Raw genomic sequence first — 109,205 nt, 5'->3', positions numbered from 1 at the left:
GTTTCGGGTTTGACGAGATAACCGAAGTGAGACCTCCCATGGTAAGTTCCTTTACCAATCGCGATAGTTGCGTTTTTTATGGCTGTTCGCCGCGGCCAAAACCGTTTCGGCGCCTCCGGAATTCCTTACCGAATACAAGGCATTGGCTGGTAAAGCCCTTTGTATTATGCGCAGCCTTGGCTGTTCTGGTCGGCGGAGCCAAAGCCGCCGACATGCCAGTTGCTGGTGGAACTGATTTTGTTCCAATGGCTCCAGCCGGGTCCATTTGGGCAGGACCGTATCTCGGATTTGAGGCCGGCGGGTCTCAAACAGTCACGGATGTGAAAGCGGGCGGTCAGAAGAACGACTATTCCCGTTTCGATGCCGCGTTTGGTGTTTTTGGCGGCTACAACTGGGAAGTTTCCAGGGTGATCTTGGGCGTGGAAGGGGCTGCGACCTATATTGGTGACACGAAAAAAGGTCAGCATCCGGTGCTTGGCACGATCGAGACCGGGTCCAAGTGGTCGGTGACTGCAAAGACCCGGGTCGGTCTGCCAATCAACAACTTCATGCCGTATATCAGTCTCGGCGTTGCTGCGACTGATCACAGCCTGAAGGCCAATGGCCGGACCGAGAGTTCGGTCGGGCTTGGTGCGGTTCTTGGCGCCGGTGTTGAAGTCGCCATGCACGATAACTGGCGGCTTCGCGCCGATTACACATTGACCGGGATCGCCGACACCAAGGACACCTTTGCCGGAACGCAGGCCAAGCGTACCGCCGGGAACCATCGTTTGATGCTCGGTATTTCGCGTGCCTTCTAACGACTTCAATCCTTGAAATACAACTACGGCTGCGCATCGATAAACGCGCAGCCGTAGGTCTTTTTGTTTTAGTTGTTCCTAGCCATAGACCAGATTTGGCAGCCAGGTGATGATCCCCGGGAACATCATACAGAGGACCAGTCCGATGATTTGAAGCGCCAGGAAGGGCAGGGCGGACTTGAAGATGTCCGTCATCGGGATGTCCGGGGGCGCAACACCGCGCAGATAGAACAGCGCATAGCCAAACGGTGGCGACAAGAAGCTCATCTGCATGTTGACGAGATAAAGCACCCCGAACCAAAGGACGAGGTCGTCCGGGTTGTCGAGCCCGAAGGCCGCTGCGCCGAGCGCTTTGACGATCGGCACGAAGATCGGCACACACAGCAGCAGGATCCCGACCCAATCGAGGAACATGCCAAGGATCACTAGCACTACTTGCATCAGGATCAGGATGCCCCAGGGGCCGAGGCCGGTGGCTTCTAGAGCGCCTTGCACAAACTGCTGACCGCCTTCCAGGACATAGAGCCCGACAAAGATGGTTGCGCCGAACATGATCCAGATGACCATGGCGGAGGCCTTGAGGGTTGTCAGAGAGGCCTCGCGCAGTGTCTGCCAGTCAAGGTTCCGGTGAATGGCCGCCACGATGATGGCCCCGAAAGTCCCAATCCCGGCCGCTTCCACCGGCGTTGCAACACCGGTAAAGATGACCCCAAGTACGATTGCGATCAGTGCAATCGGCGCAGACATACCGGACATGAGCCGCATTTTTTCCTTGAATGGAATGCGCTCTTCTTCCGGGATCGGCGGGCCTTTTTGAGGGCTGATCGTGCAGGAAATGATCACGTAGAGAATGTACATGCCCGAGAGCAACAGCCCCGGCACAACCGCCCCGATGAACAGCTCTCCTACGGATTGTTCGGCCACGACGGCATAGATGATCGCAAGGATCGACGGCGGGATCAGAATGCCGAGCGTACCCCCGGCCATGATCGATCCCATGGCGATCTTTGGGTCATAATGACGTTTCAGCATGGCAGGCAGGGCGATGATGCCCATGGTAACGACCGCCGCACCGATGACACCCACCATCGCTGCCAGAACCGTGGACGCAATGATGGTTGCGGCCGCCAGGCCGCCCTTAACACCCCCGAGCACCTTGTAGATGACATCGAACATGTCGTTGATGATGCCCGCTCGCTCCAGCATCGACGCCATGAAGATGAACAAGGGGATCGCCGAGAGCTGGTAGTTTGTCATCAGCGGGAAGATGCGCGACGGAACAATGTTAAGAGCGCGTTCGTCGCCTAAAATAAACAGGAACACGCAGGCCAAGCCGCCGGTCACGAAGGCGAGCGGAAGGCCCGCCATCAACAGTACCAGCAGTGATCCGAACATGATGAGTGTCAGCCACTCAATGCCAATTTCAAGACCCATTCTTTAGGTCCTCCCCACAAGCGCGCGGAGGTCCTGCGCGAATTTTGATATGCCTTGAAGCACCAAGAGCAGCCCGCCGATGATCATGACCATTTTCATCGGCCACAAGGGGACTTCCCACTCGTTGAAGCTGATTTCGCCCCAGCGGATGTTCGGGTCAGTCCACTGCGCAAGGTTCCAGCTTGTGATGACTTCTCCAAAGCCGATCTCGCCCCGGGCCCAATCCGAAATCAGGGAGTTTCCTGAGGGAACGGCAATCGCGTCAAACGCGAAAATCCAGGACGTCACCAAAAGCGTGCCGGCAAAGATGAAGAAGAAGACCGATGTCAGCAGATCCACGATCGCCTTGCGGCGTTTGGAAAGTGGCGCGTAGAAGATGTCGACCCGGACGTGGGATTCCGTCAGCATCGCATAGGAGCCCGCAATCAGGTATTGCATGCCGAACATGAGATACATCGCTTCATGCGCCCAGTTCGTGGGGCTGCCGAAGACATAGCGGCTCATCACCTCGAAGTAGTAGACAATCACCGCGATCACAGCCCAGTAGGCGACAAACTCGCCGCAGAAGAGCGAGAGCCGGTCTATCCATCCGGTCCAGCCGCTCGACACGTAACTCGCGTCGTCTTTCCGCTCTGCCTCTTCGAGGGCTTTCAGCTTGAGTTCGGCTTCGCTGAGCTCAGGGTCTGGCGGCAGGTTGGCGTTGGCCTTGCGCACAAGGCCGGGCAGAAGGATCGCGTCGATCGCCACTCCGGCGAGGATAAGCCAGAAGGCATATTTCGCGATATTCTGCCAGAATTCCAGATTGGCTTGCGCTTCGTCAGCTGCCGGCCGTGCGGTTTCCAGGTCCGCTTCGGCCTCGGCCATGCGTTCGCGGCCTTGTTCGATCCTCTGTTCGGCTCTACGGACATCGCGCTGGGCCCGCCGTTCGGCAAAGCTTCCGGCTTCAGCTTCCGCGAGCTTTTGGCGCATTTCCGGCAGTTCAGCTTCGGCAGAGCTGACCCGGCCGCCTTCACGGTCAAGTGTCCGTTCTGCCTGGCGAACGAGGTTGGACATGTCAGAGGCGACCGACCGGGCATCCTGCCCCTGGGAATTGGCAAAAAGAATGACAATGAAGACCGGGATATAGAGCAGGCCGATCATGCTTTTGAGGTAAAGCCTGTGCAGTCCTAATATGCCGCCGGTTACCAAGATGAAGTAGCCCAGAACGGTTGAATATTTCCGTTCTTTGGGTTTTGGCCGCTTGGCCAGAGTTGCCGCGATGATCGGAAACAGGATCAGGCCGAGCCAGTAGGCCCAGTGCGGCAGAGTGAAATCCAATTGAGGCATGCCTTGTCCTTCCCCCGGGCAGTCGCAGTCTCCACGCGAGGAGGCGTCTGCCCTGACACCTGTTACCGCCCGGCTTTAAGAAAAGCCGCACAGCTCAGGGTGGCGTGCATAGTTGTTCGGCGAACCTAACGTCGAGGTGAGAGGTCCGCGCAGTTTCCTGCGCGGACTTGGTGACTTCCTACGGAGCCGGTTTGTGGCTTAGAGCTTCAGCTCAAGGCCTTCCGTCAACGACGGATCCACATAGCCCAGCGAGCCGGACATCATGTAGTCGAGCTGCATTTTGAACACACGGGCGCTGTCTGCGTCGCGGTTTGCATAGTTGAACCAGATCGGAACAGCGACCTCGGTCATCAGCTCGACGTCGTCCTGCGTCAGGCGGGTAACTTCCGTGCCGTCTGCTTCGAACTTCGCCCAAGCGTCTTGGTCGGCTTTCTGGATCGCAGCATGGTGTGCGTCGGAGTAAACATGTGTTTCCATCTCGACGAACTGCTGCATCTGCGGGCTGAGCTTGTTCCAGGCGTCCATGCCGACGGTGATGTCCATGATGTCGACCGGCTGGTAGAGCGACATGAACCCTGGAGGACCCATGACAATGTAGTCGGTAACCTGGCTGAACCCGAGGGCATAGTTGACTGCCGGACCGACATAGTCGGCAACGTCGATGGTGCCTTTTTCAAGCGCGGGGAAAATCTCGGACCCCGGCAGAACCGTTGTTTCCGCGCCAATCTCGGTGAAGACCTCGGCAACCATGCCGCCCGGCAAGCGCATCTTGCGGCCGCGGAAGTCATCGATAGACCGGATCGGAACCTTGGAGTGGATAATGTTCGGGCCGTGGTGTACCGGGCCGACGAATTTCATGCCTTGTTTCTCGTACAGCTCACGGGCGATATCGATGCCGCCGAGGCCGTAATAGAAAACATCAAATTCATGCGGGTTGCGCAGGCCAAGCGGGATGGATGTTAAGAATGTTGCCGCTGGAATGATGCCCTGCGCGTAGATCGTAAACGGGTTTACGGCGTCAAGAACACCGTTTTTCACCGCGTCATAGAGCTGAAAGTCACCGACCACGTCGTTCGCGCCGAACGGCTGGAACGCCAATTCGCCGCCAGTTTTCTCGACGATTGTTGCGCACCAATCCTTGAAGATCTGCAGGCCAGCGCCGCCTGGCCAAGAGGTCTGTATCTTCCAGGTGGTCGTTTGCCCTTGGGCGGTCGCGATGTGCGGGGCTGCAAGAGTCGCGGCACCGGCAACGCCAGCGCCCGCAATGCCGCGAAGTGCGTCGCGGCGGGTCGTAAGCTTCGTCATAAATTCCTCCCAATTCGCTTGGGAGAGATCATCTGAAGAGCGTTTCGGCAGGCCTCCCAACCGTGCCGTGGAATGTGCCCGTTTTTTTATTGTTCAAAGCAATGCTGCGAATGTTCAACAAATCTAACGGGTTAGTAGATTGCCCTCAGTTTTTATCTCCCAGCAAGATAAAAGGATAGGACAGTTTCAAAGTTCGGCAACTATGCGATCTAAGATAAATATTTTTTCTTTTTTGGAAATAATCGGTTCTACTATCAATTTAGATGAGCGTAATGGAAACTATCCATTTTGAAAAGTTATCTGTCAGCGATGACGACCCGATCAGCCCAAAGCTGCCAGGCCGGTCAGATCTGCGAGAACTGCCTTTGGGGCAAGGTCGGAGTATTCATCTGGCATTCCGGTGCGGTTCATCCAGACCGTCCGGAAGCCAAACGCGGTTGCACCGGCAACATCCCATCGATTGGAAGACTGGAAGGAGACTTCTTCCGGATAGATGCGGAAGTGGGTCGTCACCATTTCGTAGGTGTGCGGGTTGGTCTTGAAGGTCCGCAGCTCATCGACGGAAAAGATCTCGTCAAACAATTCGGTGAGACCCGCGGCTTTGGCCGCTGCGTCAAGCATGGCCGGTGACCCGTTGGACAGGATCGCGATCTTGGCACCCGTTGCTTTCAAGTCCGTCAAAACCTGCGGGACTTCCGGATAGCAATCCAATTCCCAGTACGCATTCAGCAGGTCGTCTTTCATCGACTTATCAGCGGTTGGGACCAGCGCAAACGCGGTGTCCAAACCCTCCTGGGTCAATTCCCAGAAATCCTTGTACTGGCCCATCAAGGCCCGCACCCAGGAATATTCTAGCTGCTTCTCACGCCACAGAGAGGACAGCCGTTGCGCATCGGGACCCAGTTTGGCTGCATGTCTGCGCACAGCGGCATGCACATCAAACAAAGTTCCATAAGCGTCAAAGACATAAGCGGCGTGAGCCATAACGGATCCTTCAGCATGAGAAATACACGAACGCGGCAGAGAACCTTGAACCTGGAACAAGGTCAAGCAAAAGCCGTATGAATAAAATCAAATGTTCATCGCCGTTGCCATCCCGTCACGGCTGGGCCTCAGGGAGCTGCACGGAGCCGTCGTCGTTGACGGTCCAGAACGGGTTGAATGCGATTTCCAGCAGATGCCCGCCGGGAACTTCAACGTAGGAGGAATATCCTCCCCAGAACGCCTCTTGAGGATTTTTTATCGGGCTGGCACCTGCAGCAACCGCCTTTTCAAACATCGCGTCGACATCACCGCGCTCTTTGGCGTTCCATGCCAATGTCATTGCACCGAAGGGTGCATCCGTGACCTTTCTGCCGATCTCGTCCTCAAGCGCGCTGCGATCATAGAGTGCAAACACGCCGCCAGGTATCTGGAAAAACACGACATGCGGGGAGGGCGCGGCATTCACCTGCCACCCCAATCCGGTCTCGAAAAAAGCCCGTGCTGTCATGATATCGGGAACAATGAGCGTGATCATTGAAATGCGCTGATCCATTACAAGCTTCTCCAAATTAACGAACAAAGAGGGAACAAATTATCTAGGGCACGGTATTCTTGCAAGCGCCGATCGCAAATTCGCGCCTCAAAGAAATTGTTCATTGGCGATAAGTGGGACGCCAATCCTGCTCAATCGCAATAAACTCGTCTGGAAGAAATATCCTGGTTTGCGTGATCATGAGACCGATTCCGGTCCCAGAAAGTCAGCTGGAGGAATAATATGACTTGCGATCCAGATGTTGTGGGTAAGCTATTGACCCGCGGGCGGTGGCGGTGTTCTGTCCGGTCACGGATAACAAACACCCAGAATGATCGAAAGGGAGAACGATGAGCGGCTGGAGCGACACCTGGACCTGGATTGACGGGACTTGGCACGAAGGGAATCCGCCGATCATGGGCCCGCGAACCCACGCTTCCTGGCTCGGGTCAAGCGTCTTTGATGGCGCCCGTTTTTTCGATGGCGTGATGCCGGATATCGATCTCCATAGCCAACGGGTGAACGATTCCGCAGTCGCTCTCGGCATGAAGCCAACCATGAAGGTTGGGGAGATGGTGGAGCTGACCAAGGAAGGCTGTGCCAAGTTCGGCAGCGACAAGCAGATCTACGTCAAACCGATGTACTGGGTCGAAGGTGACGGGCCGGGTGTCATCAGCGGTGATCCGGACAGCACACGGTTCTGTTTGTGTCTGTTCGACGCACCCATGGCACCGAAGGATGCAGCGTCCAGTATCACGCTTTCCCCGTTCCGCCGTCCGACCATGGAATGCATGCCGGTCAATGCAAAGGCCGGGTGCCTTTATCCGAACAATGCGCGTGCGATGCTGGAGGCCAAAGGGCGGGGCTTCGACAATGCCGTGGTTCGCGACATGCTGGGCAATGTTGCCGAATTGACCTCTGCGAACATCTTCATGGCGAAGGATGGGAAAGTTCATACTCCGGCGCCGAACGGTACATTCTTGAACGGGATCACCCGCCAGCGCGTCATTCATCTGCTGCGGTCTGCCGGATATGACGTTTTTGAGCGCACACTCGATTATGACGAGTTTTTGGAAGCCGATGAAATCTTCTCAACGGGCAATTACAACAAGGTGACGCCGGTCAATCGGATCGAAGAGCGTGATCTGCAGCCAGGTCCGATTGCCGCTCGGGCACGGGACCTTTATTGGGAGTTCTCCCACGCCTGATTGGGGCCGCTCAATTGAACAGACAAAAGCCCTGCAATGCGTCCATTGCAGGGCTTTTTGTTGAGCTGTAGCGCCCGGTCAGTTCTGAACGCGAACCGGCTGAACCTTCGGGGCAACGAGTGTCGTGTTGGCACGCTTGGCTTTCGTAAGAGCGGAGCGTTGCATGGATTTGACCTTGTAGCCTGAGAGTGTTCCAACGCTTGCGCTATGCACGCTGTCGCAATGGTTCAAAACTTCATCGTAACAGCTGTTCGGGTAGCCCGGTGTGGTCTGGTTACAATGAGAAATCCAGTTATTGTAGCATTCGCCAAGTGTTGATCCATCACTTGGTGGTGCAGCAAATGCTGCGCTAGCGCCGAATGAAATAGAACCTGCAAGTGCTGCAGTTTTAATAATCGAATTTACAAGTTTCATATCTTTCTCCCAAGTCATTTGCAGTCGTCATTGACTGTGACGCGGAATGTAGCGGCGGAATTCTCCATCTGACGTGTTTTAAATCACACGTTTTCAATTTAGATAAAATTCGATCATTTTTTGGTGAGGAGCGCTTTGCAGTAGCTCATAGCCCGGCAAGAGCGGCCGCGATCACAAGAGCGATGGCTGCGGCAATGGATGGTGCCTGGAAGGAGCCCGTCACGCCATGCAATTGCCCGGCGATCCATGGTCCTGCCGCCTGACCCAGGCCAAAACTGGCTGTCAGGGTTGCCAACATCTGGCGAACTGCGGCCGTCCCGGCCTCTGCCGTCAAACGGCGTCCTTCGGCAAGGCCAAGGGCTGTGATGCCCATAAAGGTTCCGCCCAGAAGCGCTGCTCCGATCAGAAAGATGGCTGGTGAGGTGCTGACCGCTGTCATCGCGACGCCGCCTGCTTCTACTAGGCATGCCAACGCGAAGGCTCGGCGGGCACCGAGTTTGGCGGCGATCAAGTTCCAAACATAGATTGATGGCGCTGCCGACAGACCAACAACCAGCCAGACATAAGGCTCGATGTCTGTCAGGGACGGGGTCGTGCGTGCCATGACCGAAACAAAAGTCGCGGTGATGACATACCCGAATCCAAACAGACCATAAGCGGCAACCAGACGGATGACCGTTGGAGACCAGGTGCGTTGGCCGTCTTCTGGGGTGCGATTGCCATCTGCCGACGCCGTCGGTGAAGCGTTTGATCTTGCCGGAACGAGAACAATGGCCCCGGCCAAAAGGATTGCGATCGCTAGTCCGCTTGCAAGCCATAAGGTTTGCCAGTCCGCAGCGTTGTGATTGAGAGCCGCGATCAGGACAGCGGAGAGGGCAATGCCAATACCAACTCCAGAAAAATGCACTGCAGACAGGGCGCTGTGACCGGCTGTGGTCAGCCGTTCCAATATAAGAGTTGTCGAAAAAACGAGAACAAAGGCGCTGGCCAGGCCACTGATGAAGCGTATCATCATGAAGAACCACACATCACTGGTGAGGGCCATGGCTGCACTCGTCAGAGCACTGAGCGCGAGCCCAGCAAGGAACCAGGTTCTGGGTGTTCCGCCCAAAAAACGGGATGCGCCAATAAGAGCGCCAGTCAGATAACCGAGAAAATTCGCAGATGCGATCAGTCCGGCCGCACTCGGCGTCAGCGGGATGCCCTCGGCCATGGAGGGGAGAATCGGGGTGTAGACGAACCGTCCAATGCCCATGGCCGCGGCCAGTGCCAGCAACCCACCAAGCGCGAGGCAAACCGAACTCCAAAAGGACTGTTTCATGGAATGATGTCTTGTGTCTGGAACGGCGGGCGGAAATATCCAAAATTGGTTGTAGATGCCGGTTTATGGCCCTGCAAGCCTCCATCTGAAAGGGGGGCAAGATTGTGTCTAATCAAATTGTCTGGTGTGCAGATAAGTATTATTAACAGTTAAAACAAATATTCGCGGCACTGAACGTGCGTAAAAGCGACATGGTTTCACTTCGGAAATTTCTTATTCATTGTTCGTTCGTAGTGTTGGCAGGCTCACTCGTGAGCACGAAACACTATTAAATTTAAGGCAGGACGAACACATGCGTCTTTTATTGGCTACTGCGACCGCAGCCTTTCTCATGAGCCCCTTGGCCGCTCAGGCCGAGACCGTAAAACTCACGACGCTGGAATGGCCGCCTTACGTGATGGCTGATGCCAGCGGTCCGAGCTCGGACGCTGTCAAGGCAGCGTTTGAAAAGGCAGGAATTTCCGCTGAAGTAGCTGTTTTCCCTTGGAACCGGGCGATCAACCTGGCGCAAAAGGACCCTGAGTGGATCGGCGTTTACCCTGAGTATTATGCCGAAGACAGCGATGCGGAAAAGGGTGGCGACCGTTGCCTGTTTTCAAAGTCTTTCGGTGTTAGCCCGGTTGGGTTCGTTCAACGCAAGGATTCAGACTTCTCCTGGTCGTCCCATGACGATTTGAAAGCGCACAAGATCGGCGTTGTTCGGGGATACAACAATGAAGAGAAGTTCGACAGCATGGTGGCAGCTGGCGACATCGCGGTAGAGGAAGCTGACGACGATTCGCAGAACATTCTGAAAGTCGCGGGCGGCCGTTCTGCTGCAGGCGTGATTGACAAGCTGGTTTTTGAGCATCTTGCGCAGAACGATCCGGCTGTTGCCAAGGTTGCCGGTGATCTGAAGTTCAACGACAATCTGCTCATTGAACACGGTCTTTTCATCTGCTTCGAAAACTCCGATGCCGGAAAGGCCGCGCGGGACAAGTTCAACTCCGCTCTCTGACGAGCGCCAAAGAGCTCACTAAAACATGGAAGGCGCGGCACGCTGCGCTTTCCAGACAGTTCCGATTACCCGCGGTGTAATACGGATCATAACCGAGAGAATTTAATGCGCTGCGCATTGGCCTTAAGTGCCTTGATCATTGCAACGTCTTCGCTGTCCTTTGCGTCTGACACGCTGAGGCTGACCACGCTTCACTGGCCGCCGTACGTAGAAGCGACTGGCGAGGGACCGAATACCAACACGGTGCGGTCAACGTTTGCGAAGGCTGGGATAGAAGTTGATGTTCAACTGTTTCCCTGGAACCGCGCAATCATGCTTGCCGCTGATGACCCGAACTGGATCGGTGTTTATCCAGAGTATTATTCGGCTGACATAGACGCGGAAGCCGACGGAGACCGGTGCCTGTTTTCAAAACCTTTCGGCGAAAGCCCGGTTGGGTTTCTGACACCATTAAACAGCTCTTTCGACTGGGAAACGCACGATGACTTGCGATCCTTCGTCATCGGCGTGGTTCGAGGCTATGTGAATGAAGCAAAGCTCGATCAGATGATCGCAGACGGGGACATCATCGGAGAACTGGCTGAAAACGACACACAGAATATCTTGAAGGTCGCCGCTCGGCGGGCTGATGCCATTGTGATCGACAAAAATGTCTTCAACTATTTGAAGGCCGAAGACGCTGGTGTGGCCTTTGTGGCGGATAGTTTGCAGTTTCACGAAAAGCTGCTGATCAACCACAGTCTTTATGTGTGTTTTGAGAACTCACCAGCCGGCCGTGAGGCGAGGGAGCTGTTCAATCGTCATCTCACAACGTCGGGTGACAAGGGTCAATCCGACCCTGGTTTACCGAATACGCAATGACAACTTGAAACCGGCTTTGGGGGCATGACCTCAGGAACAAAGTAGAATAAGCGTTGCATTAGCTCAGTGGTGAACGCCAGCCAGCCGCAACTGCTTCTTCTTCGGAGCAGAACCATCGTTCTCCCGCAGCCTCGTTGATTCGTGTCCGGCTGTAGTGCGGTGACCAGGGTGTGTGGTAGATCCGTCCGCGCGCCGAAATGTTCCCCTTGATTGGACAGCCTGCCGGTGCTTTTGACCCTGCAACTTGCCATTTTTGCTGCCTGAAGTCCCAAGGAGCTTCAGCAATGCCCGCCCAAAGACCTGCGCCATTCAGCCGAGCCATTTCCTGTTCGGTCCGATAGGCATCAGAGTATCGCAAGAACGCATATGCCTGACCATCTGCGACCATGGCTTTGTTCAGGTTCTTGTTGCCGGAAAAACAGGTGGCGAGTTTCCGGTCGTAGGCGTCGGTTTCATTTCCCCTGCACGTGACATCACCCTGCTTTATCAGCGATTGCAGGTGCTCTTTGGCGGTTAGGCCGCATCGATAGCTTTTACCCGCAGACGTGAGGCAGGTTTGGGCGAGTTCGGGTGCATCAATTCCTTCAAGGCGGACCCGCTCTCCGTTCACAACGAGCGTATCTCCGTCAACAACCCGAACGTCAGCCGCCTGGATCTGTTGGGGCTGCGACGCAGCGATAATCGTAAAAGCAAACAGCCACAGGGCTGGCCTCACCGCGCCAGGATAAACACTGCCCATCTTGGAAAAACTCAACGAATCAAATGGTGTAACAGGCGGATTCTTGCCCTGAGCGCACCGCTAGAACAACTAAACTAACCGCCAGGTCGGCCGATGTCTGTGGATGGACGCGGGCGCATCTGAAGTGTGAAGTGTCTGTCTTCGGGCTTCCTTAACGGAAGATGTGGTTACGTACCGTGTCGATTTGTACGTCGAACGGAACCACACATGATTGAGAAACTGGAACGGGCCCTGGCGCTTGGGGCGGCTTGCTGGAAAGTGTTGCTCCTTGACAAGGAGATGCTCTTGTTTCCGATCATGAGCGCCTTGGCACTTGCTCTTGTGATTGGGTCCGGAGGCTGGGCGATTTACACGACGCCCGAACTTCAAGCTTTCTTCCAGAGCATCTTCGACAGCGAGCAGCCGGATCAGGATCCTCGGTTCTGGGCGCTGATGTTCGTTTTCCTGTTCATCAATTACTTCATCATGATCTTTTTCAACGCGGCGCTTCTTGGCTGTGCCCTGATCCGGTTCGCCGGGGGAGATCCGACGGTCATGGACGGTCTCAGCCTGTCCATGCGCCGACTGCCGCAGATCCTGCTTTGGGCCTTGGTGACAGCATTTGTCGGTTGGGTTCTGCAGCTTCTTGAAAGCCGGTTGAAGGGGCTGATGCGCTTTTTCATCAACTTGCTCGGGGCCGGTTGGGCTGTTGCCACGTATTTCGCCGTGCCGATTTTGGTGGTGGATGGTGTCGGTCCGGTGACCGCAATCAAGCGATCAGTTCAAGCCGTTCGAAAAACCTGGGGCGAGGCGCTGGTTGGACATATAGGCTTGGGGGCTTTGAATTTCCTGATTTTGATTGTGGCGATGCCAATCTTGATGCTTGGGATCTTTTCCTTTGAGCAAAACCAGGCTTTGGGCAGTGGTTTGGCCACTGTGGGCGTGACCCTGATCCTCATCGGGTCTGTCGTGGTGACCACGCTCAGCGCCATCTTGCGGGCTGCGCTTTATATCTACGCCGTCGAGGGGGAGATGCCGCTCAACTTCGATTCCCGGTTGATCCGGAACGCATTTCAGCCGGACAAGCGATAAAACAAAGAAAATTTTTCTTTATTTTCAAAACGCGCCTTGCCGAGCGCAGGTGACGAACCTATTTTGCGGCTCAACACGGTACGCGGCCGTTTTGGTCAGCACCGCTGTTCATAGAACACATGAGGAGTTTGCCATGTCTTTTGAATTGCCTGATCTGCCGTATGCTTATGACGCTTTGGCCCCGTATATGTCTGCAGAAACACTCGAGTTTCACCACGACAAGCACCATCAGGCCTATGTCACCAAAGGCAATGAGCTGCTCGCTGGCAGCGGCCTGGAAGGCAAGTCTCTGGAAGACGTCGTGAAAGAAAGCTTCGGCAAAAACGCACCGCTCTTCAACAACGCCGGTCAGCACTACAACCACATCCATTTCTGGAAGTGGATGAAGAAAGACGGTGGCGGCACCTCTCTGCCGGGCGCTCTGGCATCTGCGATCGACAGCGACCTTGGCGGCTACGATAAGTTTCGTGCGGACTTCATTGCAGCTGGCGTCGGCCAGTTCGGTTCTGGCTGGGCATGGCTGGCAGTCAAGGACGGCAAACTGGAAATCATGAAGACCCCGAACGGTGAAAACCCGCTGGTTCACGGCGCAAGCCCGATCCTGGGCTGTGACGTTTGGGAGCATTCCTACTACATCGACTACCGCAACGCGCGTCCGAAGTATCTGGAAGCCTTCATCGACAACATGATCAACTGGGACTACGTCCTGGAGATGTACGAAGCTGCAACGAAGTAAACCTTCGCTTCTGCGATGTTTCCGCCCCCGGCTTCAATCGAGACCGGGGGCTTTTTTGTCTTGGCAGGCGTCTGCGCACTATTTCTTGATAACGGTTGTTAAACTTCAAAGCTTGCAACGCCCGCAACTTTCCGCTCCCCTAGACTTATGCGGCTGCCGGGATGGACGCTCCCACACGCAGATCCGCTTGAGCAAAGCTGAGACCTGTCAGTGAGGAGAGGACCATGCGGACCATTTCGAAGTGCATTTCCATTGTTTCGATCGCGATTGCAGCCAGCCTTGGAGCGGCCCAGGCGGACGATGATCCAATTGGTGACCGGCAGGCGATCATGTCGTCCGTTGGTGCAGCTGCTGGCCTTGGCGGCGGCTTGATGAAGGGCGAAATCGCCTATTCGCCTGCTGCCGGAAAAGCGGCCATTGCCGCCATGCGTGCAGCCTCCCTTACTTTTGGAGACTATTTCCCGGATGGATCAAACGCGGGCGACACAGAAGCCGCTCCGGCGATCTGGGACAACCGGGCCGGATTTGATGCCGAGATCGCGAAGTTCGCTGCTGCAACGGGCACTGCGATGGAAGCAGCCGGACGCGCCGGACCAGCCGATCTAGATGCTTTCAAAGCGGCGATGGGGCCAGTCTTCGGGACATGCAAGTCGTGCCATGAAGGGTTCCGGGTCAAGAACTAGGAATTCCGGGATCCATAATTCGGGGTGAGGGGAGAACCGTCATGAGAAAGCTCTTGCTGTTCGTGATCGTGCTTGGCGTTGCTGCGGCGCTCGCAGGCTGGTTTCTCTCCGCCCCAACCCGGTTGGACGAAAACACAGTTGCCAATCTTGGACCCGGCGATCCCGTCAATGGTGAGCTCGTGTTCTGGGCATCTGGATGCAGTTCTTGCCACGCCGCACCTGAAGCGAAAGGCGATGACAAGCTGAAACTCGGTGGTGGGCTGCGTCTTGAAACTCCGTTTGGCGTTTTCGTGGCACCAAATGTCTCGCAAGACCCGAATAATGGTATCGGGAATTGGTCGGTTGCTGATCTGGCAAACGCGATGACACACGGGACATCTCCGGACGGCCGGAATTACTACCCGGCCTTTCCATATGCCTCATACGCCCGGATGGATCTCGCGGACATCAATGATCTCTTCAGCTTCATGAAGACCCTGCCAGCTGTCGGCGGAGATACCGGACCGAATGAACTGGCCTTTCCTTTCAACATCCGGAGGGGCGTCGGGCTTTGGAAACGAATGTTCTTGGACCCGGCTCCGGTTGTTGCGGCACCTGTCGGTGGAGAAGATGTGGATCCCGCAATTTGGGAGCGGGGACGGTATCTCGTGGAAGGCCCGGGCCATTGCGGGGAATGCCATACGCCGCGCGATTTTGCTGGCGGCTTGATCCTTTCCGACTGGTTGGGCGGGGCACCGGCTGCAACGGGTGAGGGGCGGGTGCCGAATATTACCCCTGTCTCGGGGGGATTTGGTAGCTGGAGCGCATCCGACATTGCCTATTACCTGGAAAGTGGATTTACACCGGATTACGATTCTGTGGGTGGGGAGATGGTGCCGATTCAGGAAAACATGGCCCGCCTTCCGGCCTCTGACCGCGAGGCGATCGGGGTTTATTTGAAAGCAATCCCGGCTGTTTCGGGCGCTGCCCAATGATCGCGAGTTGAACTGGACAAGATTTTCCCAAGCATGACTGATTTTACCGTTACGGATGCTGATCCGTCCCGCGAACTTGAAGACGTCAAACGGCTGTTCCGGGCCTATGTGGATTGGCTTGGAATTGATTTGTCGTATCAAGGCTTTGAGGAAGAATTGGCTGCATTGCCTGGCAAATATGTACCGCCCTTAGGGGCGCTGATACTGGCGAAAACGAGCTCTGATGTCTCGATCGGCTGTGTGGCCCTGCGGCCCATGGCTGATGAAGGCATTTGCGAGATGAAACGCTTGTATGTCGCGCCTGAGGGACGAGGAAGCGGGGCCGGCTCCAGCCTGGTGTCCGCCGTTCTCGAACGGGCCAGAAGCGCAGGCTACCGGTATATGCGGCTCGATACACTTCCCACCATGGAAGGCGCTATCCGTTTGTACAAGGCTGCAGGGTTTGTGGAGATCCCGGCATACTATGATACGCCCATTAAAGAGACTGTCTTTCTCCAGTGTACTTTGTAAAACCGCCACCGAATTATGCGGTACCGGCAATGCAGTTTGATGGCTGCATTACCGGTTTTGATTAAGCGTCTTGTACACTGCAGGATCAACCCCGCCGTGGCAGCATTGGGACTTTAGACGGGATGCACTGCGAACACGGCCTCGATTTCCAGCCGGAGATCCGGAGAAAACAGCTCTTTTACAAACACAAGAGAACTGGCCGGCACGTTTTCACCGTAGCGGTCTGTGAGCACCTCTCGGACTTCGGGAATGTCAGCCGGATCCACCGCGAAGATCGCGACCTTGATCAGGTGCTGCAGGGATGTGTTGCAGCTCTCAGCTAGAATGGAGAGTTGGTCCAGAATGGTTTGTGTTTGCTCTGCAGCGCCTTCGGACTGGCTGTTTGAGCCAAAGGCTGTCAGACCCGACGTGTAGAGCGTGTCACCGTGGATCACGGCATGGCTGTATGGCCCGGCCACGGGGCCAAGTTGATCGACGTTTTGGCGAATTGGAAGCATGATTTCTCTCATGATTGCAGCGTCTAACCCGGGAAGCGCTGCGTGATGTAGGTGGTGGCGTTTTGGACAAAAGGGCCAAAGCAGAATGCAATTACGGCGGCAGCCGGCCATGCCAGCCGGAATGCAGACATCCATTGACCAAGGAAAGCGTCGCTCCAGCCGAGATTTATCAGGGTGACCCAGCAGGACATCAGAAACGACAAGAAGAAGGACATCAACGCGGTCGAGATCAGACGATGTCTCATGCGTGTGCCTTGATCGCATCGGCGAAGGTTTTGTCTCCAATTTCTCCAAGCGCTTCGATGTGCCTTACTTCCGTAAGGTTTTGGGCGAGATAGGCTTTCGTGTGGTTAGCCTCGAAATGTGCGGCCAAGGCTTCGGGATTGGTCCAGCACTCCCACAACGTGAATTTTGTTGGTTCTTTCAGGTTCTGGCGAATTTCAAACAAGATGCAGCCTGGTTCTTCGCGCGTTTGCGCAACCAGCTTCTGAAGCTCGGATTCTACCTGCTCAAGCTTCGAGCCTTCGGTCATTTCGATACCGGCGCTGATAAAGTAGTGGCTCATGATCATCTCCTGATCTGTTTGGGGACAGGGGAGGTATATGAATTTCATTTTTCATGATAAATACCGATTATCGACAATTTAAATTCCAAAAATGTAATCATGTTGGATGATATTGCGCTCTTTGTACACGTCGCCCAAGCCCGCAGCTTAACGGGTGCTGGCACAGCGCTGGGCCTGCCGGCTGCGACCGTCACCAGGCGATTGCAACGATTGGAGCACAAACTCGGGCATCAACTGGTTCATCGCTCGGCCCGCAAATTCGGACTGACTTCTGAAGGCGAAGCCTATTTTCAGGCCTTTGCCGGGATCGTGGAGCAGGCGGAGGTCACTGCGCGCAACTTGAGCGCCGAGATGCACGAACTCAGTGGGCCCCTCGTTGTGGCTGCGCCAACCAATATTTCTGTTGGGGCCCTGCAGCCAATGTGGACCGCCTTCATGCGGCAGTATCCAGGCATTCGTTTGGACTTGCGACTGAGCAATTTCAACATCGACCTGTTGGATGAGCGAATTGATCTTGCCCTGAGAATTGGCCCGCAGCAGGATCAGCGTCTTTATCAAAGAAAGATTGGATCCATTTCGACAGCGGTGATGGCAGCCCCATCCTATCTTGAGGGGTGCAACATGCCGGAAAGGCCAGACGATCTCGAGCAGCATGCCATCATCGCCGTCCGAACGATCCCGGCCTGGCGGTTGCGCCACAGGTTGACTGGCAGCACTTCCGAGTTGCATCTCAAGGGAGATGTGATTGTTGATGATATCGCGCTCGTCCGTCAGTTTGCAGAGGACGGCTTTGGCGTGTGTCTATTGAGTGTTACTGAAGCTGCTGAGCCGCTAGAGCAGGGCCGACTAAAACTTCTTTTACCAGACTGGCAGGGTCAGCAACGGGATATTTACGCTGTCTGGCCAACCGGTAGGCTCTTGAGCGCGCGTGCAAAGTGTCTGCGGGAATTTATGCGGACCTATCTGGCCGAACGACCTGTGTTTCAAGGACAGCTGCCGACAGTACCAACTTTGACTTAAGCGGTCAGATCATGCCGCACCAGAGAATTGATTGTGCACATGTTCCGGCAACACCAGGACACAACAGCGCGGCAGATCAGCTGATCATATCAGGCTGTGTGGGGCTGGCAGCGATAGTAGGGCTGATAGTCGATGTAACCGCTCATCAGGGTCAGGAAAGCCTGACATTCGTCCCGCGTCTTAAAACAGGCTGTCCGGGCGACCGGGAAAGGCTCCCCCCAGTTCGCAGCGCGGCCGCCGGCAATCCCTTTCCAACCGCTGCCCTGAAACGTGCGGCAGTCATACTGAGTTCCGGATACGACCGGAATGCTGCCACGGTCGGTATTATAGGTCGGTGCAAAAAGAATATCTGAAGGCGACTGGATCTGGCAGGCACTTAGGGCGAATGCGAGAGTGCCAACCGCAATAAGTCCAAGGCGGTTTCCGGCATTTCGAGTTTTACTCACAAAATTCGGCATAAAGACCTCTGGCAATCGCGGACGGCATCTCTGTTCAGAGATGTCTTTCAAATCAGAGTTCCGTCGTACAAACATCTGGTCGAAACGTCAAAAGCTATTGTGGCGCAAAATCCGATATGACCAGATTGTTGGCCTTCTGAAATACGACAACGGACCGATGGCTTTGCCACCGGTCCGTTCAAGAGAAAGGCAGATCTTCCAAAAGGGATGAATTCTGCGGAGTGGTTCGAGTTTATCAGGTCAGCCAGTCGGACGGCGGAACGTTGAAGTCGAACGGATTGTCCAGTCCCTGATCCACGTCATCCCATGCCTGGTAGTGACCGTCTTCCTGCAGCTGGAGGAAAATCGCTTCCAGCTGAGCGTTCAGGATTTCCATACCGCCCCAAGCATCTCCCATGCCGGCAGCAAATTTCTGGATCTCGTTGTAGAGCCCGTCCGGAATTTGGTTGAAGTCGATTTGGTCCTGGTCGGAGAACATAAAGAACAGCTCGTCTTCAAACTCATAAAAACGCTCGGCGCCATTCATGTAGACGATTTCGCCTTCAAACATCACCGACAGTGTCATTTCATACATGCCGAAATCGTTCAGCTCGAGCTCAATGCCGAGTTCGAAGGCCATTTCGAATTCTTCAATGCCGTAATCGAAGGCCTCGCCATAGATTTCAAGCGCCTGCTCGTATCCGAACGCAGTCATGATCGGGTTGCCGTTGGCGTCGAAGGCTTCAGCCTGGATTGTCATCCCGGTTTCGAAAGCCATCTCGACATAGAGCTCCCGGAAGGCATTGTCGTAGAAACTGCCTTCAAATTCATGCGCAATGCCAGCCTGATATTCCACCGCGACTTCTTGGCCATTGAAATTGATGGTCTTGATTTCTGTCGTTCGTTCTTCGGCCAGCGTGAGGATGTTAATTTGTCCGTACTCTGTGGTGTACGTGTAGTTTTCCATCTCGAGGCTGAAGTTTACCTGCTGCTCGCCGGAGCCTGCCTGGACATCGACCTGGGAACTGAGACCGCCCTGCGGCCCTTCTGAAAGGTTGCCAGTCGGAAGATTGTCTTTACCGTCCAGATTGTAGGGGTCCAGGTTCAAGAACGGCAGATCGTTGAACTCGACCGGACTTGTCGAAACATCCAATGCGTCCGGCACCGTCCAGCCGAATTCATCCAGATCGTTCATAAAGGGAGAGGTGTTGGTGGTTCCGTTCTGATCACCCGGCGGCCCAGCCGGGATATAGAGGTCTATCGGCATGACTGGCGCAGTGTTGACTGAAAACGGCAGGGGATGGGTAGGCTGGTAAGTCATTGTATTGCTCCTCCGCAAGGACCATCGTTTTGGACACTGTTGTCCGGTGGTGGCGGTTACGATTTGGTCGTGATCGGAGAAGATTTCAAATTAAACTGTCGTCATTAAATGCTTGTAATATTAATATTATTCTTCAAGATCTCTAATCTATATTTCGTTATCCGAATAAATATTCTGAAGAAATATTGGAGAAGAATTGTTGTTATTTGAACGGAAGGAAAAATGCCGGCGCGAGCGGCGCCGGTATGTTTCATAAGTCTCGGATGTTGACTAGAGCATCGGGCGTTTTGTTAGACGCACCCAAAGATGCTCGGCTCCTTTCGAAACGATCAGCTTTAGGCGCTCAATCGATTTTGATTAAGCGCCCGCTGATCTAGTTGACTGTAATCCAGCGCAGCATCAGGAAATTATCGGCCCGCTGGGTCAGATCGACCGTGTCCTTGGAGCCCCACAGCAGGGGCTGGATGTGGAGCGGCACGTAGACCACATCGTTGCGGACAGTGAGAGCGATCTCATCCAGCATTTGCTGCCTCTTGGCCGGATCAATCTCCCGCTGGATTTGCGGCAAGAGCGCATCCACCTCGGGGTTTGAGTAGCCGCCGAAGTTCCAGCTGCCGAGCTTCTTCTCATCATTTCTTGAAGTGACGAGGAACCGGATTGGGTGTTCGGCGTCGAACGTTCCGGGTGACCAACCCAGGAGATACATGTCGAAATTGCCAGAGCGGAGTTCTGGCCAGTAGCTGCGTACCGGCATGGCATTCAACTCGGCGCGCATGCCTGCCTGCGTCAGCATCGCCGCCATTGCCTTGCATAGCGCTTCATCATTGATGTAGCGATCGTTTGGGCACATCAGTCCAAAAGAGAAGCCATCCGGATAACCAGCGTCTGCCAGCAAGGCCTTGGCAGCAGCTGGGTCATAGCCAAACCGGTCTGATGCTGCGGAGCTGTATCCTTTCATTTGCGGGCTGACGAGTTGCGTTGCCAATTCCGAGCTGCCGCGCATGATCTTGTCGATCATGGCTTCGTTATTGATCGCCATTTGCACCGCTTTGCGAACCCGAACGTCCTGGAAGGGGTTTTTGCCGGTCGTTTCCTTTGAATACTTCAAGGTGTCGTGGGCGTGCCCGAAGCCGAGCATGATGACCCGGGCTTCAATGCCCTGATGCAGTTTCAGTCCTTGCTGATTGGCAACCCGATTGACGTCCTGAACCGGAACCGGATTGATCAGATCGACTTGACCGGAGAGCAGTCCAGAAACGGCCGTCGCCGGATTGGCGATTGGCAAGAAGGTGGCCTTGGTGAGATTGTGCTCCTTGGTATCCCACCAACCATCAAACGGTTCCAGCACGGTCTCGACGCCGGGTTGCCGGCTGACGACCTTGAACGGCCCCGTGCCGTTTGTGTTCAGCGTGGCGTAAGTTTCTGCATCCTTCGCGGGAAGGGCGGCATCATTTGCTTCGGCCCAATCCTTGTCGAGGATCATGAAGTTTGCGATGGAATCGGGAAAGATCGGGTCGGGGGCGTGGGTCAGGAAATCGACCGTAAAGTCATCGACGACTTCAACGCTCTTTACCGGAGCAAACCAGGAGGCGGTGTCCGAGGCCTCGGATGAAGCGCGTTGGTAGGAGAACAACACGTCTTCAGCGGTAAACTCAGCCCCATCATGAAACTTCACGCCTTTGCGCAAGTTAAAGCGCCATCCGTCCGTTCCGATTGGCTCCCAGCTTTCGGCAAGGGACCCCTCGATGTCCATGGACTTGCCGCGCCTGACAAGACCTTCATAGACATTGTTCAAGAACCCGAGCACCGGGGCGGAGTTGACTGCATGCGGGTCCATCGTCTGCGGATCGGTCGGTGACGACCAGCGCAGTTCAGCAGCCTGGGTCACCGAGGCAGACGTGAGAAGGGCGGCTGTCAGCGTGAAACCTGCGGTGCGCCGAAGCCATCTGGACGATGTACGGGTCATGATATCCCTGCTTGTCATTATGAAGTCACTCCGACCACACTAAGCGACTTCACGGCCAAAGAAAAACCGGATCCGTTTCCGGACCCGGTAATAGTTTCACAAGACTGTGAAGGGGTTTACGCCTTGCCGGTCACTTGAAGCGCAAAGGCTTGCACGAGAGCAACTTCCTTCAGCCGGTCAAAACGTCCCGATGCCCCGCCATGTCCGGCGTCCATATTGGTTTTGAGCATTACGAGACTGTCACCGGTCTTTGTCGCCCGGAGTTTGGCAACCCACTTGGCCGGTTCCCAGTAGGTCACACGCGGGTCGGTCAGACCTGCAAGGGCGAAGATCGGCGGGTAGTCCTTGGCTTCGACATTGTCATAAGGCGAATACGAAGCGATGTACTCATAGGCGCCCTTGTCGGTGATGGGGTTGCCCCACTCAGGCCATTCCGGCGGGGTGAGGGGCAACGTGTCATCCAGCATGGTTGCCAGCACATCGACAAACGGGACTTCAGCAACGATGCCGCCGAATTTCTCCGGCGCCATGTTCGAGATCGCACCCATCAGCATACCGCCGGCCGATCCGCCCTGCGCAATGATCTTCTCGTGGCTTGTGAAGCCGTCCTTGACCAGATGATCTGCCGCCGCGATGAAATCTGTGAAGGTGTTCTTCTTATTCTCTCGCCGTCCGGCCTTGTACCAGCCGAAGCCTTTTTCCTTGCCGCCGCGGATATGGGCAATGGCATAGACAAACCCGCGATCGACCAGCGAAAGACTGTTCGTGTTGAAGCTGGCCGGGATGGAAATGCCATAAGACCCATAGCCATAGAGCAAGAGTGGGGCCGAGCCGTCCAGCGGTGTGTCTTTCCGGTAGAGAATTGAGACCGGTACCGTTTCGCCGTCAGCCGCCGGTGCCATCAAGCGCCGGGTGACGTAGTCATCGGCCTTATGGCCGGAGGGCACTTCCTGTTCCTTGCGTAAGGTGCGTTCGCCTGTTGCGACGTTGTAGTCGAACGTTTGTGACGGCGTCGTCATTGATGAATAGGAAAAGCGGATGGTCTCGGTGTCGAATTCATAACCGCCAGACAATCCCAGCGAATAAGCTTCCTCGTCGAAGGCGACATAATGTTCGTTGCCGTCTGCAAGGTTGCGGATGACGATCCGCGGCAAGCCATCTTCCCGCTCTAAACGGGTCATGAATGTCTTGTAGACACAGTGGGACAGGATCAGGCACCCGGCCTTGTGCGGCACCAGATCGCGCCAGTTTTCCCGACCTGGTGTGGCTTTCGGAGCCGTCACGATCTTGAAGTCTTCCGCACCGTCGGCATTGGTCAGGATGTAAAGCGTGTCGCCGTGGTCATCGACGGAATACTCGATGCCGGTTTCGCGAGCAGCGATCAGGGCGGGCGCTGTTGTGGGCTGATCCGCCGGGATCATCCAGATTTCGGACGTCTCGTGATCATGAATGTCGATGACAATCGTGTTGCCGGACTGCGTTTTGCCAACACCCATAAAGAAGCCAGGGTCTTTTTCTTCGTAGACGAGCACATCTGTTGCTGGGTCCGTACCAATTTCATGGCGGAAAAGTTTGGACGGCCGGTGATTGGCATCAAGGCGGATATAAAAGACGTATTTGCTCTCCGCGCAGAAAACACCGCCGCCGCTCGTGTCTTCGATGACGTAACCGGTGTCTTCACCTGTCTCTAGATTGCGGAACTGGAGGGAGTAATACTCAGACCCCTTGTCGTCGTAGGCCCAGGCCAACAGCTTATGGTCCGTGGAATGGCTGGCGCCGCCGATCTTGAAATAGGCTTTGCCGTCGGCTTCCTTGTCACCATCCAGCAAGATAGTCTCTTCACCACCATCGCGCGGTGTTCGGTAGAAGATCGGCTGCTGTCCGCCCGTCATGTATTTCAGGCTGTAGGCATAAGGGCCATCAGGGGAGGGAACCGCGCTGTCATCTTCCTTGATGCGGCCTCGCATTTCGGAAAACAACGTTTCCTGCAACGCTTTCGTCGGCGCCATTTGCGCCTCGTGATAGGCGTTTTCCGCCTCAAGATACGCCCGGATGTCGGCATTGAGGACACTGGGGTCTTTCATGACCTCCTGCCAATTGTCGGCCCGCAGCCAACTGTAGGCGTCATTCCGGACAATGCCGTGGGTTTCGATTTGGACGGGGCGCGCTTCAGCGCGTGGAGGGAGCGTGTCGTTTTTCATGAAATCGGAGGTAAGGTGTTTGCCCGGTCAAGGCAAGGGCGATCAAGCGTGGCCTATGTCCTGCCACATCACCTGTATTTCACGCGATCGGGAAACGCACTCAGATCGAGCCTGTCCACTACTGGGCTTGTTTTTCCGATGAAGAGGATCGATTCGTTTGCCTTGATCTCGTTGATAGAAACTTCCGAGGGGGATTTGCCGTTCAGCAGGATTTCTGCCGCCAACTCCGCAGCAGCTTCGCCGCGCTGCCAATACGCTTCGCCAAAGGCCAAAGAAACACCATGGTCCACCAGCGCCGGGGACGCTGTCACACTCACGATGTTTGGCGGCAATATTTGCTTCAAAAGATAAGCTTTCTGTACGAACGATGATGTCGAGGTGACATAAACAACATCTGCGGCTTCCAACTGTGACCTCATCAGTTCCACATGCAATTCGGCATCTTCCACATCGGGAATGAACCGCACACGCAGTGTTTGTTTTTCCAAAACATCCGCGACATTTGTGACCTTATCAGCTTCTGTGGTGGAGTTGGGTTCTCTTGGATCGAATAACACCGCAATGGTTTCATACGGGTAGACCTGCTCCAGCAACTGCAAGATGACTTCTGCGGAGAGGGATTGTTTGACGCCCGTCGCGCCGCGCGTTGGCATATGCATCGACAGCGTGATGTTATTGCCGATCGGATCAGACACGATGTTAAAAACCACCGGAACATTGCCCACCCCGAAATTGAGAAGGGTGTTGGTTGCAGTTGTTCCGAAGGTGTAGATAAGGTTTCTCTTTTCAAGATCGGACCGATTGGCCCTCAAGAAGCCTGCAAGATTGGTTTCACTCCGCCCGGCGTCGAAATGATGGAACTTTGCCTTTATGCCGAGCTCGCTCAGCCGCGACAAAAAACCTTGTTCGGCTGGGGTCATTCCACGCCACGTGATTATCTGGATGTCCTGTTGATCAGAGGCGGAAGACCCGCCACTAGGGAACGCCAAGCATAGGAACGACGCCATCAGTAATAATGTCAGGGTCTTTTCGATAATACGAAACACGTCTTCCCGCTTGTCAGATAGCTTTCAAGGTTTTGGTCGGGTGTATGCAGGTTGTCGGCGCAATCCTATTTCACAAAGTCTTATGAATCCATTTCATTAAACTTAGCTTTTTGCGACTTATGTCTCTGAAATATTAGGTATATTTGCCGATACTGGCTATCTTTATGAGCCCGGCATTCAAATTTGGCTCGCAGAACTCCGGCCTTGATAGGTCGGTGCTTTCGATTGAGGGGCATCTGAAACTGTTGAACAGTTCAGACAGCCGCTGCGAGGCGACGCTTACCCTTCATCAAAATGAAAATCATGATGGTGATGTTGAGGAAGTTCCAGGCGATGCCATTCAAAAATGCCGCCTGGTAGGATCCGGTTAGGTCGTAGATCCACCCGGACAGCCATCCTCCAAGTGCCATGCCGAGAATAGTCCCCATAATGACGAGCCCGACCCGTTGTCCGGCCTCACGGGCAGGAAGGTATTCGCGGACAATTACGGCATAGCTCGGGACGATCCCGCCCTGGCTCAGCCCAAAGATCAGGGACACCAGATAAAGGGATGCAAGCCCGTTGAAAGGTATGAACAAGAACAGGGCAGCACATTGCAGGACTGAGCCGATCAGCAGGGTTCGAACGCCGCCGATCTTGTCGGCCAATACACCCGATACCAGCCGGCTGGCAACGCCTGCGGCTGTCATGATTGCGATCATTTCAGCACCCGGCGCAACACCATATCCTAGGTCGACGCAGTAGGCGACGATGTGGACTTGGGGCATGGCCATGGCGACACAACAGCCCAACGCTGCCACAAACAGCAGCATCTGCAGCGCTTGCGGCGACAATCCTGCAGAAGCCTGGTGGAAACCGGAGGGAGAAGGGGCTGTGCTAAACGCCGATTTTGGGGGCCTTCTGCGCAGCGCCAATGCGAGCGGGATCATCGTGACGAGACAAATGAAAGCGATGAGCAAGTAGGTGTCGCGCCAGTCTCCCGTGCCGAGATTCCATTTGATCAAGGATGGCCAGAGCACACCGGCCAAATAGTTGCCGCAGGCGGCACACGCAACAGCCAAACCACGCCGTTTGACGAACCAGTGAGAGACATCAGCCACGAGCGGGCCGAAGGTTGCCGAGGTTCCAAGGCCGATCAGCAGTCCTTGTGCGAGCGAAAACACCCAGATGTTCGGTGCGACAGCCGCGAGTGCGAAACCTGCGCCGAGACTAAGGGCTGAAGCTATGACCGGCAAGACAATGCCGTACCTGTCGACAACCCGTCCGAGAAGGTAATTGCCAAGACCAAAGCCGATCATCGTCAGCGTGTAGGGAAGGGCAGATCCGGCCCGGTCAATGCCAAAGTCCACTTGGACAGCCGGCATGATAATCACCACCGCCCACATTCCCGCGCCACCAAGCGTGCTCAGCAGGATCGAGACAGCCAGGCGAAACCAGGCGTATGACCCATCGGGCGCAAAAGGATCGTTAGTGGCGGTGGCAGACATTGGCAATTCTCAAGGAAGACTTGCCGGAATGACTATCAGGTCAGGTCCTTTGCGGCCAATGAATATCCTTGAAGCGATCGACAAGCAGCGTGAATGGATCCCCGGAACTGTTTTGGCTTACGTCACCCAGCGTTGATATCGCTCGCGCACATTTGTGTCTGTTCGCCGTTTTCAAGTTCAAACACTGCGCAATCTGCTTCTGTTTGTGCGCCCGGGATATGCCTCGCGACAGGGGCTGTGAGCGCTTTCTGGCCTAAACTCCCAACTTTTCCATCCTTGAATCCGACCATATGCAGGACCCTGCGATTGTTGGATGGCAGTATGATGAAGGGTAGGACTTGAGCATCGGCTTTGACCGTTGCGCTCAGGTTTTGCTCTCGCGCGCCAATCTTGTGATTTGAAAATCCACGGAGCGCGTGTGCCAGCTCCAGTTTATTTCCTTGCCAGCGTGCGATTTGCAATGTTCCGCCAATGTGCGGCGTTTCCACAAAGGCGATCTGCTTTTGTCCGGTCCCGAGATAATCCGCGATCCCGGCGATGTTGAGCCAGCGGTTCGTTCGGCCGATGGGCCGGGAACTTGCAAGTTCAACCAATTGATCGCCTTGAAGCCCAAAAACAGCCACACTCGCACCAGCTGACAGAAAGGCGCGGATAGTCACGATTTCCGGCTTACCGTCGCCGTTCAGATCAACAATTCGCGGTGTGCGATCTTCAAACACCTGGTCTTGTGGCAGAGTGACGGCGTAAGCTTTCCCGCCGACTTTGAGATGCAGCGATCCGCCCTCAATCCCATCGCCCAAAATCGCATGACCATATCGATCCGTGGGGGCGCCGTACCAAGCGGCATAGGTCGTTCCATTGTGGTGAAGTTTTGCGACGTATCCGTCCGGCAACCGATCCTGTGCTGCAACGCTATCCTTTATTGCCAGGGCGCCAATCAGCACCGCCGGCAGCATCAGGAGTTTCAAGCAAGCCGTCACCGTCATCACATATCCTTTGCGAGCCAAGAAAAGAAGCCGTTGGCTAGCGGAGCCAAGCTGTTTGCTTCCATTTTCCTGACGGTACTCACGTGGAGATGTTTGTGGGGTAAATCCTGCGTTACGCGCGGTTTATTGCAGGTAGCTGTCGACGATCTGCCAATATCTTGGATCCCGCCAAACCTTTGAAACAGCCTTTGACAAGCGGGCTTTCAGGGCGGGGGACACAGACTTGTTGGCGGCCAGCCATTGCACGCCGTGCGAAAGTGGGGCTCCGACCTGAAGGCGTGTGTGATCGAAACCCTGTTTTCGAGTGATGTAACTTGCGCGCATAGAAATGGTGTACCAGGCATCGACCCGTCCGGCCTGGAGCATCCGGGCCATCTGTTCTGCGGTGGCAATCTCGGTCAGGTTTGTCAGGCCATTTCGCCGTAAGATACGGGCTCTCTGGCTGCCCAGATGTACTCCGATGACCTTGTTGTCTGCCAGCGCCTGTTCAAAGCTGTCGATTTGCTCATCGAGGGTGATGAAGGCGCTTTCCGTATAAATCAGAGGGGCAATGTACTTCAGTTTTGCGCTGCGTTTTCGCGTGTAGGCCAGGGAAAAAATGAGAGACCCCGGCGTGTTTTCGACGAGTACCTGCGCCCGTTTCCAAGGTGCAAACCGGATATCGAGTTCGATATCCGCCTCTTTCGCGACCAGTTCCATGATCTCAACGGCGATGCCCCGTTCCTCGGAATTAATCGACAAGGGGGGAAGAAACCCAGTGTAGGCGATGATCTTGTCTTGGCTTCGGGCCCCTGCGGTGAAGGCAGCGTATAAGCTTGCCCCCAACAGGACATGTCCCAGTATCCGAAGAATAGGCAAGGTGTTTCCCCTGAAAGTGCGGCGAGTTATCAGGGGAAATACCAGTGTTATGTTAAAGGAGGCCTAAAGTCCCGCAAAGAAATGTCATGAATGAGTTCAATGGTTTGGGCTTCCATAATGTCTCGCTGAAAGCCGCCATTTGCCGCAACGAAACTTTGCGGCATTACTCTGTTGGCTCAAAGGACATCGCGTGGCCGTTCAGGCAATAGCGCAGTCCTGTTGGCGGCGGGCCGTCTGGAAAGACATGCCCAAGATGTGCGTCGCATTTGTTGCATCTGATTTCCGTACGGATCATGCCGTGGGACCGGTCCTCAATCTCGCGTATCGCACCAGGATGTGCTGCTTCGAAGAAGCTTGGCCAGCCACAGCCCGCATCAAACTTGGTGTCCGAATGGAAAAGCTCGGCACCGCAGCAGACGCAATCGTAGCGGCCGGCGTTGAAGCTGTTCCAGTAGGGGCCCGTATAGGGGCGTTCCGTGCCCGATTGACGGGTGACATAAAACTGCTCGGGCGTGAGCTGCGCCATCCATTCAGCCGTTGATTTTTTGATTTTTGTGTCGGTGTCGTCGCTCATTGTCTTTTCCTAGCTTTGTACCGACTAAGAAATAAGAAAATCACTGGAACAGGCAAGAGGCGCAAGCTCATCCGCCAAGGACGCTCATTGAGAATTTGACACGGTTTCCGCCTTCCTGACGGGCCTGAAAAACACAAGATTCTGAAGCAGCTAACAGAAACTCTGAGCTTTCCGCGACGCCTTTGTGTTCGGCAACTGCGCAGGCTGTACCGACCGAAGCGGTAACGACACCGTTATGAGCTGTGTTCCCAGGGTTGGGGATCCCCAAGTCTTGAATCGCGACTTGTATGTAGGCGCTGATGGTTTCTGCGCCCATTTCGTGTGTTCGAGGCAAAAGCAATGCGAACTCCGACATCGCAATCCGGGCGGCAACGTCGGCGGGCCGCCGCGCGGTGTCTTTCAGAACGTCTGCCACTTTCGACACGCAGTCGTCTGCAGCGCTCTGCCCGTACTGGTCGGAAATCGCGTCAAACTTGTCGACCGAAACCTTGATAAGGGTTGTGTGAGTGTTTTCGCGCAGCGCGATTGCCCACTCCCGGTTTAACGTGTCTTCGAAAGCGCGGCGATTGAAGAGACCGGTCAAGGGGTCCGTCTGCGTGGCCGCTTCCAGCAGCCCTTCGAGTTCCTTTTGCCGCGCAATGCTCCGAAAGAAGACCGCAAAAGCGGCCGGTTCTCCGCCTTGTTCTATGAGGTGCGTTGTCACTTCGGCCCAAACAAGTGAACCATGTGTCGAGCGAAGCTGCAGGTCGGCATGGGGCAAGCTGACGTCTGGTGTTGCTGATCCAGACAAAATCTTGTGAAGCGTCTCCGCCTCCGGATTGGGAGGGCCAAGGTAGACGAGGTCACTTAAATGTTCCGACAACTTTTCGGAGTCCCAGCCAAACAAACGGGCAGCGGACGGTGAGGCATACTCCAAAGTTCCGGTGAGGCCCAGCTGAAGGATTGCGTCGCCGCTGAGAGACAAAAGTGTTTCGAAATTCAAATTGCTCGGCTGTGAAGCAGCAGCTCCGGACGCTGTCCCCCCATTTTGGTCCAAAGCCATGCGTTGCCTCGCTTAATTTTGCCGCTGAAACCACCGCGACGTTTCTTAAAGTGAACGGTATTAGGGGCGTGAAATCAAGAGGCTTACGGTATTAGGGGATTGTTCGCTGATCTACTGCGCGATCCAGCACGCAGTCCCGTAGAAATCATTGTTTACGTATGAGACCAGTTTCATCTTTGGTGTTGCTTTGCGGTGTGAGGCTTCCTGCTGATTTGGTTGGCCGGCGGGCGGGCCAAGGCTGAATGTCGCAAAAAGACAAATGGAATCAATTTTTAAATACTTTTGCACGAAGCTCGCAGCGTCAAGGGAGGCAGCACCCTGGCGTTTAGTAAGGTATTGAATGGTCACGCGTTGTGCCTTGAAGTCCAAAAAACGGGTCCCAATTACGCACCTGACAGTTCCTATCCCGCTATTATGCCCCCCAAAGACATCGATTCGTTCAGCATATCCGCGATGCTCCATCGGCAACCGTAACGAAAGATCAGTATGACGCCCGCAGTTACTGACGAAACCACGCTTCTGGCTGTGCTTGCGCCGTTCGCGGCTGCAGTGGCCGCGCCGTTCTTGACGAAGTGGTTCAAACACAACGCGGCGTGGCCGCTGGCGGTGGTTCCCGCGCTCATCTTTTTGCATTTCACAGGTTTTGTCGCGCCTGTTTCGGAGGGCCAGTCCTTCGTTGCAGCGGTCGCTTGGGCGCCGAGTTACGGTGTGAACTTCTCCATTTATGTCGATGGATTGTCTACGCTTTTTGCGCTTCTGATCTCAGGGATCGGAACCTTCATTATTCTGTATGCCGGTGGCTATCTAAAAGGCCATCCGCAACAAGGCCGGTTCTTTTCGTTCCTGTTTCTTTTCATGGGCGCAATGCTTGGGCTCGTGCTCGGCAACAACCTGATTTCCATGTTTATTTTCTGGGAGTTGACGTCGATCACGTCCTTCCTGTTGATTGGCTTTGACCACCTTCGGGCGGCGTCCAGACGAGCAGCAATCCAGGCCTTGGTGGTGACCGGCGGTGGCGGCTTGATTTTGCTGGCCGGTTTCATCGTCATCATTTCTGCGACCGGTGAAATCGAGATGTCGGTGCTTCTGGCTTCGCCCGATATCATCAAGGACACAGGCCTTTATGTGCCAATTTTCCTGCTGGTACTCGGCGGAGCGTTTACGAAATCAGCCCAGTTTCCGTTTCATTTCTGGCTTCCCAATGCGATGGAAGCGCCGACGCCCGTCTCCGCGTTCCTTCACTCCGCAACGATGGTCAAGGCAGGTGTTTACCTCTTGATGCGCATGCACCCGCTTCTCGGAGACACCGCGCTCTGGACGACGGTGTTGCCGCTCTTTGGCGGTGTCACTTTGTTGGTGGGTACCATTCTGGCCGTGCGTCAGACCGATCTGAAATTGATGCTGGCCTACACAACGGTGGCGTCTCTCGGTCTTCTCGTCATGTTGACCGGCACAAGCCATGAAAAAGCGCTTGAGGGCGCGGTTCTTTATCTATTGGCGCACTCGCTGTTCAAGGGCGCACTATTCATGGTTGCCGGAACCATCGATCACGAAGCCGGCACCCGGGACATTCGATATCTTGGTGGCTTGCGCTCCGCGATGCCGATCACGTTCGGGGCTGCCTGTCTGGCAGGGCTGTCGATGTCAGGACTTCCGCCCTTCATTGGTTTTATCGCCAAGGAAGTTCTTTACTACGGTACATGGGGATGGCCGGACTTTGGTCTCCTAATCACTGTCGTGGCCGTTGTCGGCAACTCATTGATGCTGGTGATCGCAGCGGCCGTTGCGATCAAGCCGTTCTTCGGCCCAGCGGTAGACACTCCGAAACACGCTCATGAGGGGCCGGTGTTGTTGTTTGCCGGTCCGGTGGTGTTGTCTGTGTTGGGGTTCATCCTTGCGGTCATCCCGCACACAACAGGCGTTCTGTTTATAGGCCCAACTCTGTCATCCCTGATTGGGTCTTTCACCGAGATCGATCTGCATCTTTGGCCGACCAAGATCAACGCCCCGTTGATTTTGTCTCTGATCACGATCGGCATGGGGGTTTTCCTGTTTACCCAGCTCGACAAGCTCGGAGCTTTCATAGCTGGAACGCTGACCGCCATCGGTTGGGGACCGGACAAAGGCTTTGACCAGGCAATCGCCGGTATTGTGTCGTTGTCTTCGGCCATTACCAGGGTGGTGCAGGGCGGTAAGATGCAAACCTATATGGCGCTGACATTTCTGGCCGCCGGTGCCGCGGTATTGGTGCCGGGGTATGTTGGTGGCGGATGGCCAGCCATGCCCAAAATGCCCACCTACACGTTCTATGAGTGGAGCATTTTCCTGATCGCGGTGCTCGGTCTGATTTCGGTACTTGTCGCGAAGACGCGTCTGACCGCCATCGTCTCTCTCGGCATCCAGGGCTTTGCCGTTGCCCTGATCTTCCTCCTCTTTGGTGCTCCGGATCTGGCCTTCACACAGTTGATGGTTGAGACGCTGTCGGTGGTTATTCTGGCGCTTGTAATGACCCGCCTGAATCTGTCCCCGCGGGATCATCGCAATGGTGTCTCGACGCTTGTAACCGGCGCTATTTCCGTATCGGTTGGCCTTGGCCTTGGGTTGACCTTGATGGCGATTACACAGCAGCCCTTCGACCGCAGACTGTCGGACTTCTTCACCGAGTACAGCAATTCCATTGCCTACGGCCGGAACATCGTGAACGTCATCCTCGTTGATTTCCGCGGTATTGATACGCTCGGTGAAATCGCGGTGGTTGCCCTGGCCGGGCTTTGTGTCCTCGCGCTGATCCGCGTGCACACGAAAAAGACACTTCCTGAGGACGAGGTCATTGATCCGTCCGATACAGGCGCAAAGAAGGAGGCCGTGTAATGCGTACCGTCATTTTCCGAACCATTGCGCCGTATCTGTCCGCTCTGATGGTGCTGTATTCCATCTTCGTTCTTCTGCGCGGACACAATGAACCGGGCGGCGGTTTCATAGGTGGGCTGATTGCAGCCTCTGCACTCGCGATTTTCGGTATTGCCTGCGGGGTTGCAGCTGTGCGCCGCGCGATCAAGGTGCATCCCATGAGCATCGCCGGCTTTGGCTTGTTCATGGGAGCCGCAGCAGGCGTGATCTCGTTGTTCACCAATCAGCCTTTCATGACCAGCCAGTGGTGGCCGATCGATCTGTTCAATGTCCAGATCAAGCTGTCGACACCGTTGATCTTCGATATTGGCGTCTACCTGGTGGTGGTGGGCGCGATCAGTTCAATTGCGTTGGCGCTGGAAGAAAGGGAGAGCGACTGATGGAAACCGGTCTTTCTATCCTTGTCGGGCTGTTTTTCGCTGTCTCCGTCTACCTCATGCTTTCCAAGCAGCTGGTGAGAATGTTGCTCGGCATCGCGATCCTCGGAAACGCGGTGAACATGTCGATTTTCGTCAATGGCCGTTTGACCCGTGAGGTGCCGCCCGTCATTCCGGAAGGGTTGATGGTGCCAACGGAGGTAATCGCCAATCCGTTACCGCAGGCGCTGGTCCTGACGGCTATTGTGATTTCCTTTTCCTTCTTTGCGTTCCTTCTTGTTCTGGCCTTCCGGGCTTACCAGGAAGTCGGCACGGACGACGTCAACGAAATGCGCGTTGCCGAGCCTGAGAACGACCCGCTTCCGCCGCAAGGGTACTGATCTGACATGGCCAGCACTTATTCTTCTGAAAAAGTCGACTATTCCGCAGCCATGAACCTGGAGCCGGTGGCGGCCGCGGACTGGTTGATCGTTGCGCCGGTTCTGGTTTCGCTGATCGGCGGTGCCGTATGCCTGATGATGCGCAAGAACACAGACGCCCAACCGAAACTGGCGATGCTTTTCCTGGCGCTTCTCGTTCTGGTTAACTTCGGGCTCTTGATCCGTGTTTTGGATCACGGTGTCATCACCATGGTGATGGGTGGCTGGTTGCCGCCGTTCGGGATTGCCTTCACCGTTGATGCGCTTGGCGCCACGCTGTCGCTGATTGCTTCGATTGTTGCGTTTTGCGCCGGTCTTTATGGAATTGTGACCGTTGGGGCTACGGGGCGCAGATACGGGTTTTATCCGTTTCTTGTCTTGCTAATGGCCGGGGTGTGCGGCGCGTTTTTGACCGGGGACATCTTCAACCTCTATGTTTGGTTCGAAGTATTGCTGATCTCGTCCTACGGCATGTTGGTTCTCGGCAATGAAAAGCCCCAGTTGGACGGCGCCGTCAAATACGGCGTTTTGAATCTCATTGGCACGAACTTTTTCCTGATCGGAACCGGCATGATTTACGGCGTGTTCGGCACGCTGAACATGGCGGACATTGCGATCAAGATGTCTGAGCTCGACAGCCCGGCGTCCGGAACGCTTCTCACCATCGCGGTGCTTTATTTCCTGGCGTTTGCAATGAAGGCGGCGGCTTTCCCGGTCAACTTCTGGCTCCCCGCGTCCTATCACACGCCAAACATTGTAGTGTCTGCAGTGTTTGCCGGGCTTCTGACCAAGGTTGGTGTCTATGCGCTGTTGCGGATATTCGTGCTGATCATGCCGGGATCCCGCGAAGCACTCGCAGACCTCTTTGCCCTGGTGGCGATCCTCACTCTCATGACCGGCGCTTTCGGCGCCTTGGCGCAAAGTGAGCTCCGACGTTTGCTCGGTTATCTTGTGATTGCCGGGATTGGCTCCATGCTGGCGGGCATTGCAGTGGGGACCACCCTCGCGCTGTCGGGAGCGATCTTCTACGCGGTTCATTCGATCATCGTGATGACAGCGTTGTATATGGCCAGCGGGATCGTGAACATGATGTCGGGCACCTACGATCTACGTCAGCTGGGTGGGCTCTATCAAAGGAACGTTGCCTTTGCGGCCGTTTTCCTGGTGCTTGCCTTCGCTGTTTCGGGACTGCCGCCCTTCTCTGGCTTCTGGCCGAAGGTCTTGTTGGTCGATGCTGCGTTCGCCGATGGCAGGGCCTTGCTTGGTGCCGCCATTCTGCTCAGTGGCTTCTTGACGACCATCGCGATGGGCCGTGTGTGGATCTACGCGTTCTGGCGAGGCGGACCGGAAGGGACGCCCGACGGCGAGAGTGTGGGGCCGGGGGCGGCCGCCGCAGTTGCTGGCGGAGGGGCTGCCGGACTGGCGGGGCCAGCCGTTTGGCTTCCGCTTGGCATCTTAACGGCAATGATTGTCTATTTCGGTTTGCAACCGGAGTGGATGCTTGAACTCTCAACACGCGGAGCTGTTGGTCTGGTCGAACCGCGCGGCTACCTGCGCTCTGTATTCGGGGGGCTGTGATGACAAGCCTATTCTTGATCAATATCCTCATGGCGCTGGCTTGGGCGGCTGTGACGGGGAGTTTCAGCGAGATCAATCTGGCCCTTGGCTTCGTGCTTGGAACAGCTGCTCTCTACCTGATCCGTGAACAGGTCGGGACCACGGCCTATTTCAGCCGTGTTGGCAAGGCATTCAATCTGGCGGCAACCTTCGTTTACGAGTTGGTATTGTCCGCCTGGCGGGTGGCGACCATCGTTGTGCGTCCGAAGATCGAGCTGCAGCCCGGTTTTATTGCCTATCCATTGACGGTGGACCGTGATTTTGAAATCACCATGCTGGCGAATCTGATCACCCTGACGCCAGGTACTCTGTCGGTGGATGTCTCTGCAGACCGCAAGACGCTTTATGTTCATTGTATCGATGTGCCGGATCCGCAAGCCACGATTGACGACATCAAGAACGGCTTTGAACGCAAGATCCTGGAGGTGTTCAGATGAGCGCTCTCGACGCTTTTGCAGATGCGTATCTCGCCTGGGCCGTTAAGGCATCGCTCGGGATCCTTAGCATCTCATTCCTGATCATTGTGTACCGGATCGTGAAGGGGCCAAGCTTGCCGGATCGCGTGGTTGCCCTTGATATGCTGGTCGCGGTTGGCATTGGGTTCATTGCTGCGGTCGGCCTTCTGACCGGCTATTACCTTTATATCGATATCGCAATCACACTTGGCCTGGTCGGGTTTCTCGCAACCGTTGCCTTCGCCCGCTTCATCTTGAACCGGGGTGCGGCAGGGGATGCCACGATCATGGATGAGGTCAAAGATAGTATTAAGCGGCGGGAGGCAGGCCAATGAGCGCGGTTGTTACGATCCTCGCCGGGACCATGCTCGTCATCGGCGCCTTGTTTGCTCTGGTTGCTTCCATTGGCATTGTCCGGTTGAAAGACGTTTACATGCGCACGCATGCGGCTTCAAAAGCTGGAACGCTGGGCTCAGGTCTGATGCTCATCGCTCTTGCGGTCTACGCAGCGGACTTGGCCGTTGCAACACGAGCTCTGGCCGGTGTCATATTCTTTCTTTTGACTGCCCCGATTTCGGCGCATCTGCTTGCTAAGGCTGCCTATGAAGCCGGATACCGTCCTTGCGCGGATACGAAAGAAGACGCCATGGCCGAGGTTTTTCCGCAAAAAGACTGATTTGAAACCGGTTGTGACTGCCGAAGCGCAGCAGTCATGACCTTGCGGTAATACTTTTGATTAGGTGTGGATCAATGATCCGTAGAATGATCATTATTTCCGAGACCTAGTTTTTTATTGCATCCATTAGACTTTTATTTGAGAGCGGGGCTTGTCTGTGCAAGCCTTGGTCTATATAAGGCTGTCAACAACGCCTGCAAAGTAGAGTCTTTGTCGATTCTCGCCATTGTAAGTATCCCTATTCTTATGTTTGCTTACGGAGTTTGGACTTGCAGGTAATCATAGCCGCAGTTTTGAATTTCAGTAGAGAACAGGTGTGAGATGACTGATAATCTGGTTGAAGCCAATTTGATTGACCTTACTGCAGATATTGTTTCAGCATATGTCAGCAACAATACCGTTGCTTCCACAGAACTTCCGGGCCTGATCAACGAAGTGTATGGCGCGCTTCAGAAAACAGCAGCAGCCTCAAACGAGCCGGAGCCAGAGCCGCTTAAGCCCGCAGTGCCTGTGAAGAAGTCCGTCATGCCAGATTTCATCATCTGTCTTGAAGACGGCAAGAAGTTCAAGTCGCTCAAGCGTCATCTGCGCACCCATTACAACATGACGCCGGAAGAGTATCGCGAGAAGTGGGATCTGGCGCCGGACTATCCGATGGTCGCTCCGAACTACGCTGCCGCGCGGTCTGAACTTGCGAAGAAGATGGGCCTCGGCCAACAGCGCAAGCGCGCTAAGTAACTGATCCGTCTACAAACCGGATAACCGAAAGGCCGCTTTTGAGCGGCCTTTTTTGTGTCTGACCGGCCGCCGAGACCAGATGTCTTGAGTTCCAGCATGCCCGACAGCGGGTTCACTCGGCCTCTCGGTCGCAGATTTCTATCTTGCATTAAGGTTGTATATGAACTTATCCACGCCTCTGAATTGTGAGTCTAGACTGTAGGAATATAAGCCTATCTCGGTAGTGCGGGCGAATATTTCCTAATGTTCACGACAGGAGGTGCGAATATGTTCAATGATAGGGGAGGGGCAATACACGACCACTACAGACCTTTGCGAGCAAAACCACTTTGCTTGCTAGAGGAGAACAGGCTGGAGGCCCATTTGCATCTTGCTGAGGGGTATGTATCCCGCGCGTTCTGCATCAAACCCATGGATTTTTTTACCCACAATCGCGGTCCCAAGCATGTTTCGGGTGCGCGGCAACTGATGATGTATCTCGCGCATGTTGAGTTCGGTTTGTCTCTTGCGATGGTTGGGCGCCGCTATTTCAGAGATCGTTCCACAGCTTCCCACGCCTGCAAGAAAATAGAGATCATGAGGGAAGATCCCTTTTTTGATGAGTTGGTCAGTGAGATCGAGGCACTGATCACATTGCGCCGCGATCCGCTTTTCGGAGCCAGTATCTGGGGGGCGCAATGACATTCCTTTCAGCCAACAGTGCCGACCGGCGCGCGCGAGTTCGTCTTTTGCGCTGTTTGTCGTTCAATGGATCGGAGATTGTCCGGGACTGTTCCAGCCGGCAGTCACAATGGAAATTGGTCCGCGATTCCAAAAAGAGATCAACATGTTGGAGCGATCAACTGATAGAAGAGGCACTTTCGGCCGGCGTTCTGAAAAGAGTGGAACAGAGCATCTGCCGGATCAGTCCGGAGGGGCGTGCAGCGCTCCGTCGCGCCTTGAGTGGATCTGCGGACATAGCCGATCAACATCGCGAAATACGATCTGTGCCCTGTGATGGTGATGTGGCCAATGAAATTGGAAAGCGACCAACAACTACAAAGGTCAATCTTTCGGAAAGTCCGCTCGCCCGTTTGGCGGCACGAAAGAAGAAGAATGGCCAGCCGCTCTTAAAGCCGGAAGAGGTCCGGGCCGGGGAACGGTTGCGCGCCGACTTTACCTTCGCGTCGATGATGCCAACGGTCGGGCAGGGCTGGCGCACCGAGCGGCTCACCACAAGCTCTAGAGGGAGTGGCCTAAAAGACTTGAATGACGATGTGCTGTCCGCACGCCAGCGTGTGGAAACTGTTCTTGGGAGCCTGGAGCCGGTTCTGGCGAGTGTCCTGGTCGACGTGTGTTGTCATCTGAAGGGTCTTGAAAAAGTCGAAGCCGAGCGCGGATGGCCGGCAAGGTGCGCGAAAATCATCCTGCAAATTGGGTTGTCCGCTTTGGCAGACCGCTATGAAGAGCGTACGCAAGCCCCGTCACGGCCGTCTGGCGTTCGAGGCTGGTCATCCGTACCGTGAGAGCGCGGATGACGACACGAACTTAGGCTGCGGCCAAGGCAGCTTCTGCGTCGGTCCGAATCCGGCCAACCATGGACCTGAGGCCATTCGAACGTTGTGGAGTGAGATGCTCCTGCAGATCGAGTTGATTGAAAACGCCTTCAACGTCGGTTTTCAGAATGTCCTCAGCGGTCTTGCCGGAAAAGACTGCTGTTACGATCGCTACAAGTCCTTGTACAATGAGGGCATCGCTGTCACCGCGGAACGTCAGCACCGGAGCGCTTTCAGCGTTCTTTTCGATCTCCGTGATCAGCCAGACCTGCGAAACACAGCCGCGGACCTTATGTTCTTCGCTGCGCTCGGCATCGGTCAGCGGCGGAAGATCCTTGCCCAGATCGATGAGGTATTTGTAGCGGTCTTCCCAATCATCCAGAAACTCGAATGTTTCCAGAATGTCATCGAGTGTCGTTGTCATGGCATCCGTCTTTTGTGGTCGCTTTGAGCTCCATATAGCTCGCAGAACCCAATCTGCCTATCCTGGCGTCGGGGTTTTATTGGGATCGGATGTTTGTAGAGCGCGTGAAAACAAAGAAACGCCGCAGACGAAATGGGCAGCTGTTCGTCTGCGGCGTAGCGGAAAAACCGCTGAAGTGAAGCCGTCTGATGCAATGCAACGAATTTGCATTGCCTTCGCGGGGCGCAATCAACCGTTCATTTGGTCCTGAAGGTCTCAGGATCTGGGAACGGTTTTAACTCAGGTCTTATGACCTGAGCGGGGTTTGGGCCTGGGCGTTGGCCCAATATCAGATTCCTGGATCTGAGTGGTTTCGGTCACACCATCGGCAGTCTGTGCACCAGCGGTGCTGGTTTGATCAGAAGTCGGCTGGACGTTTGTGGACCCGGTGATCACAGTTTCGGACGGATCAGCGTCAGCGATTTGTGTGTCCAGATACTCATAGACAATTCGGGCGCCGTCACGAGCGCGGCTGCCGATCGCTGTCAGAGCATTTCCGCCGGTTTCGCATGCCTGCGGATTGCGATCACAAAATCCGCCAATATCAGACATGGTTGCCTGCGCGGCGATAAATGCCGAAACCGGATTGATTGGTTCTACTGGAGTGCTTTCGGTCTCAGACCCGATCGGGATAAGGACCAAAACCAAAGTCAGCCAGAAGGCGGTTCTCAAGAGAAAGAACATTGCTGCTACCCATAGTTCTTTACATGTCAGGTGCGCCGTTTTTGTTGGTGGCGCACTCGTTATGGGGCCGTTATAGCACTGACTTCAGAACACCCGGTTGAGCTGACGGATGCAATTTTCATAAAATAAAACATGCATTTAAGTCGAACTTTCCGAGAATTTGATTCAAATTTGAATGAACTTCGAGCAACGGACTGAAAACAAAGAGAAAAGTGCGTTTTTAAGAGAAAAGAGATTTATCCTTTAACGTTCCTTAAGCGGTGCGGGCGAAAATAACACCAACAGGTTGGCGAGGCCCGATTCTCGCGCGCGTATCGGTAGTGTATTGTGAGTAACCATCTGAAATATCTGCAAAACGCCTGGACGACTTGGGCGAGCCACATTAACGGGATGATTCACCCCGACGCTGTCTCGGATCCTTTGGCCGGGCCACTGCACAGATCATTCCTGGTTGGCTGCTTTTTTTCTGGTGCGGTGGCACTTTTCGTGTTGCCGCTGCATCTTGCCCTGGCGGGCGCACCGCACTCTGCAGCGGTACTGATGCTGGCCTGGATGTTGGGCCAATGGCCATTGGCGTTGTACCTGTCCCGGTCCGGTAATCTGGAACGCGCCATAACCATCTCTTCGGTTCTTTTAGCGGCCTTCACGGGCGTGATTTGCGCAATGACCGGCGGAGCCCAGTCCTTTGCTGTCATCTGGTTGCTCATTCCCTGTGTTGAAGCTGCTTTTGCCGGTCAAAGACGTACCGCGGTGATCACCACCGGGTTTTGCGCAGCAGTTTATGCCGGTCTGTTTTTCTTGCCGGTCCAAGGCTCCATTGGGTTCAGTTTGCCTGCAGCATTTGATCCCGTCGCGACGCTTGGCGCGATCCTTTACGCAGGACTGCTCGCCTGTCGTTTGATTTCAGACCGGAGCCGAACCAGGGTGCTGATCAAAAGTGCGACCGAAGATTTCCAAATGATGGGGCAGGCGGTATCGGGCGTTGTTTGCGAAGTGCAGTCGAATGGAGACATGCGTCTCCTTGGCGGTCCTGCACGCCGGCTTTTCGGGCCTGCATTCGCATCCAGCGGCCCCGATTGGATCTTTGCACGGCTTCATGTCACTGACCGGCCTGTTTACCTGACCCGGCTTTCTGAAGCCCGGCATGATGGCCTTGCCTCCGAACTGGTTCTTCGGGTGCGCACGGTTCACGAACACATGGAAGAAAATGGCGCGCCGAACTTTACAGCTATGACGGTCAGACTGATCCCGGCGCAGGTGTTTCGGGCAGGTGCACGTGATCAAACTGAAACGCAGCCGGTCCTTGTGGCGATTGATCCAGTGACATCAGAAACTGGCGGCGGTGCACCGGTAGAGATCACGGATAACGTTGAGCAATTGCCGGAGTTCACTCCAGAAGTATCCATTCAGAACATCCCTGCGCAGGCAGCACGAGCGAAGTCGGCATAGGCAGGGCATGGCAAAACGAAAAAAACAAAACAAAAAGCCGGAGCCACCGGAAACCATGATGAGCCGGGCCGGCAATGTCGCCCGGGACAATCCTGTCGCTGCCGGCGGGACTGTTGTCATGGGCTTGACCGCCTGTTTGATCGTGGCAAATGCCCTCGGGCTGCAACCCGGCCGCCATCCAGCGCCTTACTACACAACGCGCGATTGGCCGGATACCGCGCCTGAGCCTCTTGCAGAGGCGGAGGGCGGTGTCACAGTTCAGGAAATCTCGACGCTCGTCCTCGATCTGCAGAATTCCCTGCGAAAGGCGGGTCTTTATGAAGGCCCATTGGACGGGATCAATGGTCCCGCCACGGAACGTGCAATCCGCGCATTTGAACGCAAAGCTGGGCGGGTTGAGACCGGTGAAGCAAGCGAGAGCCTTCTCGCCTTGATCTGGCTTCATGGGACCGATCCGGCGGCACTCAACGCGCCACCAGTCCCCAGAGCTAAACCGGTAACGTCCGGCACACAGCGGCAGAACACCCAGGAAGAGGCGGCAACCGGGGTCGATTCTGATCCACGTTTGAAGAAGATACAGCATGCGTTGTCGGAACTTGGCTACGGTCCGTTGACGGTAGATGGACTGATGGGCACCAATACGGCGGCTGCTTTGAAGCGGTTTGAACTCGATCGTGGATTGCCAATCACGGGGGAGGCCAATCCCCAAACGCTCGAACGTCTCGAAATGGTCAGCGGTCAACGCTTTGATGGATAGGCACTCTGCCTTTTCAGAAGCGTATGTGGTCAGTCAGGAAGGGTTGGATGCGCGTCACGTCTGAGCTTTTCGTCAGTGCGCTGGTGCGCCGGATTTTTTCTGAAAATGGATTTGCAGCCGTCACCCGAAAGGGCAATGCGGAAGCCGGTGCGATTTTGATTGTTGTTGACCGGCTCGACGGCACCTTCGACTTGTATTCGCCAGCACCACAGTCGTTTTTCGATGATGATGCCGGACAAGGCGACGGCGGCCGGTTGTTTGAAAAGACGTTAGAGGCGGCCGCGCGAGAGGCTGTCGATAAATGGTTGGAAAGCGAAGCCCGGATGGATCCGGACTTCTGGGTCGTCGATATAGAGGCCGAGGCGGGAAACTTGGAATTGCCTACTGCGCAACCTGAGCAATCGCGGAACCCTGCCGATGACTTCTTCCGGCTGTAGATCCGCTTAGCCCAACTTAGCCGATCCCCCGGCGCACACGCTGCGCGCTTGTCGTTCCGCTGCTGATACGGTGAGATCGGGCATCTCTGGACGGTCGGCTTGCGTCCTCGAATTGTCCAACGTGCCGCGGAGTTTTTTCTCCGGTGCCGTCGATTTCTGCCGAATTCGCAGAGGTGCCAATAAGAGTCCAAGAACTAGTCAGCACATTTGCGGCACCTGTGCTGAGATTTCGATGCAGGAACAAGAGCTTCCGGATTTCTTCAACGGCCATGTCCTCACCTAGCAGCCGGACAAGGATCGTTGTTGTCCTTGACCGATCGAGGTCCAGGGATTTGAGAGCAATGACAAGTGCCTCGCCCTGGCCCTCCTGCAAAAGCATGTCACTGACCGAGCTTGGTAAACCCAGTCCTTGGCCAAGGCTATCGGTAAAGCGGTTTCGCTTTTGAAGCAGTGCAGCTTTCAAAAGTGCGCCATGAAGGCGGAGGCGGGCCGTGTCTATTGCCGGAATGCTTGGATGCGCAGGGGCCTGTGCGGATCTGATCACGCTCACCGTTTCAGCTGCGGCGATCGCCTTTGCGCGCAAGGAAGCAGGCAATACAAGAAACTGACTTATCAGATTTTCCGTGTTCAACGCCTGACGCTTGGAAAGCTCTTCACCAAGTTCGGCAATCAGGTCGGCTCGCTTGCTCAAGCGTTCATTCAGGTGTTGGTCCAGCGTCAGGTCTTTCCGGTCGATCAGCAGCCGAATGGTCTGCGCATCGGCCGTCTCACACAGTGCGGCCAGAATCGGGCGCGGTAGATGGGATCGTCCGGCGAGCGCCTTGCGGGCAGCTTCGGACCCTCCTTTGGCGATCTCCACAAGTACGTCCACAGAAACCTTGGTGCTGTGCCGCAAAATGGGGAAGGCGGTAAGATCGTCTTTGTCTTTTGCCAGAAGGTCGATGAGCGCATCCGGTGCTTCCGGATAAGTCACCAGCATGTTCGCGATCTGGCGCCGGTCACGAACGGATGTCGCCGGTAACAGGTTTTTCGCCAGCTCCAGAAAAACACGTGTTTCTTCAGCGTTATGTCCGGTTCTGCCTGTAAAAAGCTCGACCGCGGAGAGCAAGATCCCGCTGTCCGATGGCTGAGAGGAGGGCTTTCTAATCGTTGAATTTAAGGTCTGCACAGCTTGTTCGAACCGTTTTCTGGTGGGCAGCCCACCTGACTAAAAACACTAATTAACGGCGGATAAGTCCACGACCGTTCCTTCAAGTTGGACCAAAACCGTTAGCATCTTGTTAACCTGAACGCCGTCTTAATTGAGTTGCAGGTAGTATTGCGTCGCCCGTTGATCGTTTCCGCTGCCCATCGCTCCAGCGGGAACCAGAACCGAAGGAGGAGACGATGGGCACTTTGTTAGATTTCACGTCCGCACCTCGCCCTACAGCGCGCGTTGACCCCCGTTCAACACCGCAACGTTCGACGAACCCGGAAGAGTTTGGGCAAGTTATCCTCTTCCCAGGTGTCCGTTACGAGCACCACGACCTTGATCTTGCCGCACGAATCGCGACCATCGGAAAAGCTGCTGGACCTGCTGGGTCCGACAAGGACTGACGGTTCGAGCCACTCCAGCTGCAGGCAACAAGCATCACGCATGCGGTTTGGAGAAACGCCCCATGGGCACGAGCAACGCGGTTGGAAAAAGGCATGTGCATGCACAAGGGAGCTGTCGCGCCTATATTTCCGTTCTGGCTCGGTCAGGCGTAACTGTTTCCATACTGGCGTTGGTTCTGGCCGGGTGTGTTCGGCCAACAGGTGATTTCGACCGCGCAAGGCCGTCTGTCATTCACGATAGCGTCATGCCGGCGATTGGCGAAGGCGCGGCGCGCATGCGCGAAGACCCTGTCTCCAAATTCAATTACACAAACGATGAGAAGCTGCTGCGGGACCGTGGCTGGACACTGATCCGTCCGCCATGGACGAAAGACTGGATCGGCGGCACCATGGCCGAACTCGCCCGAACCCGTGTCATTCCCGAGACGGAAGGTCGTATCCCACCCGATCTTTATTATCATTATCTCCGGTCAGACAAATTCCGGTCCTCAGACGCAAGATTTGACAAGATTGCATCTGATGCCAGCGGAGATGCGGATCTAGTGATGCCGTTTTGTGAAGTTGCTCTGAGAGTGCGCAAGGCTGACGATGAGCGCTTGCGTGTTCTTCAGAACAAACCGCTCACGACGGAAGAAATGTATGAAGGTGCAAAAGCCCGGGTTTGGGAAAACCGGGTCATGATCAAGTGGGTGGGACAGGCTCTGCGCTACCGCATCAAGGCCTATAAAAACGCTTTGGATGCCCTTGAGATCGAAACGCCAAGCCGTGACCGGCAATGGAAGGTCAACACCGCGATCCGGGAGCTGGAAGGACAGGTGCTTCTGGCCGAGTCCGAATGCCAGACTGAAAACCGGTATGGCACTGAGGAGCCGGTTCGCCGCTCACGGATTTACAAGGGTTGGGGCAATGAGCGCCCGCCACCGCAAAAATAACGCGGCTTGGCCTGCCTTGCCGGTACCGTTCGCCGTCGACTGTGACTTTAGCTTTTGACCGCTCCAATCAGATCAACCGAGAACGTCGCAGCTTGCGATGCTCATGGCGTTTTCGATCGTTTCGGCTTGTGTGGGATGGGAAACGTAGGCGCGCAGAAGGGCAATTCCGCTGATCGTTTCTGTTTCAATGACAATCAGGTCTTCTAAGTTGGCTGGCGGGTTCTGGCGCAGGATGGACAGCTGTTCTGATGTGATCAGAAGCATGGAGAGCCTGTCAGCGCCGGCGGTGCGGTTATTGAGGCTGTAGACCGTCTCGCCTGCCTGATTGAACACTCCGATAGACCAGAAAGATGCTGGAATTCCAGCATCGAAAAAGACCGGGCCGGCCGATAGCTGGAACCGGCAAATCGCATGTTTCATGGCCGGATCAAGACCGGGTAGGGCTTCTTCCCCGGGTCTGACATCCGGCAACAGGTTGAACTGCCTGTCAGGGCCGTACGTCAGGGCGTCATCATAAGCGCTGTGCTGCACATTCTGCGGGATGGTGAGCACAACAAGGATATGAATGATCGCTGCGAGGCAAAGCACGGCCAGCGCACCGGCAGTCAGGGTGAAGCGGGGCGACAGGGTCATGGGCAGCTGATCCTGTCGATGTCCGGAACGCTCACACCGTCGAGTGCTGCTCCTGTGGTGACCGGGGCATCATAAAGCCGCAGGACGAAACGAAGCCCGCTGCCCGGCGCTGGGTTTGTGGGCAGGGGGAGCCAGTTGCCCGATTTGATCTGCGCGCTTGCTGTGATTTCAAACGAGCCATCGCCGCGCCGCAAAAGGTTCTGGCTGTCCAGATGAGTGCGTCCTGGCATCGTTTGCTGAAGCCGGCCATGCCCGTCAACAGCCGTCAGGGTCCAAAGCCGGGCTGTCGGGGTGCGCCCGGCAATGCGGTAGCTGCAGGCCGGGTCGAGCGCTTGTCCGCTGCTGTCTGTGCGGGCTGTCAGTGACAAGCCTTCACCGGAAGCGAGCGGGATGTAGCCGCCACGGGTGTAGATAGCGACGGAATAGGGGTCGGCCTCCGGGGTGCCCGCTGTGGGATACGCTTTCCACGCACCGACCGAAATTGAATCAAGCGGTTCTTCGCGTTCGATCAGAATGTAAGCCGAACTGACCCCGATCAGTGCGCTGAGAATGATGATTGAGGTGAGAAAGACTAGGGTTCTGAGCGGGTGCGGCCGCTCTGGCCGAATGGCGCGCGGAAGGACTTCCTTGTGCCAGCCGCTTTCAACATAGCCTGAAGCGTGTCGCATGGTCTGCTGCTTCATTGCGCAGCCGCATATTCGGTGTCGCCATCGTCGGGCACTGCCGCCTGGTCCCGAGACTGGGTGAGTTCACGCAGATCCGATCCGATATCAAGCAGAAGCCGCTGTGTCCGTCGGCTGAGGACCCTGGGCTGGACGGCCGCCGCGTCGGCTGCGGCGACCAGCGGACGGGCCGGTTGGGCAAGCCGAGGCAGCGTGTCGGCTTCAACGCCGGGCATGGCCACAAGCTCAATCCCATTGTGGGCATATGCCATGAACCTTTGCCATGCCATAGCAGGGAGACTGCCGCCGGTAACGCGCCGGGTGGATGTGAAATCGTCGTTCCCAAACCACACAGCGCCTGTGAAGTTCCCCGTGTAGCCTACGAACCAGGCGTCACGATAAGCATTTGTGGTGCCGGTTTTTCCGGCTGCGACGACGCCGTCAATTCGAGCCCGGCGGCCAGTTCCAGCCTCGACCACATTGACCAGGATGTCGTTCATCTCGTGGACTTTTTCTTCCGGGAAGATTCTCTGGGGTTCTGGCTCATCAACCTCCCGCTGATAGAGGACTTCGCCGTCGCTGTTGGTGACTTCCAGGATCGCGTAGCCCTTGGCTTTGTATCCGCCATTTGCAAAGACCGAATATGACGAGGCCATGTCGATGACCGTAACCTCTGATGAGCCAATCGGCAGGGAAACAGAGTTTTCCAATTCGTGCGTCAGGCCCATTGCGTAGGCGGTTTCGATGATCTTTTCGCGGCCAAAGTTCTGCGCGAGCCGGATCGGAATGGTGTTGATGGATTTCGTCAGTGCCAGCTTCAAGGTGACGGCACCCCGGTAGCTGCGGGTGTAGTTGCGCGGGCACCAGTTGCCCAAACAGAATGGCCGGTCAGGAACAATGGAGCTCGACGAAAAGCCGTTCATGAATGCGGTCATGTAAACGAACGGCTTGAACGAGGAACCGGGCTGGCGCAGGGCGTTGACAGCCCTGTTGAATTGGCTCTCGCCATAAGACCGGCCGCCAACCATCGCAACGACGGCGCCATCCGGGACCATTGCCACCAACGCAGCGGAGTTGGCATCCCGCAGCTTGGCATTTTCCCTGAGGACTGACTCGACCGCCTGGTCAGCCTGGCGCTGGAGTGCGGGGTCCAATGTGGTTCGGACCGTGACGATCCTATCGCGGGCCATGGCCGGTTTCCGCCGGGCCAGTTTCTTGACCTCATCCAGCGCCCAGTCGAGGAAGTATTCTGGCAACTGTTCTTGAGAGCGGTCGACAGCAAGGGCCGGATTGCGCCTCGCGCCGATCACCTGGCCTTCCGTTAGAAGGTCGGCCTGCACCATATTGGTCAGGACTTCGTTTGCCCGGGCACGTGCAGCCGGCAAATTGATGTGCGGTGCGTATTTGGTCGGGGCCTTGTAGAGCCCGGCAAGCATGGCACTTTCGGCCAGGGTGAGCTCGCGAACGTTCTTGTTGAAATAGAACTCAGCCGCTGCGGTCACCCCGAAAACACCGCCGCCCATGTAGGCGCGATCGAGATAGAGCTTCAGGATTTCTTGTTTGGAGAGGTTCGCCTCTAGCCAAAGCGCGAGATAAGCCTCCTTGATCTTGCGGCTGAGACTGCGCTCGTTGGACAGAAACAGGTTTTTGGCAAGCTGCTGGGTCAGCGTTGAGCCGCCCTGAACAACCCCGCCAGCACGCGCGTTTTCCACCATCGCCCGGAACGTTCCGACAAAATCGATGCCGAAATGCATGAAGAAGCGGCGGTCTTCCGTTGCAAGTGTCGCCTTCACGAGAGAGTCTGGGATTTCTTCCAAAGGGACGCTGTCGTTCAAAACGATACCGCGCCGGCCGATTTCCTGGCCAAAGCGGTCGAGGAAAGTGACGGCAAAGTCGTCGGTCGTCTTCCAGTCCGCGTAGCGGGTTGCTTCGATGGCCGGCTGCGCGAAGGCCAGAACGACAACAAAACCGATTGTTCCGTAAGTCAGTCCATCGGATGTGACCTCAGAGAGCCCGCGCCAGATCCCTTTTGCGCGAAACCTGCGCAAAAACCCGTCATAGGCTTCCCAGCTTCGGCGAATGATCGACCAGGACCGCCAGAGACCTGTATCGACCATGGAGTCGATCGAAAGCAGAAATCGCCGGATCCGTTGTCCGATACCGGGTCGCGGCTGGGCATTGCCTTCATTTGTGTCTGGATCGGATGCCAAGCTTGCAGAATCTCCGCGCATCAACAGCTTCTTCAACGTAACCCGTTTTTACTACAGTGAAAACTGAAGACAACGGCGGAAATGCTTCGGGAATGGGATAAATCTTATTTGATTTGGCATCGTCGGGGCGCTTCAGACCTATCATTGTTGCTGGCCGCCCGTATGCGTGATAGGCGCACGGATCAAATCAAGGGCGCGCAGGAGAGTGCAACTCAATGGGGTCTGGCAATTCGGTGAATAAGGACGGTGAGCTTCCGTTCTGGAAAACAAAGTCGCTCGAAGAGATGACCAACGCTGAATGGGAATCCCTCTGCGACGGTTGTGCCCGGTGTTGCCTCAACAAACTGGAAGACTGGGATACAGGCGATATTGTCTGGACCGATGTTGCCTGCACCCTTCTGGATGGTACGTCTTGCCGATGCAAAGACTACGAAAACCGCGCTGCGACCGTTCCGGATTGCATCCAACTCACACCGTCTGAAGTGAACACGCTGACTTGGCTTCCGCCGACTTGCGGATACCGCCTCGTGCGCGAAGGCGCAGATCTCTACTGGTGGCATCCGCTCGTGTCCGGCGATCCAGAAACCGTGCACCAAGCGGGGGTATCCGTCCAAAACCGCACCGTGTCCGAAGATGGAATGGAATTGGAAGAGTACGAAAATCACGTCGTGACATGGCCCGGAGAAATGCCGGAGGCTGAGTAAGACCCTTTAAGGCCTCACCAGAAAAGCTTCTACATGCCGTTCGAGGCGGGATTGCAATTCTTTTAGATCCGTCAGCTGATGCGACCGGAAAATGATTGCTCCGTGAATGACGAAGGCGACCAAACCGTCGAGCATCTCTTGCGGTGCGCGATCTGTTCTGAGTTTTGGACTGATTTCGTCGGACGATTGCCAAAACCCTAGAAATTGCAGCAACTTTTCATCAAGCGCATCCAGCTGTTCGATAAATTCGGGAGCGCAATGCCCCTTGGTTGCGCCGATGTTTTCCAGAAATACGCGCAGCATGGTCTGGCTCTCGGTGATGACGGCAATGAGCGCCATCATTCGGTTCACCAATCCCCCAACCGGATCTTTAAGGTCCTGAGCCGAAAGCTGGTAGTTCTTGTCGGCGGCTTCCCGGAGTTTCTGTAACTCGCCCAATAGCAGATAGGAGAGAAGGCCATCCATATCGCCGAAATGAGCGAATATGGTGCCTTTGGCGACGCCTGCCTCTCGAGCGATCGCCTCTGCGGTCATTTCTTCCAAGGATTTCTTTTTGGATAGGTGCGCTGCCGCCTCCAGGATCCGGGCGCGGGTGAGGGCGGTGCGTGCTTGGGGCTTCCGGGGTTTGGTTTCTATCGCCATGACATCTTCTAAAAATGACCGTGGTCAATTTATTGCTTGACCTCGTACCATACTTGCGGCAATTAATGACCGTGGTCAATTTTTACGAGCCGGTGCGTTTTACCGACCGGTTTTGGAGTTTCAATTATGGCGAAGAAAATACTCGTGCTGGATGGCCATCCGGCGAAGGGCAGCTTTTGCGGTGCGCTTGCCCAAACCTATGCCGATGCGGCCAAGAAGACCGGTCATGACGTGCGCATTGTGCATCTGGCAGATTTGTCTTTTGATCCGGATCTGGGGTCAGCGTCCTTCAAGACAGTCAAACCACTGGAGGCCGATCTTGAAGATTTCTGGGCCAGCCTGGAATGGTGTGACCATTTCGTTCTGGCACATCCGCTTTGGTGGGGAGGAATGCCAGCCAAACTGAAAGGGCTGATTGACCGGGTTTTCTTGCCAGGCAAAACGTTTCGATACGTTTCGGGCAAGGCTTTGCCGGAAAAACTGATGGCTGGCCGGACCTCTGAGGTATTGGTCACCTCTGATACACCGGGCTGGTTTTTCAGGCTTGTTTACGGTCAGGGCATCAAGAAGCAGACCAAGATGCAAATCCTAGATTTCTGCGGGCTTAAAATGAAGAACTACTCCTGGTTCGCCCAAATCCAGGGATCAACGGACGAAGCACGGGCCAAGATGATCCGTAGAGCCGCGCAGCTCGGGGCAGCAATCTGAAGCATTGTCCGCAGCCATTGCGGTGGCTGCTCGAAAGTCTGCTAAACGACAAGACCGGCGGCGCTGCGTGCGCACCGGTCTTTCTCTTGCTGATGAACAGTCAAGTCTAGTCGCCCTTTTTCTGGGCCTCAGGAGAGTTCTGATACCGCTTCTGCTCCTGGGCAAACACCACATAATACTTGTAGATGTTGCCGACATACCGAACCGGTTCTTGGCTGATGCGTCTGCCGACGATCCACTCGACATTTCCGAACCACAAATTCGGGTTATAGCCCTGTTTTTCTGCCTCCGCCCGCAGCTTTTTGAAGCGGCTCGGACCTGCATTGTAGGCGGCGAGGGCGAAGAAAGTCTGGTTTGCCGGATCATGCTCGAGGTCTGCGAAGTATTGGTCGGCCAGATACCGCAGGTACTTCACACCGGCATGCACATTCGTATCAGCGTCCTTCTCAACCCCTTTGATGTTGATGGGGGATCCTGCTGCGGTCGTCGGCTTGATCTGCATGACACCGACAGCACCGGCGTTGCTTCGAGCGGTCTGTTTGAACTGGCTTTCCTGATAGGCCTGTGCAGCGATCAGAAGCCAATCGATGTCGAATTGCCGGCCATATTTTTCAAAGACTGCGGCCAGTTTGTCGAATTGCTCCCGGCGTTTTTCATCATTCAGATCTTTGAGATAATCCGTTTCCTTGAGGTACCGTTTCAGGATGATGTTTCCAAGGAGCGTTCCCTTTTCGACAGTTTTAGCAAAGGCGTTCATCTCTTTGAGCAAATCAGGAGCTTTCGGGCGGACCGCAAACGCAACTTGCGCATCTGTGCGCACGGCTGCGTCCGGATGGATTTTCAGTCCGTCGACGATCTGCATCCAGAAGTCTGCCTTGTGTTCGTCAATGATGATCATCGGAACGCCACCAGCTTTCACCAGATCGATCAGGTCTTCGTCCTCCAGCTTTTCATCTGCTTGAACGATCTTGACCGGGGCTTTTCCATCGACGTCCAGCTTCTTGTTTAAGGCAAGAAGGCTGTCGTGATAACTCGATGAGGATCGGACGTAGATTTCTTTTCCGGAAAGGGCCTCAGGTGAGGTCAGGTCGTCGATACCAGCTGCCGTCAGTGGTACTTCTCGCACGCCCGTAAACAACGGCGAGGAAAAGTTGACGAGTTTCTGCCGCTCTGGAGTGATTGTGAGATTGCCAAGAGCAATATCACCGCGGCCCGCAGCCAGATCTGTGAAGAGTGTTTCCCGCGGAGTTGGCATCATCACAATTTGACCTTCCCGAACCTTCTTACCGTGTTTCTTCTCCAGAAACTTGCCGAGTTCGGTTGTCATATCGACGGCGGTGCCACGTTGAACGCCGTTGTCAATGAAATAGAAGGTCTTGGAAAAGGGCACCAGAACGCGGAGATAACCGCGTTCTGCAATCGCATCAAAATCACCGGTAAAAGGCTCGCGCAGGATTTGCTCGAGTTCATCTGAAAGCCGGGTCTCCATCGCGTTGGGCGATGCTGGCACGAGAAAAAGTGCCAGGGTCGCTAATGCGATCAGCGACCCCAAATGCCGCAAGCTGAAACAGTTTATCATGGCGCTCCCCCAGATGTACCGTAAGGGAACTCAATCAAACTTGCGTGGAGCTTTCAAGACAGAGGTGGGCGATAATCCGGCCTCACCGTTTGAATGTCAGATCGACTGTTCCGACCTTGAAACCACCTTTCGTGACATCGGCAATGTTGCGAACCGTCCGCCGATCGGTCTGGGTAAGGGTATCGGTAAAGCGCAGCAGGATTGAACCGTTTTCCAGCGGAACATCGGCGATGTAGGAAAATCGCAAGGCTCCATCTGCACCCGCCTCAATCAGGGTTGGCGCGATTACATCAGATCTTTGGCCAACATACCGGCCGTCGCCAACCTTTTCAAAAAACCAGGTCTTGGTGTCCCGCTCGCCATCGTCATAGACGAAGTCTTCGCGCAAGCGGAACATTCGGGTCTTCGGGTTCCAGGTGCCGGTCAGATACACCGTGAACGGCCGGTAGACGCCCGCAAACTTGCTTTCAAACACGCCTTTGCCAACGGTCTTGCCGCGGAAAAACTCCTCAAGCACCAGCGGTTTTGCTGCTTGCGCTGGTGGCGCTGCAAAACCGGCAAACACAAGAACCGTGAGCGCAATCAGGAAAGTCGTCTTGGTTGTCAGTTTGGAAAAAGACAGGGACATACTGCAAAGCCTATGAAGTGTTTCACATGCTTTGCCTACGTGTGAACGGCCATCTCAGATTTTCAAAACCGGGCGGTTGTCTTAACCTCCGAAGCGCTCCTGCCATGTCGGCAGCGTGTCGCCATCCGCAGGTGTCGCATGATAGATCCCACGTGCAATTGCCCTTGCGAGGCACGATGCGGCGGCAGCGCCCATTTGCACCATATCCTCCAGGCCGTTTTCCAGCTTGCGCTGCCCCGTCGACAAAGCGAACACGAGGTCGCCGTCGAGCGGTGTGTGAGCCGGCCAAAGGGCACGGGCCAAGCCGTCGTGTGCCATCACGGCAAGGCGTTTGGCTTCGCCCTTTGTCAAAATCGCATCGGTGGCGACGGCTGCGATGGTGGTGTTGGCCCCGGCTTCAAGCGCGTCCAGCTTCGTGCGAACCGTGGTGCAGTCGGTAGGCAGTGATGGCGTTATGCCGCGTCCACCAAATTCGTCTCCGACCTCGAAGGGCGCTGCCCAGAAATGCGGGGTTTCGCCCATGGTTGCGCGGCCAAGCGCATTGACGGCAACAATCGCGCCAATAGTGACACCATTTTCCAGGACCACAGAGGCTGATCCCAGGCCGCCTTTGAGGTTTGCGGTTGTGGCACCCATACCGGCGCCGTTGGACCCAAGGACAAAATCATGGCCGATGGAATCGAGCGCCGCGCGGCCGAGATCACGGTAGGGCGCCATTTGGCCCCAGCTCTTGTTGCCGCCGTTCAGGAGGTCAAAGAGGATCGCGGTCGGCACGATCGGCACGCGGACAGGGCCCACTTGATAGCCATAGCCCAGTTCTGCAAGACGCCCTTGCACACCCGCACCGGCATCAAGACCAAAAGCCGATCCCCCGGCAAGGACAATCGCATCGATTTTTTCGACGGTTTGCTCGGGCTCCAGAAGCGCAATTTCGCGGGTTCCCGGTGCGCCGCCCTGGATCGCCACGGAAGCGACCGCTGGCTCATCCGGCACAAGTACGGTTGCGCCGGATTTCAGATCCGGGTCGGACGCATTGCCGACCTTCAGGCCGGGCACATCGGTGATCAGGTTTCTGGGACCGGTCATCAAATATCTTTCAGCGAAAACTCAATAAAGGCAGGACTTTGAGTTTGCGCCGACCGGGCTCAGGTGTCGAGGCTTTTGTAACCCCTGCGCACATAGATCAAAGACTTTCCAGGGTCCGTCATCCGCAAATCCGTGACGGTGCCAACGATAATCGAGTGGGTGCCGACTTCGGAAACAGAAAAAATTTCGCAATCAATGCTCAGCCGTGCCGTGTCTAGGGCAGGGCAGCCGGTCGCAAGGTTTGTCCAGGAGCCATGTGCAAATCGTCCGCTCATATCCGCGCTTTCGCGGCCGGCAAATACATCAGACATTTCCTGATGATCGTCTGAGAGCGTGTTGAGGCAGAAGCAGCGGTTTTTCAGAACGGCTGCGTGAAGGCGGGATTGCCGATTGAGGCAAATCAGGATGCTGGCGGGGTCATCGCTGACCGAGCAGGCGGCTGACACTGTTCCGCCTGCCCGGCCGGCGTCACCATCGGTGGTGACGATATGAACAGCGGCGGCGATGCGGCTCATCGCTTCGCGAAACGTCTGGCTGTCGAGTGTCAGGCTTTGGGCGGCGGGATCTATCCCGGTTGAAGGCGCCATGCGGTCAATGCTCCATGGTCCGGACGTGGCATCCGGTCGTGATCTTGTTATATGTCGTTGCGTGTGCCTATCAAACCCAATCGAGCCTTGCAATTTTCGGAACTTTCGATTGATTTCATAGGACCATGGTTCCTACGGCGCCACTCGAGGGATGGATCTGGAGAACAGAATGAAGATTATCCGTGGCTTTGCGGGCATGATGGCAGCAACCCTCTTAAGCTGGCCATTAAGCGCTGCTGCCGAGATCCATATTGCGGTGGCCGGCCCCATGAAGGGTCAGTTTGAGGACTTGGGTCAGCAAATCAGGGCAGGGGCCGAACAAGCGGTCGTCGATATTAATATGTCAGGCGGTGTCCTGGGCGAACCCTTGGTGCTGGACATCGTCGATGATGGCTGTGACGAAACCCAGGCCAAAGCGGTCGCCAACCAGTTGATCGGCCGCGAAGTGTCGATGGTGGTGGGGCACGTTTGTTTCAGCGCGTCCATACCGGCAAGTGAGATCTATTCGGACGCCGGGATTGTGCAGATCTCTCCGGCCACAACGCTGCCGAAGTTCACTGACGAACGGCCTGGATCCGGCATCTACCGATTGGCGCCACGAGATGATGAACAGGCACGTGTTCTTGGCCAATACCTGGCAGATGCTTTTGCTGGGCAAGACATTGCTCTGCTTCACGACAAGACTGCCTATGGCAAGGGGCTGACCGATGCTGTTCGGATTGTTCTCAACCAAAACGGCGTCACCGAAACGCTCTATGAGGGGTTCGACGCGGGGCTGAATGATTATCGCATTCTCGTCTCTCGTTTGGCTTTGGAAGGCGCTGACGTTGTTTTCATCGGCGGCTATCATCCGGAAGCAGGCTTGATCAAATTGGAGATGCAGCGGCTTGGGGTCGATGCTGTTCTGGTCGGAGGCGATACCCTGATGACGCAAGCCTTCTGGGATGTCACGGGCGAGGCAGGTGAGGGCACAACGTTCTCCTACCCGCTAGATCCTCGCAGCCTGCAAACGGTCGCCGAGGTCATCGAGGCATTGGAAAGCCGCGAAGAAATTGCTGAGCGCTATGCGCTTGCCGCTTATGCCGCGGTCGAAGCTTGGGCCGAAGCGGTGGAAGCGGCCGGCGCACCGGACTTTGTAGCGGTGACAAAAGCAATGGACGAACAGGCTTTCCCGACAATCCTGGGTGACATCAGCTTTGATGAAAAAGGCGACAGCAGCATTCTTCAGTTTGTCATCTATGAATGGAAGTCTGGCAAACCGTTTGAGCGCTAGCTTCTTTTCCCCGTGCCCTTGATCTGCAAGCGCACTTTGTCGGCATAGATCGGCAACCCGGCGTCCATGCCGTAAAGGCTCCGGAAAAAACCGCCATTGGCCTCAATTGCGATGTTCTGACCTCTCCCAGCTGGTTGGAGTTCGACCTGCAGAGAGGTACGTTGTCGGGTTCCTCGCAGAGTGAGAAACCCTTCAACCTGTGCAGTTGTCTCGCCGGTCAAACGCACCGAATAGCTCTCGAACTCTGCTGTTGGAAACTCCGACACATTAAACATTGCAGAGCTTTTGAGGAAACCAGTGACCCGGTCATTGTTGGTCTCAACACTTCGGAGGTCGACGGTGACGCGAACACGGCTGGTTTCTGGCCGTTGCGCGTTTAAAACCATCTCGCCGTTGACTGTACCAAACCGACCTTTGACCGGTTGGCCGCCCAACACCCTGACGGAGAACTGAGTATCCACGGCTTGAGGTGGCAGGATGTAACGGCCCGACAAGATATCTGCCCGGCTGTCACCGGTGATCATCACAAGAAGGGAAAGCCCAACCAGAAAACTGAGGTGGACCGGCGCATAAAAACGTTCCCAGCAAGACTGTGAGCACCACATGTGCCGCGCAGTGGTTCCTCTCATCAATGCCTCCTCCCGTGACCAAAACCATTACGGTGGATATGGGACAGCAGATTGGCATGTTTCCTTTACGAACAACGCTGTTCACCATGGTTTGAACTATTCTGAAGTGCCACTTGCCGCATCCGCGCTCATGCATAAACTCTTAACAAGCGTTAAGGATTGGGTGTGTGATGCGTATCATTTCTTTGCTGTTTGCCTCTGTTTTGCTCGTGGCAGTCGGTTTGGCGGCTGAAAAAGCGCAAGCTGCAGAAGTAGTTGGTTTTTCCGGCCATCAATTTCGGCCGGGTACAATCGTGATCAAAAACTCTGAGCGCCGGCTCTATTTCGTGCTCAATGGACGTCAGGCGATCCGTTACAAGGTGGCCGTCGGAAAGCGTCAGAAATCCTGGACGGGACAGGCGCAGATCACGGCGAAATACATCAAGCCGGACTGGTCACCGTCGCCGGAAGTGCGCCGGGACTTCCCGCATCTTCCTGCCGTGATCCGCGGGGGGGCTCCGAACAATCCAATGGGTGTCGCTGCCATGACGCTGTCTAACGGCAACTACGCAATTCATGGCACCAACCGTCCTGGCTCTATCGGGCGTGCGGTCTCCTATGGCTGCATCCGGATGGCCAATCACGATATCCAGGATCTGTTCCGCCGTGTGCAGGTCCGCACACCGGTAATCGCGTTGCCGTAATCGGCACTTCGTTCTCGGGGGCAAGTTATCCACTTGGGAAAGTGCCCTTGTCAGGCCCCCGGCGCCAAGCCACTGTAGTGCCTTAGTGCAAGGCATTGGGGGCGCATATGCTTTTTTATCTGACTGTCATTCTGGCGTGTCAGCTCATCGGTGAGTTGATCACGGTTGCGAGCGGACTGCCGATCCCAGGTCCGGTGATCGGTATGGTTCTGTTGCTGGCAGGCTTGCTGATCAAAGGCGGTATTCCGGATGAACTTGCAACGGTTGGCGATGCGTTTTTGACCAACCTCTCCCTGTTGTTCGTTCCTGCCGGCGTTGGCGTCATGCTGCATATTGCGCTGATCGGTGAAGAAGGGCTTGCCATAACCCTCGCGCTGATCGGCAGCACGCTTGCAACAATTGCTGTCACAGCGGTGGTGATGCGCCTCTTGTCCCGGTCTGCCGATGCTGCTGACAGCGAGGCCGAATAATGGAGGGTGAACTTCGGGAAATCTGGGTTTATCTCTCTGCTAGTCCGCTCCTGGCGCTGACGCTGACCCTTGTCGCCTATCAGGTCGGTTTCTGGATCTATCGGCGAGCGGGTTTTAATCCGCTTCTTAATCCGGTGCTGATCGCCGTTGTGTTGTTGGTTAGCCTGCTGCTCGTCACCGATACCCAATATTCGGTCTATTTCGAAGGCGCCCAGTTCGTTCATTTCATGTTGGGGCCGGCAACGGTGGCGTTGGCCTTGCCACTTTATCGGCAGCTTGAACGGGTCCGCCGCTCATCGCTTGCGATTCTCGCCAGTTTGTTGGCCGGCTCTCTCACAGCGGCAATCAGTGCCGTCGGCATTGCCGTTCTGTTTGGGGCAAGCAAGGAAACACTTGTGTCCCTTGCGCCAAAGTCGGTGACTGCACCGGTTGCGATGGGGATCAGTGAACAGCTGGGCGGGTTGCCGTCGTTGACGGCTGTTCTGGTAATCCTGACCGGGATCACAGGAGCTGCCCTTGGGCCGCTCTTGTTAAACCTCATGGGCGTAAAGGACATGGCCGCTCGCGGGTTGGCCATCGGTACTGCGTCACACGGCATTGGGACAGCCCGTGCCTTGCAAGTCAGCGAATTGGCGGGTGCATTTTCCGGTCTCGCCATGGGGCTTAATGCCCTCGCCACAGCGATCCTGCTTCCATTGGTTTGGAAGTTGTTTTTCTGATCAGTCAAGAGCGTTTCAATATGGACGTGAAACGCTCTAACCTTGGGACAGCGTGTCGCATATATTTTCGAAACTGTGAAAATATAATGATGTGCGGATCGGCACGATCCTCCTCGAAATGCCGCTGGTGTCGTGTGCCCCAACCGGAACCAGCGGTTTTTTTAGTTCTGGCGCTTCAGCCACGACTTGGGATTTGAGGATTTGCTGTCTGACTGTTTGCCCGTCAGTGCGCTGACAAGGTCCGAGACGGCCTCAAGGCTGTGCACCGCTCGGAATTCGTCGACATGCGGAAGCATAGCCCGGATACCCTTGGCCTTGGCTTCAAAGCCTTCGAATCGCAGGAGCGGATTGAGCCAGATCAGGCGGCGGCAGGACCGGTGCAGGCGGTCCATCTCGCGGGCCAGGTCTTCGTCGGAATCGCGCTCAAGACCATCGGTGATCAACAACACCGTCGGTTTGCCGGACAGGACCCGGCGCGACCAATGCCGATTGAAGTCATGCAGAGCCGAAGCAATGCGCGTGCCGCCGGACCAGTCCTGCACCCCTTCAGAACACGCTTCGAGCGCTTCGTCCGGGTCCTTCATCCGCAATTGACGCGTCACATTGCTCAGCCGTGTTCCGAAAAGGAAAGTGTGCACGTCCCGGCGTTCGGCGGTGACCGCATGGAGGAAATGCAAAAGCAGGCGTGAATACTGGCTCATGGAACCGGAAATATCGCAGATCGCGACCAGAGGCGGGCGCCTTTCAGCCGGCTGGCGGAACTTCAGGTCAATCATATTCCCGCCGGATCGCATGGACGCCCGCAAGGTGCGGCGCGGATCCACCTTTCCCGAGTGTGCGGGGACCAGCCTGCGGAGCCGGATCTTGTCCATCGTGAGCGCCATCGAGGCAAGCGCCATCTTGGCGTCATTGATCTCCTCGGCAGTCATCTGGGCAAAGTCTTTGCTCTGAAGGAGCTCCTTTCCTGACACCGTGAATTTGGCATCGACCTCGATTTCCGGCCGGGTTTCTTCCGCAACCCGTTCCTTGTTGGCCTGAAACGCCTGGGCAACTCGTGTCTGCCCCGCCTTGGGCTTTTCGGGGGCGCCTCTCGGCGGGGCAACAGGTGACAGGATCGCCAGCATCTTTTCGATCAAGCCCCGGCTTTGCCAATAGACCCGGAACGCTTCGTCAAACAGGATGCGATGTTCCCGCTTGCGCACGAAGACCGCATGCAGGGTCCAGTAGAGATCATCGCGGTTGCTGATCCCGGACACTTCGACGGCCTGAACCGCATCGACCACAGAGGCCGGCCCAACCGGTACGCCGGCCTTGCGCAGCGTGCGGGCAAAATAGACGATGTTGTCTGTGATGCGGGAGCGGACAGCGGGCATGGGCGCGTTTGGCCTGTTCTAAAAGGCCGGCATGGACTGCGGCCGCGGTTCGTCCTTGCGAATGTCGTCGATCATCTGCCGGACCTTTGAGCCGCGAACCCGCTCGATGTCATCCTGGTACTTCAGAAGAACGCCAAGCGTATCGGAGGCCATGTCCGGATCCAGCGCGATTTCGTTGAGTTCCGACAGAGCTGTGGCCCAATCCAGCGTTTCTGCGACGCCTGGCTGCTTGAAAAGATCTTCCTCAGAGCGAAGTTTTTGGACAAAGGCAACGACTTCACCGGCAAGGCGTTCGGATGCGCCGGGCACCTTTCGGCGGATGATTTCCAGCTCGCGCTCGGCGTCGGGATAGTCGACCCAATGATAGAGACAACGGCGCTTTAGTGCGTCGTGGATTTCCCGGGTCCGGTTGGTCGTGATGATGACGATCGGCGGTTCCTCGGCCTTGACGGTGCCGAGCTCCGGAATGGAAACCTGATTGTCGGCGAGTACTTCCAAGAGGAAGGCTTCAAAGGCTTCGTCCGCCCTGTCCAGTTCGTCAATGAGGAACACCGGTGCGCCGTTCAGAGACGGCTCAAGCGCCTGAAGGACTGGGCGCTTGATCAGGAATTTCTCATCGAAGATCGACTTCGAAAGCTCGGAGTGTTCGGTATCGCCGGAGGCTTCCGCAACCCGGATTTCAACCATCTGTGCCGGGTAGTTCCATTCATATACGGCTGACGCGATGTCGAGCCCTTCGTAACACTGCAGGCGAATGAGGTCGCGGCCCAGCGTTGACGACAACACCTTTGCAATCTCGGTCTTGCCGACACCGGCTTCCCCTTCCAGAAACAAGGGACGTTTCATCTTCAGCGCAAGATGCAGGACAGTGGCAAGGGACCGGTCGGCGACATAGCCGGCTTCGTCCATCAGCTGGAGCGTTTCGTCGATCGTCGCTGGAATAGCAGGTTGCGGCATGAACGGCTCCCGGGAATGATTGATTTTGGACTATATATAAACGAACAGAGGGCGGAGCCTAGGTCTGTTTGCTGGTACTTTGGAACAGGCGTCTGTGGCGGGTCGGGGAAGTTCCGAGCATTTCCCGGAAGTGATGGCGCATTGTAGCAGCCGTCCCAAACCCGGTCTGATCTGCGATCTGGTCGATTGAGAGACCGCTTTCTTCGAGCAAATCCTTGGCCTTTTGAAGCCGCAAACCCGTAACCCAGCGGGCAGGGGTCGTTCCGGTTGCACTTTCAAACCGGCGCAGAAAGGTCCGCTCGCTCATGCCTGACCTTGCGGCGAGGCTCTTGATCGTATGATTTCCTGATAGATGTGCGCGCAGGTAGTCGAACAACGGGCCGAAGCGGTTTGCCTCTGTGGGCAGTTGAACACTGGTATCGACGAATTGAGCCTGTCCGCCTTCCCGGTGGGGCGGAACGACAAGCCGCCGCGCGACGCTGTTGGCAGCTGATGGGCCAAAGTCACGGCGGATGAGATGTAGGCAAAGGTCAATGCCTGCTGCACTTCCGGCCGATGTCAGGATCTGGCCGTTGTCGGTGTAAAGGACATTGGGGACGATCACGAGATCCGGATACCGCGTTGACAAGGCCTCGGCATAGCGCCAATGTGTCGTAACACGCTTGTCTTTAAGAAGTCCGGTTGCCGCGAGCACAAAGACGCCCGAGCAAATCGACAGCAAACGTGCGCCGTTGGCATGCGCCATGCGGAGGGCGTCTCTCAGAACCTCGGGGACGGGATCATTGATGCCGGACCAACCGGGAATGAGAATTGTTCCTGCCTCTTTCAAGAGCTCCAGACCGCCATCCACTTCCACCCGGACACCGTTGGACGCCCTCAGAGGCTGTCCGGGATCAAGGCTCGCCACTTCAAAACTGTACCAATCCTCTCCCATTTCCGGCCGCTTGAGGCCGAAGACCTCGCAGCAAATGCCAAATTCGAACAGGCATAAGCCGTCATAAGCAAGGGCGACTACGCGCTTGTTGGGCGCACTGGTTGGAGACTGAAAGGCAAGATCCGTATTTGGCATGATTTTTACGATAATTGTCTTTCGTGCCAAACGCCAGCCCAAAAATCTTCGCCTATGGTCCGGTCAATCAACCCAGACAGGAGACCCGCCATGAGTTTTGTAACTGATATCCCGCCAGCTTCTTCCAAAGATACTGTCCGGCACTTTTCCGGACGCCTCAGCTTCGAAACAGACTGCGCGGATGTTGCGGACGCGTTTGCCTCCGGCCGCGTGGATTTTGTGCTTCTTCACGTTGTTGGGTCTGCTGAGACCTTTGCGAAAAAGCATATTCCGGGGGCGCTGCATTTGCCGCATCGGGACATCACGGAAGAGCGCATGGCAGACTGGCCGGAGGACACGGTTTTTGTGACGTATTGCGCTGGGCCACACTGCAACGGAGCAGATCGGGCGGCGGTGAAGCTCGCTGAACTCGGACGTCCCGTGAAAATCATGATTGGCGGTCTAACTGGTTGGGAGGATGAGGGCTTTGCCTTTGCGGGACCAGGAGTGACGGCCGCAGCAGAGTAAAGCTGCGTATGGCGCAAGCCTGGCCTGCGGCGTATAAGACTCGCAAGTGAGGGAAGGGAGACTCGTTTTGCGAACCACTGCGCTTTTTTGGACAGGCTTGTTTGCTTGTGTCTTGAGCGGACCGGCTCTTGCAGCCAATGGCACCTATCCGACGGATCCGGCCAGCCTTGCGAGCGGCCGCGAAATAGCCGAAATCCATTGTGCCGCCTGCCATGCTGTGGCCGTTGATGATAAAAGCGCCCAGGAAGGCGCGCCGGCATTCAGGGACCTCTCCAGCCTTTATCCACTGGAAAGTCTTGAAGAAAGCCTCGCTGAAGGCATCGTCACCGCGCACGAAAACATGCCGGAAATTGCCTTCGAACCAGGTGACATTGATGCTTTTTTGGGCTATCTGACCTCCATCCAAGCAAAATGACGTTTTGGAGAAGAGAAATATTTTGAATTGTTAGCACTCGTTTTTGCCTGCTGCCAGAATTCAAGATTTCGTTCAATTGTCACCCGCTCATAGAATTGGTTAACCTGTTTGCTGCGACACTTTTCTTTAGAAAAGGGAATACGTGGCATGACAGTTGGTTCAGACTTTGAAAAACGGTTGCTCGGGTATGGTTTGTTGACTGCAGAAATACTCTACCGGATGCCGGATCATCCAAGGTTGTTGCAGTCCTTTTTGTGGCAAACAGAAGATCTGGCGCCGAAATTCCCCGAGCTCACCCGGTTCTTAAAGTTCTGGGAACGTGAAATCGAAGGCCGGATCCATGCAGTGCGAATTGCGCATCAGAATCTGATCGAACCTGCGGAATTTCGATACGCCGATGGCGAGTTCTTGATTCACTAGATGTGGAGCCTCAACACGCTGTTCTTGCGTCAGGTCCGTTCCGGTGTGCAAATAGGGGGCTGTGGTTCATCATCACTGAGCCTGGCCCGCCGGTCTTCGAAATCGCATGAGATATCGGACAAGCGCACCTTCGCAAACTCTTTGAGAAGACCGCGTTCTGCATCCTCCAGCGCCGTCGTCAACCTCTCCCGCACTGCCTGCTCCACAAGACATCGTGGATTGTCGTCGGCAAGACCAATGTTGAAAATCACGGAAGCGCCAAGGGCCTCGTGAACATCAAGAAGCGTGATATCTGCTAGTGGCTTGGCGAGAACCCAGCCCCCTCCGTGTCCCTTTCCGGAACTGACAAGACCGGCCTTTTTTAATCCCTGCATCATACGGCGGATGACAACCGGATTGGTCGCGACCATCTTCGCGAGATGATCTGATGTAACCGGATCCGGAAAACGATCCATGTGGATGAGCAGATGTAGACTTCGGGAAAGGCGGCTGTCGCGGCGCATGATTTATCCTATTGATGTCCATCCATTCTAAGGCAGACCAATTAAAGTAACAAGAAAAGTTGCGTGATCCTCAAAAGTGCCATATCACGAAACAATAAAAGTATCGTGAGTTGATCTGGCGCCTGCGCTGGTTTTTGGAGAATGGGATAGAGACAATGGTTGAGGGTTCACCTTTTGACGTCGTGGTGATTGGCGGCAGTTTTGCGGGGCTATCGGCGGCGATGCAGATCGCCAGAGCGCGGCGGAGTGTGCTGGTAATCGACAGCGGAAAACCGCGAAACCGCTTTGCCAGCCACTCTCACGGGTTCCTGGGGCAAGACGGGAAAACGCCGGAAGAAATCCTGACCGTTGCGCGGGAACAACTATTTGCCTATCCAACAGCTTCTTTCATGCATGAAACGGTGGCGTCCGCGACGGGCGAAAAAGATGCATTCGAACTAACCACTAAGTCCGGAACCGTCATCAAAGCAAAGCGGCTCATCATCGCCGTTGGTGTATCTGATCAGCTTCCGGACTTGCCGGGATTGAAGGAAAAGTGGGGTGAGGGAGTGCTGCATTGCCCCTATTGCCATGGCTATGAAATTGCGGGCAATCGCCTGGGTGTCTTTGCAACGAGCAACATTGCCGCGCATCAGGCACATGTGGTCCGGGACTGGGGAAAGGTCACGGTGTTCCTGCGGGATAGTTTTTCGTTTGACGCGGACGCCAAGAGTGAACTGGAGAAAATGGACGTGCCGGTGGAATCCGTTCCACTTGCCGGGATCGAAGGGGAAGGGCGCAGCATCAGCCATGTTGTTTTGAAAGACGGCCGCAGGGTCGCTCTGGATGCCTTGTTTGTCGCCCCGCAGACGGAGATGTCCTCTCCCATCGCGAAGCAGCTTGGCTGCGAGACTACACCAGGGCCGTTGGGCGACTTCATTACAGTCGATGATTGGCAGGCAACCAGTGTGCCAGGTGTCTATGCGGCTGGGGATGCTGCGACCGGCTGGACCAATGCGACGATTGCCTCTGCTGCCGGTGTTCAGGCAGGCGTTGCAGCGCATCAGTCTTTGATTGGCCAGTTCTAGAGTCTCCGGCTTGATCAAAACGGATACTTTAGGTGCCGATTCCTGCGTTTGATCTGCGGGATTGATCATACATGACAAAAGGTCAGCGGCGGAGCGGTATGCCAAGCCCCTGACCATCCCGCATCACCGCGTTTGCCTCTGGCGTAAATGCGTTGTCGGGCCCATCGTGAATAACGAAGCCTGGCAGCAGTTTCAGGGGGGCTTTGTTCGCTCGTACTGCCCGAACGAGAACACGTGTCGCAGCAGCATCAGGACGCGGGAGCAAGGGGATCACGTCAATTGCCCCAAACCGGCCAGAGAGGACGTTCAGAATCTCACTCAATCCGTCTGCGCGAAAGATGATGGTCAGTGTGCCGCCAAATTTCACGATGTCCGTTCCTGTTTTCACCCAGGGTTCCAGACCCCTTTCGTCCAGCATGTGTGCTCCGGCGCGGGCCGTCTTGGGTGAGGCCCGGAACCGGTTTGCTTCATAGTATGGCGGGTTCATGATGACATGATCCGCCATACCGGATTTAAGCCCGGCGGCGTGACGTACACTTCCCTTGGCGGTGATGTCTGCTTCCAGAAGGCTGATACGATCGGCAAATGAGCCATTTGCAGGATCCTTTAGTCCTTCCCGCGCGAGCTCGAGAACAGTCTGATCAAGCTCGACCGATGTAACCGAGATCTTAGATAAGCGGGCGGCTGCACAAAACCCGGCGGTCCCGACACCTGCGCCGAGATCCACAATGTGACCGCTCAATCCCTCCGGTAGGGCCGCAGCCAAATAAACCGCATCAAGACCCGCGCGGTGGCGGCCGTGTTTGGGTTGGTGCACGTAGACCTTGCCGCCCAGAAAAGCATCTCGCGTGATTTCAAGGTCGCCGCCGGTCCCGGGTGGTTGGAGCTGGTTCGTCATATCCGCCGTCATTCGCTTTCAAGGCGCAGCTCGTGTTCCAAACCTGCTTCGCGCACGAGCATGCGCGCTTTGTCGATCTGATCGCTGTCGACGAGAATGCGCCTCGGGATCATGGCGAGTGAGCCCTCCAGAATGCTCATATTGCCGTCTGCGACAAAATGCTTGATCTCAGCCTCGCCTAGCAACGATTCCAGAAACGAGATCAGGACAGGATCGTTTGTTCTAACAAGTTCTTCCATTAAAAATCTGATCCTTGCCGGTTTCGCCCCGCGCCGCTGACGGACGCTCTTCATGGAACTGCTTTACAGCAAAATATGCTGATTGTGGCATTTCAACAGTTTGTCAACGGATTGGCGGCTTGCCCCGGAGACATTCGCGCCATATTGTCCGCACAAATCGTAACAGGAGTGCCGTCAGTGGCCGTGGTCGCAACCTTGTCTGACAACGCAACGCCTCGCGCAAGCATCCAGCCCCTTGTGGATCTGGTGGCGTCTGGCATGGCAGACGTGAATGAACTGATCCTTTCCAAGGCCGGGTCCAATGTGGATTTGATCCCGGAAATCGCAAAGCACTTGATTTCATCCGGCGGCAAACGCCTGCGCCCGATGCTGACGCTCGCCTGCGCAGACATGTTTGGATACCAGGGCAACGGACATGTGATTCTCGCAGCCAGTGTCGAGTTCATGCACACTGCAACGCTGCTGCATGACGATGTTGTCGATGAAAGCGACATGCGCCGTGGCAAACTTGCAGCCCGCAAGCTTTGGGGCAACCAGGCGAGCGTGCTGGTTGGGGATTATCTTCTCGGCCAGGCGTTCAAGATGATGGTCGACACCGGCTCTCTGGAAGCACTGCGCATTCTCTCCGAAGCATCGGCCATCATTGCTGAAGGTGAAGTTCTTCAGCTCGGTGCGTCGAAAAACATCGAGACGACAGAAGCCGAGTATCTGCGAGTCATCGAGGCGAAAACAGCAGCACTGTTTGCTGCCGCGGCGGAAGTCGGTCCGGAAATCGCCGGCCAAAACGACGTTATGCGCAAGGCAGCACGGACCTACGGCTTGGAGCTCGGATACGCATTCCAGATGGTGGACGATGCGCTCGATTATGGTGGCTCATCCGCGGATCTCGGGAAGGATGTTGGAGACGATTTCCGGGAGGGCAAGATCACTCTGCCGGTTGTGCTTGCTGTTGCGCGCGGCACCGATCAGGATCGGGCGTTCTGGAAGCGCTGTATGGAAGGCGATAATGTCACGGATACTGATCTCGCCGAGGCTATCGAGCTCTTGAAGAAATACGATGCGATTTCAGAGACCGTTCAACGGGCGCGGACCTATGGCGACAATGCCCTCAAAGCGTTGGACCAATTGCCAGCGGGAGCTCACACGGACGCGCTTGCAGATGCCGTGGCGTTCTGTATCGCGCGTGTTAGTTGATTGCTCTAGAGGCTAGTTGCTGACTCAATCCGGCGTCCTTCTGGGGCGCCGTTTTGATTTTAAGCGGCACTTTTCTCAGCTCAACGGTCCAGAGGCGATCCACCAATCGGGATGCGCGGTGCGCAGATCGGTTTCAATCGCACGCATTTCGGTTGGAGCACACAGGCCGAAACAAGTCGCTCCGGATCCGGACATTCGTGAAAAAAGGATCCGGCTGTCCCCTTTCAGGAAATTCAAGACCTCACCGATGGCGCCACAGACCGACATGGCAGGTGTTTGCAAATCATTGCGGCTGTTCGTCAAATAGGCAATCAGCGCGGCAATATCATCAAACGCATCCGGCATCTTTGCCAGCTGCGGATTGTTCTTCTTGTCCAGGGCTCTGAAAACGTCCGGCGTTTCGAGGGAGACCTTTGGATTGACAAGTACTATACCGCAAGCAGGTAGCAGTGGGGCAGCCGTCAGGTCGTTGCCGATGCCCCGCATCACTTGCGGTTCGGTGCTGAGGCAAACTGGAACATCTGCGCCGAGCGATGCGGCGAGTTCATGGACATCTTCATCGCTCAAATAAACACCGGTCACGTCCTCCAGAAGGCGGAGCGTGGTGGCAGCATCGCTGGACCCGCCGCCGATGCCGGAGGCGATCGGCAGACGCTTGGTTAAGGTGATTTTGACGGACGGGACGTCGATCTTTGCCCTTTCGGCAAATCCCCGGACTGCGCGCAGGACGAGGTTATTGTCTCCAGCTGGACCCAGTTCCCGAGCAAACGGGCCGTCGATGACCAGCTCCAGTTTTTCGGACGGCTCAAGAGCAATCCGGTCACCGATCTGCGGAAATGCAACGAGCGACTCCAGCAAATGATAGCCGTCATTGCGTTGACCGGTGATGTGAAGGGCAAGGTTCACTTTGGCCCGGGCGAGTTCTGCCTGGACAGCCGTTTGCTGGTGGTCTGGCATGATCCGTCCGGTCAGCCGCCGTTGTTGTCACTGGCAGCGTTCGCCGCGTCCGTGTTCGCTGGGTCCGGCAAACCGTTCTCGATCTTGTCGAGGATTTTGGGAAGTTCATCCTCTTCGGGGTCAAGATCTCGGGCATGGTTCCACTGGAAACGCGCTTCGTTGCGTCGTCCAACTTTCCAGTAGGCATCGCCCAAGTGGTCGTTGATCACGGGATCGGCCGGCCGCAGCTCAATGGCCCGTTCCAGCTCCGTAACTGCTTCCTCATAGCGGCCCAACCGGTAATAGACCCAGCCCAGACTGTCGACAATGTAACCATCGGTTGGCCGCAGCTCTACGGCCGTCTTGATCATCTCCAGTGCTTCATCAAGCTTCAGGCCCTGATCCACAAGAGAATATCCGAGGTAGTTCAGGACTAGAGGCTGATCTTCTTCCAACTCAAGCGCTTTGCGGAAATCGGCTTCTGCCTCGTCCCACTTACCCAAGCGCTCCCGGCTGATGCCGCGGAAGTAGAGGATCAGCCAGTGCGGCTGCTCAAGCGTTTCGATTGTGTCGATGGACGCCGAGTAAACCTTCTCGGCTTCCTCATAGAGTTCGTGGGACCGCAGAACATTGCCCAGCGCAATCCCGGCTTCCAAATCACCCGGGTCGTTTTCGATGAGCGCCGCCAAATGAGCGCGTGCTTCGTCCACCTGATCAAGAGCATTGAAATTTAGCCCAACTTGAATTTCGGCCTCCCGCTTCAAGGCACTGTCGTCAGGCACCATCATCAAGGCTTCGATGGCACGGTCAGGCTGATCCATCCGCTCAAAGACGTTGCCGAGCGCGACCGCTGCATATTCTGCAGCCGGATCAAGGTATAGTGCCAGCTGAAGGTAGGAGGTCGACAATTCCTCTCCGCCGTCACGGCCGATCACGGCGCCGAGCCCGTATAGGATCTCGGCCATGCCGACAGCTGGGTCGCTGACAGTCGGCGGGATGACAGCGCCTGACACAATCATCTCGCGGGTCCGGTCCAATTGCGGATGGCCGCGGTATTGCCGGTCGAACTGATCCAGCGCCTTCAGCGCGTCCTGCTGGCGGCCATTGGCCGCGAGGAGGCGGGCGTGGGCGTCAACGACGCGGATGGCCCCTTGATCCATCTCATAAGCTTTTTCGATGGCCTCAAGGGCTGCTTCGTTCCGGCCGGCTGTAAACAGAAGATGCGCCTTGTGGGTTTCCTTGAAGACATCGAACCACTCGGGGCCGCGTAGGTTGTCGATGGTCTTGGCCGCTTCGTCGATTTGGCCGGCACCGTAATAGGCCCATGCGCGTGCGATACCAACGGATAGCTGAGCCAGTGGACCATTCCGGCCCTCCTTCAGCAGCTCGATCGCGGCGCCATAGTTCCCGTCGCGTACGTCCTTTGCGCCCAAGACAAGCTGCGCCAGGAAATTCCGCTGAACGCCTCGGTCGAGATCGGCGGCATAGCGGATCGCATCGTCCACATCGCCATTTGCGAGCTTCAGTAGAAAAGTCCGCTCCAGCAACATCGGATTGGATGGGTCTGCGGCAAGGGTTTCTTCATAAAAAGCAGCAGCTTGCGCAAAGTCTTTTTGAAAGCCTGCGAGGCGACCGGAAAGATAGCTGCCAGACAGCGTAAAGGGAAGTTCGGCAGGAGTTCCAAGCGTTCTTGGAATGCCGTCTTGTGCATTTGTATCTGCTAGAACAGTGGCCGGAAGCAGAGCAGCAGCGCTCGCAAGAGCCAGAAGTTTCAATTTGAGCGGCTTTCGGATCGACTTCGAAATGGCGCCGGTCAACTGTGTCATTGGTCCTCGCAGAATTGATTGCTCCCGTTTTGGGGGACGCATCTGTATGGAAACCGACAATGGCGCTATTAAGGCTGAGCGGCAAGGTGAGGGGGATAACTTTCTGAGGGTTTAAATCCTTTCGCATTTGCCCTGCGTTGGAAAAACATAGACTAACGACTTAAAAGGGCGGGTTTCCGGTAAAAAGGACTTGATGCTCTGTCAACACCGTAGCAGGTATGTGCGGTGCAATATCAGGCGGGGGCGAAAGTACTCCCGGCACCATGCGGAGGAATTGGAATATGACCAAGTGGGTCTATGGGTTCGGCAATGGTTCTGCAGAAGGCGCAGCAGACATGCGCAACCTGCTCGGTGGCAAGGGAGCGAACCTTGCCGAGATGAGCAGCCTCGGTCTGCCGGTGCCCCCCGGATTCACGATCACCACCGAAGTCTGCACCTATTATTACGACAACGAGAAGTCCTATCCGCCAGCGCTCGAAGCTGAGGTGGCCGCGGCAATGGAGAAGGTTGGTGAGGCGACGGGCCGGAAGTTCGGCGATCCTGACCGGCCGCTTTTGGTGTCTGTTCGCTCCGGTGCCCGTGCGTCCATGCCTGGAATGATGGACACGGTCCTCAACCTGGGCCTCAGCGACGGCACCGTGGAAGCGATTGCCCGCGAATCCGGAGACGCTCGGTTTGCTTACGACAGCTATCGTCGCTTCATTCAGATGTATTCCGATGTGGTTCTCGGCGTCGACAATCACGAGTTCGAGGACATCCTTGAGGAATACAAGGAACGCAACGACCTCACTCTGGATACAGAAATCACCGCAGAGGCCTGGCAGGGCATCATCGAGAAGTTCAAGGCACTGGTTGAAGCCGAGCTGGGCAAACCGTTTCCGCAGGACCCGCAAGAACAGCTCTGGGGCGCAATTGGTGCCGTTTTCAGCTCCTGGATGACACCGCGGGCGGTCACTTACCGGCGTTTGCACGATTTGCCGGCCTCCTGGGGCACAGCTGTGAACGTCCAGGCCATGGTGTTCGGGAACATGGGCGAGAATTCCGCCACTGGTGTTGCCTTCACCCGTAACCCGTCCACCGGCGAAAACAGTCTTTATGGCGAGTTTCTTGTCAACGCGCAGGGCGAAGATGTGGTTGCCGGTATACGGACACCGCAGGACATTACCGAGAAAGCCCGCATTGAAGCCGGATCTTCCAATCCGTCGCTCGAAGCTTTAATGCCGGAGGCTTTCGCGGAGTTCCAGACTTACTGCGACAAGCTGGAACGCCACTATAAAGACATGCAGGATCTGGAATTCACAATTGAGCAAGGCAAGCTCTGGATGCTGCAGACCCGCGCGGGCAAGCGGACCGCCAAGGCGGCGCTGAAGATTGCGGTCGATATGGTCGCAGAAGGCATGCTGGAAGAAGAAGAAGCTGTGTTCCGTGTCGAGCCTGGCGCACTTGATCAGCTGTTGCACCCGACCATCGATCCGAAGGCTGAGCGTGATATCCTGTCGACCGGGCTGCCGGCCTCTCCCGGTGCGGCTTCGGGTGCAATTGTGTTCACCTCGGATGCTGCAGAACAAGCCAAAGGCGATGGCCGGAAGGTCATCCTTGTTCGGGTTGAGACCAGCCCGGAAGACATCCACGGCATGCATGCCGCTGAAGGCATTCTGACCAGCCGCGGGGGCATGACCAGCCACGCAGCCGTTGTTGCGCGCGGCATGGGCAAACCCTGTGTGGCCGGAGCCGGTGGGCTGCGGATTGACTATCGAAATCAGACAATCAACGTCGGCGGACGGCAACTCAAAGAAGGCGATATCATCACGATCGACGGGGCCACTGGTCAGATACTGGCCGGTGAAGTGGCGATGCTGCAGCCGACACTCTCCGGCGATTTCGGGACACTGATGGGCTGGGCAGATCGCGGCCGCCGGATGACTGTCCGGACCAATGCGGAAACACCGCAGGACGCCAAAGTCGCGCGTGAATTCGGCGCCGAAGGCATTGGTCTGTGTCGGACAGAGCATATGTTCTTTGAGGGCGATCGCATCCTTGCAGTTCGTGAAATGATCCTTGCTGAGACTCAGGAAGGCCGCCGCGCGGCACTCGCTAAGCTGCTTCCAATGCAACGTCAGGATTTCACGGATCTCTTTGAAATCATGCACGGCCTGCCGGTCACGATCCGTCTCCTCGATCCGCCGCTTCACGAGTTCCTGCCGAAGACAGATGAGGAACTGAAGGACGTTGCGACAGCGATGGGCGCTGATCCAGAGCTTTTGCGTGATCGCGCACTGTCGCTGGAAGAATTCAACCCGATGCTCGGCCATCGTGGTTGCCGGTTGCTGGTATCCTATCCAGAAATCGCGGAAATGCAGGCAAGGGCAATCTTCGAAGCTGCCGTCGCTGCGGCGAAGGCTACAGGGGCTCCGGTGGTTCCAGAGATTATGGTGCCGCTTGTTGGTCTAAAGGGCGAGCTGGATCTCGTCCGGTCGAGCATTGAGGCAATGGCCAAGGCCGTCATGGAAGAAACCGGTGCAGAGCTGGCCTATCAGGTGGGCACAATGGTCGAGTTGCCGCGCGCTGCGCTCAAGGCGGCCGAGATTGCTGAAAGCGCTGAGTTCTTCTCCTTCGGCACGAACGATCTGACGCAGACCACGTTCGGGATTTCCCGTGATGATGCGGCGTCCTTCCTTGGAACGTATCAGACGAAAGGCATCCTTGAGCAGGATCCATTCGTGTCCCTGGATCCGGAAGGGGTTGGGGAACTAATCAAGATCGGCGTTGAGCGGGGCCGATCCACCCGTCCGGACATAAAGCTCGGCATCTGCGGTGAACATGGGGGTGACCCCTCTTCAATCACTTTCTGTGAGAGCGTCGATCTGGACTATGTGTCCTGTTCGCCTTACCGGGTGCCAATTGCGCGTTTGGCCGCGGCACAAGCTGCGCTGCGCAAGGCGTCCGCGAACTGATGAGCAGGCCTTTGCAGCGCATTGGTGATACAGGCTGGCGTCATGCCTGAGCCTTTTCCGGACGTTGATGCGTTAAGATCCGGTGGGAAACGGGTTTTATCCCGTGTTCTCACCCGGATCGAAACGGACGCCGACAAACCGGAGACGGCAGCATTTCTGGATCGGATTGCCGCTCAAGGTAAAGGTCATGTCCTTGGGCTGACCGGCCCACCGGGCGTTGGCAAGTCTACGCTTACCGATGCGCTCATTCGTGCGTTTCGGGATGCTGGCGGCAGTGTTGCTGTTCTTGCGGTCGACCCATCATCTGCAATCACCGGCGGTGCGCTGCTAGGAGACCGGACCCGACTGAAAACCGACCCCAATGACGATCGGATTTTTGTGCGCTCGATGGCTGCGCGCGACAGACTCGGCGGGCTGTCGGATCATTCGGTTGCTGCCATCGCGGTTCTGAGGGCCGCGTTCGATCATGTGATCGTGGAAACTGTCGGTATCGGCCAGTCTGAAGGGGATCTAAAGCAGGCCGCCGACACTGTGCTCCTGTGCATCCAGCCAGGATCAGGTGATAGCCTTCAATTCATGAAGGCCGGCATCATGGAACTGCCGGATGTGGTCGCTGTGACCAAGGCTGATATGGGGGCTGCAGCACGGCGTGCAGCTGCAGACGTCAAAGGTGCGCTGACGCTGTCGCCCACGGGTTCTAATAACTGGACTGTGCCTGTGGGTCTTGTCTCTTCACAAACAGGAGAGGGGATGGAGGCTCTGATCGATCAGGTCAAAGCCCATCTCGATTTCCTGCAAAGCGATGGCAGGCTGGATAGCCACCGGGCCGCACAACACAGTGCTTGGTTCCGTGACCGCGTCCTGTCTGAATATGGACAATCGGGTCTGAGGATCTGCCAAGACCTTGCCGAGGGGCGGGCACGCCAAGCTCCGTTTACCTGTTTCACCGAGTTTTCGGAAAAAATGCACGCGTGCCTGCCGACGGCAACCTGAAGCAACAGATGGTCAGACTTCTGCTGCGCGCATCGTGAACGCAAATTCGCGTCCGAAATCGCCGCCATGTTCCTTCTTGAAGTCCTCAAGGAACTGCGCAAGATCCGTCTCATTGAGCGGTTGAGAGATGAAATAGCCCTGCATGCGATGACAGCCGTGGGCCTGGAGGAACCGGATCTGCTCGATGGTCTCAATGCCTTCAGCGACGATCGTCATGCCAAGGGCTTTGCCAAGCTGAATGATGGATACGATGATAGCCTCTGCCTCCGGATTACCGTCCATGTCAGACAGGAAATCACGATCCACTTTCAAGGTATCAAATGGGAACCGGCGTAAGTAACTCAGGCTGGAGTAGCCAGAGCCGAAGTCATCCAGCGCGACCTTGATGCCGAGGTTCTTCAAGCGCCGCAGAGACTTCAATACCGTATCGTTGCGGCCGGCAAATACGCTTTCCGTGACTTCGATCTCCAGGCGCTGTGGCGCTAGGTTATTTGTCGCCAGGATCGCCATGACCTTTTCGACAAAACGTGGGTGTTTGAATTGGTTGGGCGACACGTTGACCGACATGACCACATCCGGCCAGTCATGAGCCTTGGCGCAGGCCTTGTTCAGAACCCACAGACCGAGTTCGTTGATCAAACCGGTCTCTTCGGCAACGGGAATGAACTGCGCCGGAGAAACGACCGTGCCATCCTCCTTTGTCCAGCGGGCAAGCGCTTCTACGGACACGATACGCTGGGCCGCGGTGTCAGATTGGGGCTGGTAGGCGAGACTGAGTTCGTCGTTTTTCAGCGCCATCCGCAACTCGCGGGAGAGCTTGTCCTTCGATTGAACATGGTCTTCCATGTTAGCTTCGAAGAAGGAGCGGCGGTTCCGTCCATTTTCCTTTGCATCGTACAGGGCGATATCCGCCTTACGCAGCAACTCGTCCGGGTCGACGCCATCGCGGGGGGCAACGGCTGCGCCAATAGAGAGGCTCGCATGTAATTCGCGGGCGCCGATCTTGATCGGTTGGGAGATTTCATCCTGAATTTGATCGAGGATGTATTCCAGCCACTCGTCACTTTTGGAATTCGGGATCACCATCGCGAACTCATCGCCGCTGATCCGTGCGACAATGCCGTTATCGCCCAAGACGTGTGTCAGACGCTTGGCAACGGCGACGATGACCATGTCTCCAGCCGAGTGACCGAGCGTATCGTTGATATCCTTGAAGTGATCGAGGTCGATATAGATGACAGCGGTTTCCCGCCCCCGACTGTTGGTGTCCTGGAGCATATCCGTCAGCAACCGGTGAAAATGGGCGCGGTTGGGCAAACCTGACAAGGCGTCGTGGCGCGACGTATGCACGGCCTGCGCTTCACTGACGGCAAGGCGCTTGGTCATGTGGCGGGTGAAAGCTGTAACAGCGATTACCACCGCCGTAATCATGAAGGCGGCCATTCCGAGGAAGGGATTGATCCGTGTCAACATCTGTGTTCCTGGCCGGTCCACTTGCCAGGCAATGACCCCGATGGGCGCGCCCGTCGGTCCGCGCAGTCTCAGTTGGCCAATGCCCTCACGATCAGTCTGTTTTTGTGCCAGGATGAAACCGTCAAGTCTGGTCATATGCATGATCTCAGACATCTTTTCACCACGCAGTGGCGCGAGGCTTATCATGACCGTTGGCGGAACTCTCTTGGGAATAACCGACTGAATTTGCCGGGCGATTGCTGCAACCGAAAAGAGATGCGGTTCTCCTTTCACCGAAACAACGCCGGTTTCGAAGATCGAATAACGTTGATCCCGTTGGCTCGGTTCATAGCTGTAAAGCCCGGAGGGAAGCCTCCGGAACGAGATGATATAACGGGCGCGGACCTTCGCGATGGCAGGCTTCAAACGCGCAAGAAGATCCGGTGTCAGCCAACTGTTGTTATGGTCATGCGCAAACAGCGCCTTGACGGCATAGTCCTTTCCAACCACCGCGGATTTTGTAAATCCGTGGTTGGCGTAGAGCCAATGAGTCATGTTGTCGAACACCCAATCCTGATCCAGATTGGGCGCGTTCGTGATGTGAAAAGCGGCATCCCAGGTCGCAACACCGGATTGCTGGCGTGCCAGGTCATCGGAAACCAGTTGCAGTGCTCCAGAAATCAATTGCAGCTGTGATTGCTCGGCACTCTCATCGGAGATGCGTGCGGACCAGTGCATCAGGAAGAAGATCCCGACAACGGACAGAAAGACCAGTGTCACCAACGGTATGATGATGACATTGGCGATCCGCCCACCTGAGTTCTTCAACTTGGTCTGCATTTACTAGCCCTGTTTGACAGGTGCATTATTGGCGAAGACAGTTAAGGATTGACCGACATTGATGGTAAAAAATGTATTTAGTTAAAATGCACGTACATCAAAAAAATAACTTATACACAAACACTTGGCCTTGTTTTCAACCTGATGGATCAAGCCCTATATGAGTTGTAATCCCTTGAAACTCACCTGTGATCTGAGACCAACGATGATGTGATCGTGGATTTCTATGCCAAGGGGTTTGGCTATGTCGACCAATTGCCGCGTCATTTGAATATCCGCCCGCGAGGGCGTGGGGTCTCCTGAGGGATGGTTGTGGACCAGAATGATCGCCGTTGCCCCGTGTTCCAAAGCTCTGCGTACCACCTCTCGCGGATAGACTGGAGTATGATCAACAGTGCCGGTTTGCTGTAGCTCATCGGCAATCAGCCCATTCTTCTTGTCGAGAAAGAGAACACGGAATTGTTCGATGTCGGACATGGCCATGCGGGCTTGCAGATAGTCCATCACTTTTGACCAGGAATCGAGCAGCTCCCGTTCCCTCAGTTCACCGGTATGAAATCTGGCGATGGCGGCGTGAATGGCATGCAGTGTGTCGATGCTGTTGTCCGACAAGCCCTTGATTTCCTTTAGTCTCGGACGCGGCGCGGACAAAACGGCAGAAAACGAGCCAAAGCGTTTCAACAGGGCTTTGGCAATTGGTTTGGTGTCCTGACGGGGCAGGGCAGAAAATAAAAGAAACTCCAGAAGCTCATAGTCGGCGAGACTGTTCTCACCGCTTTTACGAAACCGTTCCCGCAGCCTTTGGCGGTGTCCTTTCGTGCCGGTATCTGCCGATTGTTTTTCGGAGAAACCGGCGTCCGGTTCGCTCATGAGCCTCCTTAGGCGTTGGGCAACCCTGGTTTGTGGATACCTTTGGGTGAGGTTGTGAAGCTTTGACATCCATCCGCGGTGATCCCGATGGAATGTTCAAACTGGGCAGATAATGAGCGGTCGCGTGTTACAGCCGTCCAGCCATCACTCAAGACCTTCACGTTCGGCCGTCCGAGATTGACCATCGGTTCGATTGTGAAAATCATGCCAGGTTTCAGTTCCACGCCTTCGCCGGGCCGTCCGTAGTGCAGGATGTTCGGCGTATCGTGGAACAACCGCCCAAGGCCATGCCCGCAGAAATCACGGACAACAGAGCAGCGTTGCGCCTCGACATACGTCTGGATAGCCGCGCCGATATCACCGGTCGTGTTGCCCGGTTTGGCCGCCTCTATGCCGCGCATCAAGGATTCATAGGTTACGTCGATCAAGCGTTCTGCAGCCCGCTTCAGCGGCCCAACCGGATACATCCGGCTGGAATCACCGTGCCAACCGTCCAGGATGTAGGTCACGTCGATGTTGACGATATCGCCTTCACGTAAAGCCTTGTTGTTCGGTATTCCATGGCACACAACATGGTTGATCGACGTGCAAGAGGACTTTGTATAGCCGCGATAGTTCAGCGTAGCCGGTATCGCATTCTGGTCCATGCCGTACTGGTAGACGAAGTCGTCGATTTCTTGCGTGGTCACACCCGGTTTGACCATATCGGCCAGCTCGTCGAGACAGGATGCCGTTAGCTGCCCGGCCTTCATCATGCCATCAAAGTCTTCAGGTCCGTAAAGGCGCACCTGACCCGTATTTTTCATTGGGGCATCGGCGGCATCGATGTAGGTGACCATAAAGTTGTGTTCTCGCTTCTGGGCTCCCAGCGCAGCTTGTTGGCTGCAGCACGTTGGAGCCTACCATGTTCTTTAAGTCCACATACAGTCCGCAGGTGGCAATTTCCAGTCCCCGATGTGCTGGGCAGAGAAGAAACAGTATTTGAAAACTACGCTGCTGGCTTGCAGAAACGATGCAAAGTCTCTAGGGGATTTGGTGTTGCTACTGCGGGCGTGGTGGAACTGGTAGACACAAGGGACTTAAAATCCCTCGGCCCTAGGCTGTACGGGTTCGAGTCCCGTCGCCCGCACCAATTTTGTTGGCGCTACCGCTCTTCGGGCTACTTGAGCGCTGGTTTGGTTCGAGGTTGATCCTCTCAATTGCACAAAAAGACTTCCTGACTTTCAACTCGCAGTAAGGCTGTGGCCGATGTCGTGGCTTGCAGAACCTCAGTCAACCAAGAGATGCGTTTTGCGGTAGGCGTGGCTGGTTGCCGTAGGGTCGTTTTTCAGAAACATCGTCTTTCCGGAGTGTGCTCAAACAGCTTAGTGCCGGAAAAGTCTGCTTCTGTTTTTAACCTCTTGTCAGTTTTGCATTAACGAAATTTCCGTTACGGTAGTCTTTGTCGGCGTTCAGCCCTCGGTTGCGGAGCGGATTTTTTGGCTTTTCGGATCTTGGCATGTCTTTCCGGAATGTGGCTTTCCTTGGTGTTCGGCGGCTCAAGCCTTGCCGACGAGAACAGATTGCTGATTGTTGGCTTTTCAACCCCGCCGTATCTTTCAATCGGCCCGGATAACGAGCCGCGCGGACTGCTTGTTGATCTGGTTAAAACGGCTGCAGCGGAATCCGACGTTGAGGTCCATTTTGAAGTAACCAGCTGGCCCCGTGCTCAGCTCGAGGTGCGCAAGGGCGCGGCGGACCTTATTTTTCCGGTGGTTTACACACCGGAACGGGAGGATTGGCTCAACTATCCAACCAATCCAATCACCCAATTTGAAATGATGATTTTCGCGAGGAAAAACCCGTCCTACGATTTCACCGGTGACGTAACCCAATTGCACGGTCTGTCCATTGGAAAAATTGCAAGCGGGCGCATGCATCCAAATTTCCGGGCGCTTGAAGAGAGTGGCAAGACCCGGATCGCGTCACGGGACAGCCTGGAGGAATTGCTGACTGCGGTGCATCTTGAAAGGCTCGATGGTTTCGTTGCGCCGCATCTCATGACGATTGAGGAAGCACATCGGATCGATCTGGACACAGTCGCTCCCTTTGCCCAGCCGGTTGGCGTGTCAGACATCTATCTCGCGTTTTCGAAAAACAGCACAAAAACTGAAGCCTGGAACCGGCTCCAGCAGAATTTGCCGCGTCTTGATCAGGCGAGAGCCGATTTCCTTCTGTCCATGAAAGAGACCGACAACTGATGTCGTCATGAATTGGAGCGCGAGGCCAGGTAGCGCCAATGCGCTTGCATCGCGGGATTTCAAGCGCGTTTGCGGATAGACTGCAGACGGTCGGAATTCAGTGCTTCACCAATGGATAGGCAGCAGTCCGGAATGTCTTTCGCCGGAAGCGGGCGGGCGCAGAAATAACCCTGCAGGCTGTCACATTCCAAACCCACTGTCAGCAAGTATTCGCCTTCAGTCTCTGCGCCTTCAGCAACGACACGGAGGCCAAGGCTTTTCCCCAAACCGACGATGGCTTGATAAAGCTGTTTCTTCTGCGGGTAGAGGTCTGCATCCTGAAGAAAGGCGCGATCAATCTTGAGTTCCTGAAACGGCAGCTTGTGCAGGTAGCTCAAGGACGAGTATCCCGATCCGAAATCATCGAGTGACAGCAAGACCCCCATCGATTGAAGTTCAAACAGCAGATCAAGAACAAGGCGTTCGCTGGTATCGACAAATACGTTCTCGGTGACTTCGAGACATAAGGTGTGCGGCGGAAGCTGGTAGCGTTGGAGAGTTTTCCGGACGTTGCTTGCAAAGTTTGGTTGTTGAAACTCTATGGGAGACACATTTACCGAGATGTGCCCAAATTCAAACCCGGATGTCAGCCAATGTGCCGCCTGCCGACAGGCTTCGTCGAGCACGTAATGACCAAGATCGATGATCAGGCCGGTCTTTTCTGCAAGGGGAATGAAGTCACAGGGCGGTATCCAGTTGCCTTGTCCGTCCGGCCAGCGAATGAGGGCCTCCAAACCGATCAGGTCGCCATTGGCCGGGTTCACTTGGGGCTGATAGTGGAGTTCCAATTGTCCTGTAGCGAGCGCCGTTCTGAGCCGGGTTTCCAAGAGCATTTCGCTTTGAACCCGATCATTGAGCGGGGCGGAGAAGAACATATGCTGCTGGTGAGCCGTATCTTTGGCCGCCCTTAAAGCAATCCCGGCCACCCGGTGGGCGGTCTCCACATCGTGGGCATCTTGGGGCAATAGAGCGATGCCAATGAGCGGATCGACCCTGATTTCACCTTCGTCCAGCGGGAAGGGAACAGACAGGACATCAATGATATCGGCTGCATAGTCAGCAGAAAGCTCGCCGCTTTCATCGAGCGGAAGCAGAATACAAAAGTCATCGGCCGAAATTCTGGAGACTTTTGCGCTTTCCCCTAACAGGCGCCGGAGGCGGGTGTAGGTCTGCATCAGGACACGGTTGCCTGCCTTCTGTCCGAAGGTATCATTGATTTTTGCAAAGCCGATAAAGTCCAGCTGGATCAGGGCCGTTTTCTTGTTGTCAACGGCTGCGCTTTCCAGAGCGTCAGCGAGATCTGCAAAGTACTTCGTACGGTTGCCGCCTGTTGTGACCGGATCGACATAGGCCAGCTTATGGAGGCGTTCCTGAAGCTCGGTTACCCTGGCCAGGCCGTGGGCAAGGTCGCCTATTTCATCTGGGCGGTCCGCACAGGGAAAAGAGGCCTGAGGCTGACCGGAGGCAAGCCTATGGGCGGCGGCGGCGAGACGGCGCAAAGGCATCATCTGGTTGCGCAGCAAGATCCCGCCCACGAGCATGACGGCAAAGAGAACCACTGCGGCCGCTGTGAAAAGGCGCCTGCTGAGCCGGTTTTGCGCGACCGTCAGATCATCGGCCCAGCCAACATCAACGGCTGCTGCTCCCTTCAGGGCACGATCGCCATCGACGATCGGCATTAAGTAAGCAAGGCGTAGCCGACCTTGAACAGGGACGTTCCCAATGAATGGAACGCCGTTTACGAGGTTTGAATACGCAGGGTGGCCGGGTTTGATGGCAAAAGGTGGTGGCATGCTGCCGTCCGGCTTGCGGAAAGTCGTTGCAATCCGGTCGAACAAACCAGTCTTTTCTGAGTAGCTGAAGATGTTAGCCGCACCCTGGTTGCTCTTGCCAATGGCCAGAACAAGTTCATCAAACAATGCATTTGGACGCAGGTCTGCCGGACCGTTGTAGAGTGCGGTCAAGGTCAGGACTTGCGGCTTGCCGTTTTCGTCGCTTGTGGGGTCGATTGCGCGGTCCGTGCCATACCGGATCACCGCCGCTGCGGTTTTGGCCGCGCGGTCAATGCGAATGGTCGAATTTTCTTCGGTCGTCCTTGTTATTTCAAAATAACTGATACCGGAAACAAGGCCGATGCTAAGCAAAACAGCAACCCCGAGTATCAGACTGATCCGGACCACCAACGAGTGAATTCCAAAACGTGTAATGGCGGTTATCCTTGTCAATTTCGCGTAGAGCGAGCTCACGACACAGACAGCACGCAAGGGTAAACTTCAAAGGCTACAGAAGTCTGAATCAATTGGTCCAATTTTAAACTAAGCAGCGTAGGTATCAGAGAACCCTAGTGAATTAACTGATCTGATCCCGGCATTGGGGAGAACATCCGGGGGAAGTGAGCTGCAAAGCATTGGAAATCGTTCGGAAAAACGGTAGGACGTTGAGTTGTGTGTCTCTGCGGAGCGCGCGCAATATGGGCTTTGGGGTGCGTTCCGCTTGATTTCACTCAGACCAGTTTTGAACGTTCTTGGGTTTTTGTATGTCGGTCTTGCGACCGCAATGCTCGTCCCAGCGATCATCGACGTCGCGCAGAAGAATGCAGATTGGCAGGCGTTCGTCTTTTCTGCCCTGTTAACCGGCATGTTTGGCATGCTGTTGTCGCTGTCCATGGGCGGCTCACTCAAGGAAGGGCTCGACACACGGCAGACCTTCATTTTGACGACGCTTGCCTGGGCAACACTACCGGCCTTTGGAGCCTTGCCTTTTCTTTGGCTTGGAATCGGCTACGCAGACGCCGTGTTTGAAGCGGTCTCAGGATTTACCACGACCGGCTCCACTGTATTGACCGGCCTGGATGGTTTGCCGCCCGGATTGCTCGTCTGGCGGTCGATCATGCAGTGGATGGGCGGCGTCGGCATTATCGTTATGGCGATCGTCTTGCTGCCGTTCCTGCGCATCGGTGGGATGCAGCTCTTTCAAAGCGAGAGCTCCGACAGGTCAGAAAAGATCGTCAGCCGCTCTGTTGAACTGATCCGGCTGTTGGGGCTGGCCTACCTGTTCCTTACCGTCCTGTGTATCGCCGCTTATTTGGCAACGGGCATGGGGCTCTTCGATGCGTTCAACCATGCTTTGACAACGATCGCGACGGGCGGGTACTCGACCCATGACCTGTCGTTCGGGTATTTCCAGAACCATTCGTCTGCCTGGGTCGCCATTGTCTTCATGATCATCGGCGCAATGCCGTTTGTGTTGATCATTCAGGCGCTCCGCGGGCAACCGCTTCTTTTGTGGCGGGATCCGCAGGTCCGAGTACTCCTCGGATTTCTTGCGATCGTTTCCCTGGCCCTCACGGTTCATCTTGGCGTCAAGATGGATTTTGATTTCGACGAGGCCTTGGTCAAGGCAACTTTCACGGTGGTCTCCATTGTGACCGGAACCGGCTACGCATTGGGCGATTTCGAACAATGGGGTGCTCCGGTTGTCGGGACCTGCTTCCTACTGATGTTTGTTGGCGGATGTACCGGGTCGACGACCGGCGGCATCAAGATTTTCCGGTTTCTGGTGTTTTTCGGCACGGTTCGCGCCCACTTGCGCCGGATGGTTCGACCACACCGGATCATGTCGGAGGAGTATGCGGGGACCCGGCTGACCCCGGAACTGTCCTTCTCGGTCTTGGCGTTTCTGGTGGTCTATCTGGGGTCTGTCGGTGTGATCACCGTAGCCTTGTCGTTCTTCGATCTTGACTTGGTGACAGCGATTTCGGCTGCTGCGACGTCTGTCGGCAACGTGGGTCCGGGACTCGGGCCGATGATCGGGCCGGCGGGGCATTTCGCGCCATTGCCGGATGGGGCCAAATGGCTCCTGTCCTTTGCCATGCTTGTTGGCCGTTTGGAGCTGTTCACGGTTTTGGTTCTGCTCGACCCGGATTTCTGGTCGAAGTAACCCACTCTGATCGTTTGCGTATCACTTCGGGATGTCATTCATGCAGTTTTCTGTCCCCCTTGTCAGTGGCCGCCTCGTCAAGCGCTATAAGCGGTTTCTGGCGGATGTTGTTCTGGATGAAACCGGCGAAGAAGTTACCGCCCACTGCGCCAATCCGGGGTCGATGTTGGGCCTGAAGGAACCTGGAGCCCGGGTTTGGTTGTCGCCGTCCGACAATCCGAAGCGGAAACTGAAATTTTCCTGGGAAGTGATTGAAGCCGACGGCGCGTTGGTCGGCATTAACACGGCCCATCCGAACAAGTTGGTAGAAGAAGCTCTGGTGGCCGGACGCATCCAGGGGCTTGCGGGTTTTGAAACCCTGCGCCGGGAAGTGAAATACGGCAAGAACTCCCGGATCGACATTCTTCTGGAGCAGGCGGATGGCTCCAAGATTTACGTTGAAGTGAAGAACGTGCACCTGATGCGCGAATCCGGTCTTGCCGAGTTTCCGGACAGCGTGACAGCCCGCGGCGCGAAGCATCTGGTTGAACTTGGAGATATGGTTGCGGAAGGTCACCGGGCGGCGATGGTGTTTTTGGTTCAGCGCCCTGATTGCGACAGGCTTTCACTCGCCTCTGACATTGATCCAAACTATGCCCAGGCTTTCAAGACGGCCAAGGTCGCGGGTGTCGAAGCCTATGCCATCGGCTGCGATGTCCGCCTCGACGGAATAGATGCTGTCAAGGATGTCGCGATCAACGATTGACCGACACTCTCCGTCTCGGCCCTTTAAACCTGATAGACCGTGATCGGAGTTCCCTCCGGCACGCGATTGTAAAGGTCAATCACATCCTGCTGAAGCATACGAACGCAGCCGGATGAGGCTGCTTTGCCGATCGACCAGGTCTCCGATGTGCCGTGGATCCTGTAAAGCGTATCCTTGTTGCCTTCAAAGATGTAAAGCGCCCGCGCGCCAAGGGGATTGTCCAACCCCGGGTCCATCCCGTTCTTGTATTTGGCAAGTTTCGGCTGGCGTTTGATCATGTCGGCGGGCGGGGTCCAGGTTGGCCAGGCTTTTTTCCGGGCGATCCGCGCCCGCCCGCCCCAAGCAAAGCCGTCACGCCCGATGCCGACCCCATAACGCATTGCCTTTCCGTCCCCCATCGCCAGGTACAAGAAGCGCTCATGGGTCTCCACAACGATGGAGCCTGGTTGCGCGGAGGAGTTGTAGTCGACGACCTGCCTGTAAAATTTCGGATCGATCTTGGAAATGTCGACGGCTGGAATAGGAAAACGCTCCTGCGGTCTGGCCGCATACATCTGCACATAATCTGTCGAGACCGGCTTGGTCAGGCTCGGCTTGGGTGGCAGTTTGGCAGTCGTGTTTCCCGAACAGCCGGTTGCGATCGCAGCTGCTGCCGAAATCAAGAATGTGCGTCTGATCAGCATGCCGGATCCCGTTTGGCTTTTGCGAGAATCATCGTGAGGCTTCCAAAAAACATAAACGGCCGGTTGAACCTCTCGGTCAACCAGCCGTCGAATGGATCTCAGGATAATCCGCGAATTGTGATGCGGACTGCCTGAAATCAGCCTGCCGTGTCTTTGGAAAGCGGCGGCTGGAATTGCCAGCCCATATCCCACGGGAAATAGATCCAGGTATCCTGGGAGACTTCGGTGATGAAGGTGTCGACCATCGGAACGCCAACCGGCTTGGCGTAGACAGTTGCAAAATGTGCTTTCGGCAGCATCTCCCGGACCACTTTCATGGTCTTGCCGGTGTCGACGAGATCGTCGATGACAAGAACACCGCTGCCTTCGCCGTCTTCCAGATCGATTACCTTCGGATCAACGGGTTTGATAACTTCCAGACGACCCTGGCTGTCATAGTCGTGATAGGAGGCGATGCACACGGTCTCGATGGTGCGGATGCCAAGTTCGCGGGCCACGATACCGGCCGGGACCAGACCGCCGCGGGTAATGCAGACGATGGCTTTCCACTCACCTTCGCTTGAGAGCCGCCAGGCGAGCGCGCGGGAGTCGCGGTGAAACATGTCCCAGGAGACCGGGAAGGCTTTGTCTTGTGCAGGGTTTTCCATTTCTTTTCCTTCAAGTCATCCAGAGAGATCGTCAACAGCGCGCGCTACATCCTGTGCGGCGGCTGCGAGAATGGTTTCGTCCCTGGATCGAATTACGATCTGTGTGGTGAATTTTCCGTCCGTTGCTTTCGGATAGGATCCAATCAGAGTTTCAGGATGGGCGTCCTGGATGGCGGCCAGGCGTTCGGCAATCCGGCTCTCCGGCATGTTTGCAGCAACCGTTTCAGACAACATCTTCTTGCCCGTATGCAGCGTCGGTGCGACCGCATCCATCATGGCTTGCATGATCGCAGGAACACCGGCCATGACATGGACGTTGTCAATCCGAAAACCGGGAGCCTTGGACACCTTGTTTTCAATGAGATCCGCGCCTTCCGGGATCCGCGCCATGCGTTGGCGGGCAGGGGTGAACTGACCCGGCGGATAGTGCTTTTCCATGATCGCAACGGCTCGGGGATCAAGGTTCAGCGGCACGTCGAATGCAGCAGCGACGGCCTCGGCGGTGATGTCATCATGGGTCGGCCCGATGCCACCTGACGTAAAGACATAGGTGTATTTCGCCCGGAGGGCATTCACAGCGCCGACGATTTCGGCCTGAACGTCCGGCACGATCCGAACTTCGCTGAGGTCAATGCCAAGAGCGGTCAGATAGTCAGCGAGAAAGCCGATATTCTTGTCTTTGGTGCGTCCGGACAGGATTTCATCGCCGATGACAAGAAATGCAGCGGTTACAACGTCATCGGCCTTATCAGCTGTCATGTCAGCGCTCCCTCGATCCGGATGCTTGGCTTTATCCCAGCTTGCGGTCTGGCTCAACCTTTTGCGTCAGAAACTTGGAGCCGCCCCAAGATTAAGACGGCGGAAGGCGGTCAGGAGGGCAAGGCTTGGTTGGGTTTCCAGCCGTAAACATAGTCAAAGCGGGCCGCAAGGCTCTCCGGTTTTGAAAACTTCATCACCATATCGCGGGCTGTGGCCGGAAGTCCGGACATGTGAAACGTCCTTGCGTTTTTAAAGCCGGTTTCCTGAATGCGTTCCGCACGCGGTTTGCGGGTCCGCTCATAGGCTCTCAGAGCCGCTGCGGTGTTTTCCGTTTCAACCGGGAAATGGTTCGCAAGCTCGGCGGCATCTTCGATTGCCATAGCCGCGCCCTGGGCCATGTAGGGAAGCATTGCATGGGCCGCGTCGCCGAGGAGGGCAATCTGGCCATGCGTCCAGGGACCATTGGCGTCGACCGTGCACAAGGCCCACTTCAACCAGCGCTCCGGCCCATTCAGCAGATTGCGGATGTCCGTTGGCCAGTCCTTGAAACGGTGCAGCAGTTCGTCCTTGCCAGCTGGCGCCGACCATGTTTCGTCCTGCCAGTCTTCTGTTGCCAGCGCGACGATGTTCAGCTGCTCACCACTGCGGATCGGATAATGGACCAGATGGCTGTCTTTGTGCATCCACAGCCCGGAATCCTTGCGCCACTTGGCAGGGATCTTGTCGATTGGCAGTGTGGACCTGTAAGCGACCTGACCACTGAAGCGCGCGTTTTTGTGGTTCGGGATCAATCGGCGAACCGTTGACCAGACGCCATCCGCTCCGATAAGGGCCTTGCAGTTGAGCGTGCCGGTGGTTTCGCCTGTCTGGTATGTGCACACTAAGTTGCCGGCATCGCCCGTCTTGGCATCGGTGAGGGCGGTGCCGAGCATCAATTTGATGCCGTCGGTCGCCTCAACCTTTTTCAAAAGCGTGCCCTGAAGATCGGCCCGGTGGATCACAATGAAGGGTTGGCCATGCCGTTCGAGCAAATAAGACCCAAGCCTGACTTTGGAAATCTGATCTCCAGTCTTGCCAGACCAGACCCGAAGATTATCCGGCTGGTGGCCAAGGGCTTTGAGGTCTTGAAGCAGTCCGAAGCCGTCGAGGACCGAACAGGCGTTGGGGGAGAGCTGCAGGCCCGCACCCACTTCTGACAGAGCCTTGGCCTTGTCTATAAGCACAATCTCATGACCGGCCCGGCGCAAGGTCAAAGCGGCGGTCAAGCCGCCGATGCCTGCTCCGGCGATGACGATCGGGGAGTGGGGCGTGCCGGTCTCGCTCATGACAGCTCTGGTCTATCAGGCAGTTTCACGCAGCTTCCGGCACCCAGGTGCAGTCGGAAGGAGACGATTCGTTCGGAGCCAGCGTGGCGTCGTACTTGTAAAGCGTTGAGCAATAGGGGCAGACGACCTCTTTCTCACTGCCCATATCGAGGAAGACATGCGGGTGATCGAACGGCGGATGGGCGCCGATGCACATGAATTCCTTTGCGCCGATTGCGATGGAATCGTGGCCGCTGGTGTTTTGAAAATGCGGGACGACCTGATCTGCCATGATCACTTCCTCAATTCTTGTGGCGGTTGCGCCAAACTCTTTTGGCCGGACCATACCGATTTGATGCCCGGTTGAACAGGGGCAACCTTGCCGCGGTCACCAACCAACTTTTGGCTGCCACCCCCGTGGAAATCCGGCTTTGCCAATTGAGATCATTCTCAGTACAGTGGTTGAAATTCGGGTTTTACGTTTACGTAAGAGGAAGTTTTATGCCGGTTTTTGAGCAGGATGGTATTCAGATTGCCTATCTGGACGAGGGCGAAGGGGATCCGATCCTGTTGATCCACGGCTTTGCCTCCAACAAAGCGGTCAACTGGCAGAACACGGGCTGGGTCGATCTATTCATCAGGGAAGGCCGCCGCGTGATCGCGCTCGACAACAGGGGCCATGGGGAAAGTCAAAAATTCCACGACCCGGAGGCCTACGGTGCTCCGATTATGGCGGAAGACGCCCGGAAACTGCTCGACCATCTTGGGATCGAGCAGACCGATGTCATGGGCTATTCGATGGGAGCCCGGATCAGTGCGTTTTTGACGCTTAATCATCCGCAGCGGGTCAAACGGGCCATTTTCAGCGGGCTTGGCTACGGCATGATCGAAGGGGTGGGAGACCCGGAGCCGATTGCCGCTGCGCTTGAAGCCGACCGCCTGCAGGATGTCACGGACCGGACGGGTCGGGCGTTCCGTGCGTTCGCCGAGCAGACCAAATCTGACCGGTTGGCCCTTGCGGCCTGCATGCGCTCATCGCGTCAGAAGATCAGCGAGGAAGATATTGCGCGCATCGAGCGGCCGGTTCTGGTGGCCGTTGGAACCCGCGATGACATTGCCGGTTCCCCGCACAAATTGGCTGCCTTGATGCAGCATGCAGACGTGCTTGAGATCCCGGGACGGGATCACATGGTGGCCGTCGGAGACAAGGTTCACAAGCAAGGGGTCCTGGCGTTTTTGAACAACGTCGACGCTTGACCGGCGGTTTTACGCCAGCTTGTGCGCACAGATTGGGAGGAGACATGAGCGCAAAACGGATCGAATTCAAAGGGGCAGAGGAAAACGCCCTGATTGCCGATCAATATGAGACAGGCGGTCAGCCTGTGATTTTGCTGCATGGCGGCGGGCAAACGCGCCATTCGTGGGCGGCGGCGGCGGAACGGATCGCAGCGCTGGGACATGTGGTTTATTCGGTCGACCAGCGGGGCCACGGCGAAAGCGCCTGGGTTCCCTCCGGCAATTACATGTTTGTCCATTTCGCCCAGGATCTTGTCGCGCTCTGCCGGCAGGTGATTGCAAAACATGGCGCCAAACCCGTTGTGGTGGGTGCGTCGCTGGGCGGTTTTGCCGGGATGCTGGCGGAAGGTGCGGAAGCGCCGGGAAATCAGGCCGCACTTGTGCTGGTCGACATCACGCCGCGTGTCGATATGGATGGGGTCTACAAGATCCTCGGCTTCATGGGCGACAAGGTGGAAGAAGGATTTGGCACGGTTGAGGAGGCCGCTGACGCCATTGCCCGGTATTTGCCGAACCGCTCAAGGCCGAAGGATCTGTCAGGGCTTTCGAAAAATCTGCGCCTTCATGCCGACGGCCGGTATCGCTGGCATTGGGACCCTGCGTTCTTGAAGGTGCGGGAACATTCAGACGAAGAGATCACAAAACGGGTGCAGGCTGGAATGATTGAAGCGGCGGAAAACCTCAAAGTGCCCGTGCTTCTTTTGCGCGGCCGGAACTCCGAGCTGGTGTCCATGGCGCATGTGGAAGAATTTCTGGACTGCGTACCCCACGCCAAGTTCACCGACATTCAGGACGCCGGTCACATGGTAGCCGGTGACAAGAACGACGTTTTCGCCCAGGCGGTCGAAGAGTTTCTCACTGACCTGAAATCGGAAGCCCTGATTGCGTGAGTAAAAATATGTCAGCTGTTTGAATCTGATGGCGGGACTGTTTCATAGGTTGGTTCACAATCCCGTCTGTCTTTGTTTTAGATTCAAGTTGCTGGGATAACAGACTATTTTCATTGATAAATTCCCTGTTTAGTTCCCCTTGAACGCCGGTTTGCGCTTCTCCAGGAAAGCGCGGCAGCCTTCGGCGTAGTCGGCGCTGTCGACACAGATGCGCGCCATTGATTGAGCGGCGCTCAAGTCCGCCGCCGCACTTACTGATGCCAGGAGGTTGATGGTTGTCTTGGCCGCTTTCAGGGACAGCGGCGCGTTTTGTTCAAAGTGGCGGCACAGCTCGGCAATCCTGTCATCCAGCGCGCCAGCTTCGTGAACCTCGTCGATGAGGCCGATCTGCAGGGCGTTGTCGGCAGAGAGGCGTTCGGCTGTGAACAACAGCTTTTTCGCATTGGACGGGGACACAGCCTCGATCAGATCCGCCACCGCGTCCGGCGGATAGGCAAGGCCCAGGCGGGCGGCCGGGATGGAGAAAAAGGCGGTGTCCGATGCAATGCGAAGATCGCAGGCCAGCGCCAATCCGAGGCCGCCCCCGAGGCATGGGCCTTCAATTGCCGCGACGACCGGAACAGGCAAGGTTTTCAAGGCCCGGAAGGCCGCGACATTGACCGCATCATAATGGGCGGCCTTGTCCGCCGTTGATCTGACGGCCTCGAATTCGGCAATGTCCGCCCCCGCACAAAAGGCCTTTCCGCCGGCGCCGCGCACGATCAGGGCGCGCAGACCGGCGTTGTCGCGGAGCGGTTCGAGCAGTTCGGGAATGCGGGCCCAGCCTGCAAGGGGCAAGGCATTTTTGCGGTCCGGAGCATTCAGGATCAATTCGGCAATCTGACCGGAAACACGCAAGAATGGGTTGGTATCTTCGGACTGAGATGGGGATTGATCGAACGTCATGGGAACCTCAAGAGCTGTGCAAAAGGGCGAGTATCGGATAATTGATCGTAAAAAAACGATTCATTAGAGTGATTGATATCTGATATGAGCAAGTTTTGTTTGGAATATCACGCACAGCGCCTATTTTAGAAGACCATGTGAAGTGGGCTTGAAAAGGAGACAGTCCATGTCGACCCCGGTACGCCAAGCTGGCGAAGATCGCGTGATGAAGCACGATCCCGTCTGGCAACAGTTGCGCGACGAAGCCCAGGCGATGGTGGCGGCAGAGCCAGCCTTGTCGTCCTTTGTCTATGAGACGGTCCTAAATCACGACAGCCTGGAAGAGGCTGTGGTTCACCGGCTCGGCGACCGCCTGGGGCGGGACATCGTTTCTGCGTCGCTTATTCGCCAGACCTATCTGGAAGCGCTGGCGGACGAGCCGGAGCTTGCCGAGATTTTCCGGGTGGACATCGTCGCGGTGTTCGATCGTGATCCGGCATGCTTCCGCTATCTGGAGCCGGTTCTTTATTTCAAGGGCTTTCATGGCCTTCAAACGCACCGGCTGGCCAATTGGCTTTGGCGCAAGGGCCGCAAGGACTTCGCTCTTTATTTGCAGAGCCGCTGCTCGGAAGTCTTTCAGATCGACATTCATCCAGCCGTCCCGGTCGGGCGCGGGATCTTTATCGACCATGGTACAGGTATCGTTGTCGGCGGAACGGCTGAGATTGAGGACGACGTCTCCATTCTGCAAGGTGTGACGCTGGGCGGCACGGGGAAGGAAGACGGCGACCGGCATCCGAAGATCCGTCACGGCGTTCTGCTTGGCGCTGGCGCTAACGTGCTCGGCAACCTGGAGATCGGGCATTGCAGCCGAATTGCATCCGGCTCTGTTGTTCTTACCGATGTTCCGGCAAACACCACAGTTGCAGGTGTTCCGGCGAAGATCGTTGGGAAGGCCGGGTGTCCGGAGCCAGCCCGCAGCATGAACCAACTCCTGGGTGAGTAGGGTGTGGCCAGTATGAAGGAAGACGGGGAAAGCTGATCGAAAAGGTTTGGCATTTCCCGGCTCTCTTGTAGGGTCCGCACCACGACTGATGGAGTTGGCGAACGACAAGGAGAGAGCCACGTGAACCCCGAAGAAATCCGCAAACTTGAAGCCTATCTGCGCAAAAAGTTCGATCTACCGAGCATGCAGGTCCGGGCGCGTCCGAAGAAGGACGACTCCGCGGAAGTCTATATCGGTGAGGAATTCATCGGTGTTATCTTCCGTGATGACGAAGATGAAGACCTGAGCTGGAACTTCCAGATGGCCATTCTCGAGATCGATCTCGACGAAGTGTAAGGCTCATTAGATAGGTTTCTAAAAGGCGGCCCAAGCGGGCCGCTTTTTTGTTGGGTCTTCAGGTGCGAAAGCCGCTAACCTTTTCCTTGATCGCCGCATCAAGCTCGCGCCAACTAGGAAGCAAGGTTTGATCGAACTGGTAGCGGATCAGCCGGCCGCCACCGGGCGTGACCGTTCGATGGCAAACCGCCTTTGCCCCGCTGCGTTTCTTGACGCACCGGGCAATAAAACCGTCTTTTGCCTCGGGGTCATAGACGATGATATCCCTGTTCTGCGCCGCTCGGGCAGACAACATCAACATATTCAATCCCGCAGTCGTTGGCCGCGCACCGCCGCGGGCAAGGCGCTTATAGACAGGATCCAGCTGAGTTCTGAGCGTTTCGCGGTACGGATCATGCTCTAGATCCACTTGGACAAGCGGCAGAGGTGTCCCGAGCTGTGCCGTGGCGTTGTCTTCGCCGGGCATCCTGAGGTCCGGCCATGTCATCAGCAAGCTGACTTGCTGGTAGTGATCTGCCTCGCCTTGTGCCGACAAGCGGTGCGTTGCGGATTTAAAGTAGCCCGCCGGGATCTGGAAGTGGTCCGGTCCCATCGTGACACTCACCAAAGCGTGCCGGGGTGTCGATTGGAACAGCGGGGCTGCACGCATAAACCAATGATATCCGCGTTCGGCAACATGCGCGAAGGTCAGAACACACAAGGCTGTTGCCAGCATCGCGAAATGAAGTGGCTTTGCATTGGTCGGTGCTGGCAGGGTCGGCCTGATCACGTGCCGTGCCTTTCTAATGACCTAAGCTGGCACACAGTGTTCAAGAATGAGACACGTGTTTCAGCGCAGGACTGGTGCCATCCGGCGTAACTTACTAAAAACTGGAGGTATTTATCCCGTGGCCAGACCGGCACGATGTTTGCTCTTGACCGTTTACAATTTCTTCATCACTTTCTCAGTGAAGGGGTTAACGGAAGGTTAACAGGGGCTATGCTGGATTTACTTATCGTTGGATACATTGCGTGCGCGGGGTTTGTTGCAGCCGGTCTGCTCGGAAGCCTCTACCAACTGGTGACCAATCAACCGCCGAAATTCAACTTTTCCGGCACCACCATCTTCGGATTCGCCGCCGGTGTCCTCGTATGTGTTTTTGCCGGTCCCTTCATCATCATGCGCAATGCAATCCGCGGCCGGCGTATTGAGAACCGGCCGTTGGGGTGGCTCGTTGCTTCGTCCACCATCGCCGGCATGTGGAGCATGTGCTCCGGGCTAATGGTCATGAACGTGGCCTTGATTGTGGCCGGATACGCGTAAGCAATGCCGATCTATTCACTTGATGGAGTGCGCCCGCAGGTTCCGGACGCTGGGCGCTCTTGGGTTGCACCGACCGCAACGCTGATCGGCGATGTGCATCTGGAAGAAGAAAGCAGCGTTTGGTTCGACGCCGTTTTGCGCGGGGACAGAGAGCCAATCAGGATCGGCAAGCGGTCCAATGTTCAAGATGGATGTGTGTTTCACGCGGATCCAGGCTATCCGCTCACGGTCGGAGCCAACTGCACCATCGGCCACAAGGTTATTCTGCACGGCTGCACGATCAACGACAATTCCCTTATCGGGATGGGCGCTACGATCCTGAACGGTGCCGTGATCGGTTCCAACTGTATTATCGGCGCAAATGCTCTCATTGCCGAAGGGAAGGTTATTCCTGACAACTCATTGGTTGTCGGTGTTCCTGGAAAGGTTGTTCGCGAACTGCCAGGGAGTGCTGCGGCAGACATTCGAAGGTCAGCCGACGGTTATGTTGCCAACTGGCAACGGTATGCCGCTGGCCTGGCGGAGATCTGAACGGTCTTCCGTACCACCAGTTTCGATACCCGATCTCATTTCCATCTATTTTGCACCGGTGCAGCTTCTAGGTTTCAAAGTAGCGGGAACCGGCCTGCGGGGGCGGGCCGGTTCCCTGGATCCGATCGTGGTAGGGATGGGGAGGGTGGGGACGCGACCGGATCGTCCTATCGGCCTGAGATCAGGCCAATTCCCGAACTAGTTCGAAATGCTGCTGACTGTCGTTACGCGCGTATCCGAGATCCCGGTCCATTTGACCGGCGAACTTGCTGATTGCCGTTTGATGTAGCGATAGGGCGTGGAGTACCAAGGCAACACGGCTTCGATCTGATTGTCGAGGATCATGTCGCCGTGATCCGTTCGGACAGTCAGGACGGCGTGACCACCGTTTTGAATGTCTTTCGCGACCGTGATCAAAAGAGCGCTTTTGGGCCACCCGGCTTCAATGAGCACACGCTGTTTTTCAAGAACGTATTCCTCGCAATCGCCGTAACCATCCACCGGAAAGGTCCAATACTCCTCTTTCCCAAAGAGGTCGGAATCTGTCATCGGGCGGACCCGGCGATTGACTTCCGCGTTGATTGCGATCAGTTCGTTCCAGCGGGTTTCTGTCAGTTTTACGACCACCGGTTCGTAGCGTTCATTCTTACAGGCCCAACTGTTGTCACGGCAGAATTGCCGGTGGCCGATTGGCGCTTTGACCGCGGCTTTCATGTCCATAAAGCGGCCAGGATCTGCATGTGCGACGGGCGCTGGTCCGAAGAGGCCAAGCAAAATCGCAGTGGTAGACAGAAATTTTCCAAGATTTTTCATCGTAACGCCCTCCCCAAGGCTGGCATTACGATGCATTGCTGCTTTTTACTTCACGGAAATTGAGGTGATAAACTTATATTATTATTTGAATTTGTTTTGAATTTTATTTTAGTAATACTTGATTTGAATTTGAATCAAATTCGACGAAGATTTGAGTCAAATTTTATCGATCCTCCGTAAGTCGCTCAATTCGTGGTTCTTCCTCTTCGAAATGAAAATTCATCGATGCGAGTTCAGTCCGTTGGAGGTAGGCTTGCTAATCCCGAAACACTGCGTTTTTTAGCTGTGTCGAAGCTTGAAAAAAGTTGAAAAAAAAACGCGTTGAGGCTGCCTGGAACGACTCGGTCAGTGTCTTGAAGACCTGATTGTGGCCAAGTGGGGCGCAGCTGGCTGCTTTGGAAGGAGGCAAGCGCCCAAACCTGAGCACGACCGATGATCTGACGAAATCTGACCGCCAGTTTGCACGTCTTCACAGAAGCCAAGTGTCGTCAGCCCTTACCAACTGCTGACGGCAGCAGAGGGACAAAACTCAAAAAGGGGGTGTTTTATTTGGATTCCGGCGTCGTGATGTGGTGTTCGAGCAGCTCGCGGCTTTGAACCGCCGCAAATTCGACCGCAATCCCGCCTTCTATCTGGCGCACAACGCGGGCACGCATCTTTCCGAGCGTAATTTGATCGCCCATCTCGGGCAGGACATCCGTTGCGATTGCGGCACCTGAGAGGGATACATCGAAAATCCGGCACACATGTTCCGTTCCGTCTGGAAGGATCATCTTCGTCATCTGGTTCTTCGGAACGAAGCGGTCATGGCGGCGATCTTCAGGAAGATTAAGTTCATCCCGGTTTGCGAGCCAGGTCAGAACGTTTGCAATCTTGTCCCGTTTGCGAACTGTGTTGCGCAGCTCGACTGCAAAGCCGCCGTCAATAAGCCGGGAAATCCGACCCTCTACCCGGCTGAGGTGGTCAAGGTATGCGACGACGCGTTCGCCGACTTTGCCAGAAACTGGGGTGATCATTGCCATGCCACCTGGTGACATGTCGATCACCTGGCACGGATACTCTCTGCGGTCTTCAAGCATGAAACGGCCAAGTATATTTACCTGAACCCGTTGATGGCGCCGGCGGTCCGTGACTTGAAGCGATTTGCTTCCCTCTGGTGCTGCTGTTGCCAATCCGGCGCTCATGCCTGCAATGTCCAAACCTGTGCGTTTTGCAACGCACTTTCCCCGATCGTGCAGAGAATCATGACAATCCTCGCAAGCACTTTAGGGGCAATGGGGTTAACGATGTGTAAGAGTGTACCCTACACATCGCCCAATATTAAGGGTTTTGACAGAGTTGTTAGGATTTGCCGCCGGAATAGACCGTCAGGTGGCCAACTTGCCGCTCTGCTCCATGCGGGAGGACTGCCGCACCCTGGGGGAGAACCGGGGTTCGCATTGGCATGTCTTCTGCGGTGAAGCGGGGCATGATCGGATTGATGTTCGAGTGGCTTGCGCCTGTGAAATACGGACGCTCATCTGGCCAGACCAGCCGCAGGCTGCTGATGGACTGTCTCAAGATCGGATGCAGACCGATCCAGTAAGGCTTGTCCATTGGTACCGCGCTTCCAAGTATCCGGATTCGGCCTTCACCAGGGACGTTGAGTGGAACAAGCAGCATTTCCATCTGCAGTTCCTGTTCACGTTCCGTGTGCCCATTGATCCCGACCACTGCGGCAGCGCCGTCTTCGGTGATGGCTGCGATCAGGCTCTCTAGTGCTTCACGGTCCTTGGTGTCCCAACCTCGGAGAAAATTGCGACCTTTCAGTTCCCGGCAATGAGCAGAGCAGAGGCGCGTCCCAGCAAGACGGTAACGCACATCACTCGGTCCATTGGTCTCCAGGATGAACGTATCGCCAAGCAAACCGCGGATTTCGCCCGGATCAATTTCGCTCCGGTTCGGAGCGGGCCGAGCTCCGCGCAGAGAATCCCAATAGGAGTATAGTGTCTGGGTCACGCCATGTTTCATTTGACTTGCCTTTCGTCCCACTCCGGAGCGCTGTTTCGTCTCAAGACAGTAACTGTTTCAAAACGGGACGCTCCGTTATCCGTCCTTTTGTTTGCGTCCTACTAAGCAGGGGGTGTGCCAAGTCGCTGAAAGTATGAAAAAATCGTCGTGCAACGCTTTGTTAAGGTTAATTCTTCGTAAAGCTTGCCAGCGCAGTGTGCGGCTGGCAAATTCACATCGTCTTCAGGGCATTGGTTTGTAAAACCTATGCACGTGTGAGCGCCAAAAAAAATAAAGGGGCGTACAAGAACCCGAAAACGAAAAGGCGATCGCAGCAAGACACCTCAATTTGGCGCGTGGGGACGCGACCTTTTGTGGGGGGCTCAACAAACGCCGGTTATCGTTTCGATAGCCGGCGTTTTGTTATGTGCCGACAAGGGCAGGGTTAGAAACGAACCAACGCATTGACGTTCACCATGTTTCTGCAAGCGTATGCGATTGTTGACCGGCGCCCTTGTATTGTCCCGTTGCCGGGCTACAACTTCGGGACATTGAGATGCGAGGTTCCATGAACGTTTATCAGTTTGATGAGGAGCGTAAGCGCCGCGACGAAGAGACCAAGCAGCGCGAGCGCGAGCAACGCCCATCCGAGCCTCCGGCGCTCAATCTACCGGCTGCGATTATCTGGCTGAGCGTTGCCCTGATCGCCATTCATGTTGTGCGGACCTTTGTCATCCCGACTGGCTGGAACAACATGATGCTGTACTTCCTGGCATTCTGGCCGGTGAAATACACAGCGCTGAGCAGTCTGCAGGCGATAGACCTTGCGTCCAGCATCTGGGCATTTGTCAGTTATAGTTTCCTGCATGGTGGTGCCATGCACCTGACGTTCAATCTGCTCTGGATGGCGATCTTCGGAAGCGCCGTTGTGCGCAGGTTTGGACTTGGGCGGTTCCTGGCATTTTCTGCTTTGTGTTCTGTTGGCGGTGCTTTTGCACATCTTGCGACCCACTGGGGCGAATCTGCGCCGATGATCGGCGCGTCGGCTGCCATATCAGGCCATATGGCGGCAGCTATCCGGTTTGTCTTTGAGATGGGCGGACCGCTCGGCGTTTTTCGCCGGTCCGATAGAGCTGCTTATTTTGTCCCCGCGCAGCCGCTCAGTGAGTGTTTCCGGAACCAGCAGGTTCTGGTCTTTGTCGGCGTTTGGTTCGGATTGAACATGTTTTTCGGACTGACAAGCGGCGGGCAGGCGGGGTCCATTGCCTGGCAAGCTCATATTGGCGGTTTTGTCGCGGGTTTGGCTCTGTTCCCGCTCTTTGATCCAGTGCCCCAGCGACGGGGTTGGTAACAGGCAACGTCAAGGCTTTGCGTCGCCATATTTTTTTGCCATGATGCGGTGATCAGGGAGCCGGATGCAACCGGACCTTGGATGCAAAGGGAGGTTTGCTTACATGACCGTTGCCGCAATCATGAAGACGAAAGGCCACGACACCATCACGGCGGATAAGTCCGCACCGGTGAGTGAGATCGCCGAAATTCTGGCGAAGAACAAGATCGGCGCCGTAGTGCTTTGTGATGGAGACCGGCATATTGAGGGCATTGTCTCGGAGCGGGACGTGGTGCGCCTCGTCGGTCTGCAAGGCGCGTCCGCGTTGTCTCAACCCGTTTCATCAATCATGACCAAGGATGTGATGACCTGCACTGAAATGGATGCAGCAAATGAGGTCATGGGGCGTATGAACCGGGGCCGGTTCCGTCACATGCCGGTGGTGGAAGACGGCAAGCTGATTGGGGTCATCTCCATCGGCGACGTCGTGAAACACAAGATCGCCCAGGTCGAACACGAAGCTGAGCAAATGCGCAGCTACATTACGACCACCTGAAGCAGGTTTGGATCATTCTCGCCGCATATTGTGAGGGCTGCCCACATCGGTCAGCCCTTTTGCTTTGGTAGATGGCTCCGCTGTATGATCAGCTAGTTTGATTTCTTAGCTAGACTGTCGCGCCCTTATGCCTGATTGCGCAACCGAAACTGCTTGCAAGAACGCCAATCAGAACGGCGATAAACAAATCAATCAGGTTGATCTCAGAAACCTGAAATCCGGCGAACAAAAAAGTCTCAACAACTCCGATTGCGGCTCCGAGGAAGCCCGCCAAAACCCAATTTCGGGTCATCATCCCCGCAGCAAGTCCGAGGATGCCTGGCAGGCTCAGCACATTGCCGCCGATCGTCCCGAGCAAGTCCAGAAATCCAAGCATATCTCACCTTTCTCATTCTGCATTGAAGCCACCATCCGGTGGAGATCCAGGTCATAGTCAGGTCAAACGGCTATCAGTTTGACACCTTCTCCAGGTAGCTCCTTACCTCGGCGATCTCATTCGGCTGGTCTGGCGTTTTTTTGTTGGTTGCCTCGAGTTGTTCGATCACCTGGCGATAGCGCTCCTGATAACCGGGCGGCAGATCATGTGCGATGCCTTGGTGGCAATCGATACAGGTCATGTTGTTGTCAATGGCCCGCTGATGCTCCGAAGCTGCGCGCGTTTCCTGAACCGTAAAGTCCATGTACTTGAAATTATGGCAATTGCGGCACTCGCGACTGTCGGAGACTTTCATTTTCCGCCAGACGACCGTCGCCATTGCAATTCGGTGTTCCTCATACTTTTCCGGTGTGCTGATGGTGCCGGCTATCTCGTGATAGACGTCTTTGACAGCCATGATTTTCGCTTTGATCTTGTGCTGCCATTCATGCGGCACATGACAATCAGAGCAGATTGCCCGAACCCCAGAGTGATTGTTGTAGTGAATAGTGTTTCGGTATTCTGCAAGGTTGGTCTCCATAGTATGGCACCCCGTGCAGAACTCCTCGGTGTTGGTCAATTCCAGGGTCCAGTGAAAGCCGCCCCAAAACAGGATGCCACCCAAAAAGCCGGCAAGCAGAACAAAGCCAGCGCTCAGGACCTTTGTGGGGGTCCAAAACCAATCCCACATGCGCAACAAGAAATTCCGGGATTGTTTCGTCTTTCTGGAGTCGTTCATCTATGAGCTCCTGACTGAAAAGTAGTTGCTTATCGAACGGAGACTGGAGCGGATGGCTGGAAAGTGTTTTCGACCAGTGGCGGAACGTCCGCTTGAGGTACGTGACACTGATTGCAAAAGTATCGCGTGCCGGCCAGCTGATCGAGTTCGTTTCCGTCCCTGTCGAGGTAGTGCGTCATGGACAAGGTCGGCGCGCCGCGCTCACCGGCTTTCGTCCAGTCATGACAGGACAGGCATTGATTGGTGCGTGTGTCGATCTGGTACTGAGCAATCGAGTGCGGGATCAACGGCGGTTGCTGCCGGTAATTCCGTTGCATCCGGCCTTCCTTGCCTTCCCATTTGAAGTCTGGTCCAAGCCGGTTTGGCGCGTCGATCGGCGTGGTGCGCATGGCTTGAACTTGTTGCTGCTGTGCGACCGCGAAGCCGACGAGACCTGTCGCAAAAAGCAGCGCTGCAAGACTTGCGAGAAATTGTTTCTTCATTGAAATCTCTCCTTACGGTCATTCGTACCGCGCAAACTCGAATACGCTTCACTGGTTCAGGCGCGTTCGACCTTGCAGGCGCATTTCTTGAAGTCTGTTTCCTTGGACAGGGGGCAGGTGGCGTCCAGCGTGAGCTTGTTGGTCAACTGGCCTTCGTCGAACCACGGCATGAAGACAAGGCCTTCAGGCACCTTGTTCCGGCCACGGGTTGCGAGTTTGCTGCGAACCTCGCCGCGGCGTGTGGAGATAACGATCTCCTGACCGTTGCGAAGCCCTCGTTTTTCCGCGTCATTCGGGTGCATGAAGACAACAGCCAGCGGGAAAGCGCGGTGCAGCTCCGGCACCCGCTGGGTCATGGAACCCGAATGCCAGTGTTCCAGGACACGGCCTGTGCAAAGCCAGAGATTGTACTCATCGTCCGGGACTTCAGGCGGTGCTTCATAGGGGGCAAAGATGATCTTGGCCTTGCCGTCCTTATGGCCATAAAACCGCACCCCTTCGCCCTCTGGCACATAAGGATCATGGCCTTCACGGAACCGATAAAGCGTTTCCTTGCCGTCAACCACGGGCCATCGAAGGCCCCTTACCTCATGGTATGTTTCGAACGGCGCGAGGTCATGGCCGTGATCGCGGCCAAATCCGGCATACTCTTCAAACAGACCCTTTTGGACATAGAAACCGAAATGCGCGGCGTCGTCGTTCGGATGACCTTCTTGAGTTTCGCTTAGGGGAAATTTGTCGACTGTTCCGTTTGCGTAAAGCACGTCATACATCGTCTTCCCGCGGTGTTCGGGCATTTTCGCAAGCAGTTCTTCGCCCCAGACCTCCTCGACCGTGAAGCGCTTGGAAAACTCCATCAATTGCCAGAGATCGGACTTGGCTTCGCCCGGTGCATGAACTTGTTGGCGCCAGAACTGCGTGCGCCGTTCCGCGTTGCCATAGGCCCCTTCCTTTTCAACCCACATGGCCGTCGGCAATATCAGGTCTGCCGCAATGGCGGTTACGGTGGGGTAGGGGTCCGAAACAGTGACAAAGTTTTCCGGGTTTCTGTACCCGGGAAAGCTTTCTTCATTCAGGTTTGGCGCCGCCTGCATGTTGTTGTTGCACTGGACCCAATAGGCGTTGAGTTTCCCGTCTTTGAGCATTCTGTTTTGCAGAACGGCATGGAAACCTGGTTTGGGCGGTATTGTGCCTTCAGGGATGTTCCAAGCGGTCTCGCAGATTTCCCGGTGCTTGTCGTTGTTGACCACCATGTCGGCTGGCAGGCGGTGCGAAAATGTTCCCACTTCCCGTGCCGTGCCACAGGCCGAAGGTTGACCCGTTAGCGAGAACGGTGAGTTTCCTGGCTCGGAGATTTTGCCCGTTAGGAGGTGGACGTTGTAACACAGGGAATTAACCCAAGATCCACGGGTGTGCTGGTTGAACCCCATGGTCCAGAGCGACATGACCTTGCGGTTTGGGTCGGCGTATTGATGCGCGAGTTTTTCGAGCTTCTCGGCAGGCACACCGGACAACTCTGAAACCATGTCGACCGTGTACTCGGCGACGGCTGACGCGTATTCGTCCAAATCAATGGCGGTCAGTTTGCCGGAGTCTGGATGAGCGGCTTCCTGTTGCAACGGGTTCTCGGGCCGCAGACCATAGCCGATATCCGTTTCGGTCTTGGTAATGTTCACGTGCTTGGCCATGAAGTCTTCGTTCACAGAACCAGACTGAATGATGTGATTGGCGATGTAATTCAGGATCGCCAAATCCGTCTGCGGCTTGAAAACCATGCCATTGTCTGCAAGCTCAAACGACCGGTGTTCGTAGGTTGATAAGACATGGACCTGGGCACCGGGTTTCGTCAGCCGTGTGTCTGTCAGTCTTGACCAGAGGATCGGGTGCATCTCGGCCATATTCGAGCCCCAGAGCACAAACGTATCCGCCGCTTCGAAATCATCGTAGCAGCCCATGGGCTCATCGATCCCAAACGTTCGCATGAAACCTACGACCGCTGACGCCATGCAGTGGCGGGCGTTCGGATCGATGTTGTTGGACCGGAACCCAGCTTTCATCAGTTTGGCAGCAGCATAACCCTCCCAGATCGTCCACTGTCCGGAACCGAACATGCCAACACTGGTCGGCCCCTTGGCCTTGAGGGCTTCCTTCCACTTCTGTGCCATGACATCGAAGGCTTCATCCCAGCTGACTGGTTCAAACTCGCCATTTTTGTCGTACACACCATTCGTTTTGCGAAGTAGAGGATGTTTCAACCGGTCTGCGCCGTACATGATTTTGGACAGGAAATACCCTTTTACGCAGTTTAGGCCGCGATTGACCGAAGCTTCGGGGTCGCCCTGAGTTGCAACAACCCGGCCTTCCTTGGTCCCAACGAGGACAGAACACCCGGTGCCGCAAAATCGGCAGGCGGCCTTGTCCCATTTAATGTCTGGCGCTTGGATTTGGGCTTGGGCAATACCTGTTCCAAGTGGAATTCCAGCAGCAGACGCGGTTGCTGCGGCTGCGGTGGCCTTCAAAAACGTCCGGCGGGATTCAGAAATTGTCATTTGTCTGGTCTCCGGCTTGGCTTGATGAGGTGGGCAGAGAAGCGGCGCCCAAAGCTTCGGATTCATCGAAATGGTGGTAGGTCAGAGACAGGGAGACAACGCCCGGGATCTGATGCATATCCATGATCAGTTCCGATGCCATGCGGCTTGCCGTGTCTTCGACGACAACAACAAGGCGGCCTCCGTCGCCAATTGCATGAACCTCGGCGCCGTCCATGGCATCTATGACAGTGCTAATTCTTTCGGTTGCATCCGGTGTAGTATGTACGAGGCAGCCGCATATGTTCATGTGATGGCCTCACTCATCTCTGGTTTTGATTGCTTGAACGTCACGGCATTTGCCGGGCACACATGGGCGCATGCGCCGCACCCGCTGCAACTGTCGAAATCGATTTGGGGTTCGGACCTGCCGCCCAACCTCAACTTGAAACGGATGGCGTATTGATCGCACGCGTCTTCGCAACTTCTGCAGGTGATCCCGATTTGCGAAAAACAGGTCTGTGAAATGGCAGGCTTCCAGTTCCAATCAAGGTCAAGAAGTGGATCCAAAGCCCCGGTAGGGCATGCGTTGGCGCACTCGCTGCAAAACGTGCAAAGTCCATGGGTGAAATCGATGACCGGCTGACGATCTTTCCCCATCACAATGATGTTTTCAGGACAAGCAGTTTCGCACTTTGTGCAGCCATCACAGAGGGTTGGAAAAGCATCAACCGCTCGAGGAGGACGCATGAGCGTATGGTCGGGTGACCGAAGGGAGCCTTTGAGAAAGTTTCTGCGCGTCGGTTGGGCAGGGGTCATAACGCCCTCCAGCCCATGTAACAGCTTTGGGGCATGACAAAACGCACAGGTTTTACCTGCAGCTGAATACTCAGATGCGCGTCAACCTGGACCACCTTGCGAGCCCTCCCAGGCATCTCTCCGGTCGCATTTGGTCAACCGCGGTGCTTATCTGCAACCGTCGGTTTGGACAAAGCTTATGCTAAGTCCGCGTGGTGGCGTATAGGTGCGAATACTTATGCATTGGAAGGGAGGGAGAACATTCGGGCGACGGAAGTCGCTGCAGCTGCGCATAACCCAGTCGAGCCAGAAACCGGCTGAACCTAAGACTTTCCGTAAACTTCCTTGGGGTCGTAGACTTTCTCTTTTTCTACGTTTTCCAAGCGAACGGTTCCATCTTGTGTATTGGAAACCTTACGGAAAAAGCAGGACCGGTAACCGACGTGGCAGGTCGCGCCATTGCCTTCCACGGTGACTTTCACGACCAGGGCGTCCTGGTCGCAATCGGTGAGGATTTCTTGCACCTTCTGGATCTGGCCGGATGTTTCGCCCTTTTTCCAGAACCCTTGACGGGACCGGCTCCAATACCATGCTTCCCCGGTTTCGATGGTACGTTTCAAGGCTTCTTCATTCATATAGCCGACCATTAGGACTTCAGATGTTTTGAAGTCCGTCACGACAGCTGCAATCAGGCCGTCCTGGTCGAATTTCGGCATCAGGCGATCGCCTTCTTCGACCGTCGCTTTGTCGGCGCGTTCGGAAATAATCAAATCAGACATGTAAGCTCGATTTTGGCCACCCAGGGAGCTGGATGGCCACTATAGGTAGGTTTAACCGCGCACCAAAGTCATAAACTTGGCTTGTTCGGCCGGATCGTCTTCGAAGATGCCCGTGAACTGCGTGGTGATCGTGGATACACCGGGTTTTTGAACACCGCGCATGGTCATGCATTGATGTTCAGCTTCCATCATCACGGCAAGGCCACGCGGCGCCAAAGCGTCATCAATGGTTGAGGCGATTTGCGACGTCAGATTTTCTTGGGTTTGCAAGCGCTTGGCGAAAATGTCGACAACGCGCGCAAGCTTGGAGAGCCCGACAACGCCTTCTGCCGGATAATAAGCGATGTGTGCTTCACCGACGAATGGCAGCATATGGTGCTCGCAATGCGAATGAAACGGAATGCCGCGAACCAGCACGATGTCCTGATATCCGCCGACGTCTTCAAAGGTGCGTTCAAGATGCTCGGCCGGATCTTCAAAATATCCGCCATACAACTGTGTTATTGCTTTCACGACACGCTTGGGCGTGTCCAGCAATCCTTCGCGGTCCGGGTCATCACCGGTCCAGGCGAGGATGGTCCGCACAGCAGCCTCCGCCTCTTCACGGCTTGGGCGTTGAAGTTGATCCGGTGTTTTACGTTCGAATGTTTTTCCGACCGGCTTTAGGACAGCGTCCATAGGGATCCTCGCGATTTTACCCTTATTACTCGTCATACGGCATCCGCTCTGGCTCAGATCAAGACCTCTCGATCAAAAGGGCGCGGAGATGTAGCATACTCCGCACGAAAAGCGAACGCACAGTTTCTGAGCGGGTTAAGCCAGCGTCAAGCGCCGATCCGGCGCCCTTTCATCTGGCTGCGACCACTCTGCCCCTTGCGAAATTGCTGTGGCGTCTGATCTATATATATGAAAGAAGCTTGCCGACAATGCGGCACCAGCTCACTAGCTGTCACGAAGAGGCGAGAATGCTCGACGACATCTATAATGCAAAGATCCTGGAGTTCGCCGGCAACATTCCCCGCATTGGCCGGCTTGAGCATCCGGATGGGACATCCAAGGCGCATTCCAAGCTGTGCGGGTCGACGGTGGTTGTCGATTTGTGCGTCAAGGATGGCGTGGTGACGGATTTCGCGCATGATGTGAAAGCCTGCGCGCTCGGTCAGGCATCGTCCTCAATTCTGGCGCAACATGTGGTCGGCGCGACTGAAGAAGAGTTGCGGACCTTAAAGACAACCATGCATGCCATGTTGAAAGAAGGTGGGGAGCCGCCGGTTGGCCGGTTCGAGGATCTGAAGTTTTTGCTGCCCGTGCGTGAATACAAAGCGCGGCATGCATCAACGCTTCTAACTTTCGATGCGGTTGTGGGCGCGCTTGATCAAGCTGCGGCTGATACAAAGGCCGACGGCGCCGCCGCGTAATATGTGCGATCGCAGTGATCCGGCCTGATGTCAGGTTAGCCCCTCAGATGTGTTCATCCTGTGATCAAAAGCCGGATCAACCCCGAAAGCTGTCAATAGCCGGATGGGCGGCAATCGGACTGATCTGGATTTACCGCCACACCCTGTCGCTCTTCATGGGACGGACCTGCCGGTATGCGCCAACCTGTTCCGACTATACGGATCAGGCCATCCGCAGGTTCGGCTTTTGGGCCGGCGGCTGGCTAGGATTGTCCCGGATCCTGCGCTGCAATCCTTGGGGCGCGTCAGGTTTTGATCCGCTTCCCGACGCACTTCCCGACACTGCGCGCTGGTATTTGCCCTGGCGGTATGGCCGCTGGACGGGCGACCATATCCCTGAAGAGCATCGAATGGATTGATTTCAAAACAGGAATGACGCAGCGTTAAGAAAAGGTTGAACTTACCTCTCGTGAGTGCAACTCTTTTTGCCCGGCTTCTGGTGCAGGAGAGGGCAGATGAACGCGCAAGACTTCCATTTTGTGATGATCAAGCCGACGCACTACGACGACGACGGCTACCCGATTCAATGGCTTCGATCCGCCATTCCATCGAACACGTTGGCCAGCTTGAACGGGCTCGCTGAGGCGGCGCGCGAGCGCAACGCGCTTGGTGACAATGTCCAGATTCATCTTCACACCTATGATGAAACAAACAAACGCGTTCGACCGAACAAGATTGCGCGGGATATCCGGCGCCCGGGCGGCAAAGCGCTGATTGCCTTGGTTGGGGTGCAATCCAATCAGTTTCCAAGGGCAACGGATCTTGCACGGGAGTTCATGCGCGAGGGGCTGCCGACGGCGATTGGCGGGTTTCATGTTTCAGGCTGCATTTCGATGCTGGACGAGATGCCCGAGGAGATGGTGGCGCTGCAGGGAGAGGGCGTTTGCTATTTTGCAGGCGAGGCAGAGGAGCGGCGGCTTGATCAGGTTTTCCGGGACGCCTTTAATGATGACCTGAAGCCACTTTACAATTTCATGGCGGATCTGCCGTCGCTTAAAGGAGAGCCGACGCCGATCCTGCCGACCAAGCACATCCAGTTCACCGCCGGATCGCATTCCAGCTTTGATCTCGGGCGGGGATGCCCGTTCCAGTGCTCCTTTTGCACGATCATCAACGTGCAGGGGCGCAAGAGCCGGTTCAGGTCCGCAGATGATCTGGAGCAAATTATTCGCGGCAACTATGCGCAGGGCATCGACCGGTTCTTCATCACTGACGACAATTTCGCCCGCAATCGTGAGTGGGAACCGCTGTTCGACCGGCTCATTCAATTGCGGGAGGAGGAAAAGTTCGACATCAAGTTCATCATCCAGGTGGATACGCTCTGCCACCGGATTGATAACTTTATCGAAAAGGCAACCCGGGCCGGGGTCAACCGGGTGTTTATCGGTCTTGAAAACATCAATCCCGACAATCTGCTCGCCGCCAAGAAACGGCAAAACAAGATCACCGAATACCGGCAGATGTTGCAAAAGTGGCGTGACCACGGCGCGACCACTTATGCCGGATACATCATCGGGTTTCCGGGAGACACCAAGGAAGCGGTCTTACGGGATGTCGAAATCATCAAGAAGGAGCTGCCGCTCGACCTTCTTGAGTTCTTTTTCCTCACGCCTCTGCCCGGCTCGGAAGATCACAAGGTTCAGCTTGAAAAAGGTATCTGGATGGATCCGGATCTTAACAAGTACGACCTCAATCACCGGGTCTCCCATCATTCGAAGATGAGCGATGATGAATGGGAGGAGGCCTATCGGGAGGCCTGGTCGAGTTATTATTCCGACAGCCACATTGAGACGGTGCTCCGCCGGGCTGCAGCCCACAAAAAGGGACGGCCGGGCAACAAGCTGTTCTTGATGATGTGGTTCAAACTGATGATCGAGTGTGAGGGCGTTCATCCGCTGGAGGGCGGTTATTTCCGGCTCAAATTCCGCAAAGACCGGCGTAGCGGGTTCCCGATCGAAAATCCTTTTGTCTTCTACCCGCGCTATGTCTGGGAGGTGATATCCAAACACTGGGCTTATGTGTCTGCGGTTTGGCGTGTTCACCGGATCTACCGGAGGGTAAAAGCGGCGCCCGGCCGGCGCGAATATTCCGATGTGGCGATCGCACCGATGAGCGCGGATATGGAAGAGGATCTGGCGATGATCAGAGAAACGCGGGGCGGAAAAGACGCTGTTGCCAAATCCGCCCGGGACGCGTCAATCGTCAAGGCCGCGAAAAAACGTGCGCTGGCCTCTTAAGCAAACGGCCTAAGCCTGGTGGTAACTCTTCTCTTTCCGAAAGAACGGCAAACGCCATCCGAGTGTCATGCCCGCAGCCGCCAGCATGATCATCGCAACGCCGAGGATCTGCACGGTTCCAAGTTTCTGTCCCAGAACCAAATAGTCGGTGACGTAGGCGACAGATGGATAGAGGAACGTCAGCGCGCCCTGAAGGTCTGTCGGCAGCTTCTGCACTGCTGAATACAAGATCGTGTACATCATTGCAGTGTGCACAAAACCGAGGATGAGAAGGGAGCCCCAAGCAGAACTTTGCGATGGGAGGTCCGCCACACTCGCGAAAGGGGCAAGCAGGATGGCGCCTGCTGAGACCTGTATCAGCGCGATCATATGGGAGGGGATGGCGCTCAGCTTTTTGGTGACAACAACAGCGACGGCCCAAAGAAACGCAGCGCCAATGGACAGGGCGACACCGACGGCAAAGTTGCCATCCGCATAAGCCAATTCGGGTTTTGATTGGGCGATCACCACAACACCGCAAAAGGCGAGAGCCAACCAACACAGCTTTCTGAGTGTCAGGTGTTCTCCGAAAAAGAGCACGCCAAAACACACCAGCATGAAAGGCTGCGTATTGTAGATGGCCGTCGTAAGTGAAATGGACGCATGCCCGATCGCGTGAAACAGCATAACCCAATTGGTGGTCAGCGCGATGCCGCCCAAGACCGCCAGCAGAAACTGCTTCAGTGAGATCTTGTATGCAAAAGCGCCTTTGAGTGAACATATGAGCGCCAGCCCGACAGCGCCGAACAGGCAACGCCAGAAGGCGACCGTGACCGGGTTTTCTCCGCTGAAAACAACGAAAATGCCCAAGGTGCCAATCAAGGTCATCGCGAAGGTCATTTCCAAAATGCCGGTGGTTCTTTCTGACATTTGAGCAACTCCTATCAATACGCTTTCAAGGATCTGCTGTTTGAATGAGTCACTCCATATGATATTCAAGGAAGTGGACGTGATTGACCTCATAAAATTAGGCGAAAGACCCTTTGGAGTTTAAAGTGAAAGATATGGATGCCCAAGATCGTGAAATATTGAAAATTCTGATCGAGGATGGCCGGTCTTCGATTAAGGACATTGCCGTCAAGGTCGGTTTGTCGTCGCCAAGTGTTTCGGACCGGCTCAGGCGCTTACAAGATTCCGGTGTCATCCGCAGCTTTACGGCCGATGTTGATCCCCGGGCTCTCGGCTACGCGCTTCAGGCGATTACACGCGTCCGGCCGTTGCCGGGAAAACTCCATATCGTCCGCGAGTTGCTGCAGGAAATTCCAGAGGTTGTTGAGTGCGACAAAGTCACAGGTGACGATTGTTTTGTGGTGCGATTGGTGATCCGGGAAATCGAAGAACTGGACAGCATTCTTGAACGGATCACGGACAAGGCTGAAACGAGCACGTCGATCGTCAAATCCCAGCCGGTGCCCCGGCGGGTGCCCTTGGAGTTTTAGCGGCCAACGTTATCTTGTTCTGCGTGACGTTTTCCAAACCGGAGCCGTTAACGCTTTAGGGTCTGTGGGGATTCACAAATCAGTACGGATGTGATTCAAGCTTTGGATGGATCGCTTTGTACTGACAGACGCCCAATGGGTTAAGATTGAACCACACTGCCTTGGCAAACCGACAGACCCTGGGCGGAGCGGCAAGAATAACCGCCTTTTTATCGAAGCCGTGCTTTGGATTGTTCGAACAGGCAGCCCCTGGCGGGATCTTCCTGCCATGTTCGGTAACTGGAGCACGGCCTTCC

119 protein-coding genes and 1 tRNA gene (1 of these 120 running past the window's edge) are annotated in these 109,205 nt (G+C 55.7%); 55 read left to right on the top strand and 65 right to left on the bottom strand.

Annotation, left to right across the window (positions count from 1 at the left end):
* Positions 1-40, bottom strand: partial view of a hypothetical protein gene (locus ACVDG4_RS11605; RefSeq protein WP_447235196.1) — the start only. It extends 200 nt beyond the left edge of the window; the window shows 40 of its 240 coding nt (coding positions 1-40); the start codon lies at positions 38-40; its stop codon lies off the left edge, out of view.
* A 136-nt stretch (positions 41-176) separates the two neighbouring features.
* On the opposite strand from ACVDG4_RS11605, the gene ACVDG4_RS11600 reads away from it, so the two are divergent.
* The gene (locus ACVDG4_RS11600) at positions 177-800 is read left to right on the top strand and encodes an outer membrane protein (RefSeq protein ID WP_447235195.1); all 624 of its coding nucleotides are present in this window, start codon (positions 177-179) and stop codon (positions 798-800) included.
* Between the two features lie 78 nt (positions 801-878).
* Here ACVDG4_RS11600 and ACVDG4_RS11595 read toward each other — a convergent pair whose 3' ends face one another.
* From ACVDG4_RS11595 to ACVDG4_RS11575, 5 genes are all read right to left on the bottom strand, one after another.
* Complete coding sequence (locus ACVDG4_RS11595) at positions 879-2,234, bottom strand: TRAP transporter large permease (RefSeq protein ID WP_133946705.1); 1,356 nt, start codon at positions 2,232-2,234, stop codon at positions 879-881.
* A 3-nt stretch (positions 2,235-2,237) separates the two neighbouring features.
* On the bottom strand, positions 2,238-3,560 hold the full coding sequence (locus tag ACVDG4_RS11590; RefSeq protein WP_447235194.1) for a TRAP transporter small permease subunit: 1,323 nt from the start codon (positions 3,558-3,560) through the stop codon (positions 2,238-2,240).
* Positions 3,561-3,758: 198 nt separating this feature from the next.
* Complete coding sequence (gene dctP / locus ACVDG4_RS11585; RefSeq protein ID WP_447235193.1) at positions 3,759-4,865, bottom strand: TRAP transporter substrate-binding protein DctP; 1,107 nt, start codon at positions 4,863-4,865, stop codon at positions 3,759-3,761.
* Between the two features lie 321 nt (positions 4,866-5,186).
* Positions 5,187-5,849, bottom strand: coding sequence for a haloacid dehalogenase type II (locus ACVDG4_RS11580; RefSeq protein ID WP_447235192.1), 663 nt, complete (start codon positions 5,847-5,849; stop codon positions 5,187-5,189).
* 115 nt (positions 5,850-5,964) lie between these two features.
* Positions 5,965-6,402, bottom strand: coding sequence for a VOC family protein (locus tag ACVDG4_RS11575; protein ID WP_447235191.1), 438 nt, complete (start codon positions 6,400-6,402; stop codon positions 5,965-5,967).
* Positions 6,403-6,731: 329 nt separating this feature from the next.
* Between ACVDG4_RS11575 and ACVDG4_RS11570 the strand changes: the two genes are divergently transcribed.
* Complete coding sequence (locus ACVDG4_RS11570; protein ID WP_447235190.1) at positions 6,732-7,589, top strand: branched-chain amino acid aminotransferase; 858 nt, start codon at positions 6,732-6,734, stop codon at positions 7,587-7,589.
* Between the two features lie 78 nt (positions 7,590-7,667).
* On the opposite strand, the gene ACVDG4_RS11565 is transcribed toward ACVDG4_RS11570, so the two are convergent.
* Entirely contained in the window at positions 7,668-8,003 is a 336-nt protein-coding gene (locus tag ACVDG4_RS11565) for a hypothetical protein (protein WP_447235189.1), read from the bottom strand.
* Between the two features lie 145 nt (positions 8,004-8,148).
* Positions 8,149-9,324 carry a YbfB/YjiJ family MFS transporter gene (locus tag ACVDG4_RS11560; protein ID WP_447235188.1) on the bottom strand — a complete coding sequence of 392 codons (1,176 nt, stop codon included), beginning with the start codon at positions 9,322-9,324 and terminating at the stop codon, positions 8,149-8,151.
* Positions 9,325-9,616: 292 nt separating this feature from the next.
* On the opposite strand from ACVDG4_RS11560, the gene ACVDG4_RS11555 reads away from it, so the two are divergent.
* Together ACVDG4_RS11555 and ACVDG4_RS11550 are read left to right on the top strand one after the other, a co-directional pair.
* Entirely contained in the window at positions 9,617-10,321 is a 705-nt protein-coding gene (locus tag ACVDG4_RS11555) for a substrate-binding periplasmic protein (protein ID WP_409692389.1), read from the top strand.
* A 105-nt stretch (positions 10,322-10,426) separates the two neighbouring features.
* The gene (locus ACVDG4_RS11550) at positions 10,427-11,182 is read left to right on the top strand and encodes a substrate-binding periplasmic protein (RefSeq protein ID WP_447235187.1); all 756 of its coding nucleotides are present in this window, start codon (positions 10,427-10,429) and stop codon (positions 11,180-11,182) included.
* A 58-nt stretch (positions 11,183-11,240) separates the two neighbouring features.
* On the opposite strand, the gene ACVDG4_RS11545 is transcribed toward ACVDG4_RS11550, so the two are convergent.
* Positions 11,241-11,921 (bottom strand): thermonuclease family protein, encoded by a 681-nt coding sequence (locus ACVDG4_RS11545; protein ID WP_409692385.1) that lies wholly within the window; start codon positions 11,919-11,921, stop codon positions 11,241-11,243.
* 207 nt (positions 11,922-12,128) lie between these two features.
* Between ACVDG4_RS11545 and ACVDG4_RS11540 the strand changes: the two genes are divergently transcribed.
* From ACVDG4_RS11540 to ACVDG4_RS11520, 5 genes are all read left to right on the top strand, one after another.
* The gene (locus ACVDG4_RS11540; RefSeq protein WP_428524438.1) at positions 12,129-12,992 is read left to right on the top strand and encodes a DUF6159 family protein; all 864 of its coding nucleotides are present in this window, start codon (positions 12,129-12,131) and stop codon (positions 12,990-12,992) included.
* 133 nt (positions 12,993-13,125) lie between these two features.
* Positions 13,126-13,728: a superoxide dismutase gene (locus ACVDG4_RS11535; RefSeq protein WP_008192782.1), complete on the top strand. Its 603-nt coding sequence runs from the start codon at positions 13,126-13,128 to the stop codon at positions 13,726-13,728.
* A 224-nt stretch (positions 13,729-13,952) separates the two neighbouring features.
* Positions 13,953-14,411, top strand: coding sequence for a c-type cytochrome (locus ACVDG4_RS11530; RefSeq protein ID WP_133946717.1), 459 nt, complete (start codon positions 13,953-13,955; stop codon positions 14,409-14,411).
* Positions 14,412-14,452: 41 nt separating this feature from the next.
* Entirely contained in the window at positions 14,453-15,385 is a 933-nt protein-coding gene (locus ACVDG4_RS11525) for a c-type cytochrome (RefSeq protein WP_447235186.1), read from the top strand.
* Positions 15,386-15,418: 33 nt separating this feature from the next.
* Positions 15,419-15,895, top strand: coding sequence for a GNAT family N-acetyltransferase (locus tag ACVDG4_RS11520; protein ID WP_447235185.1), 477 nt, complete (start codon positions 15,419-15,421; stop codon positions 15,893-15,895).
* A gap of 113 nt (positions 15,896-16,008) precedes the next feature.
* On the opposite strand, the gene ACVDG4_RS11515 is transcribed toward ACVDG4_RS11520, so the two are convergent.
* From ACVDG4_RS11515 to ACVDG4_RS11505, 3 genes are read right to left on the bottom strand one after another with little or no spacing between them, the layout of a single operon-like run.
* Positions 16,009-16,392 carry a RidA family protein gene (locus ACVDG4_RS11515; protein ID WP_447235184.1) on the bottom strand — a complete coding sequence of 128 codons (384 nt, stop codon included), beginning with the start codon at positions 16,390-16,392 and terminating at the stop codon, positions 16,009-16,011.
* Between the two features lie 23 nt (positions 16,393-16,415).
* On the bottom strand, positions 16,416-16,637 hold the full coding sequence (locus tag ACVDG4_RS11510; RefSeq protein WP_133946721.1) for a DUF2798 domain-containing protein: 222 nt from the start codon (positions 16,635-16,637) through the stop codon (positions 16,416-16,418).
* Positions 16,634-16,957, bottom strand: coding sequence for an antibiotic biosynthesis monooxygenase (locus ACVDG4_RS11505; protein ID WP_447235183.1), 324 nt, complete (start codon positions 16,955-16,957; stop codon positions 16,634-16,636). Before ACVDG4_RS11505 ends, ACVDG4_RS11510 begins: the two co-directional genes overlap by 4 nt.
* A 99-nt stretch (positions 16,958-17,056) precedes the next feature.
* Here ACVDG4_RS11505 and ACVDG4_RS11500 point away from each other — a divergent pair, with 99 nt between their 5' ends.
* Positions 17,057-17,977: a LysR family transcriptional regulator gene (locus tag ACVDG4_RS11500; RefSeq protein WP_447235182.1), complete on the top strand. Its 921-nt coding sequence runs from the start codon at positions 17,057-17,059 to the stop codon at positions 17,975-17,977.
* Positions 17,978-18,066: 89 nt separating this feature from the next.
* On the opposite strand, the gene ACVDG4_RS11495 is transcribed toward ACVDG4_RS11500, so the two are convergent.
* The 10 genes from ACVDG4_RS11495 to ACVDG4_RS11450 form a co-directional block, all read right to left on the bottom strand.
* Positions 18,067-18,435, bottom strand: coding sequence for a hypothetical protein (locus ACVDG4_RS11495; protein WP_428524451.1), 369 nt, complete (start codon positions 18,433-18,435; stop codon positions 18,067-18,069).
* Between the two features lie 235 nt (positions 18,436-18,670).
* Positions 18,671-19,735, bottom strand: coding sequence for a hypothetical protein (locus tag ACVDG4_RS11490; protein ID WP_447235181.1), 1,065 nt, complete (start codon positions 19,733-19,735; stop codon positions 18,671-18,673).
* 373 nt (positions 19,736-20,108) lie between these two features.
* A complete protein-coding gene (locus ACVDG4_RS11485) occupies positions 20,109-21,701 on the bottom strand; it encodes an ABC transporter substrate-binding protein (protein ID WP_447235180.1) in 1,593 nt (530 codons plus the stop codon).
* A gap of 116 nt (positions 21,702-21,817) precedes the next feature.
* Positions 21,818-23,902 (bottom strand): S9 family peptidase, encoded by a 2,085-nt coding sequence (locus tag ACVDG4_RS11480; protein WP_447235179.1) that lies wholly within the window; start codon positions 23,900-23,902, stop codon positions 21,818-21,820.
* A 68-nt stretch (positions 23,903-23,970) separates the two neighbouring features.
* Complete coding sequence (locus ACVDG4_RS11475; protein ID WP_447235900.1) at positions 23,971-24,909, bottom strand: ABC transporter substrate binding protein; 939 nt, start codon at positions 24,907-24,909, stop codon at positions 23,971-23,973.
* Between the two features lie 293 nt (positions 24,910-25,202).
* Complete coding sequence (locus ACVDG4_RS11470; protein WP_447235178.1) at positions 25,203-26,435, bottom strand: MFS transporter; 1,233 nt, start codon at positions 26,433-26,435, stop codon at positions 25,203-25,205.
* 122 nt (positions 26,436-26,557) lie between these two features.
* A complete protein-coding gene (locus ACVDG4_RS11465) occupies positions 26,558-27,421 on the bottom strand; it encodes a hypothetical protein (protein ID WP_447235177.1) in 864 nt (287 codons plus the stop codon).
* 123 nt (positions 27,422-27,544) lie between these two features.
* Positions 27,545-28,246, bottom strand: coding sequence for a substrate-binding periplasmic protein (locus ACVDG4_RS11460; RefSeq protein ID WP_447235176.1), 702 nt, complete (start codon positions 28,244-28,246; stop codon positions 27,545-27,547).
* Between the two features lie 196 nt (positions 28,247-28,442).
* Positions 28,443-28,853 carry a peptide-methionine (R)-S-oxide reductase MsrB gene (gene msrB, locus ACVDG4_RS11455; RefSeq protein WP_447235175.1) on the bottom strand — a complete coding sequence of 137 codons (411 nt, stop codon included), beginning with the start codon at positions 28,851-28,853 and terminating at the stop codon, positions 28,443-28,445.
* Between the two features lie 67 nt (positions 28,854-28,920).
* A complete protein-coding gene (locus tag ACVDG4_RS11450) occupies positions 28,921-29,895 on the bottom strand; it encodes a GGDEF domain-containing protein (RefSeq protein ID WP_447235174.1) in 975 nt (324 codons plus the stop codon).
* 486 nt (positions 29,896-30,381) lie between these two features.
* Between ACVDG4_RS11450 and ACVDG4_RS11445 the strand changes: the two genes are divergently transcribed.
* From ACVDG4_RS11445 to ACVDG4_RS11400, 10 genes are all read left to right on the top strand, one after another.
* Positions 30,382-32,766: a putative monovalent cation/H+ antiporter subunit A gene (locus tag ACVDG4_RS11445; protein WP_447235173.1), complete on the top strand. Its 2,385-nt coding sequence runs from the start codon at positions 30,382-30,384 to the stop codon at positions 32,764-32,766.
* Entirely contained in the window at positions 32,766-33,185 is a 420-nt protein-coding gene (locus ACVDG4_RS11440) for a Na+/H+ antiporter subunit B (protein WP_040452267.1), read from the top strand. Before ACVDG4_RS11445 ends, ACVDG4_RS11440 begins: the two co-directional genes overlap by 1 nt.
* Complete coding sequence (locus tag ACVDG4_RS11435) at positions 33,185-33,562, top strand: Na+/H+ antiporter subunit C (RefSeq protein WP_008192232.1); 378 nt, start codon at positions 33,185-33,187, stop codon at positions 33,560-33,562. Before ACVDG4_RS11440 ends, ACVDG4_RS11435 begins: the two co-directional genes overlap by 1 nt.
* A 6-nt stretch (positions 33,563-33,568) precedes the next feature.
* A complete protein-coding gene (locus ACVDG4_RS11430; protein ID WP_447235172.1) occupies positions 33,569-35,179 on the top strand; it encodes a Na+/H+ antiporter subunit D in 1,611 nt (536 codons plus the stop codon).
* Entirely contained in the window at positions 35,179-35,655 is a 477-nt protein-coding gene (locus ACVDG4_RS11425; protein ID WP_040450782.1) for a Na+/H+ antiporter subunit E, read from the top strand. Before ACVDG4_RS11430 ends, ACVDG4_RS11425 begins: the two co-directional genes overlap by 1 nt.
* Positions 35,652-36,008 (top strand): cation:proton antiporter, encoded by a 357-nt coding sequence (locus tag ACVDG4_RS11420; RefSeq protein WP_447235171.1) that lies wholly within the window; start codon positions 35,652-35,654, stop codon positions 36,006-36,008. The genes ACVDG4_RS11425 and ACVDG4_RS11420 overlap by 4 nt, the downstream gene beginning before the upstream one ends.
* The gene (gene mnhG, locus ACVDG4_RS11415; protein ID WP_008192167.1) at positions 36,005-36,349 is read left to right on the top strand and encodes a monovalent cation/H(+) antiporter subunit G; all 345 of its coding nucleotides are present in this window, start codon (positions 36,005-36,007) and stop codon (positions 36,347-36,349) included. Before ACVDG4_RS11420 ends, mnhG begins: the two co-directional genes overlap by 4 nt.
* A gap of 321 nt (positions 36,350-36,670) precedes the next feature.
* Complete coding sequence (locus tag ACVDG4_RS11410) at positions 36,671-37,087, top strand: Ros/MucR family transcriptional regulator (protein ID WP_008190661.1); 417 nt, start codon at positions 36,671-36,673, stop codon at positions 37,085-37,087.
* 267 nt (positions 37,088-37,354) lie between these two features.
* Positions 37,355-37,768 (top strand): helix-turn-helix domain-containing protein, encoded by a 414-nt coding sequence (locus tag ACVDG4_RS11405; RefSeq protein ID WP_209178488.1) that lies wholly within the window; start codon positions 37,355-37,357, stop codon positions 37,766-37,768.
* A 200-nt stretch (positions 37,769-37,968) separates the two neighbouring features.
* The gene (locus tag ACVDG4_RS11400) at positions 37,969-38,592 is read left to right on the top strand and encodes a DUF6456 domain-containing protein (protein WP_447235170.1); all 624 of its coding nucleotides are present in this window, start codon (positions 37,969-37,971) and stop codon (positions 38,590-38,592) included.
* A 22-nt stretch (positions 38,593-38,614) separates the two neighbouring features.
* On the opposite strand, the gene ACVDG4_RS11395 is transcribed toward ACVDG4_RS11400, so the two are convergent.
* Together ACVDG4_RS11395 and ACVDG4_RS11390 are read right to left on the bottom strand one after the other, a co-directional pair.
* A complete protein-coding gene (locus tag ACVDG4_RS11395; protein ID WP_447235169.1) occupies positions 38,615-39,046 on the bottom strand; it encodes a SufE family protein in 432 nt (143 codons plus the stop codon).
* Between the two features lie 279 nt (positions 39,047-39,325).
* Positions 39,326-39,769 carry a DUF5330 domain-containing protein gene (locus tag ACVDG4_RS11390; RefSeq protein ID WP_420340469.1) on the bottom strand — a complete coding sequence of 148 codons (444 nt, stop codon included), beginning with the start codon at positions 39,767-39,769 and terminating at the stop codon, positions 39,326-39,328.
* Between the two features lie 486 nt (positions 39,770-40,255).
* On the opposite strand from ACVDG4_RS11390, the gene ACVDG4_RS11385 reads away from it, so the two are divergent.
* Genes ACVDG4_RS11385 through ACVDG4_RS11375 form a run of 3 tightly spaced genes read left to right on the top strand, consistent with a single transcriptional unit; the run spans position 40,256 to position 42,412 of the window.
* Positions 40,256-41,218, top strand: coding sequence for a hypothetical protein (locus tag ACVDG4_RS11385; protein ID WP_447235168.1), 963 nt, complete (start codon positions 40,256-40,258; stop codon positions 41,216-41,218).
* Between the two features lie 7 nt (positions 41,219-41,225).
* The gene (locus ACVDG4_RS11380; protein WP_447235167.1) at positions 41,226-41,975 is read left to right on the top strand and encodes a peptidoglycan-binding domain-containing protein; all 750 of its coding nucleotides are present in this window, start codon (positions 41,226-41,228) and stop codon (positions 41,973-41,975) included.
* A gap of 47 nt (positions 41,976-42,022) precedes the next feature.
* Positions 42,023-42,412, top strand: a complete 390-nt coding sequence (locus tag ACVDG4_RS11375) for a DUF1491 family protein (RefSeq protein WP_447235166.1) — start codon at positions 42,023-42,025, stop codon at positions 42,410-42,412.
* Between the two features lie 16 nt (positions 42,413-42,428).
* Here the strand turns inward: ACVDG4_RS11375 and ACVDG4_RS11370 are convergent, their stop codons facing one another.
* Positions 42,429-43,520 (bottom strand): DUF2336 domain-containing protein, encoded by a 1,092-nt coding sequence (locus ACVDG4_RS11370; protein WP_447235165.1) that lies wholly within the window; start codon positions 43,518-43,520, stop codon positions 42,429-42,431.
* Positions 43,521-43,798: 278 nt separating this feature from the next.
* Between ACVDG4_RS11370 and ACVDG4_RS11365 the strand changes: the two genes are divergently transcribed.
* Positions 43,799-44,008 carry a hypothetical protein gene (locus ACVDG4_RS11365; protein WP_447235164.1) on the top strand — a complete coding sequence of 70 codons (210 nt, stop codon included), beginning with the start codon at positions 43,799-43,801 and terminating at the stop codon, positions 44,006-44,008.
* Positions 44,009-44,070: 62 nt separating this feature from the next.
* A complete protein-coding gene (locus ACVDG4_RS11360; protein WP_447235163.1) occupies positions 44,071-44,940 on the top strand; it encodes a hypothetical protein in 870 nt (289 codons plus the stop codon).
* A 72-nt stretch (positions 44,941-45,012) separates the two neighbouring features.
* On the opposite strand, the gene ACVDG4_RS11355 is transcribed toward ACVDG4_RS11360, so the two are convergent.
* Genes ACVDG4_RS11355 through ACVDG4_RS11345 form a run of 3 tightly spaced genes read right to left on the bottom strand, consistent with a single transcriptional unit; the run spans position 45,013 to position 48,352 of the window.
* Positions 45,013-45,573 (bottom strand): DUF1254 domain-containing protein, encoded by a 561-nt coding sequence (locus ACVDG4_RS11355; RefSeq protein ID WP_447235162.1) that lies wholly within the window; start codon positions 45,571-45,573, stop codon positions 45,013-45,015.
* Positions 45,570-46,241 (bottom strand): DUF1214 domain-containing protein, encoded by a 672-nt coding sequence (locus tag ACVDG4_RS11350; RefSeq protein ID WP_447235161.1) that lies wholly within the window; start codon positions 46,239-46,241, stop codon positions 45,570-45,572. The genes ACVDG4_RS11355 and ACVDG4_RS11350 overlap by 4 nt, the downstream gene beginning before the upstream one ends.
* A gap of 11 nt (positions 46,242-46,252) precedes the next feature.
* Positions 46,253-48,352: a transglycosylase domain-containing protein gene (locus ACVDG4_RS11345; RefSeq protein WP_133947649.1), complete on the bottom strand. Its 2,100-nt coding sequence runs from the start codon at positions 48,350-48,352 to the stop codon at positions 46,253-46,255.
* 308 nt (positions 48,353-48,660) lie between these two features.
* On the opposite strand from ACVDG4_RS11345, the gene ACVDG4_RS11340 reads away from it, so the two are divergent.
* Positions 48,661-49,149: a YcgN family cysteine cluster protein gene (locus ACVDG4_RS11340; protein ID WP_447235160.1), complete on the top strand. Its 489-nt coding sequence runs from the start codon at positions 48,661-48,663 to the stop codon at positions 49,147-49,149.
* A gap of 6 nt (positions 49,150-49,155) precedes the next feature.
* On the opposite strand, the gene ACVDG4_RS11335 is transcribed toward ACVDG4_RS11340, so the two are convergent.
* The gene (locus tag ACVDG4_RS11335; protein ID WP_447235159.1) at positions 49,156-49,791 is read right to left on the bottom strand and encodes a TetR/AcrR family transcriptional regulator; all 636 of its coding nucleotides are present in this window, start codon (positions 49,789-49,791) and stop codon (positions 49,156-49,158) included.
* 126 nt (positions 49,792-49,917) lie between these two features.
* Here ACVDG4_RS11335 and ACVDG4_RS11330 point away from each other — a divergent pair, with 126 nt between their 5' ends.
* Positions 49,918-50,499 (top strand): NAD(P)H-dependent oxidoreductase, encoded by a 582-nt coding sequence (locus ACVDG4_RS11330; protein ID WP_447235158.1) that lies wholly within the window; start codon positions 49,918-49,920, stop codon positions 50,497-50,499.
* Positions 50,500-50,605: 106 nt separating this feature from the next.
* On the opposite strand, the gene ACVDG4_RS11325 is transcribed toward ACVDG4_RS11330, so the two are convergent.
* The 4 genes from ACVDG4_RS11325 to ACVDG4_RS11310 form a co-directional block, all read right to left on the bottom strand.
* Positions 50,606-52,078, bottom strand: a complete 1,473-nt coding sequence (locus ACVDG4_RS11325) for an MltF family protein (protein WP_447235157.1) — start codon at positions 52,076-52,078, stop codon at positions 50,606-50,608.
* Between the two features lie 82 nt (positions 52,079-52,160).
* Positions 52,161-52,706, bottom strand: a complete 546-nt coding sequence (locus tag ACVDG4_RS11320; protein ID WP_447235156.1) for a DUF3833 family protein — start codon at positions 52,704-52,706, stop codon at positions 52,161-52,163.
* A gap of 81 nt (positions 52,707-52,787) precedes the next feature.
* A complete protein-coding gene (locus ACVDG4_RS11315; RefSeq protein ID WP_447235155.1) occupies positions 52,788-53,792 on the bottom strand; it encodes a P1 family peptidase in 1,005 nt (334 codons plus the stop codon).
* Between the two features lie 59 nt (positions 53,793-53,851).
* Positions 53,852-54,379, bottom strand: coding sequence for a flavin reductase (locus ACVDG4_RS11310; RefSeq protein WP_133946751.1), 528 nt, complete (start codon positions 54,377-54,379; stop codon positions 53,852-53,854).
* Between the two features lie 169 nt (positions 54,380-54,548).
* Between ACVDG4_RS11310 and ACVDG4_RS11305 the strand changes: the two genes are divergently transcribed.
* Positions 54,549-55,652, top strand: a complete 1,104-nt coding sequence (locus ACVDG4_RS11305; protein ID WP_447235154.1) for a branched-chain amino acid ABC transporter substrate-binding protein — start codon at positions 54,549-54,551, stop codon at positions 55,650-55,652.
* Here ACVDG4_RS11305 and ACVDG4_RS11300 read toward each other — a convergent pair.
* Positions 55,649-56,281 carry a YceI family protein gene (locus ACVDG4_RS11300; RefSeq protein ID WP_447235153.1) on the bottom strand — a complete coding sequence of 211 codons (633 nt, stop codon included), beginning with the start codon at positions 56,279-56,281 and terminating at the stop codon, positions 55,649-55,651. The genes ACVDG4_RS11305 and ACVDG4_RS11300 overlap by 4 nt on opposite strands.
* A gap of 170 nt (positions 56,282-56,451) precedes the next feature.
* On the opposite strand from ACVDG4_RS11300, the gene ACVDG4_RS11295 reads away from it, so the two are divergent.
* The 3 genes from ACVDG4_RS11295 (at position 56,452) to ACVDG4_RS11285 (ending at position 58,153) form a co-directional block, all read left to right on the top strand.
* Positions 56,452-56,964, top strand: coding sequence for a L,D-transpeptidase (locus ACVDG4_RS11295; protein WP_409692288.1), 513 nt, complete (start codon positions 56,452-56,454; stop codon positions 56,962-56,964).
* A gap of 107 nt (positions 56,965-57,071) precedes the next feature.
* On the top strand, positions 57,072-57,434 hold the full coding sequence (locus tag ACVDG4_RS11290) for a CidA/LrgA family protein (RefSeq protein ID WP_447235152.1): 363 nt from the start codon (positions 57,072-57,074) through the stop codon (positions 57,432-57,434).
* Positions 57,434-58,153: an LrgB family protein gene (locus ACVDG4_RS11285; RefSeq protein WP_447235151.1), complete on the top strand. Its 720-nt coding sequence runs from the start codon at positions 57,434-57,436 to the stop codon at positions 58,151-58,153. Before ACVDG4_RS11290 ends, ACVDG4_RS11285 begins: the two co-directional genes overlap by 1 nt.
* Positions 58,154-58,314: 161 nt before the next feature.
* Here the strand turns inward: ACVDG4_RS11285 and ACVDG4_RS11280 are convergent, their stop codons facing one another.
* The 3 genes from ACVDG4_RS11280 to ftrA are packed head-to-tail and all read right to left on the bottom strand — an operon-like array spanning position 58,315 to position 61,552.
* Positions 58,315-59,526, bottom strand: coding sequence for a vWA domain-containing protein (locus ACVDG4_RS11280; RefSeq protein WP_447235150.1), 1,212 nt, complete (start codon positions 59,524-59,526; stop codon positions 58,315-58,317).
* Positions 59,527-59,544: 18 nt separating this feature from the next.
* On the bottom strand, positions 59,545-60,483 hold the full coding sequence (locus ACVDG4_RS11275; RefSeq protein WP_447235149.1) for an AAA family ATPase: 939 nt from the start codon (positions 60,481-60,483) through the stop codon (positions 59,545-59,547).
* Positions 60,484-60,541: 58 nt separating this feature from the next.
* On the bottom strand, positions 60,542-61,552 hold the full coding sequence (gene ftrA, locus ACVDG4_RS11270) for a transcriptional regulator FtrA (RefSeq protein ID WP_447235148.1): 1,011 nt from the start codon (positions 61,550-61,552) through the stop codon (positions 60,542-60,544).
* Between the two features lie 90 nt (positions 61,553-61,642).
* Between ftrA and ACVDG4_RS11265 the strand changes: the two genes are divergently transcribed.
* The 3 genes from ACVDG4_RS11265 (at position 61,643) to ACVDG4_RS11255 (ending at position 62,894) form a co-directional block, all read left to right on the top strand.
* The gene (locus ACVDG4_RS11265) at positions 61,643-62,059 is read left to right on the top strand and encodes a rhodanese-like domain-containing protein (RefSeq protein ID WP_447235147.1); all 417 of its coding nucleotides are present in this window, start codon (positions 61,643-61,645) and stop codon (positions 62,057-62,059) included.
* Positions 62,060-62,126: 67 nt separating this feature from the next.
* On the top strand, positions 62,127-62,474 hold the full coding sequence (locus tag ACVDG4_RS11260; protein WP_209173926.1) for a c-type cytochrome: 348 nt from the start codon (positions 62,127-62,129) through the stop codon (positions 62,472-62,474).
* A gap of 147 nt (positions 62,475-62,621) precedes the next feature.
* Positions 62,622-62,894 (top strand): usg protein, encoded by a 273-nt coding sequence (locus tag ACVDG4_RS11255; RefSeq protein ID WP_447235146.1) that lies wholly within the window; start codon positions 62,622-62,624, stop codon positions 62,892-62,894.
* A 29-nt stretch (positions 62,895-62,923) separates the two neighbouring features.
* Here ACVDG4_RS11255 and ACVDG4_RS11250 read toward each other — a convergent pair whose 3' ends face one another.
* Positions 62,924-63,397 carry an Rrf2 family transcriptional regulator gene (locus tag ACVDG4_RS11250; RefSeq protein WP_447235145.1) on the bottom strand — a complete coding sequence of 158 codons (474 nt, stop codon included), beginning with the start codon at positions 63,395-63,397 and terminating at the stop codon, positions 62,924-62,926.
* Positions 63,398-63,552: 155 nt separating this feature from the next.
* On the opposite strand from ACVDG4_RS11250, the gene ACVDG4_RS11245 reads away from it, so the two are divergent.
* Entirely contained in the window at positions 63,553-64,464 is a 912-nt protein-coding gene (locus ACVDG4_RS11245; RefSeq protein ID WP_447235144.1) for an NAD(P)/FAD-dependent oxidoreductase, read from the top strand.
* Between the two features lie 82 nt (positions 64,465-64,546).
* Here ACVDG4_RS11245 and ACVDG4_RS11240 read toward each other — a convergent pair whose 3' ends face one another.
* Together ACVDG4_RS11240 and ACVDG4_RS11235 are read right to left on the bottom strand one after the other, a co-directional pair.
* A complete protein-coding gene (locus ACVDG4_RS11240; RefSeq protein WP_447235143.1) occupies positions 64,547-65,362 on the bottom strand; it encodes a tRNA1(Val) (adenine(37)-N6)-methyltransferase in 816 nt (271 codons plus the stop codon).
* An 8-nt stretch (positions 65,363-65,370) separates the two neighbouring features.
* The gene (locus tag ACVDG4_RS11235) at positions 65,371-65,601 is read right to left on the bottom strand and encodes a putative signal transducing protein (protein ID WP_447235142.1); all 231 of its coding nucleotides are present in this window, start codon (positions 65,599-65,601) and stop codon (positions 65,371-65,373) included.
* 177 nt (positions 65,602-65,778) lie between these two features.
* On the opposite strand from ACVDG4_RS11235, the gene ACVDG4_RS11230 reads away from it, so the two are divergent.
* Positions 65,779-66,795: a polyprenyl synthetase family protein gene (locus ACVDG4_RS11230; protein WP_447235141.1), complete on the top strand. Its 1,017-nt coding sequence runs from the start codon at positions 65,779-65,781 to the stop codon at positions 66,793-66,795.
* 75 nt (positions 66,796-66,870) lie between these two features.
* Here the strand turns inward: ACVDG4_RS11230 and ACVDG4_RS11225 are convergent, their stop codons facing one another.
* Entirely contained in the window at positions 66,871-67,752 is an 882-nt protein-coding gene (locus tag ACVDG4_RS11225) for a 4-(cytidine 5'-diphospho)-2-C-methyl-D-erythritol kinase (RefSeq protein WP_447235140.1), read from the bottom strand.
* An 11-nt stretch (positions 67,753-67,763) separates the two neighbouring features.
* Positions 67,764-69,557 carry a tetratricopeptide repeat protein gene (locus tag ACVDG4_RS11220; protein ID WP_133946766.1) on the bottom strand — a complete coding sequence of 598 codons (1,794 nt, stop codon included), beginning with the start codon at positions 69,555-69,557 and terminating at the stop codon, positions 67,764-67,766.
* 281 nt (positions 69,558-69,838) lie between these two features.
* On the opposite strand from ACVDG4_RS11220, the gene ppdK reads away from it, so the two are divergent.
* On the top strand, positions 69,839-72,511 hold the full coding sequence (ppdK, locus tag ACVDG4_RS11215; RefSeq protein ID WP_447235139.1) for a pyruvate, phosphate dikinase: 2,673 nt from the start codon (positions 69,839-69,841) through the stop codon (positions 72,509-72,511).
* A 42-nt stretch (positions 72,512-72,553) separates the two neighbouring features.
* Positions 72,554-73,504 carry a methylmalonyl Co-A mutase-associated GTPase MeaB gene (gene meaB / locus ACVDG4_RS11210; protein WP_306149996.1) on the top strand — a complete coding sequence of 317 codons (951 nt, stop codon included), beginning with the start codon at positions 72,554-72,556 and terminating at the stop codon, positions 73,502-73,504.
* A 12-nt stretch (positions 73,505-73,516) separates the two neighbouring features.
* Here meaB and ACVDG4_RS11205 read toward each other — a convergent pair whose 3' ends face one another.
* The 3 genes from ACVDG4_RS11205 to map form a co-directional block, all read right to left on the bottom strand.
* Positions 73,517-75,796, bottom strand: a complete 2,280-nt coding sequence (locus tag ACVDG4_RS11205; RefSeq protein ID WP_447235138.1) for a bifunctional diguanylate cyclase/phosphodiesterase — start codon at positions 75,794-75,796, stop codon at positions 73,517-73,519.
* A 156-nt stretch (positions 75,797-75,952) separates the two neighbouring features.
* On the bottom strand, positions 75,953-76,666 hold the full coding sequence (gene radC, locus ACVDG4_RS11200) for a RadC family protein (protein ID WP_447235137.1): 714 nt from the start codon (positions 76,664-76,666) through the stop codon (positions 75,953-75,955).
* An 8-nt stretch (positions 76,667-76,674) separates the two neighbouring features.
* Positions 76,675-77,505, bottom strand: a complete 831-nt coding sequence (gene map, locus ACVDG4_RS11195; RefSeq protein WP_447235136.1) for a type I methionyl aminopeptidase — start codon at positions 77,503-77,505, stop codon at positions 76,675-76,677.
* Positions 77,506-77,712: 207 nt separating this feature from the next.
* Here map and ACVDG4_RS11190 point away from each other — a divergent pair.
* Together ACVDG4_RS11190 and ACVDG4_RS11185 are read left to right on the top strand one after the other, a co-directional pair.
* Positions 77,713-77,798 (top strand) — tRNA-Leu (locus ACVDG4_RS11190).
* 346 nt (positions 77,799-78,144) lie between these two features.
* Positions 78,145-78,906 (top strand): substrate-binding periplasmic protein, encoded by a 762-nt coding sequence (locus tag ACVDG4_RS11185; protein WP_447235135.1) that lies wholly within the window; start codon positions 78,145-78,147, stop codon positions 78,904-78,906.
* A 59-nt stretch (positions 78,907-78,965) separates the two neighbouring features.
* Here the strand turns inward: ACVDG4_RS11185 and ACVDG4_RS11180 are convergent, their stop codons facing one another.
* A complete protein-coding gene (locus ACVDG4_RS11180; RefSeq protein ID WP_447235134.1) occupies positions 78,966-81,125 on the bottom strand; it encodes a bifunctional diguanylate cyclase/phosphodiesterase in 2,160 nt (719 codons plus the stop codon).
* 334 nt (positions 81,126-81,459) lie between these two features.
* On the opposite strand from ACVDG4_RS11180, the gene ACVDG4_RS11175 reads away from it, so the two are divergent.
* On the top strand, positions 81,460-82,884 hold the full coding sequence (locus ACVDG4_RS11175; RefSeq protein WP_008192452.1) for a TrkH family potassium uptake protein: 1,425 nt from the start codon (positions 81,460-81,462) through the stop codon (positions 82,882-82,884).
* 40 nt (positions 82,885-82,924) lie between these two features.
* Positions 82,925-83,629, top strand: a complete 705-nt coding sequence (gene sfsA / locus ACVDG4_RS11170) for a DNA/RNA nuclease SfsA (protein WP_447235133.1) — start codon at positions 82,925-82,927, stop codon at positions 83,627-83,629.
* Positions 83,630-83,652: 23 nt separating this feature from the next.
* Here the strand turns inward: sfsA and ACVDG4_RS11165 are convergent, their stop codons facing one another.
* The 5 genes from ACVDG4_RS11165 to ACVDG4_RS11145 form a co-directional block, all read right to left on the bottom strand.
* Positions 83,653-84,312, bottom strand: coding sequence for a L,D-transpeptidase (locus ACVDG4_RS11165; RefSeq protein ID WP_447235132.1), 660 nt, complete (start codon positions 84,310-84,312; stop codon positions 83,653-83,655).
* Between the two features lie 137 nt (positions 84,313-84,449).
* Entirely contained in the window at positions 84,450-84,959 is a 510-nt protein-coding gene (gene gpt / locus ACVDG4_RS11160; protein ID WP_133946776.1) for a xanthine phosphoribosyltransferase, read from the bottom strand.
* Positions 84,960-84,974: 15 nt separating this feature from the next.
* Positions 84,975-85,718, bottom strand: coding sequence for a competence/damage-inducible protein A (locus ACVDG4_RS11155; protein ID WP_447235131.1), 744 nt, complete (start codon positions 85,716-85,718; stop codon positions 84,975-84,977).
* A 110-nt stretch (positions 85,719-85,828) separates the two neighbouring features.
* Positions 85,829-87,043, bottom strand: coding sequence for an FAD-dependent monooxygenase (locus ACVDG4_RS11150; RefSeq protein WP_447235130.1), 1,215 nt, complete (start codon positions 87,041-87,043; stop codon positions 85,829-85,831).
* 25 nt (positions 87,044-87,068) lie between these two features.
* Positions 87,069-87,314: a zinc-finger domain-containing protein gene (locus ACVDG4_RS11145; protein ID WP_040452254.1), complete on the bottom strand. Its 246-nt coding sequence runs from the start codon at positions 87,312-87,314 to the stop codon at positions 87,069-87,071.
* A gap of 209 nt (positions 87,315-87,523) precedes the next feature.
* Between ACVDG4_RS11145 and ACVDG4_RS11140 the strand changes: the two genes are divergently transcribed.
* Positions 87,524-88,279 carry an alpha/beta fold hydrolase gene (locus tag ACVDG4_RS11140; protein ID WP_447235129.1) on the top strand — a complete coding sequence of 252 codons (756 nt, stop codon included), beginning with the start codon at positions 87,524-87,526 and terminating at the stop codon, positions 88,277-88,279.
* A gap of 44 nt (positions 88,280-88,323) precedes the next feature.
* The gene (locus tag ACVDG4_RS11135; RefSeq protein WP_447235128.1) at positions 88,324-89,208 is read left to right on the top strand and encodes an alpha/beta fold hydrolase; all 885 of its coding nucleotides are present in this window, start codon (positions 88,324-88,326) and stop codon (positions 89,206-89,208) included.
* Positions 89,209-89,337: 129 nt separating this feature from the next.
* Here ACVDG4_RS11135 and ACVDG4_RS11130 read toward each other — a convergent pair whose 3' ends face one another.
* Positions 89,338-90,153 carry an enoyl-CoA hydratase-related protein gene (locus tag ACVDG4_RS11130; RefSeq protein WP_447235127.1) on the bottom strand — a complete coding sequence of 272 codons (816 nt, stop codon included), beginning with the start codon at positions 90,151-90,153 and terminating at the stop codon, positions 89,338-89,340.
* A gap of 166 nt (positions 90,154-90,319) precedes the next feature.
* On the opposite strand from ACVDG4_RS11130, the gene cysE reads away from it, so the two are divergent.
* A complete protein-coding gene (gene cysE / locus ACVDG4_RS11125; protein ID WP_447235126.1) occupies positions 90,320-91,138 on the top strand; it encodes a serine O-acetyltransferase in 819 nt (272 codons plus the stop codon).
* 120 nt (positions 91,139-91,258) lie between these two features.
* Positions 91,259-91,474: a DUF3126 family protein gene (locus ACVDG4_RS11120; RefSeq protein WP_008189983.1), complete on the top strand. Its 216-nt coding sequence runs from the start codon at positions 91,259-91,261 to the stop codon at positions 91,472-91,474.
* A gap of 58 nt (positions 91,475-91,532) precedes the next feature.
* Here ACVDG4_RS11120 and ACVDG4_RS11115 read toward each other — a convergent pair whose 3' ends face one another.
* A complete protein-coding gene (locus ACVDG4_RS11115; protein ID WP_447235125.1) occupies positions 91,533-92,243 on the bottom strand; it encodes a hypothetical protein in 711 nt (236 codons plus the stop codon).
* A 210-nt stretch (positions 92,244-92,453) separates the two neighbouring features.
* Between ACVDG4_RS11115 and ACVDG4_RS11110 the strand changes: the two genes are divergently transcribed.
* Both ACVDG4_RS11110 and ACVDG4_RS11105 read left to right on the top strand, forming a co-directional pair.
* On the top strand, positions 92,454-92,777 hold the full coding sequence (locus ACVDG4_RS11110; RefSeq protein WP_447235124.1) for a DUF6949 family protein: 324 nt from the start codon (positions 92,454-92,456) through the stop codon (positions 92,775-92,777).
* Positions 92,778-92,780: 3 nt separating this feature from the next.
* Positions 92,781-93,308: a gamma carbonic anhydrase family protein gene (locus ACVDG4_RS11105; protein WP_422022730.1), complete on the top strand. Its 528-nt coding sequence runs from the start codon at positions 92,781-92,783 to the stop codon at positions 93,306-93,308.
* Between the two features lie 198 nt (positions 93,309-93,506).
* On the opposite strand, the gene ACVDG4_RS11100 is transcribed toward ACVDG4_RS11105, so the two are convergent.
* The 3 genes from ACVDG4_RS11100 to ACVDG4_RS11090 all read right to left on the bottom strand — a co-directional run bounded on the left by ACVDG4_RS11100 (position 93,507) and on the right by ACVDG4_RS11090 (position 96,119).
* Positions 93,507-94,121 (bottom strand): transglutaminase-like cysteine peptidase, encoded by a 615-nt coding sequence (locus ACVDG4_RS11100; RefSeq protein WP_447235123.1) that lies wholly within the window; start codon positions 94,119-94,121, stop codon positions 93,507-93,509.
* 545 nt (positions 94,122-94,666) lie between these two features.
* Complete coding sequence (locus ACVDG4_RS11095; RefSeq protein ID WP_209173905.1) at positions 94,667-95,305, bottom strand: PilZ domain-containing protein; 639 nt, start codon at positions 95,303-95,305, stop codon at positions 94,667-94,669.
* A 157-nt stretch (positions 95,306-95,462) separates the two neighbouring features.
* A complete protein-coding gene (locus ACVDG4_RS11090) occupies positions 95,463-96,119 on the bottom strand; it encodes a PAS domain-containing protein (protein ID WP_209002155.1) in 657 nt (218 codons plus the stop codon).
* Between the two features lie 559 nt (positions 96,120-96,678).
* On the opposite strand from ACVDG4_RS11090, the gene ACVDG4_RS11085 reads away from it, so the two are divergent.
* Together ACVDG4_RS11085 and ACVDG4_RS11080 are read left to right on the top strand one after the other, a co-directional pair.
* The gene (locus ACVDG4_RS11085; RefSeq protein WP_209002156.1) at positions 96,679-97,461 is read left to right on the top strand and encodes a rhomboid family intramembrane serine protease; all 783 of its coding nucleotides are present in this window, start codon (positions 96,679-96,681) and stop codon (positions 97,459-97,461) included.
* A 103-nt stretch (positions 97,462-97,564) separates the two neighbouring features.
* A complete protein-coding gene (locus ACVDG4_RS11080) occupies positions 97,565-97,996 on the top strand; it encodes a CBS domain-containing protein (protein WP_008190618.1) in 432 nt (143 codons plus the stop codon).
* A 109-nt stretch (positions 97,997-98,105) separates the two neighbouring features.
* Here the strand turns inward: ACVDG4_RS11080 and ACVDG4_RS11075 are convergent, their stop codons facing one another.
* The 8 genes from ACVDG4_RS11075 to folE form a co-directional block, all read right to left on the bottom strand.
* Entirely contained in the window at positions 98,106-98,372 is a 267-nt protein-coding gene (locus tag ACVDG4_RS11075; RefSeq protein WP_447235122.1) for a hypothetical protein, read from the bottom strand.
* Between the two features lie 73 nt (positions 98,373-98,445).
* Complete coding sequence (locus tag ACVDG4_RS11070; RefSeq protein ID WP_447235121.1) at positions 98,446-99,150, bottom strand: NapC/NirT family cytochrome c; 705 nt, start codon at positions 99,148-99,150, stop codon at positions 98,446-98,448.
* A 29-nt stretch (positions 99,151-99,179) separates the two neighbouring features.
* A complete protein-coding gene (locus ACVDG4_RS11065) occupies positions 99,180-99,632 on the bottom strand; it encodes a nitrate reductase cytochrome c-type subunit (RefSeq protein WP_209178439.1) in 453 nt (150 codons plus the stop codon).
* A gap of 56 nt (positions 99,633-99,688) precedes the next feature.
* Positions 99,689-102,181 (bottom strand): nitrate reductase catalytic subunit NapA, encoded by a 2,493-nt coding sequence (gene napA / locus ACVDG4_RS11060; RefSeq protein WP_447235120.1) that lies wholly within the window; start codon positions 102,179-102,181, stop codon positions 99,689-99,691.
* Positions 102,168-102,470 (bottom strand): chaperone NapD, encoded by a 303-nt coding sequence (locus ACVDG4_RS11055; protein WP_447235119.1) that lies wholly within the window; start codon positions 102,468-102,470, stop codon positions 102,168-102,170. Before ACVDG4_RS11055 ends, napA begins: the two co-directional genes overlap by 14 nt.
* Complete coding sequence (napF, locus tag ACVDG4_RS11050) at positions 102,467-102,979, bottom strand: ferredoxin-type protein NapF (RefSeq protein ID WP_447235118.1); 513 nt, start codon at positions 102,977-102,979, stop codon at positions 102,467-102,469. Before napF ends, ACVDG4_RS11055 begins: the two co-directional genes overlap by 4 nt.
* A gap of 302 nt (positions 102,980-103,281) precedes the next feature.
* Positions 103,282-103,737 (bottom strand): phosphoribosyl-AMP cyclohydrolase, encoded by a 456-nt coding sequence (gene hisI / locus ACVDG4_RS11045; protein ID WP_447235117.1) that lies wholly within the window; start codon positions 103,735-103,737, stop codon positions 103,282-103,284.
* Between the two features lie 51 nt (positions 103,738-103,788).
* Positions 103,789-104,415 (bottom strand): GTP cyclohydrolase I FolE, encoded by a 627-nt coding sequence (gene folE / locus ACVDG4_RS11040; protein WP_055671275.1) that lies wholly within the window; start codon positions 104,413-104,415, stop codon positions 103,789-103,791.
* A 287-nt stretch (positions 104,416-104,702) separates the two neighbouring features.
* Between folE and ACVDG4_RS11035 the strand changes: the two genes are divergently transcribed.
* The 3 genes from ACVDG4_RS11035 (at position 104,703) to ACVDG4_RS11025 (ending at position 107,431) form a co-directional block, all read left to right on the top strand.
* Complete coding sequence (locus ACVDG4_RS11035; RefSeq protein WP_447235116.1) at positions 104,703-105,155, top strand: iron-sulfur cluster assembly scaffold protein; 453 nt, start codon at positions 104,703-104,705, stop codon at positions 105,153-105,155.
* A gap of 47 nt (positions 105,156-105,202) precedes the next feature.
* Positions 105,203-105,553, top strand: coding sequence for a membrane protein insertion efficiency factor YidD (gene yidD / locus ACVDG4_RS11030; protein ID WP_447235115.1), 351 nt, complete (start codon positions 105,203-105,205; stop codon positions 105,551-105,553).
* 96 nt (positions 105,554-105,649) lie between these two features.
* Entirely contained in the window at positions 105,650-107,431 is a 1,782-nt protein-coding gene (locus ACVDG4_RS11025; RefSeq protein ID WP_447235114.1) for a B12-binding domain-containing radical SAM protein, read from the top strand.
* A 9-nt stretch (positions 107,432-107,440) separates the two neighbouring features.
* Here ACVDG4_RS11025 and ACVDG4_RS11020 read toward each other — a convergent pair whose 3' ends face one another.
* The gene (locus tag ACVDG4_RS11020; protein ID WP_447235113.1) at positions 107,441-108,340 is read right to left on the bottom strand and encodes a DMT family transporter; all 900 of its coding nucleotides are present in this window, start codon (positions 108,338-108,340) and stop codon (positions 107,441-107,443) included.
* Positions 108,341-108,474: 134 nt separating this feature from the next.
* Here ACVDG4_RS11020 and ACVDG4_RS11015 point away from each other — a divergent pair, with 134 nt between their 5' ends.
* Together ACVDG4_RS11015 and ACVDG4_RS11010 are read left to right on the top strand one after the other, a co-directional pair.
* On the top strand, positions 108,475-108,909 hold the full coding sequence (locus ACVDG4_RS11015) for an Lrp/AsnC family transcriptional regulator (protein ID WP_428529626.1): 435 nt from the start codon (positions 108,475-108,477) through the stop codon (positions 108,907-108,909).
* Between the two features lie 106 nt (positions 108,910-109,015).
* Positions 109,016-109,205 (top strand): transposase (locus ACVDG4_RS11010; protein ID WP_447235112.1); only part of this gene is annotated, 190 nt, incomplete at its 3' end.

Source organism: Roseibium sp. MB-4 (assembly GCF_053005265.1).
Note: the sequence above shows the minus strand (reverse complement) of the source record. Positions and strands in the feature narration are given on the sequence as shown.

Excerpts from the sequence above, each read along its gene's own strand:
- ACVDG4_RS11595 (WP_133946705.1), bottom strand. The coding sequence starts at position 2,234 with ATGGGTCTTGAAATTGGCATTGAGTGGCTGACACTCATCATGTTCGGA.
- ACVDG4_RS11590 (WP_447235194.1), bottom strand. The coding sequence starts at position 3,560 with ATGCCTCAATTGGATTTCACTCTGCCGCACTGGGCCTACTGGCTCGGC.
- dctP (WP_447235193.1), bottom strand. The coding sequence starts at position 4,865 with ATGACGAAGCTTACGACCCGCCGCGACGCACTTCGCGGCATTGCGGGC.
- ACVDG4_RS11580 (WP_447235192.1), bottom strand. The coding sequence starts at position 5,849 with ATGGCTCACGCCGCTTATGTCTTTGACGCTTATGGAACTTTGTTTGAT.
- ACVDG4_RS11575 (WP_447235191.1), bottom strand. The coding sequence starts at position 6,402 with ATGGATCAGCGCATTTCAATGATCACGCTCATTGTTCCCGATATCATG.
- ACVDG4_RS11570 (WP_447235190.1), top strand. The coding sequence starts at position 6,732 with ATGAGCGGCTGGAGCGACACCTGGACCTGGATTGACGGGACTTGGCAC.
- ACVDG4_RS11565 (WP_447235189.1), bottom strand. The coding sequence starts at position 8,003 with ATGAAACTTGTAAATTCGATTATTAAAACTGCAGCACTTGCAGGTTCT.
- ACVDG4_RS11560 (WP_447235188.1), bottom strand. The coding sequence starts at position 9,324 with ATGAAACAGTCCTTTTGGAGTTCGGTTTGCCTCGCGCTTGGTGGGTTG.
- ACVDG4_RS11555 (WP_409692389.1), top strand. The coding sequence starts at position 9,617 with ATGCGTCTTTTATTGGCTACTGCGACCGCAGCCTTTCTCATGAGCCCC.
- ACVDG4_RS11550 (WP_447235187.1), top strand. The coding sequence starts at position 10,427 with ATGCGCTGCGCATTGGCCTTAAGTGCCTTGATCATTGCAACGTCTTCG.
- ACVDG4_RS11545 (WP_409692385.1), bottom strand. The coding sequence starts at position 11,921 with ATGGGCAGTGTTTATCCTGGCGCGGTGAGGCCAGCCCTGTGGCTGTTT.
- ACVDG4_RS11540 (WP_428524438.1), top strand. The coding sequence starts at position 12,129 with ATGATTGAGAAACTGGAACGGGCCCTGGCGCTTGGGGCGGCTTGCTGG.
- ACVDG4_RS11535 (WP_008192782.1), top strand. The coding sequence starts at position 13,126 with ATGTCTTTTGAATTGCCTGATCTGCCGTATGCTTATGACGCTTTGGCC.
- ACVDG4_RS11530 (WP_133946717.1), top strand. The coding sequence starts at position 13,953 with ATGCGGACCATTTCGAAGTGCATTTCCATTGTTTCGATCGCGATTGCA.
- ACVDG4_RS11525 (WP_447235186.1), top strand. The coding sequence starts at position 14,453 with ATGAGAAAGCTCTTGCTGTTCGTGATCGTGCTTGGCGTTGCTGCGGCG.
- ACVDG4_RS11520 (WP_447235185.1), top strand. The coding sequence starts at position 15,419 with ATGACTGATTTTACCGTTACGGATGCTGATCCGTCCCGCGAACTTGAA.
- ACVDG4_RS11515 (WP_447235184.1), bottom strand. The coding sequence starts at position 16,392 with ATGCTTCCAATTCGCCAAAACGTCGATCAACTTGGCCCCGTGGCCGGG.
- ACVDG4_RS11510 (WP_133946721.1), bottom strand. The coding sequence starts at position 16,637 with ATGAGACATCGTCTGATCTCGACCGCGTTGATGTCCTTCTTCTTGTCG.
- ACVDG4_RS11505 (WP_447235183.1), bottom strand. The coding sequence starts at position 16,957 with ATGAGCCACTACTTTATCAGCGCCGGTATCGAAATGACCGAAGGCTCG.
- ACVDG4_RS11500 (WP_447235182.1), top strand. The coding sequence starts at position 17,057 with ATGTTGGATGATATTGCGCTCTTTGTACACGTCGCCCAAGCCCGCAGC.
- ACVDG4_RS11495 (WP_428524451.1), bottom strand. The coding sequence starts at position 18,435 with ATGCCGAATTTTGTGAGTAAAACTCGAAATGCCGGAAACCGCCTTGGA.
- ACVDG4_RS11490 (WP_447235181.1), bottom strand. The coding sequence starts at position 19,735 with ATGACTTACCAGCCTACCCATCCCCTGCCGTTTTCAGTCAACACTGCG.
- ACVDG4_RS11485 (WP_447235180.1), bottom strand. The coding sequence starts at position 21,701 with ATGACCCGTACATCGTCCAGATGGCTTCGGCGCACCGCAGGTTTCACG.
- ACVDG4_RS11480 (WP_447235179.1), bottom strand. The coding sequence starts at position 23,902 with ATGAAAAACGACACGCTCCCTCCACGCGCTGAAGCGCGCCCCGTCCAA.
- ACVDG4_RS11475 (WP_447235900.1), bottom strand. The coding sequence starts at position 24,909 with ATGGCGTCGTTCCTATGCTTGGCGTTCCCTAGTGGCGGGTCTTCCGCC.
- ACVDG4_RS11470 (WP_447235178.1), bottom strand. The coding sequence starts at position 26,435 with ATGTCTGCCACCGCCACTAACGATCCTTTTGCGCCCGATGGGTCATAC.
- ACVDG4_RS11465 (WP_447235177.1), bottom strand. The coding sequence starts at position 27,421 with ATGACGGTGACGGCTTGCTTGAAACTCCTGATGCTGCCGGCGGTGCTG.
- msrB (WP_447235175.1), bottom strand. The coding sequence starts at position 28,853 with ATGAGCGACGACACCGACACAAAAATCAAAAAATCAACGGCTGAATGG.
- ACVDG4_RS11450 (WP_447235174.1), bottom strand. The coding sequence starts at position 29,895 with ATGGCTTTGGACCAAAATGGGGGGACAGCGTCCGGAGCTGCTGCTTCA.
- ACVDG4_RS11445 (WP_447235173.1), top strand. The coding sequence starts at position 30,382 with ATGACGCCCGCAGTTACTGACGAAACCACGCTTCTGGCTGTGCTTGCG.
- ACVDG4_RS11440 (WP_040452267.1), top strand. The coding sequence starts at position 32,766 with ATGCGTACCGTCATTTTCCGAACCATTGCGCCGTATCTGTCCGCTCTG.
- ACVDG4_RS11435 (WP_008192232.1), top strand. The coding sequence starts at position 33,185 with ATGGAAACCGGTCTTTCTATCCTTGTCGGGCTGTTTTTCGCTGTCTCC.
- ACVDG4_RS11430 (WP_447235172.1), top strand. The coding sequence starts at position 33,569 with ATGGCCAGCACTTATTCTTCTGAAAAAGTCGACTATTCCGCAGCCATG.
- ACVDG4_RS11425 (WP_040450782.1), top strand. The coding sequence starts at position 35,179 with ATGACAAGCCTATTCTTGATCAATATCCTCATGGCGCTGGCTTGGGCG.
- ACVDG4_RS11420 (WP_447235171.1), top strand. The coding sequence starts at position 35,652 with ATGAGCGCTCTCGACGCTTTTGCAGATGCGTATCTCGCCTGGGCCGTT.
- mnhG (WP_008192167.1), top strand. The coding sequence starts at position 36,005 with ATGAGCGCGGTTGTTACGATCCTCGCCGGGACCATGCTCGTCATCGGC.
- ACVDG4_RS11410 (WP_008190661.1), top strand. The coding sequence starts at position 36,671 with ATGACTGATAATCTGGTTGAAGCCAATTTGATTGACCTTACTGCAGAT.
- ACVDG4_RS11405 (WP_209178488.1), top strand. The coding sequence starts at position 37,355 with ATGTTCAATGATAGGGGAGGGGCAATACACGACCACTACAGACCTTTG.
- ACVDG4_RS11395 (WP_447235169.1), bottom strand. The coding sequence starts at position 39,046 with ATGACAACGACACTCGATGACATTCTGGAAACATTCGAGTTTCTGGAT.
- ACVDG4_RS11390 (WP_420340469.1), bottom strand. The coding sequence starts at position 39,769 with ATGTTCTTTCTCTTGAGAACCGCCTTCTGGCTGACTTTGGTTTTGGTC.
- ACVDG4_RS11380 (WP_447235167.1), top strand. The coding sequence starts at position 41,226 with ATGGCAAAACGAAAAAAACAAAACAAAAAGCCGGAGCCACCGGAAACC.
- ACVDG4_RS11375 (WP_447235166.1), top strand. The coding sequence starts at position 42,023 with ATGCGCGTCACGTCTGAGCTTTTCGTCAGTGCGCTGGTGCGCCGGATT.
- ACVDG4_RS11365 (WP_447235164.1), top strand. The coding sequence starts at position 43,799 with ATGGGCACTTTGTTAGATTTCACGTCCGCACCTCGCCCTACAGCGCGC.
- ACVDG4_RS11360 (WP_447235163.1), top strand. The coding sequence starts at position 44,071 with ATGGGCACGAGCAACGCGGTTGGAAAAAGGCATGTGCATGCACAAGGG.
- ACVDG4_RS11355 (WP_447235162.1), bottom strand. The coding sequence starts at position 45,573 with ATGACCCTGTCGCCCCGCTTCACCCTGACTGCCGGTGCGCTGGCCGTG.
- ACVDG4_RS11350 (WP_447235161.1), bottom strand. The coding sequence starts at position 46,241 with ATGCGACACGCTTCAGGCTATGTTGAAAGCGGCTGGCACAAGGAAGTC.
- ACVDG4_RS11345 (WP_133947649.1), bottom strand. The coding sequence starts at position 48,352 with ATGGTCGATACAGGTCTCTGGCGGTCCTGGTCGATCATTCGCCGAAGC.
- ACVDG4_RS11340 (WP_447235160.1), top strand. The coding sequence starts at position 48,661 with ATGGGGTCTGGCAATTCGGTGAATAAGGACGGTGAGCTTCCGTTCTGG.
- ACVDG4_RS11335 (WP_447235159.1), bottom strand. The coding sequence starts at position 49,791 with ATGGCGATAGAAACCAAACCCCGGAAGCCCCAAGCACGCACCGCCCTC.
- ACVDG4_RS11330 (WP_447235158.1), top strand. The coding sequence starts at position 49,918 with ATGGCGAAGAAAATACTCGTGCTGGATGGCCATCCGGCGAAGGGCAGC.
- ACVDG4_RS11325 (WP_447235157.1), bottom strand. The coding sequence starts at position 52,078 with ATGATAAACTGTTTCAGCTTGCGGCATTTGGGGTCGCTGATCGCATTA.
- ACVDG4_RS11320 (WP_447235156.1), bottom strand. The coding sequence starts at position 52,706 with ATGTCCCTGTCTTTTTCCAAACTGACAACCAAGACGACTTTCCTGATT.
- ACVDG4_RS11315 (WP_447235155.1), bottom strand. The coding sequence starts at position 53,792 with ATGACCGGTCCCAGAAACCTGATCACCGATGTGCCCGGCCTGAAGGTC.
- ACVDG4_RS11310 (WP_133946751.1), bottom strand. The coding sequence starts at position 54,379 with ATGGCGCCTTCAACCGGGATAGATCCCGCCGCCCAAAGCCTGACACTC.
- ACVDG4_RS11305 (WP_447235154.1), top strand. The coding sequence starts at position 54,549 with ATGAAGATTATCCGTGGCTTTGCGGGCATGATGGCAGCAACCCTCTTA.
- ACVDG4_RS11300 (WP_447235153.1), bottom strand. The coding sequence starts at position 56,281 with ATGAGAGGAACCACTGCGCGGCACATGTGGTGCTCACAGTCTTGCTGG.
- ACVDG4_RS11295 (WP_409692288.1), top strand. The coding sequence starts at position 56,452 with ATGCGTATCATTTCTTTGCTGTTTGCCTCTGTTTTGCTCGTGGCAGTC.
- ACVDG4_RS11290 (WP_447235152.1), top strand. The coding sequence starts at position 57,072 with ATGCTTTTTTATCTGACTGTCATTCTGGCGTGTCAGCTCATCGGTGAG.
- ACVDG4_RS11285 (WP_447235151.1), top strand. The coding sequence starts at position 57,434 with ATGGAGGGTGAACTTCGGGAAATCTGGGTTTATCTCTCTGCTAGTCCG.
- ACVDG4_RS11280 (WP_447235150.1), bottom strand. The coding sequence starts at position 59,526 with ATGCCCGCTGTCCGCTCCCGCATCACAGACAACATCGTCTATTTTGCC.
- ACVDG4_RS11275 (WP_447235149.1), bottom strand. The coding sequence starts at position 60,483 with ATGCCGCAACCTGCTATTCCAGCGACGATCGACGAAACGCTCCAGCTG.
- ftrA (WP_447235148.1), bottom strand. The coding sequence starts at position 61,552 with ATGCCAAATACGGATCTTGCCTTTCAGTCTCCAACCAGTGCGCCCAAC.
- ACVDG4_RS11265 (WP_447235147.1), top strand. The coding sequence starts at position 61,643 with ATGAGTTTTGTAACTGATATCCCGCCAGCTTCTTCCAAAGATACTGTC.
- ACVDG4_RS11255 (WP_447235146.1), top strand. The coding sequence starts at position 62,622 with ATGACAGTTGGTTCAGACTTTGAAAAACGGTTGCTCGGGTATGGTTTG.
- ACVDG4_RS11250 (WP_447235145.1), bottom strand. The coding sequence starts at position 63,397 with ATGCGCCGCGACAGCCGCCTTTCCCGAAGTCTACATCTGCTCATCCAC.
- ACVDG4_RS11245 (WP_447235144.1), top strand. The coding sequence starts at position 63,553 with ATGGTTGAGGGTTCACCTTTTGACGTCGTGGTGATTGGCGGCAGTTTT.
- ACVDG4_RS11240 (WP_447235143.1), bottom strand. The coding sequence starts at position 65,362 with ATGACGAACCAGCTCCAACCACCCGGGACCGGCGGCGACCTTGAAATC.
- ACVDG4_RS11235 (WP_447235142.1), bottom strand. The coding sequence starts at position 65,601 with ATGGAAGAACTTGTTAGAACAAACGATCCTGTCCTGATCTCGTTTCTG.
- ACVDG4_RS11225 (WP_447235140.1), bottom strand. The coding sequence starts at position 67,752 with ATGCCAGACCACCAGCAAACGGCTGTCCAGGCAGAACTCGCCCGGGCC.
- ACVDG4_RS11220 (WP_133946766.1), bottom strand. The coding sequence starts at position 69,557 with ATGACACAGTTGACCGGCGCCATTTCGAAGTCGATCCGAAAGCCGCTC.
- ppdK (WP_447235139.1), top strand. The coding sequence starts at position 69,839 with ATGACCAAGTGGGTCTATGGGTTCGGCAATGGTTCTGCAGAAGGCGCA.
- meaB (WP_306149996.1), top strand. The coding sequence starts at position 72,554 with ATGCCTGAGCCTTTTCCGGACGTTGATGCGTTAAGATCCGGTGGGAAA.
- ACVDG4_RS11205 (WP_447235138.1), bottom strand. The coding sequence starts at position 75,796 with ATGCAGACCAAGTTGAAGAACTCAGGTGGGCGGATCGCCAATGTCATC.
- radC (WP_447235137.1), bottom strand. The coding sequence starts at position 76,666 with ATGAGCGAACCGGACGCCGGTTTCTCCGAAAAACAATCGGCAGATACC.
- map (WP_447235136.1), bottom strand. The coding sequence starts at position 77,505 with ATGGTCACCTACATCGATGCCGCCGATGCCCCAATGAAAAATACGGGT.
- sfsA (WP_447235133.1), top strand. The coding sequence starts at position 82,925 with ATGCAGTTTTCTGTCCCCCTTGTCAGTGGCCGCCTCGTCAAGCGCTAT.
- ACVDG4_RS11165 (WP_447235132.1), bottom strand. The coding sequence starts at position 84,312 with ATGCTGATCAGACGCACATTCTTGATTTCGGCAGCAGCTGCGATCGCA.
- gpt (WP_133946776.1), bottom strand. The coding sequence starts at position 84,959 with ATGGAAAACCCTGCACAAGACAAAGCCTTCCCGGTCTCCTGGGACATG.
- ACVDG4_RS11155 (WP_447235131.1), bottom strand. The coding sequence starts at position 85,718 with ATGACAGCTGATAAGGCCGATGACGTTGTAACCGCTGCATTTCTTGTC.
- ACVDG4_RS11150 (WP_447235130.1), bottom strand. The coding sequence starts at position 87,043 with ATGAGCGAGACCGGCACGCCCCACTCCCCGATCGTCATCGCCGGAGCA.
- ACVDG4_RS11145 (WP_040452254.1), bottom strand. The coding sequence starts at position 87,314 with ATGGCAGATCAGGTCGTCCCGCATTTTCAAAACACCAGCGGCCACGAT.
- ACVDG4_RS11140 (WP_447235129.1), top strand. The coding sequence starts at position 87,524 with ATGCCGGTTTTTGAGCAGGATGGTATTCAGATTGCCTATCTGGACGAG.
- ACVDG4_RS11135 (WP_447235128.1), top strand. The coding sequence starts at position 88,324 with ATGAGCGCAAAACGGATCGAATTCAAAGGGGCAGAGGAAAACGCCCTG.
- ACVDG4_RS11130 (WP_447235127.1), bottom strand. The coding sequence starts at position 90,153 with ATGACGTTCGATCAATCCCCATCTCAGTCCGAAGATACCAACCCATTC.
- cysE (WP_447235126.1), top strand. The coding sequence starts at position 90,320 with ATGTCGACCCCGGTACGCCAAGCTGGCGAAGATCGCGTGATGAAGCAC.
- ACVDG4_RS11110 (WP_447235124.1), top strand. The coding sequence starts at position 92,454 with ATGCTGGATTTACTTATCGTTGGATACATTGCGTGCGCGGGGTTTGTT.
- ACVDG4_RS11105 (WP_422022730.1), top strand. The coding sequence starts at position 92,781 with ATGCCGATCTATTCACTTGATGGAGTGCGCCCGCAGGTTCCGGACGCT.
- ACVDG4_RS11100 (WP_447235123.1), bottom strand. The coding sequence starts at position 94,121 with ATGAAAAATCTTGGAAAATTTCTGTCTACCACTGCGATTTTGCTTGGC.
- ACVDG4_RS11095 (WP_209173905.1), bottom strand. The coding sequence starts at position 95,305 with ATGAGCGCCGGATTGGCAACAGCAGCACCAGAGGGAAGCAAATCGCTT.
- ACVDG4_RS11085 (WP_209002156.1), top strand. The coding sequence starts at position 96,679 with ATGAACGTTTATCAGTTTGATGAGGAGCGTAAGCGCCGCGACGAAGAG.
- ACVDG4_RS11080 (WP_008190618.1), top strand. The coding sequence starts at position 97,565 with ATGACCGTTGCCGCAATCATGAAGACGAAAGGCCACGACACCATCACG.
- ACVDG4_RS11075 (WP_447235122.1), bottom strand. The coding sequence starts at position 98,372 with ATGCTTGGATTTCTGGACTTGCTCGGGACGATCGGCGGCAATGTGCTG.
- ACVDG4_RS11070 (WP_447235121.1), bottom strand. The coding sequence starts at position 99,150 with ATGAACGACTCCAGAAAGACGAAACAATCCCGGAATTTCTTGTTGCGC.
- ACVDG4_RS11065 (WP_209178439.1), bottom strand. The coding sequence starts at position 99,632 with ATGAAGAAACAATTTCTCGCAAGTCTTGCAGCGCTGCTTTTTGCGACA.
- napA (WP_447235120.1), bottom strand. The coding sequence starts at position 102,181 with ATGACAATTTCTGAATCCCGCCGGACGTTTTTGAAGGCCACCGCAGCC.
- ACVDG4_RS11055 (WP_447235119.1), bottom strand. The coding sequence starts at position 102,470 with ATGAACATATGCGGCTGCCTCGTACATACTACACCGGATGCAACCGAA.
- napF (WP_447235118.1), bottom strand. The coding sequence starts at position 102,979 with ATGACCCCTGCCCAACCGACGCGCAGAAACTTTCTCAAAGGCTCCCTT.
- hisI (WP_447235117.1), bottom strand. The coding sequence starts at position 103,737 with ATGTCTGATTTGATTATTTCCGAACGCGCCGACAAAGCGACGGTCGAA.
- folE (WP_055671275.1), bottom strand. The coding sequence starts at position 104,415 with ATGGACGCTGTCCTAAAGCCGGTCGGAAAAACATTCGAACGTAAAACA.
- ACVDG4_RS11035 (WP_447235116.1), top strand. The coding sequence starts at position 104,703 with ATGCTCGACGACATCTATAATGCAAAGATCCTGGAGTTCGCCGGCAAC.
- yidD (WP_447235115.1), top strand. The coding sequence starts at position 105,203 with ATGTGTTCATCCTGTGATCAAAAGCCGGATCAACCCCGAAAGCTGTCA.
- ACVDG4_RS11025 (WP_447235114.1), top strand. The coding sequence starts at position 105,650 with ATGAACGCGCAAGACTTCCATTTTGTGATGATCAAGCCGACGCACTAC.
- ACVDG4_RS11020 (WP_447235113.1), bottom strand. The coding sequence starts at position 108,340 with ATGTCAGAAAGAACCACCGGCATTTTGGAAATGACCTTCGCGATGACC.
- ACVDG4_RS11015 (WP_428529626.1), top strand. The coding sequence starts at position 108,475 with ATGGATGCCCAAGATCGTGAAATATTGAAAATTCTGATCGAGGATGGC.